96 protein-coding genes and 1 pseudogene are annotated in these 114634 nt (G+C 72.3%); 40 read left to right on the forward strand and 57 right to left on the reverse strand.

The window, feature by feature from the left end:
- Positions 1 to 32 precede the first annotated feature (32 nt).
- Complete coding sequence (gene trpS, locus ACIBSV_RS00755; RefSeq protein ID WP_395859307.1) at positions 33 to 1085, reverse strand: tryptophan--tRNA ligase; 1053 nt, start codon at positions 1083 to 1085, stop codon at positions 33 to 35.
- 941 nt (positions 1086 to 2026) lie between these two features.
- Here trpS and ACIBSV_RS00760 point away from each other — a divergent pair.
- Positions 2027 to 2872, forward strand: a complete 846-nt coding sequence (locus ACIBSV_RS00760) for a serine/threonine protein kinase (RefSeq protein ID WP_395858716.1) — start codon at positions 2027 to 2029, stop codon at positions 2870 to 2872.
- A 74-nt stretch (positions 2873 to 2946) separates the two neighbouring features.
- Here ACIBSV_RS00760 and ACIBSV_RS00765 read toward each other — a convergent pair whose 3' ends face one another.
- Positions 2947 to 4131, reverse strand: coding sequence for an ROK family protein (locus tag ACIBSV_RS00765; RefSeq protein WP_395858717.1), 1185 nt, complete (start codon positions 4129 to 4131; stop codon positions 2947 to 2949).
- Between the two features lie 59 nt (positions 4132 to 4190).
- Here ACIBSV_RS00765 and ACIBSV_RS00770 point away from each other — a divergent pair, with 59 nt between their 5' ends.
- Positions 4191 to 5690, forward strand: coding sequence for an MFS transporter (locus tag ACIBSV_RS00770; RefSeq protein ID WP_395858718.1), 1500 nt, complete (start codon positions 4191 to 4193; stop codon positions 5688 to 5690).
- Positions 5691 to 5750: 60 nt separating this feature from the next.
- Here the strand turns inward: ACIBSV_RS00770 and ACIBSV_RS00775 are convergent, their stop codons facing one another.
- Positions 5751 to 6446 carry a type 1 glutamine amidotransferase domain-containing protein gene (locus ACIBSV_RS00775; RefSeq protein ID WP_395858719.1) on the reverse strand — a complete coding sequence of 232 codons (696 nt, stop codon included), beginning with the start codon at positions 6444 to 6446 and terminating at the stop codon, positions 5751 to 5753.
- 278 nt (positions 6447 to 6724) lie between these two features.
- Here ACIBSV_RS00775 and ACIBSV_RS00780 point away from each other — a divergent pair, with 278 nt between their 5' ends.
- The gene (locus ACIBSV_RS00780; RefSeq protein WP_395858720.1) at positions 6725 to 7699 is read left to right on the forward strand and encodes a LysR family transcriptional regulator; all 975 of its coding nucleotides are present in this window, start codon (positions 6725 to 6727) and stop codon (positions 7697 to 7699) included.
- Between the two features lie 33 nt (positions 7700 to 7732).
- On the opposite strand, the gene ACIBSV_RS00785 is transcribed toward ACIBSV_RS00780, so the two are convergent.
- The gene (locus ACIBSV_RS00785; RefSeq protein WP_395858721.1) at positions 7733 to 8785 is read right to left on the reverse strand and encodes a 2-dehydropantoate 2-reductase; all 1053 of its coding nucleotides are present in this window, start codon (positions 8783 to 8785) and stop codon (positions 7733 to 7735) included.
- 680 nt (positions 8786 to 9465) lie between these two features.
- On the opposite strand from ACIBSV_RS00785, the gene ACIBSV_RS00790 reads away from it, so the two are divergent.
- Both ACIBSV_RS00790 and ACIBSV_RS00795 read left to right on the forward strand, forming a co-directional pair.
- Positions 9466 to 10230, forward strand: a complete 765-nt coding sequence (locus ACIBSV_RS00790) for an SDR family NAD(P)-dependent oxidoreductase (protein WP_395858722.1) — start codon at positions 9466 to 9468, stop codon at positions 10228 to 10230.
- A gap of 112 nt (positions 10231 to 10342) precedes the next feature.
- Positions 10343 to 10720: a MerR family transcriptional regulator gene (locus tag ACIBSV_RS00795; protein ID WP_395858723.1), complete on the forward strand. Its 378-nt coding sequence runs from the start codon at positions 10343 to 10345 to the stop codon at positions 10718 to 10720.
- A 312-nt stretch (positions 10721 to 11032) separates the two neighbouring features.
- On the opposite strand, the gene ACIBSV_RS00800 is transcribed toward ACIBSV_RS00795, so the two are convergent.
- The 6 genes from ACIBSV_RS00800 to ACIBSV_RS00825 all read right to left on the reverse strand — a co-directional run bounded on the left by ACIBSV_RS00800 (position 11033) and on the right by ACIBSV_RS00825 (position 16201).
- On the reverse strand, positions 11033 to 11869 hold the full coding sequence (locus ACIBSV_RS00800) for a hypothetical protein (protein ID WP_395858724.1): 837 nt from the start codon (positions 11867 to 11869) through the stop codon (positions 11033 to 11035).
- 243 nt (positions 11870 to 12112) lie between these two features.
- Entirely contained in the window at positions 12113 to 12466 is a 354-nt protein-coding gene (locus tag ACIBSV_RS00805) for a hypothetical protein (protein WP_395858726.1), read from the reverse strand.
- Between the two features lie 219 nt (positions 12467 to 12685).
- Positions 12686 to 13246, reverse strand: coding sequence for a hypothetical protein (locus ACIBSV_RS00810; protein ID WP_395858727.1), 561 nt, complete (start codon positions 13244 to 13246; stop codon positions 12686 to 12688).
- A gap of 86 nt (positions 13247 to 13332) precedes the next feature.
- Positions 13333 to 13908, reverse strand: coding sequence for a GNAT family N-acetyltransferase (locus ACIBSV_RS00815; RefSeq protein WP_395858728.1), 576 nt, complete (start codon positions 13906 to 13908; stop codon positions 13333 to 13335).
- A gap of 125 nt (positions 13909 to 14033) precedes the next feature.
- On the reverse strand, positions 14034 to 14813 hold the full coding sequence (locus tag ACIBSV_RS00820) for an SDR family NAD(P)-dependent oxidoreductase (protein ID WP_395858729.1): 780 nt from the start codon (positions 14811 to 14813) through the stop codon (positions 14034 to 14036).
- 170 nt (positions 14814 to 14983) lie between these two features.
- Positions 14984 to 16201 (reverse strand): MFS transporter, encoded by a 1218-nt coding sequence (locus ACIBSV_RS00825; RefSeq protein WP_395858730.1) that lies wholly within the window; start codon positions 16199 to 16201, stop codon positions 14984 to 14986.
- Between the two features lie 64 nt (positions 16202 to 16265).
- Between ACIBSV_RS00825 and ACIBSV_RS00830 the strand changes: the two genes are divergently transcribed.
- From ACIBSV_RS00830 to ACIBSV_RS00840, 3 genes are all read left to right on the forward strand, one after another.
- Positions 16266 to 16652 (forward strand): MerR family transcriptional regulator, encoded by a 387-nt coding sequence (locus tag ACIBSV_RS00830; protein ID WP_331770809.1) that lies wholly within the window; start codon positions 16266 to 16268, stop codon positions 16650 to 16652.
- Between the two features lie 241 nt (positions 16653 to 16893).
- Complete coding sequence (locus ACIBSV_RS00835; RefSeq protein WP_395858731.1) at positions 16894 to 17295, forward strand: His/Gly/Thr/Pro-type tRNA ligase C-terminal domain-containing protein; 402 nt, start codon at positions 16894 to 16896, stop codon at positions 17293 to 17295.
- 91 nt (positions 17296 to 17386) lie between these two features.
- A complete protein-coding gene (locus tag ACIBSV_RS00840; RefSeq protein WP_395858732.1) occupies positions 17387 to 18052 on the forward strand; it encodes a LysE family translocator in 666 nt (221 codons plus the stop codon).
- A 16-nt stretch (positions 18053 to 18068) separates the two neighbouring features.
- Here the strand turns inward: ACIBSV_RS00840 and ACIBSV_RS00845 are convergent, their stop codons facing one another.
- The 5 genes from ACIBSV_RS00845 to ACIBSV_RS00865 all read right to left on the reverse strand — a co-directional run bounded on the left by ACIBSV_RS00845 (position 18069) and on the right by ACIBSV_RS00865 (position 20219).
- Positions 18069 to 18419 carry a GNAT family N-acetyltransferase gene (locus tag ACIBSV_RS00845; RefSeq protein WP_395858733.1) on the reverse strand — a complete coding sequence of 117 codons (351 nt, stop codon included), beginning with the start codon at positions 18417 to 18419 and terminating at the stop codon, positions 18069 to 18071.
- Positions 18420 to 18599: 180 nt separating this feature from the next.
- A complete protein-coding gene (locus tag ACIBSV_RS00850) occupies positions 18600 to 18848 on the reverse strand; it encodes a hypothetical protein (protein WP_395858734.1) in 249 nt (82 codons plus the stop codon).
- Positions 18849 to 18945: 97 nt separating this feature from the next.
- Positions 18946 to 19260: a GNAT family N-acetyltransferase gene (locus ACIBSV_RS00855; protein ID WP_395858735.1), complete on the reverse strand. Its 315-nt coding sequence runs from the start codon at positions 19258 to 19260 to the stop codon at positions 18946 to 18948.
- A 188-nt stretch (positions 19261 to 19448) separates the two neighbouring features.
- Complete coding sequence (locus ACIBSV_RS00860; protein WP_395858736.1) at positions 19449 to 19604, reverse strand: hypothetical protein; 156 nt, start codon at positions 19602 to 19604, stop codon at positions 19449 to 19451.
- A 225-nt stretch (positions 19605 to 19829) separates the two neighbouring features.
- Complete coding sequence (locus ACIBSV_RS00865) at positions 19830 to 20219, reverse strand: cupin domain-containing protein (RefSeq protein WP_331770816.1); 390 nt, start codon at positions 20217 to 20219, stop codon at positions 19830 to 19832.
- Positions 20220 to 20421: 202 nt separating this feature from the next.
- On the opposite strand from ACIBSV_RS00865, the gene ACIBSV_RS00870 reads away from it, so the two are divergent.
- Positions 20422 to 20874, forward strand: a complete 453-nt coding sequence (locus ACIBSV_RS00870) for a heme-binding protein (protein WP_395858737.1) — start codon at positions 20422 to 20424, stop codon at positions 20872 to 20874.
- Positions 20875 to 20894: 20 nt separating this feature from the next.
- Here ACIBSV_RS00870 and ACIBSV_RS00875 read toward each other — a convergent pair whose 3' ends face one another.
- Together ACIBSV_RS00875 and ACIBSV_RS00880 are read right to left on the reverse strand one after the other, a co-directional pair.
- Entirely contained in the window at positions 20895 to 22016 is a 1122-nt protein-coding gene (locus ACIBSV_RS00875; RefSeq protein WP_395858738.1) for a dienelactone hydrolase family protein, read from the reverse strand.
- Positions 22017 to 22165: 149 nt separating this feature from the next.
- Complete coding sequence (locus ACIBSV_RS00880; RefSeq protein ID WP_395858739.1) at positions 22166 to 22702, reverse strand: helix-turn-helix domain-containing protein; 537 nt, start codon at positions 22700 to 22702, stop codon at positions 22166 to 22168.
- A 128-nt stretch (positions 22703 to 22830) separates the two neighbouring features.
- Here ACIBSV_RS00880 and ACIBSV_RS00885 point away from each other — a divergent pair, with 128 nt between their 5' ends.
- A complete protein-coding gene (locus tag ACIBSV_RS00885) occupies positions 22831 to 23991 on the forward strand; it encodes a pyridoxal phosphate-dependent aminotransferase (protein WP_395858740.1) in 1161 nt (386 codons plus the stop codon).
- Positions 23992 to 24096: 105 nt separating this feature from the next.
- On the opposite strand, the gene ACIBSV_RS00890 is transcribed toward ACIBSV_RS00885, so the two are convergent.
- The 8 genes from ACIBSV_RS00890 to ACIBSV_RS00925 all read right to left on the reverse strand — a co-directional run bounded on the left by ACIBSV_RS00890 (position 24097) and on the right by ACIBSV_RS00925 (position 38471).
- Complete coding sequence (locus tag ACIBSV_RS00890) at positions 24097 to 24711, reverse strand: hypothetical protein (RefSeq protein WP_395858741.1); 615 nt, start codon at positions 24709 to 24711, stop codon at positions 24097 to 24099.
- Positions 24712 to 24922: 211 nt separating this feature from the next.
- Positions 24923 to 27247 (reverse strand): ATP-binding protein, encoded by a 2325-nt coding sequence (locus ACIBSV_RS00895; RefSeq protein WP_395858742.1) that lies wholly within the window; start codon positions 27245 to 27247, stop codon positions 24923 to 24925.
- A 3-nt stretch (positions 27248 to 27250) separates the two neighbouring features.
- Entirely contained in the window at positions 27251 to 28159 is a 909-nt protein-coding gene (locus ACIBSV_RS00900) for a BTAD domain-containing putative transcriptional regulator (protein WP_395858743.1), read from the reverse strand.
- A 221-nt stretch (positions 28160 to 28380) separates the two neighbouring features.
- Positions 28381 to 30315: a CocE/NonD family hydrolase gene (locus tag ACIBSV_RS00905; RefSeq protein WP_395858744.1), complete on the reverse strand. Its 1935-nt coding sequence runs from the start codon at positions 30313 to 30315 to the stop codon at positions 28381 to 28383.
- Between the two features lie 359 nt (positions 30316 to 30674).
- A complete protein-coding gene (locus ACIBSV_RS00910) occupies positions 30675 to 31628 on the reverse strand; it encodes an alpha/beta hydrolase (protein ID WP_395858745.1) in 954 nt (317 codons plus the stop codon).
- A gap of 3 nt (positions 31629 to 31631) precedes the next feature.
- The gene (locus tag ACIBSV_RS00915; RefSeq protein ID WP_395858746.1) at positions 31632 to 34577 is read right to left on the reverse strand and encodes an ATP-binding cassette domain-containing protein; all 2946 of its coding nucleotides are present in this window, start codon (positions 34575 to 34577) and stop codon (positions 31632 to 31634) included.
- On the reverse strand, positions 34570 to 37011 hold the full coding sequence (locus tag ACIBSV_RS00920) for an MFS transporter (RefSeq protein WP_395858747.1): 2442 nt from the start codon (positions 37009 to 37011) through the stop codon (positions 34570 to 34572). Before ACIBSV_RS00920 ends, ACIBSV_RS00915 begins: the two co-directional genes overlap by 8 nt.
- A 125-nt stretch (positions 37012 to 37136) precedes the next feature.
- Positions 37137 to 38471 (reverse strand): ABC transporter substrate-binding protein, encoded by a 1335-nt coding sequence (locus tag ACIBSV_RS00925; protein ID WP_395858748.1) that lies wholly within the window; start codon positions 38469 to 38471, stop codon positions 37137 to 37139.
- 119 nt (positions 38472 to 38590) lie between these two features.
- On the opposite strand from ACIBSV_RS00925, the gene ACIBSV_RS00930 reads away from it, so the two are divergent.
- Together ACIBSV_RS00930 and ACIBSV_RS00935 are read left to right on the forward strand one after the other, a co-directional pair.
- Positions 38591 to 39493: an alpha/beta fold hydrolase gene (locus tag ACIBSV_RS00930; protein WP_395858749.1), complete on the forward strand. Its 903-nt coding sequence runs from the start codon at positions 38591 to 38593 to the stop codon at positions 39491 to 39493.
- A gap of 75 nt (positions 39494 to 39568) precedes the next feature.
- The gene (locus ACIBSV_RS00935; RefSeq protein ID WP_395858750.1) at positions 39569 to 41875 is read left to right on the forward strand and encodes a hypothetical protein; all 2307 of its coding nucleotides are present in this window, start codon (positions 39569 to 39571) and stop codon (positions 41873 to 41875) included.
- A gap of 91 nt (positions 41876 to 41966) precedes the next feature.
- Here the strand turns inward: ACIBSV_RS00935 and ACIBSV_RS00940 are convergent, their stop codons facing one another.
- Positions 41967 to 42608: a helix-turn-helix domain-containing protein gene (locus tag ACIBSV_RS00940; protein WP_331770830.1), complete on the reverse strand. Its 642-nt coding sequence runs from the start codon at positions 42606 to 42608 to the stop codon at positions 41967 to 41969.
- A 61-nt stretch (positions 42609 to 42669) separates the two neighbouring features.
- Here ACIBSV_RS00940 and ACIBSV_RS00945 point away from each other — a divergent pair, with 61 nt between their 5' ends.
- Entirely contained in the window at positions 42670 to 45234 is a 2565-nt protein-coding gene (locus tag ACIBSV_RS00945) for a beta-glucosidase (RefSeq protein ID WP_395858751.1), read from the forward strand.
- A gap of 359 nt (positions 45235 to 45593) precedes the next feature.
- Here ACIBSV_RS00945 and ACIBSV_RS00950 read toward each other — a convergent pair whose 3' ends face one another.
- Both ACIBSV_RS00950 and ACIBSV_RS00955 read right to left on the reverse strand, forming a co-directional pair.
- Positions 45594 to 51038: an amino acid adenylation domain-containing protein gene (locus tag ACIBSV_RS00950; protein ID WP_395858752.1), complete on the reverse strand. Its 5445-nt coding sequence runs from the start codon at positions 51036 to 51038 to the stop codon at positions 45594 to 45596.
- On the reverse strand, positions 51035 to 56014 hold the full coding sequence (locus tag ACIBSV_RS00955) for an amino acid adenylation domain-containing protein (RefSeq protein WP_395858753.1): 4980 nt from the start codon (positions 56012 to 56014) through the stop codon (positions 51035 to 51037). Before ACIBSV_RS00955 ends, ACIBSV_RS00950 begins: the two co-directional genes overlap by 4 nt.
- Positions 56015 to 56755: 741 nt before the next feature.
- Between ACIBSV_RS00955 and ACIBSV_RS00960 the strand changes: the two genes are divergently transcribed.
- Positions 56756 to 58687, forward strand: coding sequence for a glycerophosphodiester phosphodiesterase (locus tag ACIBSV_RS00960; RefSeq protein WP_395858755.1), 1932 nt, complete (start codon positions 56756 to 56758; stop codon positions 58685 to 58687).
- Between the two features lie 147 nt (positions 58688 to 58834).
- Here ACIBSV_RS00960 and ACIBSV_RS00965 read toward each other — a convergent pair whose 3' ends face one another.
- Complete coding sequence (locus ACIBSV_RS00965) at positions 58835 to 59371, reverse strand: DoxX family protein (RefSeq protein ID WP_395858756.1); 537 nt, start codon at positions 59369 to 59371, stop codon at positions 58835 to 58837.
- 133 nt (positions 59372 to 59504) lie between these two features.
- Here ACIBSV_RS00965 and ACIBSV_RS00970 point away from each other — a divergent pair, with 133 nt between their 5' ends.
- A complete protein-coding gene (locus tag ACIBSV_RS00970; protein WP_395858757.1) occupies positions 59505 to 60086 on the forward strand; it encodes a 2'-5' RNA ligase family protein in 582 nt (193 codons plus the stop codon).
- Between the two features lie 79 nt (positions 60087 to 60165).
- Here ACIBSV_RS00970 and ACIBSV_RS00975 read toward each other — a convergent pair whose 3' ends face one another.
- Positions 60166 to 60543, reverse strand: a complete 378-nt coding sequence (locus ACIBSV_RS00975) for a DUF6204 family protein (protein WP_395858758.1) — start codon at positions 60541 to 60543, stop codon at positions 60166 to 60168.
- Between the two features lie 96 nt (positions 60544 to 60639).
- Complete coding sequence (locus ACIBSV_RS00980; protein WP_395858759.1) at positions 60640 to 61080, reverse strand: Lrp/AsnC family transcriptional regulator; 441 nt, start codon at positions 61078 to 61080, stop codon at positions 60640 to 60642.
- Between the two features lie 237 nt (positions 61081 to 61317).
- Between ACIBSV_RS00980 and ACIBSV_RS00985 the strand changes: the two genes are divergently transcribed.
- From ACIBSV_RS00985 to ACIBSV_RS01005, 5 genes and pseudogenes are all read left to right on the forward strand, one after another.
- Positions 61318 to 62892 carry a YibE/F family protein gene (locus tag ACIBSV_RS00985; RefSeq protein WP_395858760.1) on the forward strand — a complete coding sequence of 525 codons (1575 nt, stop codon included), beginning with the start codon at positions 61318 to 61320 and terminating at the stop codon, positions 62890 to 62892.
- 98 nt (positions 62893 to 62990) lie between these two features.
- Positions 62991 to 63116 (forward strand): annotated as a pseudogene (locus tag ACIBSV_RS00990) (helix-turn-helix domain-containing protein); the annotation flags it as partial.
- Between the two features lie 170 nt (positions 63117 to 63286).
- Entirely contained in the window at positions 63287 to 63421 is a 135-nt protein-coding gene (locus ACIBSV_RS00995) for a hypothetical protein (protein ID WP_395859337.1), read from the forward strand.
- Between the two features lie 139 nt (positions 63422 to 63560).
- The gene (locus ACIBSV_RS01000) at positions 63561 to 64343 is read left to right on the forward strand and encodes a hypothetical protein (RefSeq protein WP_395859338.1); all 783 of its coding nucleotides are present in this window, start codon (positions 63561 to 63563) and stop codon (positions 64341 to 64343) included.
- 120 nt (positions 64344 to 64463) lie between these two features.
- Positions 64464 to 65117, forward strand: coding sequence for a hypothetical protein (locus ACIBSV_RS01005; protein ID WP_395858761.1), 654 nt, complete (start codon positions 64464 to 64466; stop codon positions 65115 to 65117).
- Between the two features lie 106 nt (positions 65118 to 65223).
- On the opposite strand, the gene ACIBSV_RS01010 is transcribed toward ACIBSV_RS01005, so the two are convergent.
- The 3 genes from ACIBSV_RS01010 to ACIBSV_RS01020 form a co-directional block, all read right to left on the reverse strand.
- Entirely contained in the window at positions 65224 to 66090 is an 867-nt protein-coding gene (locus ACIBSV_RS01010; protein ID WP_395858762.1) for an NmrA family NAD(P)-binding protein, read from the reverse strand.
- Positions 66091 to 66149: 59 nt separating this feature from the next.
- On the reverse strand, positions 66150 to 66614 hold the full coding sequence (locus ACIBSV_RS01015) for a hypothetical protein (protein ID WP_395858763.1): 465 nt from the start codon (positions 66612 to 66614) through the stop codon (positions 66150 to 66152).
- Positions 66615 to 66747: 133 nt separating this feature from the next.
- On the reverse strand, positions 66748 to 67251 hold the full coding sequence (locus ACIBSV_RS01020; RefSeq protein ID WP_395858764.1) for a MarR family winged helix-turn-helix transcriptional regulator: 504 nt from the start codon (positions 67249 to 67251) through the stop codon (positions 66748 to 66750).
- Between the two features lie 267 nt (positions 67252 to 67518).
- Here ACIBSV_RS01020 and ACIBSV_RS01025 point away from each other — a divergent pair, with 267 nt between their 5' ends.
- Positions 67519 to 67968 carry a DUF4267 domain-containing protein gene (locus tag ACIBSV_RS01025; RefSeq protein ID WP_395858765.1) on the forward strand — a complete coding sequence of 150 codons (450 nt, stop codon included), beginning with the start codon at positions 67519 to 67521 and terminating at the stop codon, positions 67966 to 67968.
- 526 nt (positions 67969 to 68494) lie between these two features.
- Positions 68495 to 68881 (forward strand): BlaI/MecI/CopY family transcriptional regulator, encoded by a 387-nt coding sequence (locus tag ACIBSV_RS01030; RefSeq protein ID WP_395858766.1) that lies wholly within the window; start codon positions 68495 to 68497, stop codon positions 68879 to 68881.
- Between the two features lie 287 nt (positions 68882 to 69168).
- Here ACIBSV_RS01030 and ACIBSV_RS01035 read toward each other — a convergent pair whose 3' ends face one another.
- Positions 69169 to 69684 carry an ATP-binding protein gene (locus ACIBSV_RS01035; protein ID WP_395858767.1) on the reverse strand — a complete coding sequence of 172 codons (516 nt, stop codon included), beginning with the start codon at positions 69682 to 69684 and terminating at the stop codon, positions 69169 to 69171.
- Positions 69685 to 69865: 181 nt separating this feature from the next.
- On the opposite strand from ACIBSV_RS01035, the gene ACIBSV_RS01040 reads away from it, so the two are divergent.
- The 5 genes from ACIBSV_RS01040 (at position 69866) to ACIBSV_RS01060 (ending at position 73909) form a co-directional block, all read left to right on the forward strand.
- Positions 69866 to 70066, forward strand: coding sequence for a DUF1918 domain-containing protein (locus ACIBSV_RS01040; protein WP_331770851.1), 201 nt, complete (start codon positions 69866 to 69868; stop codon positions 70064 to 70066).
- Between the two features lie 110 nt (positions 70067 to 70176).
- Positions 70177 to 70638, forward strand: a complete 462-nt coding sequence (locus ACIBSV_RS01045) for a universal stress protein (RefSeq protein ID WP_395858768.1) — start codon at positions 70177 to 70179, stop codon at positions 70636 to 70638.
- A 109-nt stretch (positions 70639 to 70747) separates the two neighbouring features.
- Entirely contained in the window at positions 70748 to 71620 is an 873-nt protein-coding gene (locus ACIBSV_RS01050) for an arginase family protein (RefSeq protein ID WP_395858769.1), read from the forward strand.
- Between the two features lie 176 nt (positions 71621 to 71796).
- Positions 71797 to 72576 carry a VOC family protein gene (locus ACIBSV_RS01055; protein ID WP_395858770.1) on the forward strand — a complete coding sequence of 260 codons (780 nt, stop codon included), beginning with the start codon at positions 71797 to 71799 and terminating at the stop codon, positions 72574 to 72576.
- Between the two features lie 199 nt (positions 72577 to 72775).
- The gene (locus ACIBSV_RS01060; RefSeq protein WP_395858771.1) at positions 72776 to 73909 is read left to right on the forward strand and encodes a PP2C family protein-serine/threonine phosphatase; all 1134 of its coding nucleotides are present in this window, start codon (positions 72776 to 72778) and stop codon (positions 73907 to 73909) included.
- 106 nt (positions 73910 to 74015) lie between these two features.
- On the opposite strand, the gene ACIBSV_RS01065 is transcribed toward ACIBSV_RS01060, so the two are convergent.
- Both ACIBSV_RS01065 and ACIBSV_RS01070 read right to left on the reverse strand, forming a co-directional pair.
- Positions 74016 to 74708 (reverse strand): RraA family protein, encoded by a 693-nt coding sequence (locus ACIBSV_RS01065; RefSeq protein ID WP_395858772.1) that lies wholly within the window; start codon positions 74706 to 74708, stop codon positions 74016 to 74018.
- A gap of 75 nt (positions 74709 to 74783) precedes the next feature.
- On the reverse strand, positions 74784 to 75536 hold the full coding sequence (locus ACIBSV_RS01070) for a TetR/AcrR family transcriptional regulator (RefSeq protein ID WP_395858773.1): 753 nt from the start codon (positions 75534 to 75536) through the stop codon (positions 74784 to 74786).
- 99 nt (positions 75537 to 75635) lie between these two features.
- On the opposite strand from ACIBSV_RS01070, the gene ACIBSV_RS01075 reads away from it, so the two are divergent.
- Positions 75636 to 76529: an alpha/beta fold hydrolase gene (locus ACIBSV_RS01075; RefSeq protein ID WP_395859308.1), complete on the forward strand. Its 894-nt coding sequence runs from the start codon at positions 75636 to 75638 to the stop codon at positions 76527 to 76529.
- A gap of 143 nt (positions 76530 to 76672) precedes the next feature.
- On the opposite strand, the gene ACIBSV_RS01080 is transcribed toward ACIBSV_RS01075, so the two are convergent.
- The 6 genes from ACIBSV_RS01080 to ACIBSV_RS01105 all read right to left on the reverse strand — a co-directional run bounded on the left by ACIBSV_RS01080 (position 76673) and on the right by ACIBSV_RS01105 (position 81487).
- Complete coding sequence (locus ACIBSV_RS01080) at positions 76673 to 76864, reverse strand: hypothetical protein (protein WP_395858774.1); 192 nt, start codon at positions 76862 to 76864, stop codon at positions 76673 to 76675.
- A 45-nt stretch (positions 76865 to 76909) separates the two neighbouring features.
- A complete protein-coding gene (locus tag ACIBSV_RS01085) occupies positions 76910 to 77578 on the reverse strand; it encodes a response regulator (RefSeq protein ID WP_395858775.1) in 669 nt (222 codons plus the stop codon).
- A gap of 1 nt (position 77579) precedes the next feature.
- On the reverse strand, positions 77580 to 78791 hold the full coding sequence (locus tag ACIBSV_RS01090; protein ID WP_395858776.1) for a sensor histidine kinase: 1212 nt from the start codon (positions 78789 to 78791) through the stop codon (positions 77580 to 77582).
- A complete protein-coding gene (locus ACIBSV_RS01095) occupies positions 78788 to 79639 on the reverse strand; it encodes an ABC transporter permease (RefSeq protein ID WP_395858778.1) in 852 nt (283 codons plus the stop codon). Before ACIBSV_RS01095 ends, ACIBSV_RS01090 begins: the two co-directional genes overlap by 4 nt.
- Positions 79639 to 80604, reverse strand: coding sequence for an ATP-binding cassette domain-containing protein (locus tag ACIBSV_RS01100; RefSeq protein ID WP_331770861.1), 966 nt, complete (start codon positions 80602 to 80604; stop codon positions 79639 to 79641). The genes ACIBSV_RS01095 and ACIBSV_RS01100 overlap by 1 nt, the downstream gene beginning before the upstream one ends.
- A 199-nt stretch (positions 80605 to 80803) precedes the next feature.
- On the reverse strand, positions 80804 to 81487 hold the full coding sequence (locus tag ACIBSV_RS01105) for a TetR/AcrR family transcriptional regulator (RefSeq protein WP_395858779.1): 684 nt from the start codon (positions 81485 to 81487) through the stop codon (positions 80804 to 80806).
- A gap of 383 nt (positions 81488 to 81870) precedes the next feature.
- Between ACIBSV_RS01105 and ACIBSV_RS01110 the strand changes: the two genes are divergently transcribed.
- Genes ACIBSV_RS01110 through ACIBSV_RS01125 form a run of 4 tightly spaced genes read left to right on the forward strand, consistent with a single transcriptional unit; the run spans position 81871 to position 86752 of the window.
- Positions 81871 to 82824: a metal-dependent hydrolase gene (locus ACIBSV_RS01110; protein ID WP_395858780.1), complete on the forward strand. Its 954-nt coding sequence runs from the start codon at positions 81871 to 81873 to the stop codon at positions 82822 to 82824.
- A gap of 53 nt (positions 82825 to 82877) precedes the next feature.
- Complete coding sequence (locus ACIBSV_RS01115) at positions 82878 to 84011, forward strand: PDR/VanB family oxidoreductase (protein ID WP_395858781.1); 1134 nt, start codon at positions 82878 to 82880, stop codon at positions 84009 to 84011.
- 60 nt (positions 84012 to 84071) lie between these two features.
- On the forward strand, positions 84072 to 84947 hold the full coding sequence (locus ACIBSV_RS01120; protein ID WP_395858782.1) for a M24 family metallopeptidase: 876 nt from the start codon (positions 84072 to 84074) through the stop codon (positions 84945 to 84947).
- Positions 84944 to 86752: an SDR family oxidoreductase gene (locus ACIBSV_RS01125; protein ID WP_395858783.1), complete on the forward strand. Its 1809-nt coding sequence runs from the start codon at positions 84944 to 84946 to the stop codon at positions 86750 to 86752. Before ACIBSV_RS01120 ends, ACIBSV_RS01125 begins: the two co-directional genes overlap by 4 nt.
- 104 nt (positions 86753 to 86856) lie before the next feature.
- Here ACIBSV_RS01125 and ACIBSV_RS01130 read toward each other — a convergent pair whose 3' ends face one another.
- On the reverse strand, positions 86857 to 88110 hold the full coding sequence (locus ACIBSV_RS01130; RefSeq protein ID WP_395858784.1) for a Cmx/CmrA family chloramphenicol efflux MFS transporter: 1254 nt from the start codon (positions 88108 to 88110) through the stop codon (positions 86857 to 86859).
- A gap of 436 nt (positions 88111 to 88546) precedes the next feature.
- Here ACIBSV_RS01130 and argF point away from each other — a divergent pair, with 436 nt between their 5' ends.
- The gene (gene argF / locus ACIBSV_RS01135) at positions 88547 to 89530 is read left to right on the forward strand and encodes an ornithine carbamoyltransferase (protein WP_395858785.1); all 984 of its coding nucleotides are present in this window, start codon (positions 88547 to 88549) and stop codon (positions 89528 to 89530) included.
- Here the strand turns inward: argF and ACIBSV_RS01140 are convergent.
- On the reverse strand, positions 89514 to 89849 hold the full coding sequence (locus ACIBSV_RS01140) for an alpha/beta fold hydrolase (protein WP_395858786.1): 336 nt from the start codon (positions 89847 to 89849) through the stop codon (positions 89514 to 89516). The genes argF and ACIBSV_RS01140 overlap by 17 nt on opposite strands.
- A gap of 373 nt (positions 89850 to 90222) precedes the next feature.
- Here ACIBSV_RS01140 and ACIBSV_RS01145 point away from each other — a divergent pair, with 373 nt between their 5' ends.
- Both ACIBSV_RS01145 and ACIBSV_RS01150 read left to right on the forward strand, forming a co-directional pair.
- Positions 90223 to 91161, forward strand: a complete 939-nt coding sequence (locus ACIBSV_RS01145) for an AraC family transcriptional regulator (protein WP_395858787.1) — start codon at positions 90223 to 90225, stop codon at positions 91159 to 91161.
- Between the two features lie 77 nt (positions 91162 to 91238).
- Positions 91239 to 92081: a carbohydrate-binding protein gene (locus ACIBSV_RS01150; protein ID WP_395858788.1), complete on the forward strand. Its 843-nt coding sequence runs from the start codon at positions 91239 to 91241 to the stop codon at positions 92079 to 92081.
- 164 nt (positions 92082 to 92245) lie between these two features.
- Here the strand turns inward: ACIBSV_RS01150 and ACIBSV_RS01155 are convergent, their stop codons facing one another.
- From ACIBSV_RS01155 to ACIBSV_RS01165, 3 genes are all read right to left on the reverse strand, one after another.
- A complete protein-coding gene (locus ACIBSV_RS01155; protein ID WP_395858789.1) occupies positions 92246 to 92437 on the reverse strand; it encodes a hypothetical protein in 192 nt (63 codons plus the stop codon).
- A 524-nt stretch (positions 92438 to 92961) separates the two neighbouring features.
- A complete protein-coding gene (locus ACIBSV_RS01160) occupies positions 92962 to 95082 on the reverse strand; it encodes a glycosyl hydrolase family 18 protein (protein ID WP_395858790.1) in 2121 nt (706 codons plus the stop codon).
- Between the two features lie 294 nt (positions 95083 to 95376).
- Positions 95377 to 96276 carry a lytic polysaccharide monooxygenase gene (locus ACIBSV_RS01165; RefSeq protein ID WP_395858791.1) on the reverse strand — a complete coding sequence of 300 codons (900 nt, stop codon included), beginning with the start codon at positions 96274 to 96276 and terminating at the stop codon, positions 95377 to 95379.
- 813 nt (positions 96277 to 97089) lie between these two features.
- Here ACIBSV_RS01165 and ACIBSV_RS01170 point away from each other — a divergent pair.
- Complete coding sequence (locus tag ACIBSV_RS01170) at positions 97090 to 98646, forward strand: cellulose binding domain-containing protein (RefSeq protein WP_395858792.1); 1557 nt, start codon at positions 97090 to 97092, stop codon at positions 98644 to 98646.
- A gap of 192 nt (positions 98647 to 98838) precedes the next feature.
- On the opposite strand, the gene ACIBSV_RS01175 is transcribed toward ACIBSV_RS01170, so the two are convergent.
- Complete coding sequence (locus ACIBSV_RS01175) at positions 98839 to 100053, reverse strand: alpha/beta hydrolase family protein (protein ID WP_395858793.1); 1215 nt, start codon at positions 100051 to 100053, stop codon at positions 98839 to 98841.
- A 351-nt stretch (positions 100054 to 100404) separates the two neighbouring features.
- On the opposite strand from ACIBSV_RS01175, the gene ACIBSV_RS01180 reads away from it, so the two are divergent.
- On the forward strand, positions 100405 to 100833 hold the full coding sequence (locus ACIBSV_RS01180) for an SRPBCC domain-containing protein (RefSeq protein ID WP_395858794.1): 429 nt from the start codon (positions 100405 to 100407) through the stop codon (positions 100831 to 100833).
- A 117-nt stretch (positions 100834 to 100950) separates the two neighbouring features.
- The gene (locus ACIBSV_RS01185) at positions 100951 to 102603 is read left to right on the forward strand and encodes a long-chain fatty acid--CoA ligase (protein ID WP_395858795.1); all 1653 of its coding nucleotides are present in this window, start codon (positions 100951 to 100953) and stop codon (positions 102601 to 102603) included.
- Positions 102604 to 102777: 174 nt separating this feature from the next.
- Here ACIBSV_RS01185 and ACIBSV_RS01190 read toward each other — a convergent pair whose 3' ends face one another.
- The 5 genes from ACIBSV_RS01190 to ACIBSV_RS01210 all read right to left on the reverse strand — a co-directional run bounded on the left by ACIBSV_RS01190 (position 102778) and on the right by ACIBSV_RS01210 (position 109398).
- Positions 102778 to 104709 carry a LamG-like jellyroll fold domain-containing protein gene (locus tag ACIBSV_RS01190; RefSeq protein WP_395858796.1) on the reverse strand — a complete coding sequence of 644 codons (1932 nt, stop codon included), beginning with the start codon at positions 104707 to 104709 and terminating at the stop codon, positions 102778 to 102780.
- A 474-nt stretch (positions 104710 to 105183) separates the two neighbouring features.
- Entirely contained in the window at positions 105184 to 105930 is a 747-nt protein-coding gene (locus tag ACIBSV_RS01195; protein ID WP_395858797.1) for an alpha/beta fold hydrolase, read from the reverse strand.
- Between the two features lie 156 nt (positions 105931 to 106086).
- Positions 106087 to 106779 carry an alpha/beta fold hydrolase gene (locus tag ACIBSV_RS01200; RefSeq protein WP_395858798.1) on the reverse strand — a complete coding sequence of 231 codons (693 nt, stop codon included), beginning with the start codon at positions 106777 to 106779 and terminating at the stop codon, positions 106087 to 106089.
- Positions 106780 to 107429: 650 nt separating this feature from the next.
- Positions 107430 to 108530 carry a winged helix DNA-binding domain-containing protein gene (locus ACIBSV_RS01205; protein WP_395858799.1) on the reverse strand — a complete coding sequence of 367 codons (1101 nt, stop codon included), beginning with the start codon at positions 108528 to 108530 and terminating at the stop codon, positions 107430 to 107432.
- Positions 108531 to 108984: 454 nt separating this feature from the next.
- Entirely contained in the window at positions 108985 to 109398 is a 414-nt protein-coding gene (locus ACIBSV_RS01210; RefSeq protein ID WP_395858800.1) for a VOC family protein, read from the reverse strand.
- A gap of 258 nt (positions 109399 to 109656) precedes the next feature.
- Here ACIBSV_RS01210 and ACIBSV_RS01215 point away from each other — a divergent pair, with 258 nt between their 5' ends.
- Entirely contained in the window at positions 109657 to 110844 is a 1188-nt protein-coding gene (locus ACIBSV_RS01215) for a helix-turn-helix transcriptional regulator (protein ID WP_395858801.1), read from the forward strand.
- On the opposite strand, the gene ACIBSV_RS01220 is transcribed toward ACIBSV_RS01215, so the two are convergent.
- Entirely contained in the window at positions 110797 to 112278 is a 1482-nt protein-coding gene (locus ACIBSV_RS01220; protein ID WP_395858802.1) for a hypothetical protein, read from the reverse strand. The genes ACIBSV_RS01215 and ACIBSV_RS01220 overlap by 48 nt on opposite strands.
- Positions 112279 to 112511: 233 nt before the next feature.
- Entirely contained in the window at positions 112512 to 112919 is a 408-nt protein-coding gene (locus ACIBSV_RS01225; RefSeq protein ID WP_395858803.1) for an ArsR/SmtB family transcription factor, read from the reverse strand.
- 106 nt (positions 112920 to 113025) lie between these two features.
- Here ACIBSV_RS01225 and ACIBSV_RS01230 point away from each other — a divergent pair, with 106 nt between their 5' ends.
- A complete protein-coding gene (locus tag ACIBSV_RS01230) occupies positions 113026 to 113919 on the forward strand; it encodes an NAD(P)-dependent oxidoreductase (protein ID WP_395858804.1) in 894 nt (297 codons plus the stop codon).
- A 188-nt stretch (positions 113920 to 114107) separates the two neighbouring features.
- On the opposite strand, the gene ACIBSV_RS01235 is transcribed toward ACIBSV_RS01230, so the two are convergent.
- Positions 114108 to 114428: a DUF6191 domain-containing protein gene (locus tag ACIBSV_RS01235; RefSeq protein ID WP_395858805.1), complete on the reverse strand. Its 321-nt coding sequence runs from the start codon at positions 114426 to 114428 to the stop codon at positions 114108 to 114110.
- Positions 114429 to 114634: the final 206 nt, after the last annotated feature.

Here is a 114634-nt window from a genome sequence, read left to right on the forward strand (position 1 = left end):
TGCATCGGTCGTATCCGTGGGACGGCCTGTGCTCAGTAGAGGCTCATCATCGCCTCGCGCACCTCGCGCAACGTCGCCCGGCCCACCGTGTCCGCGCGTTCGTTGCCCGCGCGCAGGATGCGGCGGACCTGGGCCGGGTCGCGCGCGTACTCGGCGCGGCGGACCCGGATCGGAGCCAGGAACTCGTTCACCGCCTCGGTGACCGTCCGCTTGAGCGCGGCGGCGCCCGCCGTACCGATCTCCTCCGCCACTCGACGCGGATCGCGGCCCTGGCAGAGCGCGGCCAGCAGGACCAGGCCGGACACCTCCGGGCGAGCCTCCGGGTCGTAGGTGATGTGCCGGTCGGCGTCGGTCCTGGCCCCGCGGATCAGTTTCGCCGTCTCGTCCGCCGTCGCCGCCAGTGCGATCGCGTTGCCCCGGCTCTTGCTCATCTTGGTGCCGTCGGTGCCGAGCAGCAGCGGCGCGGCCGACAACAGCGCCTCGGGTTCGGGGAAGACGGGATGCCCACCGGCCGGGTATCGGTCGTTGAAGCGGCGGGCGATGGTGCGGGTCAGCTCCAGGTGCGGCAGCTGGTCCTGGCCGACCGGGACCAGATTGCCCTTGCAGAACAGGATGTCGGCCGCCTGGTGCGCGGGATAGGTGAACATCAGCCCGCTCACCGCCGCCTGCCGCGAGTGCGCGATCTCGTCCTTGACCGTCGGATTGCGGCCCAGCTCCGCGACCGAGACCAGGCTCAGGAAGGGCAGCAGCAGTTGGTTGAGAGCCGGGATGGCGCTGTGCGTGAAGATCGTGGTTCGGTCCGGGTCGATCCCGACCGCCAGGTAGTCGAGCAGCAGCCCGTCGACGTGCTCCATCAGCCGGTCGGCCACGTCGCGGTCGGTGAGCACCTGGTAATCGGCGATGACCAGGTATTGCTCGACACCCAGATTCTGCAGGCGCACCCGATTGTGCAGGGTGCCGAAGTAGTGGCCCAGATGCAGCCGTCCGGTCGGGCGGTCCCCGGTGAGCACTCGAAAGCGCCCCGGTTCGCGACGAATCCGCTCTTCTACAACGGCACTTCGAGCCTGCGCGGCGTTCGTGCCCATCGGGTCGATCGGATCGATCGGGACAGTAGGGGCGGTGGGCACTGCCGACTCGGTCGGGAGGACCGAAACGGAGGTGTGCATCGTGGTGTTCGGCATGCCGGTCATGATCTGTCTCCTGGTCTGTGGGCGGATCGCCGTCCCGACGGCACCCATCCCTGATCCAGGGCACAAAAAAGGGCCGTCCGTCCGAACGACCCTGGTCATGCACGAATGGTGGTCGCCCCTAAGTGGAGCGCCACCAACTCTGACCCGCTGTAAACCGCATCCCCCAACCATACCCCGCCCCCCACACACCCGCGGGCAACTCCCCGGGTCCCCAACCGACGCAACGACGACCGCCCGCTGTCGGAGGCGCATCGGCGGCCCCTCGCCCGTCAAGCGGTATCGGGCGTCGGCAAGCGCGGCTCGACGTGGCGAACCTCGTTGCAGTGTGCCGAACCTCGTTTCAGGGAGCCTGACTTCGGTCCCCGCTCGTTCGCAGCGGCGGGTGGGGCAGCGGAGTTGGTGGTTGTGTCCGATAATCGTCTGTCGGCCCGGGAACCACCCGAACCGATCCGAGAGCGCTGTGGAAAACCTTTGGGGAGGTATCCATCCGCGGCACGGCGGACGAGGCGGATGTGGCGGGCCCACCGCGCTCCGCCTCCTCGGGCCGATCCGGCATGGAAACCGAGGCCGCGAGACGGTGCGAGGTCGCTCCGGGGAGCGGCCGCGCAATTGCCGCGCTTGCTGACACAGTCCCCCGAATTCGTGTTCCTTTCCGCCTTCCTGGCACCCCTGGCAGGCCCCTCATCTGCGGGGCTTCCACCGAAAACGCCCCATCGCCCTTCCCGAGGGCGCTACCGTCGCCTACAAGGACCCGATGCCCACAGGCTCGATCCGTCTCCACGCTGCCGACACCCGGGCGGCGGGTCCGGAACACCCGCCAGGAAAGGCCCACCGCCGTGCCGCACCCATTGCTCGACGCCATCGACACCGCGCAGGACCCTGCCGACTTCCTGCGCTCGATCGGGACCGTGCACACCACGTTCGGCGACCAGGACTCCGGCGCGGTCTCCTACGGCGTGCACGCCGAGGGGAACTGGTTCGTCAAGACCGGCCCCAACCCCGCGTCCGCGCTCAGCCTGCGCCGCGCGATCGACCTGCACGCGCACGTACGACACCCGGCGATCGTGCCGGTGCTGCACACGTTCAACGCCAATGGTGTTCCGGTGACGGTGGGGCCGTGGCGCACGGGCGAGGTGCTGTACCACTCGACGGTCAAGCGCGCGGGCAAGCAGTTGCGCACCGGTGCGGCCTCGCCGCTCGCCCGCTTCCGGGCGCTGCCGTTGGACGACGTACACGCCGCCCTGGACGCGATCCTCGACGCACACCGGCTGATCGACGCGGCCGGCTATGTGGGCGTGGACTGGTACGACGGGTGCGTGTTGTACGACTTCGACGCGCGTCGCGTGCACCTGATCGACCTGGACGAATACCGCAGCGCGCCGTTCGTGCTCGACTGCGCGCGGCTGTCCGGGTCCACCCGGTACATGCCGCCCGAGCACAGTAGGCGCGGCGCGCTGGTCACCCGCACCGGCACCGTGTTCCTGCTCGGCCGCACGCTGCGCCTGCTGCTGGACGCGGGCGACGAGGAACGCGCGTGGCGCGGCACGCTGGCGCAACTCGCCGTGGTCGAGCGGGCGACCCGACGCGACCCGGCCGAGCGCTACCCGAACGTCACCGAACTCTTCGACGCGTGGTGCGCGGTCGCGCCCGCCGGTCTGCTCTCCGGCTCCCACCGGGTGTGAGTACGCGAGCCCCGGACGCCGCGGGCACGTCCGGCACTTCGGGCGCCCACCGGAAGGCGTGACATCCGGCGGACTCAGCGCCGAGGTCGGCCGAACAGGTCGTCGCGCGCCTCGTCGAGGGCGGTCAGCACGGCACCGTCCAGAATCGCGTTGCCGGGCACCGTGCCCGCCAGTACCCGGGTGGTCAGCGGAGTCGCCTCGGCGAGTGCGGCCGCCACCCGATCGGCCAGCACCGTGCCGCCGGCCCGTCCGGTCTCGCCGCCCAGCACCACGCAACCCGGGTCGAGGATGACCGCCAGCGCGGCGACCCCGAGCACCACCCGGCCGGTGAGTTCGTCCAGGAACGCCGCACCCGCCTCCGCCTGCCGCGTCGAACCCTCCTGCTCGGCCGCCGCCCGGACGCATTCCACGGCATTGCCGGTGAAGCCGTGTCGGGCGGCCAGTTCCTCGATCGCGACACCGGAGACCAGCGTGTGGAAGCCGCCCTTGCAGTCGGTGCGCGAGGGCAGGTGATCGGTGCCCGGGACCGGGAGGAAGCCCAGTTCACCGCTGCCGCCCGAGGCTCCCCGACGCAGCCGCCCGTCCAGCATCACGCCGGCGCCGATGCCCTGACCGAGCCAGACCAGCACGAACGTGTCCAGACCTTGGGCCGCGCCCAGGCGCTGTTCGGCGATGGCGGCGAGGTTGACCTCGTTCTCCAGGACCACTCGCCCGCGCTCGCGCAGCGCGGTCACCAGGAGGGCGTGCCAGCCCGGCAGGAAGTCGGCCGAGCGCTGGTTGCCGGAGACCGGGTCGATCAGGCCGGGAGCGCCGATCCCGAAGGTGTGCAGGGTGTCGGCGCCGGCCCGGGTCGCCGCGTCGTCGAGCAGTTCGAGCACATCGGCGAGGGCTTGTACGGGATCGCGATCCGGCGGTATCGCCAGCGCGCCGGTCGCGACGGTCCGGCCGGCCAGGTCGGCGACGGCCACCTCCACCCCGCCCACACGCACGTCCAGGCCGGCGATGTGGGCGCGCTCGGCGACGATGCCGTACAGCCGCGCGTTCGGGCCGCGCTGTCGCTCGCCCGCCTCGCCGACCAGGTGGATCAGGCCCGCGCCGCCGAGGCGTTCGACCAGATCCGCGACCGTGGGCCGGGACAGTCCGGTGAGGGTCTTGAGCTGGGAGGCGGTCAACGGGCCGTGCTCGATCAGCAGATCGAGCGCCAGGCGGTCGTTGATCGCACGGGCGGTGCTCGGCGTCGCGGTGTGGGCGGCTGTCATGGATAGCGATCCTCGCAGACTCTTTCTTTCAGGAACCCTGCCTGATAATTTATCGCACCATGACGCAGACTTCCATGTCGCCGAACACCGCCGGCCTGCCCTCGACCCCGCCTTCGCAGAAGCCCGCGCAGGCGAGTTCGCAGACGCCTGCGCCGGCAACCTCACCGACACCGCCGCGATCGCCGTCGCACACGCCCGACGTCTCGCCGCTCGCCTCCTCCGCCCCGCCGCCCACGGCAACGGAGGCACCACCGCCACCGCCCGATCCGTCCACCACCGAGGTCGCCGAGGCCGGTCGGGCCCGGATCGCGGCAAGCCTGATCTTCGCCGTGCACGGTGCGGTCGGCGGCGGCTTCGCGTCCCGCCTGCCCTGGCTTCAGGACCACCTCGATCTGAGCCCGGGCCAATTGGGACTCGCGCTGGCCGCGCCCGCCGTCGGTGCCTCGCTGGCGATGCCGTTGGCCGCGTCGCTGGTGCACCGACACGGCGGCCGGACCGCGCTGCGCTGCCTGATCGCGCTGTGGTGCGCGGTGCCGCTGCTGCCCGCTTCCGCGCCGGGTCTGCCGTGGCTGTGCGCGGCGTTGCTGGTGTTCGGCGTGGGCGCGGGCATGTCCGACGTGGCGATGAACACGCAAGGACTCGTGGTCGAACGGCGGCTCGGTCGCTCGACGCTCCCGCTGCTGCACGGAATGTGGAGCGCGGGCGCGCTGATCGGCGCCGGCCTGGGCGCGGCCGCCGCGTTCGCCGGGCTCGACGCCCGCGTACACCTCGCCATCCTGGCCCTGCTGCTCGCGTCGGCGGGTTGGTTCGCCGGCCGCAACCTGCTCGACGCGCGTCCCACCGCCGGCGCGAAGGCCCCGCCACGCTTCGCGCTGCCGTCCCGCCCGGTGCTCGTGATCGGCGCGGTCGGCTTCTGCGCGATCTTCGCCGAGGGCGCCGGGATGAACTGGAGCGCGGTACACCTCAGGGAGGTCGCGGACGCCTCCCCCGGTGTCGCGGCCCTCGCCTACACCGGCTTCGCCTGCACGATGGCCATCGCCCGGCTGGCCTCCGGCACGGTCGTGGACCGGTTCGGGGTGACCCGTACGGTCCGGGCCGGCGCGGTGCTGGCCACGATCGGCGCGATCCTGGTGGCGACCGCGCACTCCCCCCTGCCCGCCGCGCTCGGCTTCGCGCTGCTCGGCGTGGGCGTGTCCGCCGTCCTCCCGCTGACTTTCGCGGCGGCCGGGCGGATCGGTGACGACCCGAGTCAGTCCATCGCGGGCGTGGCCACGGTCACCTACACGTCCGGCCTGATCGCCCCCGCCCTCGTCGGCGGAATCGCCGACCGCGCGTCGCTGAGCGCCTCGTTCGCGGTGGTCGCCGTGCTCACCGCGATCCTGATCCCGGCCGCCCGCATGCTCGGTCCCACGGCCGCCCCGCGCGGCGCGGACACCGGGCCGGCCGGCCCGGGCGACGCACCCTCCGCTCCGGGCAACCTGGCGCCGCCCGCCCTGGTCGGCACGTCCACGTCGGGCGCGGTGACCTCGGTGTCACCCCTTCCGACGGACGGCCGGTGACACCCGAGCACGGAACCGACCGGCGCCGCCGCACGTGGGCGGCGCCGGTCGGCGCTCGGGTCAGCCCAGGGCCTTGACCAGTTCGGCGGCCAACGGGGCGGAGGAGGAGGGGTTCTGGCCGGTGTACAGGTTGCGGTCGACGACCACGTAGGGCGCCCAGGGAGTGCCCTCCCGGAAATCGACTCCCAGTTCGGTCAGGCGGTCCTGGAGCAGCCACTCGGCCCGGTCCGCGAAGTCGGCCTGGGTCTCCTCGGCGTTGGTGAACGCGGTCAGCCGGTAGCCGGCGAACGGCGAGGTGCCGTCGGCGCGCTTCGCGGCGAGCAGCGCGGCCGGCCCATGGCAGACCACCCCCAGCGGCTTGCCCGAGTCGAGAGCCGCGGTGAGCAGCGCACCGGAGGTCGCGTCCACCGCGAGATCCTCCATCGGCCCGTGGCCGCCGGGGTAGAAGACGGCGGCGTAGTCGGCGAGGTCGACGTCGGCCAGGTCGATCGGCGTGCGCAGCGCGGTGAACCGCTCCAGCGCGGAGGTCACCGCGGCCACCCCGTCGGGGCCGCCGTTCACCTCGGGCGCCAGGCTCGCCCGGTCGACGGTGGGTTCCACGCCACCCGGGGTGGCGACCACGACCTCGTGGCCGGCCGCGGTGAACGCCTCGAACGGGGCGGCTGCCTCCTCGGCCCAGAAGCCGGTCGGGTGCCGCGTGCCGTCGGCCAGCGTCCAGTGGTCCGAACCGGTGAGCACGAACAGGATCTTCGCCATGAGTCTCTCCATTCGGCGCCGCCGAGCGGGTGCGCTCGGGAGCCATCATGTGATCGCTTCGTCGGTGTGTGGGTGCGTCGCGGCGTCGGATCGTCGCGGCGTTCGGATCGTCGGATGTTCGCCGTCGAATCCACCCGGTCGGTCGTCGCGGCCGGTGCGGCGGCCCCGGTGCGTCGCGTCGGTGCGGCGCCCTCGGTGCGACCCGCCGTCGGTGGCGTCGCGCCGTCGGACTCGAACCTAGATCGCCGACCCATCGGGATTCAAATAGGCTCTCCACCATGAGCCATGAAGATTCCGATGGGCTTCCTTCGGACACCGGGTCGGCGTCGATACCGGACCCGGTCGCGCGCGGCCCGCTGGATCTGACCCTGCTGCGCACCTTCCTGGCGGTGCACCGCGCCGGCTCGTTCACCGGCGCCGCACGCGTCCTCGGCCTGTCCCAGCCCACGGTCACCACCCAGATCCGCGCGCTCGAGCGCCGACTGGGCCGGGCGCTCTTCGAGCGGTTGCCCAGGGGCGTGGCCGCCACACCGATCGCGGACGACCTGGCGATCCGGGTCGCGGACCCGCTGGACGCGCTGGCCGAGGTCGCCGAGCGGGACCGGTTCGGCGCGGACACTCCCGCGGAGCCGGTGCACCTGGCCGGTCCCGCCGAGATCCTGTGCGTGCGCGCGTTGCCCGCGCTCGCGCCGCTGATCGAGCGCGGCGTGTTGTTGCGGATCACCACCGGAATGACCGACGACCTGCTCGACGGACTCCGCGCCGGTCGACACGACCTGGTCCTGGCCACGATCCGGCCGCGCGGACGCACGCTGGCGGCCGTACCGCTGATGGACGAGGAGTTCGTGTTGGTCGCGGCGCCGACCTGGGCCGAGCGGATCGGGCCGGATCGAGTCGCCGCCGAGGGCCCGGTCGCGCTGCGCGGCGTACCGGTGATCAGCTACGCCGAGGACCTGCCGATCGCCCGCCGCTACTGGCGTCACGTGTTCGGCACCCGGCTCACCGAACGAGCCGCCATCACGGTCCCGGACCTGCGCGGCGTGCTGACCGCGGTGGTCGCCGGCGCGGGCCTGACCGTACTCCCCCGCTACCTGTGCGCGGCGGAACTCGCCTCCGGCGCGCTGGTCCCGCTGCTCACGCCCGACGACCCACCCATCAACACCGGCTATCTGGTCCGCCGCGCGGGCACCGCGGACCACCCGCACCTGACCATGGTCCACGAACATCTGGTCCGGGCGGCCCGCACGTGGTGACACCGCCGACCCCCACGGGCGCGGACACCCGGGTCAGCCGGCGGCGACCGCCGTGGTGAGTTCGGCCAGCAGGTCCGGACCGCTCCACTGTCGGGCCTGCCCCGCCGGCGCGGCCTCCGCCTCGCGGATCAGTTCGATCATGCGCGCGTTGGCGGGCGCGGTCAGCCCGTTGCGTTCGGCGATCGCCAATATCTCGCCCTGCACACTGTCGACCTCGGTCCGCCGGCCCCGCTGCAGGTCCTCCCACATCGACGACCGGGCCTTCGCATCGATGCGCAGCGTCGAACCCGCCAGCCGGCGGAACAGCGGATCGGGCAACGCGAGCAGTTGCCGATTGCGCGCGGCGGACGCGGGCCCGAGCTTGGCCGGCCGGATGCCCTCCGCCCGGAACGCCGCCAGCGCCTCGCCCTGGCACAGCGCCAGGCAGGTGCGGTAGTCGCGTTGACCGAGTTGATCGCGCAGCGGCAGTCCGGACAGCGCGTTGACCGCGTTGTTCAGGTTCATCAGCAGCTTCGCGTGTTGCACCTCGGGCATGTCCTCGCGCACCTGCACCGGGATGCCGGCCTCGACCAACACGTCCACGAGCGGGATCACCCGGGGGTTCGCGTCGATCATCAACGCGCCTGACGTGCCCTGATGGAAGACGGCGGGCTCGGTGCGCAGCACGTTGTACGGGACCATGCCGGCCAACACCGTGTGCCCGGGCAACGCGGCCCGCAGTACGGCCGGATTGCGGACGCCGTTCTGCAGGCTGACCACGATCGCGGCCGGATCGAGCCGCCCGGCCAGGGCCCGCCCGGCCTCTTCGGTCGCCGCCGACTTGACGGTGACCAGTACGAAGTCGGTGCCTGCCACCGCGTCCGGCGACTCGGCCAGGGTCAACAGCTCCGGCGCGACCACGGTCGGCGGGCGGCCCGCGCCGGTCACGGTCAACCCGTCCGCCAGCGCGTCCAGCACGGACGGCCGGCCGATCAGCGTGACATCGGCGAACGCGGCGAGCCGACCACCGAGCTGGCAGCCGACACTGCCGGCACCGAAGACCGCGACCCGGGGCCGGGTCCGCGAACGTGGAGCGGGTTGGGACATGTACAGCCTCCGCCTACGGATGAATCAGCCATCGAACCGATCCGCAAGCCTACGTCCCCACCCGCACCCACGTTCGATGCCTCCGGCCCCGACCACCCGCGCCCGCCGCGCGCGGCGGCAACGCAGGAACGGCAGCGCCGCACGCAGGTCGAGGCGGGTGAGGTCGCGGTCGGCCGGGCGCTCTGCCCGGGCGACGCGGTTGTGCACGGCGCGGTTGTGCACGGCGCGGTGATGCACGGTGTCGATGTGTACGTGCGGGTCACGTGCGGTGCGGGTCCGGGAGCCGTTGTGGTCGAGGAACATCCGCGGGCTCTCCGGCAGGGCGCCGGACGCCGCACAGGCCCGGATCCCCCGGCCGCAAGGCAACGTCGTGGGCGGGACGCACCGGGGAAATCGGCGACGGGGGAGCGCGCTTCGAGCTCGCGGTCGGCACCGCCGAGTTCGGCAACGGTACCGCCGCCGTGCACCGGCGGCGGGCGTCCTGCCGTGGGTCGGACGGTGGCGGGCGAGACCTCGGTCGACTCGAGCAGTGCCGTCACCGAGGAGCCGACCTCGAGGTCGAGTCCGGTCGCGGCGTCCGCGGTGATCGCGGCGGTTCGCGCTGGTCGCGAGACCGAACGGCGTGGCCCGGGCTCGGCTGCTTGACCCTGTCGTTGGCGGCAGGGTTGGAGCATCACGGCATGAACTCGAACGACAACGACTCCCGCCCCGCCCGCGTCGTCCTGGTCACCGGTGCCGGCACCGGGATCGGACGGGCCACCGCACGAGCCTTCGCCGCCGAGGGCGCCTGGGTGATCGCGGTGGGGCGCCGGGCCGAGCCGCTCGGCGAGACCGCGGACGGGTACGAGCGCATCACGCCGCTGGCCGCCGACATCACCGCCGAGGGCGAGCCGGAGCGGATCGTGCGTACCGTCGCCGAGACCCACGGGCGGCTCGATGTGCTCGTCAACAACGCGGGCATCGTGGGCACCGGCAATCTGGGCACGTACACGCGCGAGATGATCGACCCGCTGCTCGCCACCAATCTGGTCGCGCCGGTGCTGCTGACCCAGGCCGCACTGCCGGTGCTGGAGAGCTCCGGCGGGATGATCGTCAACATCACCACCTCGGTCGGGCAGCGCGCGTGGCCGGGGAATTCGTTGTACGCGGCGAGCAAGTCCGCCCTCGAACTGCTCACCCGCAGTTGGGCGGTCGAGCTGGCTCCGCGCGGCGTGCGGGTCGTCGCGGTCGCACCCGGCGCGATCACCACGCCGATCGCCGACCACCAGGGCTGGAGCCCCGAACGACGCGCCGCGATCCGCGCCTGGCAACTCGCCCACACCCCGCTGGGCCGGATCGGCGACCCCGAGGAGGTCGCCTGGGCCGTCACGGCTCTGACCGCACCGGGCGCGTCCTTCGTCACGGGCGTGATCCTGCCCGTCGACGGGGGTGCGGTGATCTCCTAGTCGGCGGCGGTTCGAGGCGGGGGCGGCGGGTGGGCGCTCACTCCCCGCACCGTGCCGGGTGGGATGCGCGGCGCGCGCTCGTGATAGGTGTGGTTGCAGCGGAGGTGTCCGGATGCGGATCGGTGAACTGGCGAAGGCGACCGGCGCGACGCCGCGTGCGTTGCGCCACTACGAGCAGGCGGGACTGATCGAGTCGGCCCGGTCGGCGAACGGCTATCGGGTCTACGACGAGCGCGACGTGGCCCGGGTCCGCTCGATCCGTGACCTGCTCGGCGTCGGTCTCACCCTGGACGACGTACGCGCCTTCCTGCCCTGCCTGGACGCCGGCCTGGACGTCGTCGCCCGCCCGCCGTCCGCCGCCGCCGTGCGGATCGCGCTGGACCGACTGGCCGTACTGGACGCCCGCATCGCGGCCCAGACCGAGGCCCGGAACAACCTGGCGACGGCACTGCGCCGAGCCGGCGTCGACCGCATCCGCCCGGTGGCCTGACCCGGCCGAGAGGATCGCGCGACACCCCTGCGACCGGGTACCAACCGGCATCCCCGGGGCTGGGTCGCCCGAGGGACCGGGAAGCCGGGGCGGACCGGGCCGAGCGGCCCCGCGAGCCGCCGGCAAAGCGTCGGTGTCAGCCCCCGCACGAGGGCTCCGGGCACGGAAGCCCTCGTGCGGGGAGATCAGGGCGCCGGGGGCGGCGCCGGACGGGGCCTCGGCACGGGGACTGCCGCCTGAGGAAGCCTTGCCTCGGAGGCTTTCGGTGCGCCGAGCTTCGGGCCGGCTCGCGCGTGGCCGGATTCGAGCCGTTCAGCGTCGGATCGCCGTCGCCGTGGTGTCGATCACCGGGCGGTCGCCGAGTGGCGCGGCCAGGGTCGTCGTCACCGTGCGGGCAACCTCGTTCAGGGGGCAGGCCGCGTCCTTCGCACCGGGCGTGGCCGCTCGCGCCCGTGCGACGACCTCCACCGCGACCACGTCGGGACGTTGGGTGCTCTCCACCCGGTAGTCCGCGCCGCACCGGCCCGGCACGTCGGGCGCGCCGGCGAACCGCAGGGTCAGTTCGCGCCCGTCGGCCGAGACGGTGACCAGGTCGGGCGCCGGACCCGAGACCCCGGCCCGGCGCGGCGACGGATCCGTCGCCACCGCGATCCGCACGGCGCGAACCGTCGTATCCGCGAAGGCCAGTTCCCATCCGGGCACGGTCGCCCGGCCCCACGTGGTGTCCACCTCCAGCGTCACCGCCGTGACCGAGGTCACGGTCGGCACCGCCGTGCTCCCGCGGTCGCACCCGCCGTCGCGTCGGCCCGGCATGCTCCTTTCCCCGTACGCCCGTTCCGGCGGCAGCAACGTGCGGTGCACGACCGTCCCGTCCGCCCAGCGGATTTCCGCGTCGCGGGACCGGGCGGGGAGCAACTCCGGTGCCACGGCGATGCATCCGCCGACCGGGGATGGCTCGAGGCCACCCCGGTCCGGTTCCCGGTCCCCGACCTGGTCCCGGTAGCCGCCGGTCACCGTGAAGGGGCGCGGTGCGTCCATCCGCCGCTCCCGGATCCATCGATTCGCCGCCTGGGCCGTCCTGGCCCGGGCGCCCGCCTCCTGGGCGCCCGGTGCGGTGGGCGCGTACAGCAGGGACGCGGGGTCGCTCATCACACGCGGTTCGCCGCCACCATCGCCGGCACCGCACCCGGCCACCAGCAACACCCCCGCAAGAGCCGAGGCCACCGACGCGGGCCCGCCGCCCCGTCCTGCTTCCGCTCCGAACACGCGCCCCACCTCACGTCGCCCCTCACACCCGCGCGCCGAACGGCGCAACGCGGATGTGACGCACCGTCGCCCCGACCGGTTCCGCCGAACCCGCCCGGAACCGGCTCGCGTTCGGGCCGCGATGGGTCAAGGGCGCGCGGTCCTGGTCCGCTGGGTCAGCAGGATGCAGGCGAGCACGCCGAGCGCGGCCATCGGCATCGCGGGCGTCAACGATTCGCCCGGGATCAGCACCGCCCAGCCCAACGTCGGCAACAGCTGGGCGAGTTGCAGCCGACTCGCGGCCGGCACGCCGATCGCCGCCATGCCCCGGCACCACACGACGAAGCCGAGGAACTGCGATACCGCCGCGAGATACAGCAGCCCGCTCACCCCGCGGGTATCGAGGTGTACCGGCTCGATGGCCAACCCCGACACCGAGATCAGCGCGGTGACCGGCGCCGCCGCCACCACGCCCCACACGATCACCTGCCATCCGGGCATTCTGCCGGGCCAGTCGGCCGCCTTCCGCGTAGCCGGCCGCACACAACACCAGCGCGCCGAACAGGTACACATCCGCGAGCCCGATGCCGCCGCTGCTCTGCCGCACGGCGAACGCAAACACCACGACCGCGCCCGCGACCGCCGCCCAGAACGTCCGGCTCGACCGCTCGCCGGTGCGCAGCACCGAGCAGACCGTGGTGGCAAGCGGCAGCAGGCCGATCACGCCGCCGAGTGCGCCGTCGACGAGGTCTGCGACGCGGGCGTGGTGGGCAGCGGGAAGCCGAGCACGCACCCGACCGCGACCACGGCGAAAGCGAACCGGTCCACCCGAGTGGGCAGCGGTGCCCGCACGACCAGCAGGGCGGCCCCGGCGAACCCGGCCGCGAGCAGACCGCGCAGACCGGTGACCGTCCACGGGCCGAATCCGTCCAGCGCCCCACGGTCGCCGGGAAGCGCACGCCTGGCCGCGCCACCTGCGCACGCTGGGCGCCGCGCCGCGCCGCGCTGGGCGATCGGCGGCAGGTGGTGGCCGGCGCGCCGGCCCGGCTGTCGCCCGAGTTGCTGCCGGAGCGACTGCCGTACGGCGGCCACCACTTCTGGCTGCGGCTGCCAGACGGCCGGGACGTACGGGAGCTCACCTCGGCCGCGCTGCGAGCCGGTGTCGCGGTGGCCCCCGGGCACGCGTACTTCACCGCCGAGCCGCCCGCGCCACACCTGCGGGTCGGCTACGCCTGCGCCGAGGGCCCCGAGCGACTGGTCGAGGGCATCGAGCGCCTCCATCGCGCCCTCATCTCAACCGACCGATCCGGGCCCCGGCCGAACTGACGGAAGGTCGCGGCCTCGCAGCCGTCACGGCCCCACGGCGGTCAGGATCCCAGGATGTGGTCGGCCGGTACCTCGAAGATGATCTCCAGGCCGTCCTCCTCGTCCATCTGTTCGCCCGTCTCGACGAATCCGAAGCCCTGGATGGTCGCGAGCGACGCGGCGTTGTCCGGTGAGATGGTGACCCGGACGGTGGACACGTCGGGTTCGTGCGCCGCGCGCTCCAGCAGCGACGCGAGCATCGCGCGGGCATATCCTCGGCGGCGCGCCTCGGGCACCACGGTGTAGCCGATCTCCACCATGCCCGACTCGTCCGGTGGCCCGTGGAAACCGGCATAGCCGACCACCGCGCCGTCCGGCTCGGACACCGCCGCCCGGGCGAGCCACGGAGCGCTCTCGGGTTCGGCCGTCACCTGGTCGAAGCGGCGACGCCAGAGGCCGCGCGCCCGGTCGGACACGAAGAACTCGGGGAGGTCCAGGCCGGTTTGCCGGCGGGCCTCGGCCAGGTCGCCCGCCACCAGCGCGCCGAGGGGTCGACCGACCAGGTAGACCCAGCGAACCTGCCGCTCCGAGGGGGCGGACGACGGGCGCGCGGCGGAGGTATCGAGAGGATCTGTCATCCCGGGATCATCGGCGACAACCGACCGGTCGTCCACACCATTTCCGGGGTGTCGGGGTGTCGGGGAGGCGCCCGGTCGTCGTAGCCGGGCCGGCGGTGCACCGGCCGGCCCGGCTACTCCGCGTGTCAGTGGACCGAGAGCCCACCGTCCACGAAGATCGACTGGCCGGTCACGTAGCCCGATCCCGGGCTCGCCAGGAACAGCGCCGCAGCCTCGAAGTCCTCGGCCAGGCCATTGCGTCCGACCATCGTGCGCGCGGCCAGCGCGGCCGACTTCTCCGGGTCGGAGGCCAGCCTCGCGTTGAGCGGGGTCATCACGAACCCGGGCACGAGCGTGTTGCTGGTGACCCCGTACTGCGACCAAGCCTCCGCCTGGGATCGGGCCAGCGACTCCAGGCCGCCCTTGGATACGCCGTAGGCGCCGCTCTGGACGAACGCGCGATGCGCCTGCTGCGAGGAGACGTGAATGATGCGCCCGTAGCCGCGCTCGGCCATGCCGGGCCCGAACCGCTGCCCCAGCAGGTAGGGCGCCTCCAGGTTCACCGCCATCGTGGCGGCCCACACGTCGTCGCCGAGTTCGTTCATCGGCGGACGCAGGTTGATCCCGGCGGAGTTGACCAGGATGTCGGGCTCGCCGTACACCTCGGCCGCCGTGTCGGCCGCCGTGCGCACGGCGTCCCTGCTGCCCAGATCGGCGCTCACCCAGGCCGCCTTGCCACCCAGGGCGGTCAACTCGTCGACGGTGGCCGCGAGTTCCACCTTGCGTCGGGCAATGATCACCACGCTCGCCCCGGCCCGCGCCAGCGCCCGGGTGATCGCTCGGCCGATGCCGGAACTCCCACCGGTCACCACGGCGACCCGACCCTCCAGCGAGAACAGTTCGGAAAGGTATGCGTGCGTGCTCATGACGGAACCCTAGACGGACCGCGGCCGGCCGCATCGCCGGCAATCGCGCCGCGCCACCGATCCACCTCGCCCACCACCTCGCCCTACCACGCCTCGAGTCGCCACCGGGCGCGCCCCGCATCGCCCCGGGGCCCGCGTCGCCCCGCGTCGCCGCGTCTCGCCTCGGGTGGTCAGGAAGCCGCGCTCGGGCGCCGGGCCGGGAACCCGTGCGAGCGGGCGGTGAGGACCACCACGAGTACGGGTACCAGCAGGACCAGCACGCTCCAGGGGAAGGAGCCGGTGCCGACCAGGTCCAGCAGGATCGCTCCGGCCACGCCGCCACCGGCCATCGCCGCGTTCCACAGCGTGACCAGCATCGCCTGCGCGGCGTCCGCGTCGGCGCCGCCCGCGTCGCCGACGGCGGTCTGCAGGAGAGTGGGCACGCCGCCCCAGCCGAGCCCCCACAGCACGACCGCGCCGTAGACCAGGACATGGCTGTCCGAGAACACCGCCAGCACGGCCGCCGCCGCGCCGAACGACAACGTGGCCGCGATGGTGAGCGCCCGCAGTCGTTGGTGGATCAACACGCCCACCAGCCAGATGCTCACCAGCGACGCGCCGCCGAAGGCGAGCAGCACCACGTCGGTGGAGCCGCCCATGTCGAGCCGGTCCAGGTAGGAGGCGATATAGGTGTAGAGGATGGTGTGCGCCAGGACGAAGACCAGGGTGACGAACAGGACCGGGGCCACGCCGGGGATGGCCAGTGTGCGCAGCAGGGGCGTTCGTTCCTCCGGTCGTTGTCCGGGGTGTTCGGGGACGGTCGCGACGATCCAGCCGATCAGGATCAGGGCGAGCACGGTCATCAACGAGAAGGTGACCCGCCAGCCGAACTCGTCGCCGAGGAACGTCCCCGCCGGCACCCCCAGCGACAGCGCGATCGGAATACCCGCCATTACGATCGCGATCGCCTTGCCCTGAAGATGCGCGGGTGCCATCCGGCGGGCGTACCCGGCCAGCAACGCCCAGGCCACGCCCGCCGCCACGCCGGCGACGAAGCGGGCCACCATGGTCAGCGGGTAGTTGCCGGAGACGGCGGTGACCGTGTTGGCCGCCGCGAAGCCGGCCATCGCGGCGAGCAGCAACCGCTTGCGGCGCCACCCGGCGGTCGCCCTGGAGAGCGGGATCGCGGTAAGCGCGGTGCCGACCGCGTAGATCGTCACCGACTGTCCCATCGCGGACTCGCCGACCCCCAGGTCGGAACTCATCGCGGGCAGGACGCCCGCCGGCAGGGTCTCGGTCAGGCTGGTCACGAAGACCGCCGTGGCCAGTGCCAACAGCGCCGCCATCGGCAACTTGCGGTCGTCGGTTTCCGTGTGGGAGGGGCCTGGTGCCGTACTTTGACTTGTCATGCCGCGTATGCTCGAACCCTCACATTGATGTGAAGGTCAAGCGACGAGACGTGAGGTGGATCACATGCGTATCGGAGAGTTGTCCGAGCGCACCGGCACCCCCCGCCGACTACTGCGCTACTACGAGGAGCAGGGCCTGATCGTCGCGAACCGCTCGCCCAACGGCTATCGGGACTACGACGAGTTCTTCGTCGACCGGGTGCTGCAGATCAGGGGCCTGCTCGACGCCGGTCTGCCGACCCGGATCATCAAACAGATCCTGCCCTGCCTCGACAAGCCTCGCATCATCCATTTCCCGGACGCGACACCGGAGATGATCGCCACCCTGGAGCACGAACGCGACCGCATGACCGAACGCGTCAACTGCCTCATCCGCAACCGGGACGCGATCGCCGAATACCTCGACGTGGTACGCGAAGGCCTTCCCCAGCCAACCACCACCTCCTCCTGACCCCCGCCGACCGACGGTCGCGGCCTGCACTTCGACCTCACCGTGCCGTTCGCGCGTTATACCGCGCAGGATTTCAACGACCTGGTCTTGCCGTTCAAGCGCTATCAGATCCAGCGCGTCTGGCGCGGCGAGCGCCCGCAGGCCGGCCGGTTTCGTCGAATTCCCGGATTACGGCAGCATCTGCTCGGGTGGCCGCTACGACAACCTCGCCGGGTCGTTCATCCGGCGCGACCTGCCCGGCGTGGGCATCTCCATCGGCCTCACCCGGATCTTCGCCAAGCTGGTCGCCGAGGGCCGGCTGCCGATCGGACCGAAGTGCCCCACCCAGGTGCTGGTCGCGGTGCTCGACGCCGAGTCGTTCGCGCTGTCGGTGCGGACCGCCGCGACGCTGCGCGCTCGCGGAATCCGCACCGAGGTCTACCACCAGCCGGACAAGCTGCAGAAGCAACTGCGGTACGCGCTGCGCAAGGGCATCGCATACGTGTGGTTCCCCGGGGCCGAGGCGAACGCGGGCGCGGGCGCGGACCGCGGCGAAACGCATCGGGTGAAGGAACTCGCCTCCGGCGAGCAGGTCGTGGCCGACCCGCGTGGTTGGCTGCCGGTCGAGCCGGCCGAGCAGGTCGAGCCGGTCACCGCACGGTAGTGCCGGTTCGGCGGCCGGTGGCGGGCACCGGACCGGGCCGTCCGCCCGAATTCGATGGCATCGAGGACTGGTGGAGGGCCAGGATGCGGGCATGACGCACACTCTTCTGGCGTTCCTCGGCGCCTGCACCCTCATCGCGGCAAGTCCCGGGCCGAGTTCGGTGCTGATCATCCGACATTCGTTGCAGAGCCGTAGGGCCGGTTTCCTGGCGGTGCTCGGCAACGAGACCGGGGTCTTCGTCTGGGGCCTCGCCGCGGCCTTCGGGTTGACCGGTCTGCTGGCCGCCTCCCAACTCGCCTACGACATCATGCGCATCGTCGGCGCCGTCGTCCTGGTGGGCTTCGGCGTCCAGGCCATCCGCGCGGCCCGCCGGGACGGCCTGACCGGATTCACCGCGGCCGGCTCGACCGACGCCGGGGCCCGGGCGGGGGCCGAGGCGGGCGCCGAGCGCGAGCCGGGCAGCGGCCGACGCGCCTACCGTGCCGCGCTGACCCTGAACCTGGCCAACCCCAAGGCCGCCGTCTTCGCGATGTCCTTCCTCCCCCAGTTCGTCCCGCACGGCGCGCCGCAGTTGCCCACGATGGTGGCGCTGGCCGCGATCTGGGCGGTGTACGAGATCGGCTACTACGGCCTGTACGTCTGGTTCGTCGGCCGGATGCGCACCGTGCTGAGCCGTGCCAAGGTCCGGCGCAGGTTGGAACAGACATCCGGCGGGGTCATGGTCGCGCTGGGCATCCGGATGGCCGTCGAGTCGTGAGCCGACGCCGGCGGGATCACAGGCCGAACGCGTCGCGGCGGTCCTCCGGGACCAGGTCGACGTACTCCGGGTGCTTGGCGATCCAGTCCCGGATGAACGAGCAGTAGGGCAGCACCGCGAGACCCCGCTCCCGGACCGCGTCCAGCGCCGCGCGCGCGAGCCGACCGCCCAGACCCCGGCCGCCGAACCGCGGGTCGATCTCGGTGTGCGTGAAGGCGACCTCGTCGCCGCTGACGAAGTAGTCCGCGAAGCCCGCGAGTTCGGTGGCCCGCAGCGGCGGAGCCACGGACGCTCCGGGGGCGGCCTCGACACCGACGAATATCTCGTAGCGGGACTGCGCCGGGTTGTCCGTCACACGCGTTTCCATGCTGCTGCCTCCTGGGTCACGATCGGGACTTGCGGCCCGGGCATTCCTGTCCACACGTACGCACGTCGATCCCACCGCCGACCGTGCCCGCGCACCCCACCGTATCCGGCCGACACATCGCCCGGATCGCCCCGGCACCACCCGCCCGAACCGCGTGCCGCCCGCCGCACGTGCTGCGGATCACGCCGGAGCTTCGTCGACGTACACCTTGGTTCCGTCGGCGAATATCCGGTACTCGCGCGAGCCCTCTTCCTCCTCGTCGACGTACACCTTGGTACCGTCCGCGTACACCTTGTACACGCGCCCGTTCTCGCCGCCGACCGCGGGCAGCCCCGCCGCGTGCAACTCCGCGACCGCCTTCCGGACCCCTTCGGCGATCAACTCGTCGAACCGCTCCGGTCCGATCTCGTCCCGCAAGGATTTCGTCATCGACCCCTCCCGACGTCGGGCGACGGCCCGGATCGAACCGCGGCGTTCACACGCCAAGATTGCCAGGACGGCCCCGACCCCGACACCCCCGGCCGGGTCACAGGCCCAGCGTGGGCCGATGCCACTCGGGAACCAGGTCGAGGTACTCCGGGTGCTCGATCATCCAGGCCCGCAGATAGGCGCAGTTGGGCACCACGCCGACCTTGCGCTCGCGGGCGACGTCCAGCGCGGACCGGACCAGCACGTCGCCCAAACCGCGCTCCGCGAAGCGCGGATCGACCTCGGTGTGGATGAACGCGATCAGATCGTCGCCGAGGAAGTACTCGGCGAACCCGGCGAGCTCGGCGGGCTCGCCGCCCGCATGGATCTCGAAGCGGGACTGCGCCGGGTTGTCGACCACGCGCGTTTGCATGCTGCCTCCTGGTCCGGGACCGGGACGTACGACCCGGATCCTCACCGTATCGACCGCCAGGAGCCCGCCCGCGACCCGTGGGCCTCCCGACCGGCCCGGGTCGGCCCGGGTCGGCCCGAGTCGGCAACCCGGATCGGCCCGGCGGTCCCGGCTCGGGGTCCGGCTCAGGACCCGGCTCAGGACCCGGCTCAGGAGTCGAACGTGGTGGCGCGTGCGACCTTCTCCCACGTGTCGATCTCGGACCGCACGCTGTCGAGGTGCCCGACGACCGCGTCCACCGCGTCCGCGCCCAGCGGCAGCCGCAGCGGCGTGACCTCGGCGGCGAGCGCGGCCAGGATGCTCATCGTGTGGTTCCCCTCGGCATCGCGCCGCCGACTCGGCGAGTCGGCGGCGCTTCCCGTGTGATCACCTTGCCGCGCGGGCCGGCCCGCCGTCCAAGACCGACGGTGATAGCCGATGGTTATCGATGACGGGAGCGTGCTCGGCACCACCGCCAGCCCGGGTCATGCTCGGCTCCGCCGGAGACCCGGGGTCGGCTCGGCACCGCTCGAAACCCGGGTCCGCCCCGGTCACGGCGGACCGACCACCACCGTGCGGTCCGTGGCGCCGGAGCGGACCTCGAAAACGGTGAAGCCGTGCGGCCCGGCCAACACCTGGTGCACACAGCCGGACGGGATGAACACCACGTCGCCCACCCGCATGCGCACCCCGCCGGTCAACCCCTCGCCGGAGAACACGTCGCAGCTCCCCGCGGTGAGCAGCACGATCGTCTCCTCGTCCTCGTGGTGATGCACCGCCGTCCGCTCACCCGGTCCCAGGGTGGCGAAGAAGCCGCACAGGCGTCCGGCGCCCACCGTCGCGGCGGACACACGTTCGCTGATCCGGATGCCCTGCGCACCGACAAGGTCGGCGCCGGGAGGTACGAGCACGGCTTGGTTCACAAGTTCACGGTCGGCCATGAGTTCAGGGTCGACGCGGGCCGACAGCCGGAAACGCGCACCGCGCCGAACCACACCGAATGGGCGAGTCTCCCGGTCCGGACACGATCGCGACCGCCCGGCGTCGGCCCTTCCACGATCGGTACGGCGCCGGCACTCTTGGGACGGCCTCGCGCGGTCCGGCCGGGACGCGCGGCTCGACTTCTTCGACGCGGGAGCAGCGATGGTGAACCGTGACCGGGTCGATTGGGTCGTTGCCCACCACGATGTGGCCGCTTCCGCCGCGCGGGCGATCGTGCGCGATGTGGTGGCCGCGGCGTCGGCGGCCGGGCGTGCGGTGAGCGTCGCGGTGGTGGACGGCGCGGGCGTACCGGTCGCGTTCGAACGCATGGACGGCGCGCTGCGGTTCAGCGCGGATCTCGCCGCGGCCAAGGCCCGCACGGCGGCGGCGTTCGGGCGGCCCACCGCAGCCATGGAGGAACTGCTCGGCGATCGGCCCGTGTTCGCGCAGAGCTTTGTCGCACAGGGGAGTTGGTATCTCGGGCGCGGCGGCCATCCACTCCTGATCGACGGTCGCCCGGTGGGCGGGGTCGGAGTCAGCGGGGACGCGGCGGAGTTCGAGGATGAACTCGCCCGCGCCGCCGCCGAATCCTTCGGCCGCGACGCGGACGGCTGACCTATCGGGACGGCGCGCCCCTACCTCACGATGCGCTTCTCCACCTCAACCGTCGCCCGCTCAACGCCCCGAGCCACGTCCCGCACGAGGCCGTTGACCCGCAGCAGCACCGCCGAGGCGACCGTGGTCGCCGCCTCGATCAGGTTCCCGGACGCCGCCGCGGGCACTGCCGCGGCCGCCGCGCCGCGTACGCCGGTCGTCGCCGCCGGGAACGGCAGGGGCAACGGGCCGGCCTCCGAACGCAGGTCGGAGAGTTGGCCGTTCTTCAGCGCCATCAACGCGTCCTCGCCGGACACCAGCCCCTCGCAGTGACCGTGCCCCTTCAGCGCCGCGTGCAGGAACGCGGTCGCGTACACGTTGGTGATCGCGTGCTGCTCCGCGAAGGTGATGCCGGGCTTGCCGTCCCGGGGCAGGCCGGGCAGGTGGATGTCCACGTCGCTGGGGTCGAGGAACTGGACGTGATTGCCGCCGGTGATCTCCACGTACGCCTTGTAGCCCTTCGGGACCAGGTCCAGGTAGTGCACGCCGGATCCGGGCGAGATCCTGTCGTTCTGCCCGGACACGATCAGCGTCGGCGTGGCCACCTTGCAGACCTCGGCGTCGATCCGCGCGTACAGGTCGGGTTCCTTGACGTTGCGACCGGGCGCGAAACCCAGGACCGCGCGGATGCGCTTGTCCCGGGCCGCCGCCAGCAGCGCGCCGGCCCCGCCCAGGGACACCCCGACCGCCGCGAACGCGTCCTGCTTGATCAGGCCGCGCAGCGGGTTGAACCGGTCGTCGTCGATGTCGATCAGCTTGTCGATGGCGTCGCTGACGGTGTCGGCGTGCACATGCGGGTCGAGCGCGAGGATGTTCTCCGGGAAGTAGCGAAAGACGATGTACCCGTGCCGCACCACGTAGTCGGTGAACCAGTCGTACATGTTCGAACCGGTCCAGGTCGCGGGCGCCAGGACGATCGACGGATACGGGCCCTCGGATTTGTCCGCCGGGGCCAGCCAGCCGTCGTACTCCGCCGGGTAGCTGATCTTGGCGAGCGTGAACCCGGGGCCACCGGTCCAGAACGGGAACTCGATGGTGCCGATGTTGAAGTGACCGGGCTGGTCCGGTCGCACCGGACTCTCGGGTACGAGTGTGGTTGCCATGAGTGGAGTCAATCGTTGTCCAACTCGCTTTGGCAGGGCGATACTTGGCCAAAGAATGGAGACTCCGGTCACAGTGGTGGGATTCCGGCAACCCGAACGGGGAATCCGCCCGGCGGCTCGACGTGCGCCGCGGCCCGGTTCCCCTCCGGTCATTGATGGACCATCAGCAACACGGCCCGGTTGCTCTCGTCCAGTCCCCGGTAGACGTGTGGTCGGGTCGCGTCGAAGCGGATCGAGTCGCCGCTCGACAGGTCCCGACGGTCGGCGACCGGGCCCGTCTCGATCCGGCCGGCGGTGACCAGCAGGCACTCCTCGACGCCGGGGCGGTGCGGCTCGGACACCTGTTCGTCCTCGGTCACGTCGAGCTCGTACAGCTCCACCCAGCCGCGTACGTGCACCCGGTGCAGCAGCCGGGCCCGCACCGCCTCGCCGCTCACCCGCGGTCCCTGATCGGCCCGCACCACCGTGACCGCCGGCGCGCCGGCTTCGAGCAAGCCGCCCAGCGGGACGTCGAGCGCGCCCGCGAGTGCCCACAGCGTGCTCAGCGTCGGATTGGCCTCGCCCTGTTCGATGCCGTGCAGCGTGGTCTTGCTCAGGCCCGCGCTCGTGGCGAGATCGGCCAGGGAGCGGCCCGCCGCTTCGCGGAGCGTCCGGATGTTGTGTCCGATATCCCTTGCGATGGTCATGGCGTTCATTATGCTGGCTCCACGTATCAGTTTACCGGTACGGGCGGCACGCGATGCGCTGTTCCCCGGCACCGCCGACAGCACCCCGCACCGCTCGGCACCGCGCCCCAGGGATGGAGATCACGACCATGCGCGTCTCCCGCCTCCAGCACATCCCGGGCATCGGCGTGGACAAGGTCGGCGACGCCGCCGACGCCGCGCACGATCCGGACCTGCTGCGCCTGGAGAACCTCGATACCGACCTTCGCCCGCCGGCCGTCGCGCTCGCCGCGACCCGGGCCGCGATCGACGACGACACCGCGAACAGCTACCTGCCCTTCCACGGTTCGCTCGCTTTGCGGGAGGCCGCCGCCGCACACGTGGGCCGACTCGCCGGGCGCGGGTACGACCCCGGTGGCGAGGTGGTCAATGCGGCCGGCGGGCTCAACGGCGTCCTGAACGTCCTGCTCGCCACCGTCGAACCGGGCCGCGAGGTGGTGATCGCCGACCCGATCTACGCCGGCCTGGTCAATCGCATCCGCCTCGCCGGCGGCGTCCCGCGCCACGTGCGGGCCACCCCGGGCCCCGCCGGCTGGAGCACCGATCCGGACGAACTCGCCGCCGCCGTCGGCCCGAACACCGCCGCCGTGCTGGTGATGGCCCCGGCGATGCCCACCGGCGCGCTGCTCGACGGCAGCCACTGGGACGCACTGGCCCGCGCGGTCGCCGAGCACGACTGCTGGGTCGTCTACGACGCGGCGATGGAGCGCATCCGCTTCGACGGCAAGGCCCCCGACCATCCGGCCGCGCATCCCGGGCTGGCCCACCGCACCATCACGTGCGGCGCGGCGTCCAAGGAACTGCGCATGATCGGCTGGCGGGTGGGCTGGGTGGTCGGTCCCGCCGAGATCATGGCCGACGTCAAACTCGTGGGCCTGAGCAACGTGGTCTGCCCGGTGGGCATCGGTCAGGCGGCCGTCGCCGCCGCGCTGTCCGCACCCGACGCGGACGCCGACGTCGCCGCGGCGACCGCGATCTGGCGCGAGCGCTGCGCGAGGATCCTGGATCGGCTCGCCGACTACCCGTGCGTGCGTCCACACGGCGGCTGGTCGCTGCTGATCGACACCACCGCGCTGGGCCTGACCCCCGAGACAGCCGCCGAACGGCTCTTCCGGCTCGGGCGGGTCGCCGCCACGCCGATGAACGGCTGGGGACCGCAGGGCAGTTCGTATCTGCGGTTGGTCTTCGCCAATGAACCGGTCGAGCGTCTGGGCGACCTGCGCGACCGGTTCGCCGCGGCGTTCGGCTGATCCGTAGGCTGACCCGCCGGGCGGTTGATCCGCCGGGTGCTCGTGCGACGGAACCACCGGCCGCGACCGGATCGGCCGCCTTCGCGTCGATCCGGACCGCCGTATTCAGCGGCCGGAGTCCCCCGAGACCAGCCGCAGACGCGACCGCCGCCGCGCCCGCTCGCCCTCGTCGGCGACCCCGATGCCGAAAGCGAAGCCCAGGCCGCCGGGTGCCTCGTTGAGGAGACGGCACATCGCCTCCGTGGAGTGGTTGCCCTCGTCGAGCAATCGACGGATCAGCGGCTCGTCCTCCGGCCGGTCCGCGCGCTCGGGATTGGCTATGCCCTCGGACAACCGACGCACCAGATCCAGCAGCGCGTGGTCCTCGGGCGTCAGATCGCCGGCCCGACGGCCCTGGGCGGCCGGATGGTTTCGGCGCATCGCCGCGCCCGCCGCCACCGCGCGGGCCGAACTCGGGTCGCGCATCGCCGATATCGCGCGCGCCGCCCACGCGCGCGGGCTCTGCCGACGACGGTAGTCGAGCCGGTGGTCGGGCGGCGCCACGTGGCGTCGTTCGCGGCGCACGGCGGCGACCCGGCCACGCATCCGGTCCACCGTCGGGCCGTCGACCCACTCGATGCCCCAGGCCGCGATGCCGTCGACGACGATACGGACCTCGACGCCCGCCACCCGGGTCAATTCCCGATCCAGCCCGAACTCCCGGATCCCGCGATCGTTCACCGGTTCCCCTTCCGATCGCGTGATCACCCGTTCAGCCACTGCTCCGGATCATGCCCATGCCGACGGACCGGAACACAAAATACATCTGCAAGCCAAATCTGGTCTTCTCGTTCACATTTGCTACCCAATGATGGACATTCGGCCGGCAAATGCAAAATCCGATCGGGCCGGGTCGGTCGGCTGTCGCCGCCACCACGCATCTGCCCCCGAACTACGGCGTGTTCGGCACCCCGGCCGGTTCGAGTCGGGCCAGTACGGCGCCGAGTGCCTCCTCCCGGGACAACGTGACGCATCGAGCATAAGCCTCGTGGTAGCCCGCCTCGCCCAGCTCGGTGACGAGCCGGTCCACCAGCACCCGCAGCTCCGGGCTACCCGCGTCGAAGATGCCGCGAAGCGCCGCGCTCAGCCCCAGCGCCTCGGCCGCGCCGACCGGATCGCCCTCGCGCCCCAGCACCGCGGCCAGCAACTCCGCCGTCGGCGCCACATCCGCCAGGTCACGGCGGGACACCGCCGCCGCCGATGTGGCCGGCAGCAACTCCCGCGCCCGCGAGAGCACATCGGGGCCCTCGGCGGCGCTTGCGAGCAGTGTCGCCAACCGCCCCTGCGCGATCAGGTCACCGACCATCTCGGCGGGCAACGACAGACTCTCGGCGAGTGCTCCCACCCGGTCGAGGATGTCCTCGGCCGCAGCGAACTCCCCTTCTCGACGGTGTAGTTCGGCACGCCCGGTGAGTACGCCGATCTCCAGATAACGATGCCCACGCGCCCACGCCTGCCGCTCCGCGGCGTGCAGTTCGCTCCGCGCGCCGGCCAGGTCCCCGGCCCGCATGCGCTCGGCAGCCAGCGTGCCCCGGTACAGCGACAGATCGTCCACCGCGCCCAGTTCACTCGCCAGTGCCACCGCCCGCTCGAACGCGGCGATCGCCGGTGGGTGTTCGCCCCGGATCGAGTGGTGCGCGCCGATGGCCATCAGCGCCATCCCCAGGCCCCATCGATCGCCCACCGCCGCGAACCCGGACAGCGCTTCGTTCCGCGCCGGCGCTCCGCCCTGCCAGTCGCCGCGATCGGTGTACACGAAGTCGGTCATCCAGTGCGCGCACGCCCGGACCCACGGATCCGATCCGGCCGACATCCGGGCCAGCTCCTGCTCACCCACCTCGGTGTTCCCGGACAGGAAGGCGGCCAGCGGCAGTCCCACCACCAGTGCCGGATAGTGCGCGTACACGTCGGCCATGGCGCACGCCCGCAGCACCGAGCGCAGTTCCTCGCCGTCCGCGAGACGTGGGGCGTTGATCCCGGCCAGCACGTGCATCGCGGCGAACGCGGCTCGCGCATGCTCGGGCAACGCGTCGCCGAAGCGCAGCACCTCGGGCACGATGGTCTCGAACGGCGCACCGATCCCGCGCATCCCCCAGTACCAGAACATCGCACCGGCGAACCGGGCCGCGTCCGCCGCGTCCCCGCCGTCGACGAACGCCCGCAACGCGGCCATCAGGTTGTCGTACTCGGCGTCCAGGAGCGCGATCGAGGTGAGCTGCGCGGCGGTGCGCAGGAGCGGGTCGTGTTCGCAGGCCAACGCCAGGCAGTACCGCTCGAAGCGGCCGGCGAACTCGTCGCGTTCCCCGGCCCGGACCAACCGATCCGCCGCGTAGGCGCGTACCGTCTCCAGCATCCGGTAGCGCGGTTCGCCGTCGCCGACCGCGTCCACGATGGATTTCTCCACCAGGGAGCCGAGTACGTAGAACACGTCGTCCACCGGCAACATTTCGTCGGCGCACACGGCCTCCAGCGCGGCCACCGTCGCACCGCCCGGGAACACCGACAACCGCCGGGCGAGCTGCTGTTCCGACTCGACCAGCAGGTCCCAGCTCCACTCGACGACCGCCAGCAGGGTGCGCCGACGCGGTGCCTCGGCGCGACTGCCGGAGCTGAGCAGCCGGAAGCGGTCGTCGAGGCGGCGGGCGATCTGCTCGACGCTCATCGCACGCAGTCGCGCGGCGGCCAATTCCAGTGCGAGCGGCATCCCGTCCAGTCGTCGGCAGATCTCCACCACCGGTTCGATCGTGCCGGCGTCCAGCGTGAACCCGGGCCGCACCGCGGCGGCCCGGTCCAAGAACAGCCGCACCGACGCCGCCTCGCCCGCCGCGGCGAGATCCGCGCGCGGATCGCCGACCGGAGTCGGCACCGGCAGCGGGCCGACCCGACACAGCGCCTCACCGGTGATGCCCAGCGGCTCCCGGGTGGTGGCGACGATGGTGAGCTGTGGCAACCGGTCCAGGAGGCGGTACGCCAGCTCCGCCGCCGCCTCCACCAGATGCTCGCAGTTGTCCAGGATCAGCACCGCCTCGCCGACGTCGAGCAGTTCGGCGACCCGGTCCACCGGGGTGCCGGCGCGGCGCGGTCGCCCGTCCGAGGAGCGCAGTTCCCACGAACCGAGCGCGGCCAGCACGGCGTCGGCCACTCCGTCCGGCGTGCCCACGCCGGCCAGCGGCACGAACCACACCCGCCCGCGCCGATAGGCCTGATGCCGGGTCACCGCCTACACGGACAACCTGGTCTTACCCGCACCGCCGGCGCCGACCAGCGTGACCAGCCGGGAGCCTGCCATCAGGTCGGCGAGCAACCGCAGTTCGTCGTCCCGGCCGAAGAAGCCGGTCAATCGGGCCGGCAGCGGCGCGGCGGCCGGTTCGGGGCGCGCTGCCGGTGGGGCCAACTCGCCGCGCAGCACCGCTAGATGGGTCTCCCGCAGCTCGGCCGAGGGGTCCACACCCAGTTCCCCGGCCAGTCGGCCCCGGATGTCCTCGTACACCGCCAGCGCGTCGGCCTGGCGTCCCGCCGCGTACAGCGCGCGCATCCGCATCGCCGCGGTGCGTTCGCGCAGCGGGTGCGCCGCGCAGGCCGCGGTCAGATCGGCCAGCACCTCGGCGTGCCGGCCCGAGCGCAGCTCGGCCTCGAACCGGTCCTCGGCGGCATCCACCCGCAGCCCGTCCAACCGCGCGGCGTAGGTCCGGGCGAACGGCGCCTCCACCAGGTCCGCCAGCGCCGGCCCGCGCCACAACGCGAGCGCCTCGGCCAGCACCGCGGCCGCCTCGTCCGCCCGGTCCGCCGCCAGCTCCCGCCGCCCTCGCGCGGCCAGCTCCTCGAACCGGTGCGCGTCCACGTTCTCGGCCCGCACATCGAGCCGGTAGCCGCCGCCGATCAGGTCCACCGACACGCCGGCCGGCCGCAGCACCTTGCGCAACCGCGACACCAACGTCTGTACCGCGTTCCCGGCGTCCGCGAGCGGCTCCGCACCCCACAGCCCGTCCACCAGGGCGTCGATCGACACCACGTTCCCCGCGTCCAACGCCAGCCGGGCCAGCAGCATGCGCAGCCGCACCCCACCGATCTCGATCGGCGTGCCGTCATCGACCTGGGCCCGGACCCCTCCGAGCAGCGCAACCTGCATGCCGCCAGGATCGCAGAGCCCCACGGGGGGCCGGTGGGCGGCAGGTGGCGGGCGCCGGGCCGGCGGGCGACAGGCGGGGGCGCCGCCCGGCGGGCGGTGGCCCCGACCGTCGCGGACCCGGGTCGGCGGGCCGCGGCGCCGCGAGGCACGCAGGCGGGCGCCCGGCCGAGGGTGTCGACCCCCGGCCGGGCGCCCCTGGGGGTTACCCGTGCGTCACCCGATCACGGGCACACGCTCGTGCACGGCGTGCCGAACGCCGTGGCCGAAGCGAGCGGGATGGTGACCGAGGACGGATTGGCCGGACCGGACTTGAGCTGCCAGATGCCGGCCAGCAGGCCCGGTGTCTGGGTCAGCGTCGCGGCCAGGTGCGGGGTGTCGGCCGTGGTCACGTTGACCCGGATCCGGTGCCCGGGGGCGATCGAGGCGAAGGTCGGGAAGACCTCGATGTCGTAGCGGGTGACCTGGTTCGGCTGTACCGAGGTCGTGGTGGTCTGGGTGGACGGGTGGTACGGCATCAGCGTGCTGCCGTCCGGCGCGTACCACGTACGGGCCGGGTCGAGGGCTCGGTGCGAGCCGGCCAGGGCGCCGGAGCTGAGCGGGACCGAGGAGCCGTCGGGGGCGACGTCGGTGACGGTCACCACCCAGTGCGTCTCCGGGGTGTTGGACTGCGCGTACAGGGTGGCGCCGATCGGGCCGGCGAGCACCTTGGTCTCGGTCATCGGGGCGGTCGTGTAGACGAGCGAGTTCGGGCCGCTCTCGCGGGCGGTGTTGCTGTCGGTGCAGGCGGGGTCCTTGAGGAAGCCGCCGAGCCATTGCGCGGTCGAGCGGGTGCACGGGCTGTTGTTCGCCGTCCAACTGATCCACTCGCTGCCGTTGCCGGTGGGCGCGTTCGGGGTGAGCAGGCCGTCGTTGGCGGACGCCGGGGCGCTGCCGGTGCGGCCCTGGTCCAGGTAGAGGCGGGTGGGGTCGGCGCCCGTGAACGGGTAGGTGCGGGTGTCCAGCCAACGGTTGCTGCCCAGTTCCTTCACGTGCAGCGGGTTGGGGTTGGCTCCGCCGGTGATGCCGGTGTCGATGCCCTTCAACCACTTGTCGTACCAGCGCAGTTGCAGCCCGGGCAGGTCCAAGGTGGGGTCCTGGCGCGGGTCGTGGTACCACGGGCCCATCAGGAGTTGGTAGCGGTCGGTGACCGGCTGGCCGGCGATCATCGGCGCGCCGACCGGGCGGCCTGCCCACGCGTTCTGCAGACCGGCGTAGTTCATCAACGCGCCGCGCTGGAACAGGTCGTACCAGCCGCCGACCAGGAACGCGGGCACGCCGTTGGCGACCACGCCGGCGAGCAGGTCCGCCGGGCGGCGCTGCTGCCAGAACGTGCCGTCGTACGCCTGCTCGCCGCCGCCGAGCAGGCCGGTCAGGATCGGCAGGTTGGCCGAGGCGACCCCGCCGAGGTGCTGCAGCTCCAGGGCCAGGGTGTCCAGGATGTTCTGCGTCGAGCCCTGGCGCAGTGCCTCGGCCAGCGGTGCGCTCAGGTGCGCGATGCCGGTGTAGGTCAGCCAGAAGGACATGAACTCGGCGTCCGGGATGCCGCCCATCGTGGCCAGTTCGCGGTACAGGTCGTTGCCCGCAACCAGCGGGAAGATGGCCTTGACCGGCGAGTTCGGGCCGACGGACGCGGCCGTCATGATCTGGTTGATGCCGGCGTACGAGCCGCCGTTGAGGCCGACCTTGCCGTCGGCGTGCGGCAACGCGGCTGCCCAGGCGACCAGTTCGGCGCCGTCCTGGGCCTCCTTCGGCGCCCACGGCGACCACGAACCGGCGGATGTGCCGGTTCCGCGCACGTCGGCCGCCACCGCGATGTAGCCGCGTTGCACGAACCAGGACAACTCGGCCTCGGTGGACCCCTTGCCGTAGGGGGTCTGGGTCAGCAGCACCGGGAACGACCCGGTCGCCGGCGTGGTGGTGCCGGCGGCGGCCGGTGTGTAGACGTCGACCCGCAGGACCGTGCCGTCGGCCATCGTGACGGGCAGGTTCTGCTGCTTGGCGACGCCGTACTGCGCGACGCTGCCCTGCACGAGCGGCGTCGCGCCGGCGGGCGTCGAGGTCGCCGGTACCGCGCCGAAGAGCGCGGCGAGCAGGGCGAGGGTCGAGGCGAGGGCCATGCCGACACGCCGGCGCGCCGCTCTTTGTGCTGTTCGTCGCGGGGGAATGGGAACGGGGATGGGGATGCGGACGGACACCCTGACCTCCAAAAGGTCACGCATACGAGGGGGACGGTGGCGCGAAGTGCGGTGGGTGGGACGGGTGGTCGGATCGCGTCGGGCCCGGGTGGGTTCGACGGCGCGCGGTGGGCACGACCGCGAGGCGGGCGTGCCGGGATGGCCGCGTGGCGGTTCGGCTCTCGAAGCCCGACCGGCGGCCGGTGTCGTCCTCGAACGCGCCCGGCCGGGTCCGCGGCCGCTCGGTGGAGCGAACCTCGGCAAGGCCGGACTGCGTTCGAAACGACCGTCTCAGGGGTGGGTCAGGGGGCGAGCGTCCCGGTCAGGGCTCTGCGCACGGAGGCGGCGCGGAGGTCGCCGACGAGGGCGTGGGTGACGGTGCCGGGAATGACCCAGCCGCCGTGCAGGTGGGCCAGCACGCGGAAGGCCGCGCCGGGCACGCCCGCTTCGTGCAGTCGGGTCAGGTAGCGCTCGCCCTGGTCGCGGACCGGGTCGTATTCGGCGACCGTGATCACGGCCGGCGGCAGGCCGCTCAGGTCGGCCTCGTACATCGGCGAGACCCGCGGATCACGCGGGTCGGTGACGCCGGCCAGGTAGAGGCCGAAGAACTCGTTGCAAGCCTCGGGGGTCAGTCCGCCGAAGTCGAGGATCGCCTCCGGGTCGGTGTCGGTGTCCATCCGGGTCAGGTCCAGGCACGGTACGTCAAGCAACTGGGCGCACGGCATCGGCAGTTCGCGGTCGCGAACGATCAGGCACAGTGCGGCGGCCAGGTTGCCGCCCGCGCTGCACCCGCCGACGGCGATCCGCTCGGGGTCGAGCCCGAGCTCCGCGTGGTTGGCGTGCAGCCACGTGTAGCCCGCGACGCAGTCCTCCAGCGGCACCGGGTAGGGGTGTTCGGGCGCGAGCCGATAGTCGACCAGGGCGACCGCGCACGGCACCAGCGAGGTGATCGGCCCCAGTTCCACCTCGGCGGTGTCCAGGTCGCCCTGGAACCAGCCGCCGCCGTGGATGAAGTAGAACACCGGTGCCGCGGCGGGCAGTCCGGCCGGACGCAGGATGCGCACGGTGATCTCGCCGTCGGCGACCGGCACCTGGTGGTCGGTGGCGGTGACGTCGTCGGGCCGTCCGGTGAAGGCGAGTCGCATGGTCGCGTTGGCGAGCTTGCGCCGCTCGTCCAGGGTCCCGGGCGGCTCGTTCGTGTCGCGGTGGGCGGCGAGCAGGTCGATGATGCGCTGAATCGGCGGGTCCAGGGGCATGGGTCAGCTCTCCATCGCGGGGTCGGGCACGGGGTGCGGCGGGGTGGCGGCGGATGCTGCCAGGACGGGGGTGTCGGCGCGGGTCGTACCGGCGGTCGGCCCGGCATCGGCGGTCGCCGCTCCCGATCGGTCGATCGCGCGCACGTCGGTGCCGAGATAGCCGGCGATCACGGCCGGGTCGGAGCGCACCTGCTCGGGCGTGCCCTCACTGATCACGCGCCCGGCGCCCAGGCAGTACAGCCGGTCGCTGATCGACATCATGAACGGCATGTCGTGCTCGATCACGATCATCGCGGCGTCCAGTTCCTGGCGAAGGCGCAGCAGCAGCGGACCCAGGGCCTCGGTCTCGCGCTGTGCGACGCCGGCGGTCGGCTCGTCCAGGCACAACACGCGCGCGTCCAGGGCGATCAGGTTGGCCAGTTCCACGATCCGCCGGGTGCCGGTGGACAGGCGCGCGACCGGGGTGTCCGCGTAGCGGCCCAGGCCGACCAGGTCGATCAGGTCCACGGCCTCCGCCCGGCGGTGTCGTTCGGCGCGCGTGGCGGCGGGCAGCAGGAGCGCGGTGGACACCAGGCCCGAGCGGCGGCGCGCCTCCAGGGCGACCAACACCGTTTCCCGGACGGTGAGTTCGGGAAACAGGCGGGCGGCCTGGAAGGTCCGGCCGAGGCCGAGTGCGGCTCGCCGGGCGGGGGCCAGGCGCGAGACGTCCCGGCCGAGGAGTTCGACCGTACCGGTGGCCGGCGCGAAGCCGCCGATCGCGTTGAGCAGGGTCGATTTGCCCGCGCCGTTGGTGCCGATCAGGCCGAGGATCTCGCCGGGGCGAAGCTGGATCGACACGGCGTCGACCGCGGTGTTGCCTCCGTAGCGCACCGACACGTCGCGCGTGGCCAGGACCGGCGCGTCGGAGGGGACCGCCTCGCGGCGCTCCCGAACTCGCAGGGCGTGTTCCGGTTTCGGCGCGGGCGTCGACGGCGTGCTCTCGGCCGGCAGTCTGCCCTCGGCCCAGCGCAGCAGGGCCGCGCGCGCCGCGTTCGCGATCTGGGTCAGTCCTCCCGGGAAGTACAGCAGCAGCACCAGCAGTCCGATGCTGGAGGCGAAGATCGGCACCAGCGAGTTGCCGGGGAAGAACGCGGGCAGGCCGATCACCCACACCGCGCCGATCACCGGGCCGACCGTGGAGCCGAGGCCGCCGATCACCACGATGGCCACCAGGGTCAGCGAATCCGACACCTGGAAGAAGCGTTCGGTCAGCGGCACGCTCTGCACACAGCCCGCGAGCAGCGATCCACCGAGCCCGGCGATCGCCCCGGACAGCGCGAACGCGGTGACCTTGGTACGCAGCGGCGGGACGGTACACGCTGCGGCGGCCTCCGGGTTGTCCCGAACGGCGATGGTGCGCCGCCCGGTACCGTGCGCGCGCAGCCGGGCGATCAGCGCCAGGACCACCATCAGCACGACCAACAACACGTAGTAGTAGGTGCGTTCGTCGGCGAGGTCCAGACCGAGCAGGTCACCTCGGGGCAGCGGCACCGAGGACGCGTTGCCGTCGCTGAGGAACGGCCGCCGGTAGAGGTAGCCTGCCGCGGCGACGCCGAGCGCGAAGGTGCTGACCGCCAGGAGCATGCCGTCCACCCGCAGCGCGCCGGCGCCGACGACCGCCGCCAGCGCGGCCGTGACCAGGGCGGCGAGCAGCGCGGAGAGCGCGAACGGCAACGCCTGGAAGGCGACCGTACGATCCCCGCCGATATCGATCGACACGCCTCGGGTGAGCGCGGCGGTGGTCAACGCGCCCAGCCCGGCGAACGCCATCTGGCCGAGTGAGAGTTGGCCGGCCCAGCCGGTGAGCACGGTGAGCGAGCAGGCGCAGATCGCGAAGGCCAGGATCGTGCCGTAGAGCAGATGCCGGGATGCCTGGGTGACCACGAGCGGCAGTAGCACGGCGACCAGGAGAGGGACGACCAGGGCGAGTCGGTTCAGGTGCCGGATCCACCACACGCCGCGCAGCCGTTCCGGGATCGGTGCCGGGCGCGGCCCGGTGGCGAAGGTGCGCACGTCGCCCCGGCTGTCGGTGCGGGCGTCGCGTCGGGCCCGCACCCAGACCGCGACGACCACCGCGCACAGCAGCAGGAAGTCCACCAGGCCGGTCTGTTCGACGAAGTTGAATCGAATGGCCGCCTGGAGCACGCCGATCAGCACGCCGGCGAGCATCGACCAGCGGAACGAGGTCAGTCCCGCGATCACCGCGGCGGCCATCGCCCGGACCATGGTGTTGGGGCCCAGGTCGGCGGTGGCCGAGACCCGGCCGGACTGGCCGGCGATCAGGATCATCGCGAGCGTGGAGAGCAGGCCGGCGAGCGTCCAGACCACGGTGGACACGACCTTGGGGCTGATCCCGACCGTGCGGGCAAGATTCGGGTTCTCGGCGGCGGCGGTGACCGCGCGTCCCTGGGTGGTGCGGCCGAGGAACCAGGTCAGCGCGCCGGCCACAACGGGAACCACGACCAGGACGCACACCTGCGCGCCGGTCACCCGGACGCCGGCGAGCTGCCATTGCGCGTCGATCGCCACCGGGTAGCTCGCGCGGACCGCGCCGTCCACGTCGGGCAGCGCGCGCACCGCCGCCACACACGCCTGGGCGACACCGATGGTGGCGATCAGTACGGTCACCCGAGCCGAGTCGAACAACCTTCGAATTACCGCGAGTTCGACGATCGTCCCGGCCAGGGTGCCGACCAGGAGCGAGCCGGTCAACGCGGCCCAGAACGGCACACCGTAGTTGATCACCGCGAGCGGCAGCAGCGCCGCACCGATCACGCCCAGGTTGCCGACCGCGAAGTTGATCACCCGACCGGAGCGGTACACCAACACGATGCCGAGTGCGATCAGGCCGATCGCGAGGCCGTTGACCAGGCCGTCGAAAGCGATCTGGCGAGTCATCAGATCAGCCATGGTCGGCACCCTTTCCGGCAGAGCCGGCAGAGCCGGCAGAGCCGACAGAGCCGACGGAGCCGACGGAGCCGATCGGCCCGGCCGGCCCGGCCGAGCCGACGGACCGTGCCGCGTCGAAGGAACCCGCGGTCCCGTCCGCGGCGCCCGCCTCCGCGTCACCGCCCAGGAACACCGCTCGCACGAAGTCGCGTTCGGCCAGGTCGGCCGCCGCCCCCTCGAACCGGATCCGGCCCTTCTCCAGGAAGATCGCCCGATCCGCGATCGACATCGCCACGTTCAGCGACTGCTCCACCACGATCATCGCCAGCCCCTCGGCCCTGAGCCGCTCGATCACCGCGAGCAGCTCGGCCACCATCGCCGGCGCGAGGCCCAGCGAGAGTTCGTCGATCAACAACACCTCGGGGTCGTGCAGCAGCGCCATCGCCAGCGCGAGCATCTGCTGCTGCCCGCCCGACAGCGCCGACGCCGGCTCGCCCGCCCGTTCGACCAACTGCGGGAACAGCGCGAGCGAACGCTCGATCCTGGCCCGCACCTGTTCGGGATCGGCGCGGTGGATGTACGCGCCCATCTCCAGGTTCTCCCGCACACTCATCCCGGGGAACACGCCCGCGCCGCCGGCCAACGACACGATGCCGAGCCGGATCCGCTGCTCGGGGGCGACGAAGGTGACGGTGCGTCCGTCCAGTCGGATCACTCCGCGCTCGGGAGTGGCCAGGCCCGCGATCAGCCGCAGGATGGTGGACTTGCCCGCGCCGTTGGTGCCGAGCAGCGCCAGCACCTCGCCGCGCCGCACCTCGAGGCCGACGTCGAACAGGACCTGCACCTGGCCGTAGGAGAAGTCCACGTGGTTGAGCTGGAGCACCGGGACCTGATCGGGCCGGGCCCGCCGGCGCTCGTGTTCCTCGTGCTCCTCGTGCAGTTCGGCCACGATCAGCGCGAGGTCGTCGTGCACGTAGCCGGCGCCGCGGATGATCAGCAGGCCGCCGATGACGGTGGCCGGGACCAGGGTGACCAGCACCGCGGTGCGCGGGCCGAAGCTGTCGATCAGCGGCGCGGAGACCAGGCCGCCGCCGGTGGCGCCGATGAAGAACACGTAGATGGAGGCCATCGCGGTGCCCAGCCCGCGCAGCCGGTAGGGGACGATCGTCTGCATCAGCGGACCCATCAGCGCGAACGCGCAGGACAGGAGCACGATCTGCGGCACGCCGAAGACGGTGTAGAGCACCGGGTTGGGCGAGAAGTACTGCAACGGCGCGAACAGTGCCGAGGGCACGATCAGCATCCCGATCAGGCGCAGCGCCTGCGCCGGGTCCTCGCGGAAGCGGCGGTCGTAGTAGCGGCCGATGAACGGCAGCACGAGCAGTCCGCCGATCCCGCCGGCGGTGCCGACCAGGCCCCGTTCGAACGCGCCGAGGCCGTACTCCTGTTCCAGGAACAGGTTGCCCAGCACGGGCGTGGTGAACAGGCCGAAGCCCATCGCGGCGAAGGCCAGGATCACCGTCTTGAGCGTGCGGATCCGGCCGAGCCGGGCGAACGCCGCCTCGATCGAGATCGGCGGCGGGTTCTCGTCCTCGATCACCTCGCCGAGCACGTCGGCCTTCTCCCATTGCCCGCGCGGGGGTTCGGGCAGGAAGAAGGCGAACGCGGCGAAGATCAGCACCGGCAGGCCGAGCAGGTAGTACGCCCAGCGCCAGCCGTCGGGTCCGCCGACCGCCGCGGCGATCCCGCCGACCACCAGCGGGCTGAGCACCGCGCAGAGTCGGCCGCCCACACCGATCGAGGCACCCAGCCGGCCGCGGATTCCGATCGGGTAGGTGTCGGCCAGCAACGACCCCTGCACGGGGCCGCTGTTGGACTTGGCCACGCCCGCGCCGAACCGGGTCCAAAAGAACATGAACGCGTTCATCGCGAAGCCGGAGAGGAACACCATCGCGGCGAAGAACGCCGTGGAGATGCCGATCACCGGACCGCGCCGGAAGCGGTCCGCGATCCAGCCCATCGGTACCGCGCCGAGTACGGTGAACGCGCCCGCGGCGACGCCGAGGAAGACGATCGTGCCGTTGCCCACGCCCAGGCTGTCCCGGATGTCGGGGGCGAGCACCGCGAGCGCGGCGCCTTCGAGTTCGTCGAGCGCGGTCAGGATCAGCAGCACGGTGAACACGGAGGTGCCACCCCTGCGCAGCCCCTGACGCAGGGTCAACGGTTCGGCGGGCGGTTTCCGGTCGGCCGGGTCGGGGCCGCCGCCGACGCCGGGGACGGCGGTATCGGCGTCGGCGGCGGGGTTCTCGGGCCGGTTCGTCGGCCTGCGTCGGCCGGACGACGTGCGCCCGGCCGCCCGGGGTGTCTCGTCCAGGACCGCACCGGCGAGATCCGCCAGGTTGCCGGGCTCGCCTCCGGTGTCGTCCCGCTGGGGTGCGGCGGTGCCGCCGTCCATATCTGATCGGCCTTTCTCGTGGTTCGTGTGCCGTCACTCCGGCACCGCGCGTGCCGCCACTTCGTCGCGGAGCACGCCTTCACGTCATCGCGGTCCGCGTGCTCGGTTCGTCGCGACGCGTGCGATCACTTCGTCGCGGAGATCGGCGGCCCGGCCGGGAGCATCTGGTTCTGGGCCGGGTCCCATCGGTACACGCCCACCGCGTCGCCGGCGCTGTGCTTGCCGGGTGCGAGCGAGGCGAGCGGCATACCGGGCAGCGTGAGCTTGGTCAGCGACTCGGCGCCGCGCTGCCAGGACGCCGCGGTCAGGTCCCGCCCGGCGGCGTCGGCCGCCTGGACGAACAGCCGGAAGGCGGCGCACGAGTTGGCCACCGCGCTCAGCGCCTCCCGACCGGCCGCCGCCGCGTCGAAGCGCTCCCCGACGCCGCCCGCGTTGTACTCGTCCACGCACGCCGTCACCGCCGGGTCGGCGAGCAGTTCGGCCTTGGTCGGGATGTACGGCGCGGCCACCGTCACCCGCTGCATCGTCGTCGGCTTGATCCCGGTGGTCTTGACCACCGCCGGGCTGAGCGCCTGGGCCGAGGTCGCGTACACCTGCTCGGGCAGCCAGTTCGCGCGTTGCAGCGCGATCATCAGGTTGGAGAAGTTGGAAGTGTTGAGGATCGTGTCGGCGCCCGAGGAGCGCATCTTCTGGACCAGGGTGTCCAACGCCTGGTCGCCGGCCGCCTGGTCGGTGCCGTAGTCGTCGAGCGGGGTCTGCGTGACCACGTCGACGCCCGCCGCGTCCAGGAGCGGTTTGACGGTGTTCTTGGTGACGGCCGCGTCCTGGGCCTCCCAGTACAGCGCGACCTTCTTGCCCTGGAGCAGCTTCTGGTCGAGCAGCGCCTTGACGGCGGCGGCCCGCTGGCGGTCGTCGGCCATCTCCAGCGCGACGAACGGTGCCTTGGAGCGGCGGTCGCGTTCGGCGGACTGGCCCCATTGGCCGAGGTAGGGCGTGCCGTGCGTCTCGGTGAAGCACAGCGGGGTGTCCCCGGTGAGGATGCCGATGGCCAGGAACACCTTCTTGTCCTCGCTCAGTTCCACGCACGCGGCCTGCGCCTCGGCCGGGCCGGTGGGCAGGAACGGGCGGAAGGCGAGTTCGATGGTGCGGCCCTGGACGCCGCCGCGCTTGTTCTGCGCGGCGATCCAGGCGGCGTACATGTCCTTGCTCGCCGGGCCCTCGCTCGGCACGCCGAAGGCCTTGAGTTGCGCGGGGTCGGTGGCCGCGACGCCGAGCTTGACGGTGGTGTCGGTGACGCCCCTGGCGGGGCCGCTCGGGGCGGCGGCCGGCCCGGTGGGCTTCTTGTCGTCCGACTTCTTCTCGACCGAGCAGCCGACCGACGCGGTCAGGCCGAAAGCGACGAGCAGGACGCCTGCGGCGATACGTCGCGCCGGAGCGGGTCGGTCTCCTCGGAGCAACACAGCGGCTCACCTGTCCTTCGAAGGAAGTGTGGGAATGGCGGCCGGGGAGGCCCTGGCCCCGGCGAATCCGGGGGGATTTGTGTGTCACATCACGACGGCGGGACGCTAACATCGAATACATGCCAGATGGAAGGCTTTCGTGGACGGCATCATCCCGACTCCTCGCCGGCGGTACGCTCGGCGAGGCCGAATCGCACACCTTCGACCCCTCTCGTCCCCCCTTTTCGCGGGCGGATCTGCGCTACTGCGACCTGCCCCCGGCCGACCCCCGACCGGGTACGGCACCCCTGCTCCTGCTGCACGGATTCGCGGGCAGCCTGGCCGACTGGGACGGCGTCGCGCCGCTCCTGGCCCGGGATCGGCGGGTGCTGGCGTACGACCACCGCGGGCACGGCGGCAGCACCAAGTTCGCCGACCGATCCGCGTACACCTTCGACCTGCTCTCCGCCGACCTGGCGGGTTTCGTCGAGCGCCTGCTGCCCGAGCCGATCGATCTGCTCGGCCACTCGATGGGCGGCGTCCTGGCGCTGCGCTACACGCTGGCCCACCCGGACCGGGTGCGGTCGCTGGTCCTGATGGACACCGCCGCCGAACCCACCGGCACGCCGCTGTCGCGGGCGCTCGGCAAGGGCATGAACGCGGTGGTCGGCCGGTTCGGCCTGACCCCGCTGCTGACCGTCCTGAAGCCGTTCACCCGCACCCCGGCGGACGCCGACCCCGACGTCCTGGCCCGCCGCGAGCGACAGACCCGCGCGCTCACCGGGATGGACCGCGCCGCCTTCGTCGGCTGCGCCGAGGCGCTCGGCGCGTATCCGTCCCTGGTCGGCCGGTTGGCCGAGCTGTCCTGCCCGGTCACCGTCGTCGTCGGCGAACACGACCGGCGGTTGCGGGGCGCGGCCGACCGGTTCGCCGCCGACATCCCGGGAGCGGAGCTCCGGGTGATCCCGGGAGCCAAACACAGTCCGCAGACGGAGCGACCCCAGGCGTGGCTGCACGCGATTCACGAGCACCTGACCCGGTAGCGCCTCGAACACCGGCCGGGCGAAGTCGCGCCCGGCCGCGAGTCGCCCGCTTCCCCGATACGAAGGAACGATCGCGTGATCGCCAAGACCGACTTTCCGCCCGGACGGTGGCGGGCCCGATGGATCTGGGCCGAGCCGCGGGACGACCGCCCGCCCGGCCGGCACGCCGTCGCGTTGCGGGCCGAGCTCCACCTCGACGCCGTCCCCGAGCGGGTGCCCACCCGAGTGGTCGCGCTCTCCGGATACGCGCTGTCCGTGAACGGCGTCGAGGTGGCCCGCGGGCCGGTGCGCGCGAATCCGCGCGTGCGGCCGTACGACGACCTCGATCTGGCCGGCCGGCTGCGGCCCGGGGCCAACGTGGTGACCGCGCTCGCCTGGGTCTACGACGGGCCGAACCCGTGGTGGTTGCCGCCGTCGCCGTTCGCCAACGACCTGGTGCACGGCGCGTTCGTGCTGGAGGCCCGGCTGGGCCCGGACACCTGGTTCGTCACCGACGAGCGGTGGCAGGCCCACCTGCTGGACGGCTGGACCGCAACCGCCGGAGGCGGCACCGTCTCCGGGCGTGGCCGCGAACTGCTGGACGCCCGGGCGCTGCCCGCCGACTGGCAGCTACCGGACCACGATCCGGGCTGGCCGGCGGCCGTGCTGCGACGCGCGATGACCACCGGCGAACCGGGCCGGCCCGAACCGCCCAGCTACCCGGGCGGCCCGTTCGGCGGCCGGCCGATCACCTGGCCGCAACCGCGCGAGACGATCCTGACCCCGGGCGCCGGCGGCGGGTACACCGCGGCGCAGGTGCTCTCGGGCACCCTGGTCGTCGACGCCCACGGCCCGACCGGCGCCGAAGTCGTGCTGCACACCGCCGAGTTCCTCGACCCGAGCGGACGACCCGCGCCCGGCGAGCACGACGCGAGCCTGGCGGTGACCGCCGACGGCGGCCGGCGCGTGCTCGAATCGCTCGACTCCTACGGCCTGCGCGGCGTCCTGGTCGAGGCCCCGGACGACGTCACCGTGCACCGCGTGGCCGTCCGCGAACGCACCTACCCGGTCACCGGCGGCGCGTGGTTCACCTGCTCGGATCCTCGCCTGGAACAAATCTGGCGGGTCGGCCGACGCACGGTGACGCTGTGCTCGGCGGACGCCTACGTCGACTGCCCCACCCGCGAGCAGCGGGCCTGGACCGGCGACGCGGTGGTGCACCAGTTGGTCGACCTGACCACCAACGCCGACTGGCGGTTGGCCCGTTGGCACCCGAGGTTGGCCGCCTCCCCACGCTCGGACGGCATGTTGCCGATGGCGGTGGCCGGGGACGCCGAGTGGGCCGACTTCACGGTGATCCCGGATTGGGCGCTGCACTGGGTGCACTCGGTGTGGAACCTGTACCGCTACGTGGGCGATCGGGAGGAGATCGCCGAACTGCTGCCGGTGGCCGAGCGCGTGCTGCGCTGGTTCGTCCCGTTCCTGGACGACACCGGCCTGCCCACCGACGTGTTCGGCTGGGTGATCATCGACTGGTCCGCGGTGCACACCGAGGGCGTCTCGGCGGCGCTGTGCGGTCTGTGGGGCCGGGGCCTGCTGGAGTTCGCCGAACTGGCCGACTGGCTCGGCGATCGGGGCCGGGCGGACTGGGCACGCGCCGCGCACGCCCGGCTCGTGGCGGGCTTCGAGCGGCTGTGGGACCCGGAGCGGGAGCGCTACGCGGACTCGATCGCGGACGGCGAACGCCGTCCGATGGCGTCCCAGCACGGCCAGGCGGCGGCGATCGTGGGCGGCCTGGTGCCGGCCGAGCGGATCGAGCGGCTGGTGCGGGTGCTCACCGCCGAGGACGACCTGGTCCACGCCGCCTTCAGCGCCCCGGACGGCCCCGCCGACCCCGGCTCGGACACCGAGGTCGGCGGCGCGCACCTGCGCGCCGGGCCGCCGAAGCCGTGGTGGGACACCGGACGTCAAGTGGTGCGCGCCCAGCCGTTCTTCCGCTACGTGGTGCACGACGCGCTGGCCCGGGCCGGCCGCGCCGACCTGATCGCCGGCCTGTGCCTGGACTGGGTCGCGCTGCTCGCGCGCAGCGACACCTCGTGGAGCGAGACCTGGTACGGCGGCACGGTCAGCCACGGCTGGTCCTCGACGCCCACGCGCGATCTGATGACGCGCGTCCTGGGCGTGGAACCGGCCGAACCGGGGTTCGCGGTGGCCCGGATCGATCCCGAACTCGGCTACCTGACCCGGGCCGCGGGCGCGGTGCCGTGCCCGGCGGGCCGGATCGAGGTCGTGGTGACGCCAAGCCTGTTGACGGTGGACAGCCCGGTGCCGTTCGTGCACGCCGGTCGGCGCCGACCCGCCGGACGGCACACCATCCACCGGGCGGACCCACCGGCCCCGTAGCCGCGAACGCGCACCGGATCCCGGGGCCGGCGCGGGGCCGCCGGCCACCGAGGCACCGGATCCCGGCGCCCGGCACGAGGTCACCGCCCGGTCATTGCCTCGCCGTCCCGCCCGCCTCCGGCAGCGGGACGGCGAGCACCGCCAGAAAGCGGTCCAGGAACTGGCCGTAGGCGGCCACCATGTCCACCCGGTCCGGCTCCAGCAGCCACTGCACCTGGAGGCCGTCCATCGCGGCCAGCATCAACTCGGCGCAGTGCTCGGCGTCCACGTCGGCGGCGATGTCACCGTCGTCCCGCGCCCGGGCCAGGTGCCCGGCGGCGATCTCGCGCGCGATCCGGTAGCGCTCGACGAAGTACGCGTGCGCCGGATGCGCGGGATCGGTGGCCTGCACGGACAGCGTCGCGAACAGCCGGATCAGCAACGGCTGTCGGGCGTTGAGCGCGACCACGTCCCGGCTGGCCCGCACCCACGCGATGCCGGACACGTCCACCGGCTCGTCGGGGGTCAGCGTCAGTTCGTCCTTGTACCGCAGCACGGCGGTGAGCAACTCCTCCTTCGACGCGAAGTGGTGCCGCAGGCCGGTGTGCGACAGACCTACCTGAGCGGCGATCTCGCGCAACGAGACCGCGTCGTAGCCGCGCGTGGCGAACACCTCGAGCGCCGCGTGCACGATCTCCTGCCGCCGCGCGACACCGCGCGCGTACGGGCCCCGTGCCCCCGTGCGATCCGACATCCGTCCGGCTCCCCTCGTGAAAGCATTCCACCTGGAATATATTGAATGTAGTGTGCCCCGCGTGTCGCAGGCCAACGGTCATGATGACCGCACCCTTCCCCTGTCCTCGGTCGAAGAGGCGTCCGGCGCCTTCGAGCCGCTCGAAACCACCCCCATGCACAGTCCCAGGGCGCCGGACGCCCACATCCTCGAGCACATCGAGGCGGCCCTGGCCGGACTCGACCTCGAACGCAAGGTCCGGCTGCTCACCGGTTCGGGATTCTGGCGAACCGCCGCGGAACCCGCGATCGGACTGCGCGAGATGGTGTTGTGCGACGGTCCGGCGGGCGTGCGCGGCGAGCGCTTCGACGAACGCGAGCCGTCCGCGTCCCTGCCCTGTCCGACCGCGCTCGCCGCGTCCTGGGACGAGGACCTGGTCGAGCGGCTCGGCGGCCTGCTCGCCGTCGAGGCACGCCGCAAGCAGGTGGACGTCGTGCTGGGCCCGACCGTCAACCTCCAGCGCAGCCCGTACGCCGGCCGGCACTTCGAGTGCTACTCGGAGGATCCGCTGCTGTCCGGTCGGATCGGCGCGGCGCTGGTGCGCGGGGTCCAGGCGGGCGGCGTGGCCGCCTGCGTCAAGCACTTCACCGCCAACGACTCGGAGACCGAGCGGTACTCCGTCGATGTGCGGATGTCGCGGCGGGCGCTGCACGAGGTCCATCTCGCGCCGTTCGAGGAGATCGTGCGCGCGGGCGGCGTATGGGCGCTGATGGCCGCCTACAACAGCGTGGACGGCGTCACCATGACCGAAAGCCCGCTGCTGGAGACGCCGTTGCGGACCGAGTGGGGCTTCGACGGGCCGGCCGTCTCGGACTGGTTCGCGACCCGCTCGACCGAGGGCGCCGCGAGCGCCGAGCTGGACCTGGCGATGCCGGGCCCGGGTCCGGACCGGCCGTGGGGCGCGGCACTGGTGGCCGCCGTACGCGCGGGTCTGGTCCCGCGGGAGGCGGTCGACCGCAAGGTGCGCCGGCTGTTGTTGCTCGCCGCCCGGGTCGGCGCGCTCGCCGACATCGCACCGCCCGCGCCGGCGCCCCTGGCGTCCGAGCCCGCCGTACTGCTGCGCGAGGCCGCCGCGGCGGGCATGGTGCTGCTGCGCGACACCGGCGCGGCGCTGCCGCTGGATCCCGGCACCCTGCGCCGGGTCGCGGTGCTGGGACCCAACGCCGACACGGCGCGGATCCAGGGCGGCGGCAGCGCGACGGTCGTACCGCCGTACACGATCGGCCCGCTGGCCGGTCTGCGCGCCGCGCTGGGACCCGACATCGAGGTCACCCATGGCGTCGGCGCCCGGATCCGTCATCGGCTGCCCGCGGTCACCGGCGCGGACGTGCACGATCCCAAGACCGGCGAGCGCGGTCTGTGGGTGCGCTTCATCGGTCCCGGCGGCGAGGTGCTGCACGAGGAGGCACGCGGCGGTGGGCGGCTGTTGTGGCTCGACGATCCGATCGTCGCGCGGGCCGTGGCGATCGAGGCGATCGGCGTGTTGGAGGTCCGCGAGGACGGGCCGCACCGGATCGGCGTGGCCGGCGTGGGCCGCTTCCGACTGCTGGCCGACGGCGTCCCGCTCGTGGACGACGACCTGGTCACCGACGACCCGCTCGGCGGCATCCTCACCCCACCCGAGCGGTGGGCCGTCGTGGACCTGAAGGCCGGTGGGGAGGTCGAGTTGCACCTGCGCCACGACTTCGAGGCGGAGCGCCCGGGCACCGGGTTCGTGCTCGGCGTCGATCGGCCGGCGGCGCACGAGGACGCGGACCTGGAGCACGCCGTCGCGCTCGCGGCGGACGCCGAAGTGGCGATCGTCGTGGTGGGCAGCACCGAGGAGAGCGACAGCGAGGGCCGCGACCGGGCGCACCTGTCCCTGCCGGGCCGGCAGGACGAATTGATCCGCCGGGTCGCCGCGGTCAACCCGAACACGGTGGTGGTGGTCAACGCCGGCTCACCCGTGCTGCTGCCCTGGCGCGAGGACGTCGCGGCGATCCTGGTCTCGTGGTTCCCGGGACAGGAGTTCGGCGCGGCGCTGGCCGACGTGCTGCTCGGGCGCGCCGAGCCGGGCGGCCGACTGCCGATGACCTGGCCCGGGCACGAGGACGACCCGGCGGTGTTGTCCACGATCCCGACCGAGGGGCGTCTGGAGTACGCCGAGGGCATCCACCTCGGCTACCGCGGCTGGGCGCGGGCGGGCGCCACGCCGGCCTACCCGTTCGGGCACGGCCTGGGTTGGACCACGTGGGAGCACGTCGGGATGGAAACGCTCGCGTCCGATGCCGGTTTCGTGGCCCGGGTGACGGTGCGCAACACCGGCGCACGCGCGGGCCGGCACGTACTCCAGGCCTATCTCGGTCGCGCCGACGGCGGTGTCGAGCGCCCCGTCCTGTGGCTGGCCGGCCACGCGTCGGCGACCGCCGCGGCCGGCGCCGAGGTCACCGTCGACCTGCGGGTGCCGGCCCGCGCCTTCGAGTACTGGTCCGAGGAGACGGGCCGCCGCGAGAGCGAGCCCGGCACCTACACCCTGCGCGTGGGCGGATCCAGCGCCGACCTGCCGCTGCGCACCACCGTGGAGGTGCACCCGACAGGTCGATCCTGACCGGGTGTGGGACGGTCCGCGCCCACGCGCGACCGTCCCACACCCGGCCCGCGAAGGCAGTACACCGCCACTCCGGAGACCGCCTCCGGCGCGAGCACGCGGGCGACGAGCACGAGGCCCAGTACGAGGCCGAGGGTCTTCGCCGAACACCCGGTGGACGCCGCCGTGTCGACCCGCCTCATCGACGGGATCCTGCTGCCGCCGGCGGCCTCGGCGCCGCAGCCCTGGGCCGCCGGCGGGGCCTCGGCCGCCGGCATCTCGGCCTCCCCACCACGCGAGGTGGGGCCGATCGTTCGCGAGCCCGGCGGCGCGCGGTGTGGGGACTCCGTGCCCCGCCCCCACACCGCGCACGCGTGCCGTCAGGCCACCGGCACCCCCGCCTCGCCCGCGCGGGCCAGCCGCCGGTCCGCCTCGGCCTGGATGGTGTCCTTGTCGCCGATCTCCACATCCGGGATCGCGTCCGGCAGCACGTCCTCCATCCGACTCAACGGCCGGTACAACAACCCCACCAGGCCCCAGACACCCAGTGCGAGGCCGACCAGGACCAGCAACAGGCCGGTTCCGCGCCCGGGCCCGGTGCCCAGCACCACGCCCACCGAGTCGGCGAGCGCGCCGTCCGAGCGCAGCAGCGGCTCGAACACCCGGTCCGCCAGCGGTCCCGCGGTCAGGAAGCCGAGCGGCATCATCGACATCGCCAGCATCTGATTGGTGGCCAGCACCCGCCCCTGCAACTCCATCCCGACCTTGGTCTGGATCAGAGCCATCCAGTGCGAGTTCAGGATCATCAGCGCCGCCCACAACACGAACAGCCCGATCGCCACGAACACCGGCTCGGGCCGGCTGCCCGCGAACACCGCGGCCACCCCCACCACCGAGGTGAAGCCGATCATGCCGGTCGCCCGCCGGGCGGTCCCGCCCCACAGCGCCATCACCAGCGCGCCCAGCACCGCGCCGACCCCGCCGACCGCGGTGACCACGCCCAGCGTCACCGCGGAGCCGTCGGCCAACACCATCGGGGTGACCAGCACGGTGGCCACCGCGAAGAGGTAGTTGAACACCACGAAGAAGACCACCATCGCCACCAGACCGCGCCGGCGCACGATGTAGCGCCACCCGGTGACCACTTCGCGCAGCAGCGGCTCCTCGCGCTTCTCGAACAGCGTGTCCGGGAAGCGCACCCGCAGCAGTACGCTCACCCCGATCAGGAACGTGGCCATGTCGAACAGCACCACGCCGTGCAGGCCGACCGCCGCGACCAGTACGCCGCCGGCCAGCGCGGCCAGCATGTCCCCGGAACCGGTGCCCAGTTGGGCCAGGCCGTTGGCCTGACCCAGGTAACGCTTGGGCACCAGCTGGGCGATCGCCGCGATGTAGGCGGGCCGTTGGAAGGCGTTGCACACCGAGCCGACGCAGGCGACCACGTACACGTGCCAGAGCTGTAGATGGTCGGTCCACAACAGCACGCCCAGCGACAACATCGCGGCGGCGGCCACCGTGTCGGTGACGATCATGATCCGCCGCCGGTCCACCCGGTCCGCGACCGCGCCCGCGATCGGCAACAACAACACCGCGGGCAGCACCGCGGCGACCGAGATCATCGCGAAGTCGAAGGCCGAACCGGTCCGCAGATAGACCCACACCCCCAGCGCGAAGGTGGACAGCGCGGTGCCGATCATCGACACGAACTGGCCGCCCGCCACCTTGGCGAAGGTGGCCAGATTCGGCCGGGCCGAGGCGGCCCGCGGGTCGGGAGGCGGGTCGGCGGCCCCGGGGCCGGGACCGGCCGACCAGCGGCTCAGCACCTCGGCCAGCTCGACGGCCTGGTGTTTGAGGAAGTAGTGCCCCGCGCGCGGGATCACCGCCAGTTCGACCCTGGGGCCGAAGTGCTCCCACTCCGCGTAGCGTTCCTCGTACAACAACGTCGCGCGGTCCTTGTCGCCCACCACACACAGGATCGGCGCGGCCACCGGCATCGGGCGCGCATCGCCGTAGGCACGCGTGTAGAAGTCCTCCGCCTGGCGCACGTCGTGCCGCAACGCCCGGATCAGGAAACGCTGTTCGGCCTCGTCGTAGACATCGGTGAAACCACCCATCGCGCGCAGGTAGTCGAGGTAGGCCCGGTCCGAGAGCAACCGGTCGCCGGGCAGCCGCCTGGCCACCCACTCGGCGAACCGCCCCGGAAGCCGAGCCGCCGGGAAGGTCCCGCCCAGTGCGACACCGCGCAGTTCGGCGCCCGCCGCCTCCAGGCGCCCGGCCAGCGCGGTGGCCAGCGCGCCGCCCAGACAGTGTCCGTAGAGCAGGATCGGCCCGCTGATCCGCTCGGTGATCCGTACCGCGAGCCGGTCGGCGAGTTGCTCCAGATCCTCGGGTTCCTCGTCCGGCCGACTGGGGTCGTGACCGGGCAACTCCACCGCGTACAGCCGATGTCCCGGGGGTAGCGCGTCCGCGAGTGGTTGGAAGGTGATCGGGCTGCCGCCGCCGTACGGCACACAGACCAGGGTCAGCGTGGTCGGTCCGGCGTCCTTGGTGAGCCGGTGCAGCAGCGGGCGCGGTCGCTCGGCCGGGCCGCCCGCACCGGCGCGCTCGTCGAGCAGGGCGGCGAGTTCACGTACGGTGGGGTGTTGGAACAGGTCGATGATGGACAGGCTCCGGCCGATCGTGCGGACCGCGCGCACGGCGGAGAAGCTGTCTCCGCCGAGCGCGAAGAAGTCGTCCGCCGCGCCGACCCCGGTCGTGGCCAGGACGTCGGCGAAGGTCGCGGCCACCGCCACCTCGGTGGGCGTGGACGGCTCGACGCGGCCCTCCTCCGCCGGCGCGAGTGCGGGCGCGGGCAGTGCCGCCCGGTCCACCTTGCCGGCGCCGGTCAACGGCAGCGCGGCCAGGACGAGCACCGCCGAGGGCACCATGTAGTCCGGCAACCGGGTTCGCAGGGCCGCCCGGATCGTGCCCCCGTCCACCGCCGCCGTGGCGTCCGCGACCACGTACCCCACCAGCTTGCGTGCGGCGCCCTCGCCCCGGGCCACCACGATCGCCTCGCGCACCCCCGGCTGCGCGCCGAGTTCCACCTCGACCTCGCCGATCTCGACCCGGAAACCGCGGATCTTGACCTGCTGATCGGCCCGGCCCAGGAACTCGATCGCTCCGTCCGCACGACGCCGGACCAGGTCCCCGGTGCGATACGCGCGCCGCCCGGCCCACTCGACGAAGCGCTCGGCGGTCAGGTCCGCGCGCGCGAGATAGCCGCGCGCCAACCCCGCTCCCGTCACGTACAGTTCTCCCGGCACGCCGATCGGCAGCTCGCGCCCGTGCGGGTCCAGCACGTACGCGCCGACGTTGCCGAACGGCAGCCCCAGCGGCGCGCTCGCCGCACCGGCCGGCACCGCGGTCACCGGCGTGCCGAGCATCGACACGGTGGTCTCGGTCGGCCCGTAGTGGTTGTGCAGCGCCAACTCCGGCCGGGCCGCCCGCAGGCGGTCCACCGCGTCCGCGCGCAACGGCTCGCCCGCGCAGATCAGCAACGCGCGCGGAAGCACGTCGGCGAGCCGATCGCCGAGCGCGGCCAGGCCCTCCAGGTGGCTGGGCACCAGTTTCATCGCGTCGACGCGATGCGTGCCCAGGTACCGGGCGAACGCGTCCGGATCGGTGGCCTGATCCCGGGTGAGCAGGTGCAGGCAGCCACCGCCGGTGAGCGCGCCGAACACATTGGTGGTGCCCAGGTCGGCGGCGAACGTGGAGACCAGCGCCCAGTTCCACGGCCGCCCGTCGGCCGTCCGTCCGGGGCCCACCCGTTCCCGCAGGCCGTGCAGGTAGTTGCGGTAGTTGCGGTGCTCGACGGCGACCGCCTTGGGCGCGCCGGTGGATCCGGACGTGAACAACACGTAGCACAGGTGGTCCGGCCGCACGTCCACGACCGGAGGTCCCGGATCCGCGTCCGCGGGCGCCTCCTCGGGCACCACCACGGGCAGCGCCCCGGCCACCCGGGACCGCAGTTCCTCCGTCGTGACCACCGCGACCGCGTCGGCGGCCGTGAGCAGCGCGCGAACCCGCTCGTCGGGATACAGCGGGTCCAGCGGCAGGTACGCGCCACCGGCCTTGAGGATGCCGAGCATGCCGACGATCAGCGCGGTCGAGCGCTCCGCGAACAGCCCGACGATGCGATCCGGCCCCACCCCGAGGTCGCGCAGCCGATGCGCCAACACGTCGGCACGGCTGTCGAGTTCGGCATAGCTCAGCTCGCCGTCCACGCCGCGCACGGCGGGTGCGTGCGGCGTGCGGCGGGCCTGCTCCTCGATCAGGCCGTGCAGGGTGCCGTCGGTGTCCCAGTCCCGGGCGGTGTCGTTCCAGCCCGCGAGCTGCCGCCTTTCGCCGGCGGTGAGCAGCGGCAGTTCGGTCACCGGGCGGTCCGGGTCGGCGATCATCGCGTCCAGCACGGTGATCAGGTGCCCGAACACCCGCCGGATGCTCGCCTCGTCGTAGAGCACGCTGCGCCACACCAGGTCGGCGACGAGTTCTTCGGCGGGCCCGGTGTCGAGCACGGCGAGCGACAGGTCGAACTTCGCCGCGCCGGTGTGCGTGTCGCACCACTCGACCTCGACGCCGGGCAGCGTGGGCCGGGCCGGCGCCTGGTTGTGCACGTTCAACAGGACTTGGAACAGCGGTGTGTAGGCGAGTTCACGATCCAGGTCGAGCGCGTCGATCAGCCGGTCGAACGGGAGTTCCTGGCGCGCGAAGGCGGCGAGGGTGTCCTCGCGGACCCGGCCGAGCAACTCGCGTACCGTCGGGTCGCCGGACAGGTCGGTACGCATCGCCAAAGTGTTCACGAAACAGCCTATTAGGGCATCCGTGCTGCGGTGCGTGCGCCCCGCGACCGGGCTGCCCACGGTGACGTCGGTGACGCCGTTGTACCGGGCCAGCACGACCTGCAGCGCGCTGAGCAGCACCATGTACGTGGTACCGCCGGTGCGTTCGGCCAGGACCCGGATGCGGCGCGAGCGGTCCCTGCCGAAGCAGACCTCGATCCGCTCGCCCCGGGTGTCCGCGACGGCCGGACGTGGCCGGTCCACCGGCACGCTCACCGTGGCCGGCGCGCCCCGCAACCGGGCCCGCCACCAGGTCTGCTGGCGGTCGAGTTCGGCGGCCAGGGTGGTCTGCTGCCGGTACGCGACGTCCGCGTATTGGACCGGCAACGGCGCGAGTTCGGGTGGATGACCGGCACAACGCGCGGTGTACGCGGCGGCCAGGTCGTCGAACAGCACGCCCACCGACCAGGCGTCGGCGGCGATGTGGTGCAGCACCAGGCTCAGCACGTGCCTATCGCCCGTACGGAACAGAACTGCCCGGATCGGGAGTTCGTGGGACACGTCGAAGGGGCGGCGGGCCTCGACGGCGAGCCGGGCGGTCACCTCCGCCTCGGACACGTCGAGCACGGACACCCGGAACTGGTCGATGTCGTGCACGGTGGGCAGGACATGTCCGTCCACGCTGGGATACACCGTGCGCAGCACCTCGTGCCGGGCGACCACGTCGCTCAGCGCGGTCACCAGCGCGTTCCGGTCCGGTCGACCGGTCAGGCGCAGCACGAGCGGCATGTTGTAGGCGGCGCCGTCGGGTTCGTACTGGGCGAGGAACCACATCCGGCGTTGCGCGGCGGAGAGCGGCGCGGGCACGTCGGCGGGCCTGGGCACCAGGTCGGCACGGGGTGCGGCGACTCGGGCCCGGGCGAGCCGGCTGCGGAGCAGGTCACGGCGTGCGCGGTCGGGTTCGGGTTCGGGGCGCGTGGTCAGGATCTCCTCGGAGTCGGTCATCGCGCCTCCAGGTCGGTCGAGTCGGTCGAGTCGGTGTGCCCGTTCGCGACGTTCGGCCCGCTGGGGTGGCCGAAGTCGGGCTCGGGTTCGTCGAGTTCGCTCAGCAGGATGTCCTCGATCCGGCGGGCCATCGCGGCCAGTGTCGGCGCCTCGAAGACCACGCGCAGCGGGAAGTCGATCTCGAAGCGCTCGCTCACCAGGGCCATCAGGCGCAGCCCGAGCAGCGAGTTGCCGCCCAGCGCGAGGAAGGTGTCGTCGCGGCCGATCCGGTCCGGGCCGAGCAGTTCGTACCAGATCTCGGCCAGGATCTCCTCGCAATCGCCCTCGGGGGGCGCTCCGCTGCCGCCGGGCCGGGGTTCGGGCAGGGCGGCCCGGTCGACCTTGCCGGCGGGGGTCAGCGGCAGCGCGTCGAGCGGGACGAGCACACCGGGCACCATGTGTCGGGGCAACCGCTCGCCGAGCGCGGCGATCAGGTCCGTCGGGTCGAACGGGCCGTCCGGGACGACGTAGCCGACCAGGGTCGGTCCGGCCGGTCCGTCCCACAGGGTCGCGACCGCGGCCGTGACGCCCGCGAGCGCGGTCAGTTCCGCCTCGATCTCGCCCAACTCGATCCGGAATCCGCGCAGTTTGACCTGATGGTCGGCGCGCCCGTGGTACTCGAGGGTGCCGTCGCGTCGGCGGCGGGCGAGGTCGCCGGTGCGGTACATCAGTGTTCCGGGTGGGCCCATCGGGTCCTGGACGAAGCGTTCGGCGGTCTGTTCGGCCCGGCCGAGGTAGCCCAGCGCGACCCCGGCGCCCGCGATGCACAGTTCGCCGGGAGCGTTGACCGGCGCGGGACGCCCGGCCGGGTCCAGTACATAGACGCGGGTGTTGGCGATAGGTGCGCCGAGCGGGACCACGGGCAGCGCGGCGTGCGAGCGGTCGACGCGCAGGACGGTGGACCACACGGTGGTCTCGGTGGGGCCGTACATGTTCCACACCCGCGCGCAGCGATCCAGCAGCGCGCCGGCCAGGTCCCCGGTGAGCGCCTCGCCGCCGCAGAGCGCGACCAGCGCGGCCGGCCAGGTCCCGTTCGCGTCCAGCAACATCCGCCACGTGGCCGGCGTCGCCTGACAGACCGTCACCCGGTGCTGCGCGAGCCAGTCGGCGAGCCGTCGGCCGTCGGCGGCGGTGGCCCGGTCGGCGATCACCACCCGGGCGCCGACCACCAGCGGCAGCCACAACTCCAGCGCGGCGATGTCGAAGGTGAGCGTGGTGACCGCGGCCATCGTGTCGGCGGCGGTCAGTCCGGGTTCCTCGGCCATCGAGAGCAGGAAGTTGACGATCGCCCGGTGCGGTACGGCGACCGCCTTGGGACGGCCGGTGGAGCCGGAGGTGTGGATCAGGTACGCCGGGTCCTCCGCCTCGGCCCGCCCGTCGAGCGGGCTCTCGTCGGCCGCGCCGACCTCGGTGCCGTCCACCGCGATCACGTCGTAGCCGGGGTCGGCCAACAGCGGGATGTCGGCGGCGGGCGCGCTCGGGCCGACGATCAGGGTGACCTTGGCGTCGTCGAGCAGGGCCCGGTTGCGGGCGATCGGCTGGTCGGTGTCGATCGGCAGGTAGGCCGCGCCGGTGCGGAGCACGCCCAGCAGGGCGGCGGGCAACAGGTGGGTGCGTGGCATGGCGATCGCGACCAGGGTGCCGCGATCGGCGCCGCGCCGGCGCAGGACGTGTGCCAACCGGTTCGCGGTGGCGTCCAGTTCGGCGTAGGTGAGGCTGCCGGTGTCCGCCACGACGGCGATCTCGTTCGGGGTGCGGGCGATCCGCGCCGCGACCAGGTCGGGCAGCCGCAGGTCGGGCCGGGCGATCGGGGCCGGGTTGACGGCCTCGATCAGCCGGTGTCGTTCGGCCGGGTCGAGCATGATCGTTTCGCCGATCGGCCGGTCCGGCGCGGTCAGGACCTCGGCCAGCACCGCCAGCAGGTGGTCCACGATGGTCTCGATCGACGCGGCGTCGTAGCGTCCGGTGCGGTACTCCACGGACAACAGCGGTCCGGCCGCCGGGAACTCGACGAACATCGACACATCGGTCTTGGCCCCGCCGTTGCACACCTCGTTCACGAACTCCAGGGTCAGGCCCGGCAGTTCCACCGAAGCGCCCGGGTGGTTCTGGACCGCGAGCAGGATCTGCGAGACGGGGGTCGAGGTCTCCGCACCCGAGACGCCGGCGAAGCGGAGCTGCTCCAGGTACGGCAGCGCGCTGTGGTCGAGCGCGTCGAGCACCACCGGGCGCAGTCGGCGCACCAGTTCCCGGAACGTGTCGGTGCCCTCGACCCGGAAGCGCAGCGGAACCGTGTTCAGCAACGGACCGATGACGTTTTCGAGTTCGGGCAGCGGGCGGACCGCGAACGGACTGAGCACCGCCTGATCGGTGCGGCCGGTGTAGCGGTGCACCAGCGTGCCGAGCGCGGCGAGCAGGGTCATGTACAGGCTGGCGCCCTCACCCGCCGCCCATTCCTCGGCGGCGCGCAGGAGGTCGGGATCCAGCCGGCGCGTCAACCGGGCTCCGCTCGGATCGAACGGGTCGGGCCGAGTGCGGTCGCCGGGCAGGTGCTGTTCGGTGGCCAGACCCCGGAGTCGGCCCGCCCAGCGCCGCGCCTCGTCGTGTTCGGCGTCCGCGTGCCGTCGTTCCCAGCGGGCCACGTCGGAGTACTGCAGGGCCGGTTCGGCGAGCGGCAACCCCTGGTAGGCGTGCGCCAGATCGCGCAGCAGCAGGCCGATCGACCAGCCGTCCATCGCGATGTGGTGCACGGTGAGCAGCAGTTCGTGCCGGTCCGGGGCGACCCGCACGGCCAGCGCGCGCAACAGCCGGCCCTCCGCCCGGTCCAGCGGCCGCAGCGCCTCGGCCCGCAGGACCGCGTCCAGGCGCTCCTCGTCCGCGCCCGGCAGATCCAGCAGGGTCGGCTCGACCGGGTAGGGCGGCCGGATCTCCACCACCGGTTGGCCGCCCCGGTGTACCAGCGCGGTGCGCAACACCTCGTGCCGGCGAACCACCTCGCCCAGTGCCCGGCCCAACGCGGCCACGTCCAGGTCGCCGCAGGCCCGGATCCGCAGCGGCACGTGGTACAGCGCGCTGCCCGGCCGGACCATCTCGTGCATTGTGAACTCGCCCTGCACGGTGCCGACCGTTGCCGGCGCGTGCGGTTCGCGGCACGGTGGCGACACCGTGGGCCGGGCCGACCCGGGGGACGCGTCGGCCTGCCGCACATGCTCGGCGAGGGCGGCCGGTGTGGGGTCGGCGAAGAACACGTCGAGCGGGATCCGCACTCCGCAGGCCCGCTGCACCCGGGCCAACAGCCCCACGGCGAGCAGGGAGTTGCCGCCGGACTCCAGAAACGGGTCGTGCACGCCGATGCGATCGGCGCCGAGGACCTCACGGAACAGGTCGGTGATGGTGGTCTCGGTCGGCGTCCCGGGCGCGACGAAATCGACGTCCCGGAAACGGGTCCGGGTCGCGACGGGCAGCGCGTTGCGGTCGATCTTGCCGTTGAGGGTGAGCGGCAGTGGGCTCAGCGGCGCCACCGCGTCCGGCAGCATGTAGGCCGGGAGTCGGGTCAGACAGTGCGCGCGCAACTCGGCCGGGGTGGGTTCGGGACCGCGTGCGGCGCCCTGCACGAACGCCGCCAGATACGGCCCCAGCGCGTCCTCGCGCAACACCACGGCGGCCGCCTGGACGCCGGGGTGCCCGGTCAACACCGCCTCGATCTCTCCGAGTTCGATGCGAAAGCCGCGCAGTTTGACCTGCTGGTCGACCCGCCCGTGATACTCCAGCGCGCCGTCGGGTCGACGGCGGACCAGGTCGCCGGTGCGATACCGACGCTCCCCCGCCACGGTGACGAACCGCTCGGCGGTCAGGTCGGGACGGCCGTGATATCCCTGCGCGAGACCATCGCCCGCCAGGTACAGCTCGCCGAGCTCGCCGGGGGCGATCGGTTCGCCGCTCTCGTCGTGCACGTGCGCGGTGGTGCCGGGCAGCGGTATGCCGATCAGCGGTTCGGCCCGGTCGGTGCGGTCGACCACGGCCCAGGTGGAGTACACGGTGTCCTCGGTCGGCCCGTACAGGTTGTAGAGCTGCTCGACCTGCGGACACGCGTATACCTGGTCCGCGACCCGACGCGAGAGCGCCTCGCCGACCAGGTTGATCGTGCGCGCCCCGGGCGGCAGTCCGGGCCCGCGTAAGAGCGCGGCCATCGCGCTGGGCACGGTGTTGATCAGGGTGACCTCGTCCCGCGCGGGCGCGTCCGCGAGCGCGAGCACGTTGTCCACCATAACGACGCCCGCACCCACCACGAGCGGGAGGAACAGCTCGTACACCGAGATGTCGAAGCACACCGAGGTGGAGAACAGCACCCTGTGGGTCTGGTCGGGCCGATAGGTGTCGGCCGCCCAGCGCAGCATCGCGGTGACCCCTCGGTGGGTCACCCGGACCCCCTTGGGGCGCCCGGTGGACCCGGACGTGTAGAGCACGTAGGCGAGTTCGTCCGGCCCGGTGTGCGCGCGGGCCGGGCGTACCGAATCGGCCGGGGCATCGGCGTCGACATACACCAGGTCGGCCGACGCGTCGGCGAGCAGGTGTTCGTGCGCGCGGTCGGTGACCACGACGGGAGCCCTTGCGTCACCGATCACCCACTCCAGTCGCTCCCGCGGGTACTCGGGGTCCAACGGGACGTACGCGGCACCCGCGCGCAGGACCGCGACCAACGTCGCGACCAGGTACGGGGTGCGCGGCAGGCAGACACCGACCAGGTCGCCCGCGGCCACCCCCGCCTCGGCCAGGCGCGCCCCGACCCGATCGGCCATGGCACCCAACTCGCGATAGGAGAGCCGATGTTCCCCGGCGATCAAGGCGATGAGCGTGGGCGAGTGCTCGATCCGGGCATCGACCAGAGCGGCCAGGGACGCGGTCGGATCCAGTACTGGGTGGGCGGTTGGACTCATCGACTCTCCTGAGGTGTCCTGATGCCGATTCGTGGTCGGCGGCGCAGACGATGTACTCCCGGGGAGATCGTGGAGGAAAGAGTTGACTGTGCCTAGCATCTGTCCCCCACTACTTCGGGTTGGCCGAAAGCCGCCGTCGCGGGCTGTGGGCACGGGGTTGAGCGGGATTGGAAGCGCATTGCTTCGGTTGCTTCGGTTGCTTCGGACTGCTTCGGATTGGATCCGACCGCATCGGATCGGGCCCGGTCGGGCCGCGTGCGGCCGGCCGGGTCGTGCCTGGGCTGGTCGCGTCCGGTCCGGTCGGGCCAGGGCCGGTCCGGACGCGCCCGGGTCGGGCGATCGGGAGCGCGGCCCGGCCGTCCCGGACGGTGGCTTCGGTACGGCGGGTGTGCCGCCCCTGACTCGGTACGGCGGGTGTGCCGCCCCTGACTCGGGCCGGTGGGTCGACGCCCCGAGGGGTGTCACGTGCCGGTCGATCTCGTGTGCGGTGGATCTCATGCGCCGGTGGATCTTGCGTGCCGGCGGGCCGCGTCGGCCCGTGCATCAAGAAGTACCGCCCCGGGCTTGCATCCCGCTTGGCTCGGGCCTGCTCCCGGGGCACGGACACCCCTCGTGGCGGCGGAGAGCCACCCGGGCGACCTACGCACAACCACCGGCCGACCACCGCGCGTACCCGACCGTTGGGCAGAGCTTCAGCGTCGCGTGATCGGGGGTTCGCCCACGCTCCCTAGCGTTTCGAACATGCCTTCGCAGACAACTTCGTCCCCGTTCCGGCTGCCTCGGCGGCATCGCTCCCGACTCCGCGTCGGCGCCGTGGTCGCCGCCCTCGGGATCGGCGCCACCGCCACCCTGACCGGCGTCTCGGTAGCCGCCCCGGACGCCCCCGCCGCGCCGCCCGCCGGCGACGTAGTCGTGTCCGAGGACTTCACCGGCTCCGCGCTACCCACCGGGTGGCGGGCGGTCGAGGGTGCTTGGAAGGTCGAGAACGGCCGCCTGGTCGGCACCTCGGCGAACTCCGGCCAACAGAGCCGGATCACCTTCGGCCGGCATCTGGACGACTTCCGCTTCGAGGCGGTCGTCCGCTTCGAGAGCGCCGTCGACGCCGCACGCTGGACCGCGTTCGGCCTGGACGTGCCCGCCGCCGGCACGACCCCGTGGTCCATCGCGACCATGCGCACCGGTACCACCGCCGCCAACGGCCTGGAGTTCGCCCAGCGCACCACCGGCGACGCGTGGAATGTGACCGACACCGGTTCGGCGCCGGCCGCCGCCGGGACCGGCCGGGACGTGCGAGTCGCGGTGGAGGTGCACGGCAGCCGGGCACGACTGGTCGTGGACGGCCGCGAGGCGTTGCGCAGCACCCGGGTCCAGCGCTCCGCCGACGGCGCACAGGCGCTGCTCGTCAACGGTTCGCGGGTCTCCTTCGACGACGTCAAGGTCACCCGACTGGCCCCGGAGGCGAACGCCTACCTGCGCGCGCCCGGCGCCCCGCTCACCGTGATCGCGCACCGCGGCGCGTCCTCCGCCGCGCCGGAGAACACGCTGATCTCCGACGAGACCGCCCGCCGGGCCGGTGCCGACTGGATCGAGAACGACGTCCAGCCCAGCAAGGACGGCATCCCGCACATCCTGCACGACGACACGGTCGACCGGACCACCGACGGCAAGGGCCGGATCCGCGACCTGACGGCCGCTCAACTCGCCGCCCTGGACGCCGGCTCGTGGTTCTCCCCGCTGCACACCGGGGCCCGAGTGCCGACCCTGCGCGCGCAACTGGAGGACCTGCGCACGCGCGGCGGCAACCTGCTCCTGGAGATCAAGGGCAAGCACAGCAAGGACGAGGTCTCCCGGATCGTCGAGGACATCCGCGACACCGGCATGAGCGGCCGGGTCTTCGTCCAGAGCTTCGAGGTCGACGCGCTCACCCTCACCCACGAACTGGCCCCCGATCTGCCGCTCGGTCTGCTGCGCGGCAACCTGGACGCGGATCCGGTCGCGCTCGCCAAGCAGCTCGACCTCAAGGCCTACAACCCCTCGGCCGCCGGCCTGGCCAAGCGCCCCGGTGTGGTCGCCGACCTGCACCGCGCCGGCGTCGCGGTCATGGTCTGGACGGTCGACGACGCGACCGGGTGGAAGACCCTGGAGGCGGGCGGCGCGGACGCGATCATCACCAACCGTCCCGCCGAGCTGGCCGGCTGGAACGCCGCCTGGCGCCAGACCGGCACTCCCGAGCCGCCCGCCGCACCCACCGTCGAGGTGCTCGCACCGGCCGCCGGCGCCCAGGTCGAGCGCGCGAGCAACCCGGTCCCCTCGCTCCGCACCACAGGCGCCGAAACGGTCCGACTCACGCTGGACGGGCGGGAGTTCGCCGCCGGTACGCCGATCGACTCGGGCACGCTGCCGCTCGGCGCGCACACGCTGCGGGCCGAGGCCAAGGGCCCGGGCGGCACCACGGTCGCGGAGTCGACCTTCACCGTCACCGCCTCGCGGGCCGGCCTCGCCCACCTGATCCTGACCTCCACCGCCGACCGCAACGCGATCGCGACCCTGACCACGATGCTCGCCCACGACCAGTACCAGGCACTCGCCCGCTGGGCCGACAACCAGGCCGGCCGCACCATCCCGGCCCCCCGGGCCGGGTTGATCGCCTCGGACGCTCGCGCACTGGGCTGATCGGGCCGGTTCGCCCGCGCTGCGCCGACCGGGGGGAAGCGCGGCGCGGGCGAGCCGCCCTCACGCCGAACACGGGCGAGGTGGACCAACGTGCCGAAGGGCACGCCACCTCGCCCATCGGCCCGCCCAGGGGGACGTGGGGGCTCCCTAGTGGCCGGGAACCAGATCACCCAGGCGATGAGCCACGCTCGTGGACGCCGCGCCGGCCTGGGCGGTTCGGCGGGCGAGGCCGACGTCGTGCCGGAGGGCGTGCGCCCGGTGCCGGCTGCGCCACGCGAGTGAGGGCTTGCCGCCGGTGTCGGCGGAGGCGATCAGCAGACCCCCGAGCATCGACACGTTCTTGAGGAAGTGGACGCGCTGACCCGCCCGTTCCTGCTTGTCCTCGGCATCCCAGAAGCGATGTCCGGCAAGAGTGGTGGGCACCAGGGTGGCGGCGAGCGCGAGCGCGGACAGGCGCGGCACCCGGCCGAGGGCGAGCAGCGTGCCGGCGACCAGTTGCACGCCGCCGTTCAGGCGTACCGCCGTACGGATGTCGGCCGGCACGATCGGCACCAGCCCGGCGATCCGCCGCACCACCGGTTCGGCGACCGGCACCACGCGGTCCGGACGCAGCACGGCGTCGTACCCCTGCAGCACGTAGATCGAGGCCAGCATGGGACGCGCGAAGGTTCTCAACACAGCCATGCCGGGACGAGTGCCCCCGGAACGCGCGCCTCGAACCCACCCCTGCCGGAGGCGACTCCCGGTCGGCGAAACACCTCGGCCGGTGATCCGACGATCCGCCGGTATGCCCGGACGCGGACCGTACACTGCGGGAATGGCCCAACGGAACGCGGCGAGTGCCCTGGTGTTGCTGGTCCCCGACGTCGAGCAGGTCGTCGAGCCCTGGCGCGAGCGCTACGACCCGCGCAGCGCCGAGGGCATCCCGGCGCATGTCACGGTGCTCTATCCCTGGCTACCGCCCTCCGACATCGGGCCCGCGGACCTGGCCGCGCTCGCCGACATCGCCGCCGGGTGCCCCGCGCTGGACCTGGTCTTCGCCCGGGTCGGCCAGTTCCACCGCGGGTTGTGGCTCGCGCCCGATCCGGCCGAGCCGGTGTCGCGCCTGATCGAGGCGGTATCCGACCGCTGGCCGGACCATCTCCCCTATGGCGGCGCGTACCTGGACGACCCCGACGACGTCGGTCCGCACCTGACCGTCGCCCTGGGGCAGGGCCCCGACGAACTGCGGGCGCTGGCGCAGGAGGTGAGCGGCCGACTGCCGTTGACCGCCCGGGTCGACCGGCTCGACCTGGTCGTCGGCGACGACGACGGCAACTGGGTCCTCCGCGAGGCGTTCCCGTTCGCGCCGCGCACCACCGAACCCGATACGAACACCGGTGTCGCCACCGCGTCCTAGCCGCGCGCGAACCGACCGGTTGCCGGGACCGACCGGTTGCCGGACCGGTCGATCGCGGCCGATCGCGGGACCGGCCGGCTTACGAGAGCGGCCCACCGCCGACCCGGCCGGCCGCGCGGGCCTTGCGTTGGCGCTCGGACAGGGCCGCCTGGGAGACGTCCACGGCCTGCGTCTTGAGGTTCTTGTAGCCGTAGCCGCGCTCGTCCAGCCGCGCCTGTGCGCCGGCCGGCGCCCGGGCGGTCGCCGGGACGATGTCCTCTTCCGCCTCCCCGGAGTCCAGGAAGCGGCACGTGAAGAAGGGCCGCGACGCCGGATCGTAGGTCAGCTGCCCCTCCGTGGTGAAGGCGGCCCGCAGCACGTCGTGCTCGGCCGCCCGTGCGAGCAACTCGGCCCGCTGCGCGTCACTCAGTCCATCGAAGGCACCGCGAACCGTGATGCGAAAACCGCGCTCACTCATGCCTCGAACCCTGGACATCCCCTCAACCGGTGTCGAGGGCCGGCACGACGCGGACGCGGGTGAGGGTGGGGTGGGCCGGCCCGGATGCCCTCCTCGTCAGCTCTCCTTGGTCCAGGAGCCGAGCACCATGAGCGTCTTGGTGCCCGTGACGTTGCCGTTGCGGCGCAGGTGGTCGATGACCTGTTGGAGGTGGGTGATGTCGCGGACACGGACGTGGATGAGGGCGTCCGGGTCGCCGGCGATCGTGTACACGGCCTGCACCTCGGGCGTGTCCGTCGCGGTGCGGACGATCTCGCTGACCGGCATGCTGCCGGGGTAGCGCAGCTCGGTGAACGCCTCCACCCCCCAGCCGAGCTTGGCGTGGTCGATCTGGACCGTGAAGCCGGTGATCACACCCTCCTCGCGCATCCGGTCCACACGGCGCTTGACCGCCGCGACGGACAGGCCGATCTGGCCCGCCATCTCGGAGAAGGTCCGCCGTCCGTCCTCGCGCAGCATGCGCAGGATGTTGTGGTCGATGCTGTCGATCTCGGCCATGCTCGGCGCTCCACTCCTCGGCACTGCCCACGCAAAACTCCAGGCCCGGAACCTGGCCGGCAGGCAAGAATCTTGCGGCTTCGAACCGATTCCGCGCAAGGGGCTTGCGCCGATCACCCGGATGCTCGCGCCGGGCCGCGGCGGTGAGCGGCACCGGAGCCGGGCGCCCGGCCCGATACGCTTCCGGCCGGGACTCCGGCACGATGACCCGTCGACCGGACCGGGAGGGGACGCGGCATGGGCGGCACACGAACGCATCGCGGCGGTACGGACGATGCCCCCGACGCATCCGACGACGCGCCGGGCCACCGACACCACGCGGCCGGCCACGGCCACGCACACGGGCACAGTCACGCGCACGGACCACCCTCGCCCGTCTCGGCCCGGCTGCGTCGCCTGGTGGCCGCCGTCCTGATCCCGTTCGCGGCGGCCGTGGTGGTGGGCCTGGTGATGCTGTGGCCGGGCAGCACACCGGCGCATCCGCGTACCGGGGTGGGCTTCGACCAGGAGACCCGCGACGGACGGGTCACCAAGGTCGAGGAACTGCCCTGCGCCCGGGCCGACGCCGAGGCCTTCGCCGGCGCGGCGGGCCCGTCCGCCCCCGATGCCGCGTCCGACCCGCCCGGATCGGCCGACGGGCACGCCGCGCCGCCCGGCGACCCCGCCGCCGAACCGGGCGACGTGCCCTGGCCCCCGCCCTCCCCCGGCGCCTCCACCGCGCCCGGCTCGGGCGCCGCGCGCGCCGACTGCCACCGGGCCACGATCGAGGTCACCTCGGGCGCCGACAAGGGTCGCTCGGTCACCGAACTGGTCCGGCCGACCGAGTTGCGCCGGTTCTCGGTCGGGCAGGGGGTGGTGCTCGCGTACGCTCCCAACGCGCCCGAGGACCTGAGGTACTCGGTGATCGACGTCCGGCGCGGTCCGCCGATGTTGCTGCTCGCCGGCCTGTTCGCGGTCGCGGTGATCGTGGTCGGGCGTCTGCGCGGCCTGACCGCGCTGATCGCTTTGGCGATCAGCTTCGCGGTCCTGTCGTTCTTCATCCTGCCCGCGATCCTGCACGGGTCCGATCCGCTCCTGGTCGCGGTCGTCGGCGGCAGCGCGATCATGTTCGTGGCCCTGTACCTGTGCCACGGGATATCCGCGCGGACCTCGGTCGCGGTGGTCGGCACCCTGGTATCGCTGTCCCTGATCGGGGTCCTGGGCTCGCTGTTCATCGGTTGGGCGCATCTGACCGGCAACACCTCCGACGAGACCGGTCTGGTGCACGCGTTGTATCCCGACATCGAGTTGCACGGTCTGTTGTTGGCCGGGTTCATCATCGGATCGTTGGGCGTCCTGGACGATGTGACGGTCACTCAGACGTCGGCGGTATGGGAACTCAAGCAGGCCGACCCGACCATGACGGCCCGTCGGTTGTATCGGGCGGGCATCCGGATCGGTCGCGATCACATCGCGTCCACCGTCAACACCCTGGTATTGGCCTACGCGGGCGCGGCGTTGCCGCTGATGCTGCTGTTCTCGATCGCCCGTCGGGACGTCCTGGACGTGGCCACCAGCGAGATCGTCGCGGAGGAGATCGCCCGCACCCTGGTCGGCAGCATCGGCCTGGTCGCCTCGGTCCCGGTGACCACCGCGCTGGCGGCGATCCTGGCGGCGGCCGATCACGGCAGGCCCGGCAAGGGCGGGCCCGGCAAGGGCGGGCCCGGCAAGGGCGGGCCCGGCAAGGGCGGGCCCGGCAAGGGCGGGCCCGGCAAGGGCGGGGCCGCCCCGGTGCCGATGCCCGCCGCCCGGGGCCGGCATCGGGGCCGCTGAGACGGCGGCCCCGATCGGCGACACCGCACGACCCGCGTCGACCTCGTGGCCGGCGGCGTCGAGGACGGTCCGCGCCTATCGCCGGCCCGCGCGAACGCCTGCTCGACGCCGCTCGCGACCTCACCTACGAGCACGGCGTCCACGTCGGCGTCGACGCGATCCTCAAGAAGGCGGACGTGGCCCGCCGCTCGCTGTACCAACACTTCGGCGGCAAGGACGAGTTGATCGCCGAGGTGCTGCGCACGACGCGGACCCAGGAGCGCCACCGCAGCGAGCCGGAGTCGGCCGAACAGGCCGCCGCGCACGCCGGAGCCACCCCCTCCTGCTCCTGGACACCGAGGCCGAGAGCACCGCCGACCACCTCTATCGCCGGGCCGGCTGGACCCGCTACGGCGTGGTCTCCGAATACGCGGCCACCCCGGACGGCACGCTCCGGGACTGCACGTTCTACTACAAACGGCTCCCCCGTCCCGCCGTTCCCACCTCCCCCACCGGCGCCCCGCTCCGGCCCGGCGCCCCGATCACCTGACGCCCATGGCGCAGGCGGCAGGCGCGGGATGGGGCCGGCACCAGTGCCTGCCCTGGGGGTAGCCGGATTCTGCGTGCGGGTCGACTTCCCTACCTTCGAGGGGACTCAGTCGTGCATACCGATCAAGGGGACGATCGTTGTGGATCGCAAGAGGAACCGTCGATGGGCCCGGACCGCCGCCTGTGCCGGGCTCGCACTCGGTGCCCTGGGACTGTCCGCCGCACCCGCCCTCGCCGACGGGCGGGCCGCGGCTCGGGCGGCGCCCGCCTCGGCCGCCGCACCGCTGCCCACCTTCGACTTCACCGACTGTCCGACCCTGCCCGCAGGCGCGGATCCGGACAAGTGGCGCTGCGAAGTACACGTCGCCACCGGCGACATGAAGCTCGGCGGGCTCACCGTGCCGCTGCGTCCGATGACCATCACGCACGCGGAGGGTCCGCTGCCGGACGGCTCGACCGGACAGGTCTTCGGCGCGATGCACGCGACGCCCAGCCCGGCGACCGGCGGCCTGCCCAACATCCCCGGACTGCCCGAGCGCGCGCCGATGCTCGGGGTGAACGTCAAGACGAAGTACGGCGGTTGGTTCGACTTCCTGTCGCACGGCACCTCGGCCGGCGGTCTGGACGTCACCTTCGCCCTGAGCGGTCCGCTCCTGCCCGAGAACTGCTCGATCGGCACCGCCGAGCAGCCGATCCGGCTGACCATGATGCGCAAGGGCCCCAACGAATGGATCTCCAAGGACCCGCCCATTCTCAAGGGCACGCTGTGGGACAACACCGTGGCGATTCCCGCCGCGACCGACTGTGGCCCGCTCGGCGCCGTCCTCAACCACCGCAACAACCTGCCCTCGCCCGGCGGTGCGAACTCGGTCACGCTGGACGGCCTGTACACGTTCAAGACCTACACCCAACTGGGTCGCTGACAACCGCCGCCCCCGGCGGTCCTCGCGGACAGGCATAGCCTGATCTCCGATGCCGGGACCGGGACGCGAAACCGTTCCGGCCACGGCACCGGCGATCCCGCGACGGGCCAAGGGGAGCACATGGATCTGGCGGCGCAGTATCGAGGTCTGTACCACGCGGCCCTGTTCACCGCGGAGTGCGCCGAGGACGCGTACCGCCTCGGCGCACTGGACTCGGTCCTCAAGCCATGGCTTCGCGGGCAACTCGAATCCCGTGAACACAGCCTGAGTTATTGCGACAGCCGGATGGACCTCGCCGCCGCGGTCGAGGGCCTGGCCGCCATCGCGCCCCGCTACGCGGAACTGCGCCGCGACCTGTTCGGCGACATGCACCACATCGGCCGGCCGGTGCCGACCTGGCGCGCGGTCGGCCCCACGCTCACCGTTCTCGCACCGCTCCAGGTATGGCGACAACCGCCGGCATACGCATTGCGACTGCGCGACCCGGGCACGGCCGCGGGCGGCGCCCAGACCTGGGACTTCATCGTCTTCGCCCGCTCCGGCGACCCCCGCGAACCGGGCACGGTCCACACCGCGATGCTCTTCCCCGACACCGACGCCAACACCGCCACCGGTACCGGGCGACGCACCGTGCAGGTCACCAAACAGCTCGAAGACCGACGCGAGGACTACGAGCAACTCACCTACGCATTCCAGTCCTTGACCGCCAACGTGCACTTCGCCGCCCTGCACGACCCCGACCGAGGGCAGAACCCGCCGCCCGACGGCGTCTGACCCCCGGCTTCGGCACGCCCTGGCCGGCATGTGGGGCGGAAACGGGCATCCGGCGTCCCCCGGGGCTTTCTGCGGCGCGGGCGCACGCGCGGGTCGCGAAGCGGGCTCAGCGGAATTGTTCGATGTTCTCGCCGAGGAAGGCCTCCAGCGTCCGGGGCGGTCGGCCGAGCAGGCTCGCCACCGTGTCGGTGGGTTCCTCCGGCCTGGTCACGGCCAGTTGCTGGATCTCCACCACATGGTCGGCGAGCCAGGCCGGCAGGCCGGCGCGTTCGATCAGGTGGTCGCGCATGACCCGGGGCGGCAGGTCGACGTGGCGGATCGGCCGACCCAGCAGGAGGCCGAGCAGTTCGACGAGTTGCGGATGGCTGAAGGTTCGACTCCCGGTGAGGGTGTAGGTCCGCCCGGTGAGTTCGGGGCGGGTCAGCACCTCGGCGGCCACGTCCGCGATGTCGCGACAGTCGACGTAGTTGCAGGCCGCGTCCGCCATCGCCCCGTGGACGACGCTTTGAGCGGCGACCGCCGGTGCGAGGGTGAGCAGTTTCTGCATGAACGCGTAGGGGCGCAGCACGGTGTGGGACAGACCGGAGTCACGCAGGGTCTCCTCGATGGCGTGGTGCCATCGGGAGACGGCGACCGGGGAGTCCGCGGTCGCGGCCGGGGCGGAGAGTTTGACGACGTGTTCGATGCCGACCGCCGCGGCGGCGTGGATGGCGCGGGTCTCCAGCGCGGGCTGTTCGGGGCTGTTCGCCATGGCCAGGAACAGTCGACTCGCACCGTGGAAGGCATCGCGCAACGATTGCGGGTCGCCCGCGTCGGCCGCTCGGGCCTCGACGAGGCGGCGCGCCGTATCGTCGAGGCCCGCCCACAGCCGTTCGGGGTCGCGGCTGAGCGCCCGGCTCGGTATGCCGAGGGTGACGAGGCGGTGCAGGAGGGCGCTTCCGGTGGCGCCGGTGGCGCCCATGACGACGATCATGTGTTCCGTCTTTCCTGGTCGGTGGTGGTGCGGGAGTTCGGGCGGGGTTTGCGGATGGGCTACGGGCCCGGTCGCCGCTGTTTCGACGCCCCGCGCCAGCGCCACGTGATGATGGTGGTGGCCAGGGCCGCCGAAATGGGCAGGTCCAGACGGAGGCGTTCGGGCCACGAGCCGTGGTGCGGGATGATCCGCTCCGGTATGTGGCCGCCGACGAACCAGCCGACCAGGCCCGCGAGGGTGGCGACCGCGACGGCCAGGACGACGGTCGGGACCAGGCGCGGCGTCGTGGTCAGCCACGTGCGCCTCGCGCCGCGGCGCCGAAGGCGGGCGCCGACCAGCGCGGCCACGATCGCCGAGGTGCCCGCGATCGAGGTGCAGGCCGCGATGGTCAGGTCGCGCTGCCCGGTGGCCACGCCGCCGGCGCCGGCGGTCAGTGCGGGGGCGAGGTAGGCGACGAGCACCTCGCGCCACAGCGTGAACGGCGACGGACCGGAGCCCCGGGCGGACGAACGGCCTTGTCCCATACGGTTTTCGGTCTCCGTTTCAGATATTTGATTAGCTCCCTAATTATATGGCCGAACAAAAGCCGTCCCGGCGGCGCGTCGCACGGACGCGACACGCCGGGACGGCGTCGAACAGGGATGCCTCGTGGTCCCGCTACTCCCGCGTCAGCGCCGGGATCCCACGGACGAGACGACCGAGCAACTCCAGGAAGACGGCGCGCTCCTCGGGATCGAGCGCGCCGACCATCTCCTGGAGTCGACCGAAGTGCTCCGGGGCCAGGTCACGCATCTTCCGCGCCCCTCGCGCGGTCAACACGGCCACGGCGGAGCGGCCGTCCTCGGCGGAGGGTCGGCGAAGCAGCAACCCTTCCCGCTCCAGACCGCCGAGCAGTCCCGTCACAGTGGCCCGGGACACCCCGAGCACGTCCGCCAGGCCCGAAGGGGACATCTCCCCGTCTGCGTCCTCCAGGGCCGCCAGCAGCCGATATCGCCCCGCGGACAGGCCGAACCTGGAGAAGTGCACCTCGACCGCCTGGCCCAGCCGCGCCCCCGCCGCCATCAAACGCACGGCGACCAGCACCGCCTGCGGGTCGACATCGAGCCCGTAGCGCCGGATCTGATACGCCGCCTGGTCGAGCGTGGGGGTTTCCTCAGGCATCGGTTCATGTTCCACAGCAACTAATATGGCCCCTAACTACTTCCCGGTCAAGCCACGCGGTCGTGGGTGCGCCGGGTGATCCCCAACATGGTCCCCGGGGCACTGCCCGGGTACTGCCCCGGTCCTCGAACGCGCTCCAAGTCGCCTCCATGTGCCTTCCAGGAGTCCCCGGCGAAAGTTCTTCCAGGCAGACGAAGACCGCCTCCCGCAAGGCGGGTTCGCTCACGAACCGCTCGACCGGGACCATCACTTCATTCGGGAGATCTCATGAACATCAGGAACCTCACCACGACCCTCGCCGCTCTCGGTGGCCTGTTCATCGTCTACATCGGGCTCGCCTACCTGATCGCCCCGCAGTCCACCGCGTCCGGGTTCGGCCTGCCGAGTTGGCCCGAGCACGAGGGCACCGCGTTTCTGGCCGTCAAGGGTGTGCGTGATTTGGGCTCCGGACTGGTCGTCTTCGCGCTGCTGCTGACCGGCCACCGGCGGGCACTGGGCTGGGCGCTGGCGGCCATCACCTTCGTGCCCGCCGGCGACATGGTGATCGTGCTGGGCAACGACGGTTCGGCGGCGAAGGCTCTCGGCGTCCACGGCCTCACCGCCGTCCTGGTCGCGCTGACCGCCGGCCTGCTGCTGCGTGAGCGCCCCGCCCCGGCGACCTCGCCCGTGACCTCCTCCCCCGTCGCGACCCGGATCCCGGCCCCGGCCGCGCGTTGACCCACCGGGCCGAGCCCCCGAGTCGCCGACCCGAGCCCCGAAGCCCGAGACACCGAAGCCCGAACCACCCGGCCGCCCGCCCCACCCGCTCAGTCGGGGGGAGCGAGGCGGCCGGTGCCCGTCGGCAACCGGATCTGCCCGAAGGCGTCGGCGCCGCCGCGAACGCCGATCTCCACGATCGCGTCGCGGCGCAAGCACGTGGAACGGGGTTTCCGCCGGGGCACGCGAGGTGTCCCGGTTGTCGGAGGTGAAGGCGTGCGTACTCGCCGGTGCCGACACCGATGCAGGCCGGCGCCGAAGAACCTTCGGGAACACCGATCCCGCGGCCGTGTCGGCGAGCCCGACGCCCACTCCCGCCGATGGCCGCGCTCTGGCACCCGGCATCCGCGAATCGACGTGAAACACCGCAATATCCGCGACTTACGGCAAGCCGGGGGCATCGATCCACGCCCGCGAACAGGTACCGTCGGGATCCGCAGCCGACCGGGAGCCGGGTATGCCCGGACACGGAGGACGGAGGGACGCGGTGCACGAGTCGCCCCGGGTGCAGGGGGAGTTGCAGGCGGAGATCATGTCCGTGTTGTGGCGGATCGAAGCCGGTACCGTCGAGCGCATCCGCGCCGAGTTGGCCGAGCCCTCGCGTGGCGCCTATACGACCGTGCAGACCGTGTGCAATCGGCTGGCCGAGCGCGGCCTGTTGGCCAGGGCCCGGGAGGGGCAGGCGTTCGTGTACCGGCCGACCGTGACCGAGGCCGACTACGTCTCCTCCTCGGTGAGTTCGGCGCTCGCCGCGGCGTCCGCGCCGGCCCGACGGGTGGCCCTCGCCCAACTCGTCGGCGGGCTGGAGGTATCGGAGCTGGAGGACCTGCGCGAACTCGCCCGCCGGATCGAGCACGAGCGCGGCGGGCGATGAGCACGTTCCCCGCCCGGGCCGTGTTGTCGGGCGTGGCGATCGCATGGGCCCGGCGCCGAGCACGACCCTGATCGGCACCGTGCACTTCGGCACCGCCCCGGTCCGGTGTCACAGCACCGGCGCGTGTTCCCATCCGGCCTCGTTCGCGCCGATGGCCGAACGCGCCGCAGACCGTCATCCCGGGCGTGCACTACCCACGCCGCGGGCCGTCGGGCGAACGTGAGCCCGCGTGGCAGGCGGTCACCCGATGGCGCGCGAACCCGCGCCACCACCGACCGCGTCCTCGGTCAGGCCGGCCGCGCGGCGTCGACACGCGCGATCATGGCCCACACCAGCAGTTCGCCCGCCAGTGGCCTACTCCCCCACTCCAGGGCCAACGCCTCGACCAGGCGCAGACCTCGGCCGCACTCGCTGCCCCACACCGACTCGCTCGGCTCCGACGCCTCGTCCGGTTCGGGCGACCCGATCGGCGCGACGGATCCGTTGGACCTCGCCAGGCGCCTGGGTCGGGCATGCCGGTTGCGCACGGCCAGGTGTATGTGCACATCGTCCATCCGCACGTCCAGGTCCATCGTCGGCCCGCTGCCGTAGCGAACCGCGTTGCTCAGCAGCTCGCACGCGACCAGTTGTGCGCTGTGTACGTCGTCCTCGTGCACGTCCCACCGGCGCAGGGCCGCGACCAGCACGCGCCGGGCCCGGGGCACCTCGGCGGGGACCGCGTCGAACACCGCTCCGCCCTGGACCGGCGCCGGGCGCACCCCGTCCGCCGGGGTCGCCGGCCCGCCGCCCGCAAACCGCGCCATCGCACACGTCCCCTCACCCGGCAAAGCAACTCCTACGCACTGTAGGAGAGATCGAGCCGGGACTCCAGCCGTCGACCAGGACCCGCGGCCGAGCACTACTCACCCACAGTGATCATCCTGTTACCATTCGAATATCCTGCTGTCCCACCGCACGCCATCCACCCCAGAGGAGCCAGTCGACATGCACGCCACCAAGGGTGATCGCCTTCTCATCCACGGCCGAGTCGTCGGCCAGGAAGACCATTTCGTGGAGATCATCGAGGTCCTGGGCCCCGACGGCACGCCGCCGTTTCGGGTACGAGCCGCCAACGGGCACGAAACGATCATGTCGCCGGGTCCGGACTCGGTGGTCGAACACCGCAAGGCCGGCGACTCCGACTAGGCCCTGTCCGGCAAACCCGCCAGGGTCCGCCGGACAGGGCCCGGGCGAGTCGGCCACCCGGCAACCGCCGTCGGCCCGCCCGTGCCCACGCCCCCCGAGGAGGATCCCCGGTGACCAGCCCCGCGCCGCCGCCGGCGTTCGAACTCGGTACGGACGGGCCCCGTGCCGTACTGGTCGGCGTGGACGGTTCCCGAACCTCCCTCCGCGCCGCCGACTACGCACTGGGCCAGGCCCGTCGCGGCGGCGCGGAACTGGTCGGCGTCTACGTACGCGCGCCGCTCGGGCTCGCCGCCACCACGCCCGAGGGCGCCGAGGTGATGGAGCAGGCGCACGAGGACACGATGCGCGACATCGCGGACTACATCGCCCGACGAGCCGCCGAACTGCGGGTACGGCACCGCTTCGTCGAGGCACGCGGCGACGTCGCGCACCAGATCGCCAAGGTGGCCGACGAGGTACGCGCCGACGCGGTCGTGGTCGGCGCCTCCGAACGCTTCGGCCACCGCCTGATCGGCTCCGTGGCCATCCGCCTGGTCCGCTCGGCCCGCCGGCCGGTCACCGTCGTCCCCTGAACCGCGCACCCGGGGCCCGAGATCCGCACGGGACGGCCGGCGCGTTCGCCCGGCCCACACTGGACAAAATCCCTGGACAGGCCACGACCACCCTGTAAATATATGCCGTATGAAGCATACCTATTCGGCACTACCGCTCGAACACATGCTGGTGGTCCCGCAATGGCAGGGTTCGAGCGCCGTCGACGCGCGCCGCCTCGTCGCGGGAGCCCACTGGTTGAGCGCGCTGCTGCCCGCCGTACGACGCACCTTCGTGAGCGTCGACGCGGATCCGGCGCCCGATCGGGACGGCGTACGGCAACTCGACGTGCTGACCCGCACGTTGGCCGCGAGCAGGCAGGCGCTGGAAGGGTGGGGCGAGGCGGCCCTGTTCACCGTGGGCGGCGACTGCGGTGTCGAACTCGCCCCGATCGCCCACGCCGTGGGCCGGCACGGCGATCGCCTGGCGGTGGTGTGGTTCGACGCCCATCCGGACCTGAACACCCCCGACTCCTCGCCCTCCGGCGGCTTCCACGGCATGGTGCTGCGCACCGTGCTCGGCCAGGGGCCCGCCGCCCTGCTCCCTCCGCCCGGACAACGGCTCTCCGCCGAACGGCTCGTGCTCGCCGGTGTACGGTCCATCGACCCCGCCGAGCAGCGGTTCATCGACTCCGCGCGGATTCGACGGGTGTCCGTCGACCGCCTCGACGAGCCGAGCGCGCTGGTCGCCGCCGTGGCCGAGACCGGGGCCACGCACGTCTACATCCACATCGATCTCGACGTCCTGGATCCCGAGCAGTTCACCGCGCTGTCCTTCCCCGAGCCCGAGGGCCTGTCCCCCGCGCGGCTGCGCGCGGCGCTCTGTGCGCTGACCGACGCGTTCCCGCTCGCCGGACTCGGCATCACCGAGCACGCGCCGGCGCCCGGACCCGAGGCGGACGGCGATCCGGCCGGCAACGACCGCGTGCTCCGGGAGATCTTCGCCGGCGTGTCCGTGGGATGACGAGCGTCGGCTCGCTCACTCCTTCGGCGCAGCACGGCGAATCCGTCGTTCCCGGACCCGCGCGTTCGCGAGCCTCGCACCGGCTTCCGAAGCCAGACTTGACGCGTCCGAACAATACGTGTCAATCCGGACCGAAACGGGTCAGATGGTCCGATGAAGTCCGATGAAGGAGCGACATGCTCAGCACCGACTACGTGACCGGCGCGCCGAACTGGCTCGACCTCGGCAGCCCCGACACCACCGCGGCGGCCGCCTTCTACACCGCCGTCTTCGGCTGGGACTTCCAGTCCGCCGGACCCGACGCCGGCGGCTACGGCCTGTTCATGCAGGACGGCAAGACCATCGGCGGCATCGGCCCGCTCACCGAGGAGGGCGCTTCGTCCGCCTGGACCGTCTACTTCAAGACGCCCGACGCCGACGCCACCGCCCGGGCCGCGAAGCAGGCCGGCGGCACGGTCCGGGTGGAGCCGTTCGACGTCATGGAGATGGGCCGGATGTCGCCGCTCACCGACCCGGCCGGCGCCGAGTTCGCCATCTGGCAATCCGGCACCTTCCAGGGCTCGGAGCTGGTGGGCAAGCCGAACTCGCTGTCCTGGGTCGAACTGCACGGCGTCGAACTCGACGTGGCGACCTCCTTCTACGGCGGGCTGTTCGGCTGGCGTGCGCAGGACTTCGAGATGCCCGCGATGACGTACACCGTGCTGTCCACGGCCGAGGGCGAGCAGCAGGACGCCTCCTTCGGCGGCGTCGTTCCGGACTCGAACGGCCAGGACCCGCACTGGATCGCCTACTTCGAGGTCGCGGACGCCGACGACATCGTCGCCAAGGCGCGGCAGCACGGCGGAACGGTGCTCATGCCCGCCGCCGACGTCCCGCAGGTGGGCCGCCTCGCGTGGCTGGCCGACCCGTTCGGCGCACCCTTCGCCATCATCCGGAGCGAACCGCAGGCCGGGTAGTCGTTCGCGGGTGTCCCGACGCCGCGCCCGGGAGCGGGGGCGCCGTTCCGGTCGCGGCGCCGGGTCCGGCACTCGCGGGCCGGACGCCGGGCCCGTTCGGGTACGCGTCGTCCGTCGCGTCCGTTCGGGCGGCTTCACCTGTTCGGCGGGCGCTGCGCGACGACACGGCGCCGCCCTGCCGGCGATCATGGACACAACGATGAACAGCCTGGCACCGCCGCGGGTGGCCGGGTCGGCGACCCGGTCGCTGCTCCGGCAGGTCGCGCTGCCCGTGGGAATTCTCGTCGTGGTCACGGTGGTGGACCTGGCCACCGGAACCTCGACGGTCTTCTATCCGTTCCTGCTCCTCGCGCCGACTCTCGCCGCCGCCACCGCGCCGCCGGTGGCGATCCTGGTCATCGGCGGCGTCTCGCTGCCGTTGCGCTACTGGTTGGCCGCCAACGACGGGTATCTCGGCCCGGAGTACAACGATCTCTTCGAGGTCAGTACGTGGATGTACGTCATGGCGACCGCGCTGGCCATGTACCTGTCCGCCGCCCGGATCCGCCGCGAGCGGTCCCTGGTCGCCGTCTCCGAGGTGGCCGTCGCCGCGCAGCGCGCGATCCTGCTGCCGCCGAGCGACAACCTGGGCGGTCTGCGCCTGGCGGTGCGCTATTTCGCGGTGGCCGAGGAGGCCGAACTCGGCGGCGACCTCTACATCGCGCTGGACACGCCGTTCGGGGTGCGGCTGATCATCGGCGACGTGCTCGGCAAGGGCCTGGGCGCGGTTCGGACGGCCGCGATCACGATCGGCGCGTTTCGCGAAGCCGCCTACGACGAACCCGAACTGAGCACGGTGGCCCGCCGCATCGACGTCAGCGTGACCAGGAACGCGCCCGCGGACAGGTTCGTCACCGCGCTCCTGGCCGAGGTCCGTCCCGACCGGGTGGCCTTCGCCCACCGCGGCCACGAGGAACCGGTGGCGATCCACGCGGACGGCAGTGTGCATGTGCTCGAACCTCCGGATCCCGGTCTGCCGTTGGGCCTGGGCGAACTGGAGCCGGAGCCGCCCCCCGTGTGGGTGGTGCCGTTTCACGAGGGCGATCTGCTGCTCTTGATGACCGACGGGTTCGCGGACGCGCGCGACGCGACGGGCGGGCCGTATCCGCTGGTCGAGCGCATCCGAGCGTTGTTCGGCGAGGGCCGTCTGGGGGACGCCGATCCGGTGGCGGCGGTGGAACGGCTGGGGGACGACCTGATGCGGCATGTCGGCCTCCTGCGGCTCACCGACGACGCGCTGGTCCTGGCGCTCGCCAGGGCGGCCGACCCGCCGGAGCCGCACCGCGCGCCGTGAACTCGGCGCGAGGGTCGTGCGCAGCCGCGGTCGAGGCGACCGGATCCCGCCGGTGGGCGAGCGCCGCGCCACTCGACCCCGGGCGCCCCGCCGCACGCCCGACGGCCTACTCCTCGATCGCCCCGCCGGTGCGGCGCAGGTGTTGCCGGAACGTGTACGACGGGTCGACCGCGCGGCGGGCCAGATACTCGTCGAAGGTCGTCTGTCGGCGCAGCGTCTCGCCGGCCCGGATCCGGCGGGCCTGTTCGCGCTCGGTGTCGCGGATCCGATGGGCCGTCGCGAGCACCTCGTCGGCCCGATCGGCGGCGACGAACAGCACGCCGTCCTCGTCGCCGAACACCAGGTCGTCGGTGCTCACCAGGTGCGTCCCGAACCGGGCCGTGCTCAGCGCCTCGGGTTCACGCTCGTCCAACCGCACCGGTCCGGGCGGCAAGGCGCCGTAGCTGAACACCGGCAGGGCGATCTCCACCAGTTCCGGCGTATCGCGATGCAACCCCCACACCACCAGGGCCGCCACCCCCGCCGCCTCGGCTTCCAGGACCGCGAGGTCGCCGACGCACGCCTCGTCCGACCGGCCGCCGTTGTCGATCACCAGCACGTCGCCCGGCTCGGCTCCGCCGAACGCCTCCAGGAACACGTCCACGCTGCCGTAGTGCCGAACCGGCAACACCCGCCCGGCGACGCGGTGTCCGGGCACGACCGCGCCGATGCCCGGTGGCGCCACGCGCAGCGGTACGCCGTGACGCACGCACGCGTCGGCCACCAGCGGCGTGGACAGCTCGGCGAAGATCTCGGGCATGGGCGTTCTCCGTGGCTCGGCGTCCTCCCGACCCGGGAGTGGCGCGCGCGGATGCGGCGGCACAGCGCTGCGATGCTATCCGCGCCCGCTCGCACGCGTCGACGTTCCGGCCCGGCCGGTGTCCTCGGGGTGCAGGAGGCCGATCAGGACCCGGGTGACCAACCGGTCGAAGAGCGGTTCGGCCGGCTCCTCGTCCGCGCCGGGAGGCGTCCCGGTCAGCACGGCGGACAGGTGCGGATGGCGGCCCGCCTCGACCACGTGGGCGAGGTATTCGGCCTGGGCCCGCTGCCACTGCGCCATGGTCTTCCCGGCCAGGCGTTGTTCGATCTCGGCGCGGGTCAGCGCGGCGACGACGGCGTTGAGGATGCCGACGGCCTCCAGCTTGACCCGAGGGCCGACCGGGAGATCGGCGAGTGCGGCCATCGCGTGGTCCAGGTAGTCGACCGCGTGCGGTCCCATCGACGTCCGCGACGCGCCGGCCTCCGACAGCCACGGGTGGGCGAGGTGCACGCGCCGGCTCTCCCGGGCCAGCGCGAGCAGGTCGTCGAGCCAGTGCCCACCGTCGAGTCCGGCGTAGGAGATCTCGCCGTTGACCCGGTCGGTCATCAACTCCAGGAGTTCGTCGCGCGTGGCCACGTACCGGTAGAGGGATGCCGGGCCCGCGCCCAGGGCGACCGCCACCGCGCGCATCGTGACCGCCGCGAGCCCTTGCGCATCGGCCAGGGCGACGCCGGCCGCGGCGATCCGGTCCCGGTCGTACTCCGGCGCCGGACCGCGGGCGGCGCGCTCGGGACGTAGCCAGATGCTCTGCGCGGACTGCTCGGTCACGGACTCCCCTGTTCTGCGAACGACGTATGCAGTAGCTTAGTGATCGAAAACTGCGAACATTGATCGCAGTAAGCACCGAAGGGAATCGCCATGCCCGACCTGCAGTGGACGCCGACTCGTCACGCCCGCAACGGCGCGGTGGAGGTGGCCTACGACCGGCTCGAAGGCGCGCAGGGCGAACCGTTGTTGCTGATCATGGGCCTGGCCACGGCCCGGTTCTGGTGGCCGGCCGGGCTGTGCGAGGCGTTCGCCGCAGCCGGCTTCGCCGTCGCCCGCTACGACCAGCGCGACGCCGGCGAATCCACCCGGCTGCCGGAGACCGCCACCGGCAATCCGTTCCGGGCGCTGTTCGGCAAACGCGGCGAGGCCTACACGTCCGAAGACATGGTCGACGACGCGATCGCCGTACTGGACGCCCTCGGCTGGCAGCGCGCGCACGTGTTCGGCCACTCGCTGGGCGGGGTGATCGCGCAGCGAATCGCCCTGCGGCACCCGGATCGGGTGCTCGGCGTCACCTCCTCGGCCGCGCTGCCCAGCGACGTGTCCGGCCTGCGTGTCCTGCGCTACCTGCGACCGGGGCTGCTCGCCCGGCTCGCCCGGGCGAAGTTCCCGCCGGGACGCGAGGGCGACATCGAGGCCGCGCTCACCGTGTGGCGCGGCATCGCCTCGCCCGACTACCCGTTCGACGAGGACGCGGCCCGCGCGTGGGTCGAGGCCGACGTGGACAGCGGCCCGCGCGACAAGAAGGCGCAGAGCCGGCAGATCGGCGCCCGGTGGCACGGCCCGAAGCTGCGCGAGCTGCGCCGGCCGACGCTGGTCCTGCACGGCGAACAGGATCCGCTGCTGCGCGTGCACGCGGCCAGGGTCACCGCGCGCACGGTGCCGGGCGCCCGCCTGGTGACCTTTCCGGGCGTCGGCCACGACCTGCCCGCCGCCCTGTGGACGACCGTCGCCGACGAGGTGCGCGACCTCGCGTCGATTACACGGGTCTGACCGTTCACGAGGGACGAGGGCATTTCGCCATAGGCGGTACCGCAGGCGCAGCAGGGCATCGGCGCGCACATGTTGGCGCTGACCCAGTCGTTCGGCAGCGCGGTGGGCACCGCGATCCTGACCGCGATTCTGTCGGCGCACACCTACCAGGTCTCCACCGTCGCCCGGCCCGGCGCGCCGGCGCAGACCTTCGTCATCCCGCAGGTGTACACCGACGACGGCTGGACGATCGGGCTCTGCGCGGTGGCCGCCGCCGGCGTGGCGTGCGTCGGGTCGGCCGCGGTGATGCGGGCCGGCCGCACCCCGGCCACCGGCGGCACGCCGCGCCAGTGCATCCCCGGCGCCGCGCGGGACGTACCCGACCCACGCGGCGCCGGATCTCACAGCGGTTGCACCAGGCGGCTCTCGTACGCCACCACCACGGCCTGCACGCGGTCGCGGACGCCGAGTTTGGCCAGCACCCGGCTCACATGGGTCTTGATCGTGGCGTCCGACAGATGCAGCCGGGCGGCGATCTCCGCGTTGGACAGGCCGCGGGCGACCTCGATCAGCACCCCGCGTTCGCGCTCGGTCAACTGCGCCAGCCGGGGATCCTCGGCGCCGGGCCCGAGATCGTGCTGCGGCAGCCGGTGCGCGAACGTCTCCAACAGGCGGCGGGTGACGCGGGGCGCGACCACCGCGTCGCCCGCCGCCACCGAACGGATCGCGCCCAGCAGTTCGGCGGGCAGCGCGTTCTTGAGCAGGAACCCGGAGGCGCCCGCGCGAAGTCCGGCGAAGGCGTACTCGTCCAGGTCGAACGTGGTCAGGATGAGCACCCTGGTCGCCGGGCAACGCTCGGTGATCAGCCGGGTCGCCTCGATGCCGTCCATGCCGGGCATGCGCACGTCCATCAACACCACGTCCGGGCGCACCGACTCGGCCAGCCGGACCGCGTCCTCGCCGCAGTCGGCCTCGCCTGCCAGGGTCATGTCGTCCTGGGCGTCCAGGACCATCGTGAACGCCATCCGCAGCAGCGGTTGGTCGTCCACCACCAGTACGTCGATGGCCACGTCAGGATCCTCCCGGATCGGTCAGGTGCAACAGCGCCGACACTCGCCAGCCGCCCCCGGGCAACGGCCCGGCCTCCACGTCGCCACCGTAGACGGCGGCTCGTTCCCGCATGCCCGCCAGTCCCCGCCCGCCGCGCGGTTCCTCCCCATCGCCGACGTCGCGCGCGCGTGGGCGGCCGTCGTCGACCACGCTCAGCTCCAGCCGCTCGGGCGAACTCCGGACCCGGATCCGCGCGTTCGCGCCGGGCCGGGCGTGCTTGAGGGTGTTGGTCAGCGCCTCCTGGGCGAGCCGGTACACCGCCAGTTGCGCGCCCGCGGGCACGTTCCGGGTGTCGCCCTGCACGGTGAGCGTGGTCGGCAGTCCGGCCGCGCGCACCTGTTCGGCCAACGCGCCCAGCCGGGCCAGGTCCGGCTGCGGGTGCCGGGCGGCGTCGGGTTCGTCCTCGTGCAGCACGCCCAGGAAGCGGCGCATCTCGGTGAGCGCCTGCCGACCCGTGCCGGAGACCTGCTCCATCGCGGCGGCCGAGCGGTCCGGTCTGCTGTGCACGGTCATCGTGGCGGCGTCCGCGAGCGCCACCATCACCGACAGGTTGTGCGTGACGATGTCGTGCATCTCGCGGGCGATCCGCGCGCGTTCGGCCGCCACCGCGAGTTCGGCCTGCTGTTCCTGGTCGCGTTCCAGGCGTTGCGCGCGCTCCTCCAGGGCCAGCAGGTAGCGCCGCCGGGTGCGCAGGTTGGCGCCGAGTACCGCCGCCGTGACGGCCATCGCGCTGAGCCCGACGAACGCGCCGAACCGGTACCCGTCCACGGTCCAACGGGCGACGGCGAGCACGATGCCGATCTCGACCACGGCGAGCGCGTACAGGGTGCGCCGCCGGTCGCAGGTCGCGGCCACGGTGTACAGCGCGATCAGCAGGCTCGCGTCCGCGCCCGTCTTCGCGTCGATCGACCACTGCCCCAGCGCCGCGGCCGAGATCACCACGAACACCGCGACCGGGGCCCGGCGGCGCAGCGCGAGCGGCAGGGTCAGCACCACCCCCATCGCCCCCCACGGGGACAGCCGCAGCACGTTCCCGGCCTCGAAGAGGAACAGCAGGGCGAGCGAGAGCGTGGCGTCGGCCCGGATCGGATGCCGGCGGGTGAAGGCCACCACCCGTGCCGGTACGGCGGCAAGCGCGTGCTCGCCGCCGAACCGTGCGGGAATCGTGTTCACGTGTCGCGCCGCCCGAGCAGCACCGCCGCCACCGCGAGCGCGGCCACCGCGTAGAGCACGAACACCGTGATGCCCGCTCCCGGGGACAGCACGCCCTCCGTCGGGTGCCACCGGCTGAGCGCCTGACCGGCCTCGCTGGGCAGGTACTTGGTGATGCGCTCCTGCCAGTCGGAGGGCAGCGCGCGGACCACCTCGGGCAGGACCAGCAGCAGTCCGAACACGATCGCGATGCCGCCGGCGGCGTTGCGCACGATCGCGCCGATCCCGATCGCCAGGACGCCGGTGAGGGCGAGGTAGACCGCGACGCCCACCACCACGCGCGGCACGCCCGGGTCGCCGAGCGAGACGTCGATGTGCTCCTTCGCCAGCACCGCCTGTCCGGTCACGAACGCGACCAGGCAGGTGGCGAGCATCAGCACGAAGGTGACCGTCGCGAACACCGCGGTCTTGGCCCACAACACCGGAAGCCGGTGCGGCACCGCCGACATGGTGGCCCGGATCGATCCGGTGGCGTACTCGCCGGTGACCACCAGGACACCGAGTACGCCGATCGCCAGCTGGGCCAGATACAACCCGGTCAGGCTCGCGTTGGGTGCGGAGAATCGCTCCCGCTCGCCGGTGCTCATGTTCGGCCAGCGGTCGACCGTGCCCGAGGTGACCAGCAGGCCCAGCGCGATCACCAGGAAGACGGCGGTGGCCAGGACCCACAGGGTCGAGCGCAGGCTGCGCAGCTTGATCCACTCGGCGTGGAGCACCCGCACGAAGGTGATCCGGCCGCGGCCGGCTGCCGTGGAGACGAATCGGGGGACGCCGGTGGTGTCGCCGGCGATGGTCGTGGTGGTCGACATCAGGCCACCTCGTCCTTGCGACGGCGACCCGTGCCGGTCGTCCGCGTCGGGCCGGGTCCGCCCGCGGCCACCCGATACTCGACCGCGTCCCGGGTCGATTCCATGAACGCCTCCTCCAGTGAAGCCTGTTGCGGGACCAGTTCGAACAGGGTGATGCCGTGCGCCGCGGCGACCCGGCCGATGTCGTCGCTGGACACCCCGGACACCTCCAGGACGTCCCGCTCGTGGCCGCTGATCCGCACCCGCGGGCCGAACAGCAGCGCGCGCAGCCGGTCGGCGTCGGGCGTACGGACCCGGACCTGGTCGGGCGCGGCGTTGTGGATGAACTCGGCGACCGAGACGTCGGCGATCAGCCGGCCCCGGCCGACCACGATCAGGTGCTCGGCGGTGAGCGCCATCTCGCTCATCAGGTGCGAGGACAGGAAGACCGTGCGGCCCTCGGCGGCCAGCGACTTGAGCAGCGTGCGGATCCACAACACGCCCTCGGGGTCGAGCCCGTTGACCGGCTCGTCCAGCACCAGCGTGGCCGGATCGCCCAGCAGCGCGGTGGCGATGCCCAGGCGCTGACCCATGCCCAGCGAAAAGCCGCCGACCCGCTTGCGGGCCACCTCGTCCAGCCCGACCATCTCGATCACCTCACGCACCCGACGGGTGGGGATGCCGGTGGTGGCGGCCATCGACAGCAGGTGGTTGTACGCCGAGCGCCCGGTGTGCACCGCCTTGGCCTCCAGCAGCGCACCGACCTCGTGCAGCGGGGCGCGATGGTCGGCGTAGCGGCGACCGTTGACGGTGACCGTGCCGGAGGTGGGGTGGTCCAGGCCCAGGATCATCCGCATCGTGGTGGACTTGCCGGCGCCGTTGGGGCCCAGGAAGCCGGTGACCACGCCGGGGCGGACGGTGAAGGTCAGTCCCTCGACGGCGGTCTTGGGCCCGTAGCGCTTGGTGAGTGCGTCGGCTTTGATCATCGCTGCCGTCTCCGTGGCTCCGGTGCTTGGGCACCTCCACGTGGAGGGCCGCCGGGCGGGTGCCCGATCTGCCCTCAACGCTAGCCGGCGGCCCGGCCCGTGCCGATCGCCGTGGGGGCGAACCCGGGAGCGCCGATTCATGCGCCCCCAGGGTGAACGGGTCCGTCGCTGGGATGACCCGACGGGTGCCCGGCGTCGGCTACTCCGGGTGCCCGCTCGAGCGCCGGAGGGCCAGGGCCGCCGCCGGGGGCTGCCACGCCGGGTCCAGTCGGGCGATGGTGACGAACGTGTCCAGGAGCAGCATCACCAGCAGATGGTGTACCACCTCGCGCTCCGGTTCCCGGCGGGCGAGCCAGTCCAGGGTGACCCCCTCGACGCAGTACAACCAGCCGATCAGCGCGGCGCGGGCGATCGGCGACAGGTCGGACCGACCGTAGGCGCCCTCGGCGAGCGAGGTGAGCATCTCCTCGCGGACACGTTCGCGGATGGTGAGCACGTCGGTGTCGAAGCCGACCCCGCCGCTGACCACGGTGCGGTAGGCGGCCTCGTTGCCCTGGGCGAAGCGCAGATAGCCGTCCAGGACGTTGCGCAGCCGATCGGCGGCGGGCTGGTCGGCGTCGCTGCGGGCGCGGGCGACCAGGTCGGCGACCGAGTCCTCGATCACCGCGAGGTAGTAGCCGCGCTTGTTCCGGAAGTAGTAGTAGAGCAGGCCCTTGGCCACGTTGGCGCGGGCCGCGATCTCGTCCACGGACAGCGCGTCGTAGGAGGTGTTGGCGAACAACTGCCGACCGATGGCCACCAGTTCGGCTCGGCGCGCCTGCGAGCGTTCGGAGTCGGGCGGGGTCCGGCGACCCTGCGGTCGGGGGCGTTGACTCTGATTCAAAACGGCCCCTGGTCTCGATCGCGGCAAGGTGCGTGCACGGGTCGGCGGCGACGCGGCGGGGGCGGTTCCGCTCCATGTCGCACGTCCACGGCAAGAGTACCGGCGACGACCTCGCGAGAGTCGGGGAACTCCTTCCCGAACAGCCCTCGGTCGCACGCCCGTCCATCGATCGTGCCGCCGCTCGTCCTCATCACCGACGTACGCGCCGACCGGCTTCGTACCCGCGGGCAGGCTCGCCACCGACATCGCGCCCAGGCCCCTTCGGCGCACCTCGACGGGGCCTCGCCGGGGCGGGACTCGTGCCGTCCGAGCAAGGTATTGACTTTTATTCAACACTCCCTACTGTGAGGTAACAAGAATCCTTCCGACGAAGGAGCATCGCCATGTCCTCGGTTCCACCCGCCGCGGCGGTCCCGCGGATCGCCCGGCGCTCGACCCGAACTCTGGTGCAGAGGCCGGCCGTTCGCACCGACGAACACCGCGACCTGGCGCTCAACCCGCGCGACGTGCACTTCGACTGGTCGCGCCTTCCGATGCACTGGGTGCCGCAGGAGCCCCTGGCCACGCACACGATGAACGTGCTGCACCTGCTGCTTCCCGAGGGCGAGCGCTGGTTCGTGCGCACCTTCCGGGAGGCGCTGCCGCTGATCACCGACGAGCGGCTGCGCGAGGATGTGATCGGCTTCATCGGCCAGGAGTCCGTGCACGCCGAGGCACACCAGGGCGTACTGGACCTGTTGCTCGCCAAGGGCCTGGACCCGGCGCCGTTCGTGCGCCAGGTCGAGTGGCTCTTCCACCGGGTGCTCGGCCGTCGGGACGACCCGACCGGCGCGGCCGGCCGGGAGAACCTGATCGAACGCGTGGCGATCATCGCCGCGATCGAGCACTTCACCGCGTTCCTGGGCGACTGGGTGCTCAACGCGCCCGGCCTGGACCGGGCCGAGGTGGATCCGATGATGCTCGACCTGCTCCGCTGGCACGGTGCCGAGGAGGTCGAACACCGCAGCGTCGCCTACGACTTGCTGGTCCACCTGGACCCGAGCTACCTGCGCCGGATGCGCACGATGGCGGTCACCGGACCGGTGCTGACCTGGCTGTGGGTGCGCGGTGTGCGGTTCCTGATGCTCACCGATCCCGAATTGGAGGGTCGCGCAAAACCGACCTGGCGTGCGTACGTACAGGCGTCGCGTCGGGGGCTGTTGCCGGGACTTACCGGGGCCGCGCGGTCCGCCGCGCGCTACGTCAAGCCGCGCTACCACCCCACCCAGGAGGGCTCGACCGGCCAGGCCGTCGCGTACCTGGCCCGCTCGCCCGCCGCCCGCGCCGCCGCCCGGTGAGCGCGCACCCGCCCGGCCGTCCGTCCCGGACACCGAGGATGCCGAGGATGCCCATGAGCCCGTCCACGCCGCCGACTTCGATATCCGGCGGGCCGAGCACCGCGCCGCCGGACCTGTACGGGCGCGAGCGCGCCGACCGGATGATGCGCGCGCTGACCGTGCTCGGCCGGCTGCACACCGACGCGGTCGCGCACCGGGGCCGGCGGCGGGCCCGATCCGGCGCGCCCCATCCCCCGACCCGACGGGCGGGAATGCTCGAACTCGTGGTCCGCGAGCGGGTCGTCGAGGCGCGGGAGGTGATCTCGCTGCGGCTGACCGCGCCGGCCGGCGGCCGGCTGCCCGACTGGCAGCCCGGCGCCCACCTGCTCCTGGAACTGCCCTCCGGACGCCGCCGCCACTACTCGCTGTGCGGCGACCCCCTGGACCGCTACACCTACCGGATCGCGATCCGCCGACTGCCCGAGGGCGGCGGCGGATCGGTGGAGATGCACGACGCGTTGCCGGTGGGCGCGACGCTGCGCACGGTCGGTCCACGCAACGCGTTCCCCTTCGCCGCCGAGCCCGCCGTGCTGTTCCTGGCCGGCGGCATCGGCATCACCCCGATCCTGCCGATGGTGCGTCAGGCCGCGCGGGCCGGCCTGGACTGGCGGCTGATCCACCTCGGCCGCACCCGCGCCTCGCTGCCATTCGGCGCCGAGCTGAGCGAACTGTGCGCTTCGAGCGAGCGGTTCGAGGTGCGTGCGGACGACGAGGCGGGCCCGCCCGACTGCGCCGAACTGGTGGGTCGAGCACCCGCCGGGGCTGCGGTGTACTGCTGCGGGCCGGCACCCATGCTGGCCGGCGTCCGCGCCGCCGTCGACGCCGGCCCGGGCGGCGGCCTGCACTTCGAGCGCTTCGCGCCCGCCCCGGTGGTCGACGGGCGACCCTTCGAACTGCGCCTGCGGCGCGCAGGGATCGATCTGGCCGTGCCCGCCGACCGGCCCGCCCTGGACGTGCTGCGCGAGGCCCTGCCGCAGACCGCCTACTCGTGCCGGCAGGGGTTTTGCGGTGTGTGCCGGGTGCGCGTACTGGCCGGCGAGGTCGACCACCGCGATCTGCGCCTGACCGACGACGAGCGGGCGGCCGGCGCGATGTTGGTGTGCGTCTCGCGCGCCGCGGAAGGCGAGCGGCTGGTCCTGGACCTGTGAGCGACCGCGCGGGCGAACGCCCGCGGCCGCCATCCCACCCCCCCCACGAAGGCGGAGGACATGAGCACACGGCTACAGGTTCCGGCGGCGCGACCGCCCCGAGGGATCCCGGCGTTCGCGTTCGACGAGGTCGACCTGGATCGTTTCCGCGACGTGCAGCGGCTGGCCTACCGCTGCGCCGAGCGCGTCGCGGCCTGGATCGAGCCGGGCGTGACGGAGCGTCGGGCCGCCGCTCGGCTGCGCCGCGAACTGGTGGCGGAGGGAGTCCGGGACTTCTTCCACATCCCGTTCGCGTGGTTCGGCGACCGCACCGCCTTCCGGAACTTCCACACCTCGCTCCAGTTCTTCGCCACCGACCGGGTGCTCACCGAGGGCATGCCGTACGTGCTGGACTGCGCGCCGATCGTGGACGGGTACACCGCCGACATCGGCTACGCCGGCAAAGTCGGCGAGAACGCGGTGTGGGATCGCCTGGTCCTCGACCTCGGCGCGTACCGCGACCTGATCCTGCGCGAGGTCAGGGCGGGCAAGGCGCTCGACGACGTGTACCGCGCGGTGGACGCGCTGATCCTCGAACACGGCTACGACAACCGGCATCGGGTCTATCCCGGCCGGGTGATCGGCCATCGGGTCACCCGGGTGACCCTGCGCCGGCCGGTCGGGGTGAACGCCCTGGGCTTCGGCGTGCGCACGCTGCGCACCCTGGGCCGGGAACTGATCGGCGAGCGCCTGCACGGGCGTTCGCCGCTGTGGGCGGACGGCCGGGCGTCCCGGCACGCGCCGACGCCGGGACTGTGGGCGGTGGAGCCGCACATCGCGTTGCGTGCGGTGGGCGTCAAATTCGAGGAGTTGCTGGTGGTCACCGACGACGACGCGTACTGGCTGGACGAGGACGTGCCGCACGTGCACCGGGTGCGTGCGGCGGGTGGGCGATGACGGCGCCGCCCGCGTCCGACGCGAAGCGCGTGGTCGACGCGGTCGAGGCCCCGCGCACCCGCACGGTGGTCTCCGCCGGTGTTCCCCTTGCGGTGTACGAACAGGGCCCGGAGGACCGGTCGTTGGTGCTGCTGGTGCACGGCTATCCGGACACCCATCGGGTCTGGGACGACGTCGTCGCCGACCTGGAGCGCGATCACCGGGTGGTCCGCTACGACGTGCGCGGCGCGGGTGCCTCCGGCGCGCCCGGGAGTCGCTACGGCTACCGGCTCGAACAACTGGCGGCCGACCTCTTCGCGGTGTTGGCGACGGTCGCCCCGGATCGGCCGGCACACGTGCTGGCCCACGACTGGGGCTCGATCCAGGCCTGGGAGGCGGTCACCGATCGGGCCGGCCCGCGCCGGATCGCCTCGTACACCTCGATCTCCGGGCCGTGTCTGGACCACGTCGGGCACTGGGCCCGCGCCCGGTTCGCCCGGCCCACCCCCCGGCATCTGCGACAACTCGCGGCGCAGTCCGTGCGCTCGTGGTACATCACCGCGTTCCACCTGCCGGTGCTCGCGCCCGCGACCTGGCGGCGGGGACTGGCCGCCCGCTGGGATCGGGTGCTGGCCGGGGCGGAGGGGATCCGGCCGCGCGCCGGGCACCCGCAGGCCACGCTGGTCGAGGACGCGGTGCGCGGGATCGCGCTGTACCGCGCCAACATGCTGCCGCGCATGGTGTTGCCGGGTCGCCGGGAGACAACCGTGCCGGTACAACTGATCACGCTCACCGACGACCGCTACGTCGGGGCGGCGCTGTCCGAGGGCCTGGAACGCTGGGTGCCCCGGCTGTGGCGGCGGACCGTCGCCGCGGGCCATTGGTCCGCCCTCCTGGAGAAGGGACCGACCGTGGCCCGAATGACCCGCGAGTTCGTCGAACACATCGAGCACGGCACCGCGACACCGGCGTTGGACCTGGCCCGGCAGCGCGAACGCCCGCCCGGCAGGGACCCGTTCTCGGGACGGCTCGCGCTGGTCACCGGCGCGGGTGGTGGGATCGGGCGGGCCACCGCGGTCGCGTTCGCCGAACAGGGCGCGGATGTGGTGGTGTGCGATCTGGATCTGCCCGCCGCCGAGCGCACGGCCGAACTGGCCCGGCTGTACGGGCGGGCGGCGCACGCGTATCGGGTGGATGTGGCCGACGGCGCGGCGATGGACACGTTCGCCGCCGAGGTCGTGCACGCGCACGGCGTCCCGGACATCGTGGTCAACAACGCCGGTGTGGGTCACTCGGGCACGTTCCTGGCCACGACGAACGCCGAGTGGAAGCGTGTGCTCGACGTCAACCTGTGGGGCGTGATCCACGGCTGCCGGGCGTTCGGCACCCTGCTGGCCGAGCGCGGCGAAGGCGGGCACATCGTCAACCTCGCGTCGGCGGCGGCGTATACGCCGGCCAAGATGCTGGCGGCCTACGCGACGAGCAAGGCCGCGGTGGCGATGTTGTCCGACTGCCTGCGGGCCGAGCTCGCCGGTTCGGGCGTGCGGGTGAGCACGATCTGCCCCGGCATCGTGAACACCGGGATCACCCGCAGCACCACCTTCTCCGGCGTGGACGACACCGAACAGGACGCGCGCCGGGAACGGTTCTCCAGGCTGTACGCGCGGCGGAACTACCCGCCGGAGAAGGTCGCCGACCAGATCGTGCGGGCGATCCGCCGGCGGCGGGCGGTGGTGGCGGTGACGCCGGAGGCGAAGGCGGGCCGGTTGCTGAGTCGGGTGTCGCCGGGGGCGATGCGGGTGCTGGCGCGGGTCGGGACGGGCTGACGACTCCGGACCGACGGCTGCGATGCCGGTCGGGTGGGTGGGTGGGTGGGTGGGTGGGTGGGTGAACCCGCCCGACCGGCGTCGTGGAGTGAAAACCGTGGGAACTACCGGACGCGTCCGCGGGGCTCAGGCGCTTGCCCCGCCTCGGGCGCCTGGGGCGCCTGGGACATCTCGGGCACCTGAATCGCGTCGGACGCCTCGGTCGCCGCGCTCGCCCGGGTCGCCCGATACGTCAGCCCCGCCACCGCAAGGGCCGCACCCATCAGGATCGCGCTCACCCACACCGGCGCGCGGTAGCCGAACCCGGCGTCGATGGCCAGGCCGCCGAGCCAGGGTCCGAGAGCGCCGCCCACGTTGAAGGCGGCGGTGGCGCCCGCTCCGGCCAATGCCGAGGTCGCCGGGGCGAGCCGAAGCACCCTGGAAATCAGCGCCGTTCCGGTACCGAACGCGAGCATCCCCTGCACCGGGACGAGCACGATCACCGCGACCGGATGAGCGGCCGTCGCCGCGAGGAGGGCCCATCCCACCGCGAGCGCCGCCATCCCGGCCGTGATCAGCGTGTTCGGCCGCGCGTCGACGACGCGGCCCGCGACGGTGACGCCGATGAACGAGCCCGCCCCGAACAGCGCGAGCGCGAGCGGCACCCAGCCGTCGCCGAGCCCGGCGACGTCGGTGACCAGCGCTTCGAGGTAGGAGAACGTACCGAATGTCGCGCCCTGCACGAGCGCGCTCAGCAGCAGCGTGATCAGCAGCGGCGGCGTGGCCAGGGCTCGCAGTTCGCGGCGCGCGCCGACCGTGGCATCCACCTGGACCGGCCGGTTCGGCACCGTGCGCGCGATCGCGAACACGGCCGGCAGCGACACCAGGGCCACCGCCCAGAATGCCGAGCGCCACCCCCACCACGCGCCCAGCAACGCGCCGGCGGGCACGCCCGCCACACACGCGAGGGTGACCCCACCGACCACCACGGACGTGGCTCGGGCTCGGCGTTCGGGCCCGGCCAGGTCGATCGCGGTCACCAGGGCGACCGCCCAGAACCCGGCGTTGGCGAGCGCGCCGATCACCCGGGTGGCCAGCAGGACCGGGTGGTTCGGGGCGAGCGCCCCGACCACGTGCACGGCGATGAACACGCCCAGGAACGACAACAGCGCGCGCCGACGGGGCCAGGTGCGGCTCAGCAGCGCCATCGCGGGCGCGCCGACCACCATCCCGATCGCGAACGCCGAGGTCAGCAGCCCGGCAGTGGGAATGGACACGTGCAGGTCGGTGGCGATGCCCGAGAGCAGGCCGGACAACATGAACTCCGAGGTGCCCTGGGCGAAGACCGCGAGCCCGAGCACGTAGACAGCGAATGGCATGACGAAACCCCATGGACGTCCGAGGGATCCGATCCGGATCCGATTGGGCAGGGGTGGGCCACGTCCGCGCGTGCGTACGACACCGGCTTGCTTGCACGGGTGTCGCAACGGCGGCGCGGGAGCCCACACTTCGCTGCTCCGGCGACTCGGGTGGCGGTCATGCCCGCGGACGGGTCCGAGCACGCCCTCGGCTCGCTGCTGCGGCCGGGCGGCTCAGTTCATCGACACGTTCGACAGGAGGTCGGCCACCGCTTCACCGGCGGCCGTCGTCTGTCCGACTCGGGGCTGGACACGATCGGGAAGCTACCAGCCGGACCCGCCCGGCCTCCACCGGTTTCCGGGTGGAAACAGATGCCGCACCGACGCGCCATAGTGCATGATGATGCCGAGTAAGGAATATTCATGCAACATCGAGTCGTCGAATCGAGGTCGTCCCATGGGGTATTCCACCCTCAAAAGCCGCAATCTGCTCTCCCTGCGCGACGTCGAAGCGGACGAGATCACCGAGTTGCTGGACCGGGCGGCGGACACCAAGGAGCGGGCCGCGCACGGCGAACGCGTCCCGGTCCTGGCCGGTCGCAACATCGCGCTGATCTTCCTCAAGCCCTCGTGCCGCACCCGGGTCTCGTTCGTGGTCGCCGCGACGCAGTCCGGCGCGCATCCGGAGCTGTTCAGCCGCGAGGACATCCGGTTCGGCGTCAAGGAGTCCGTCCGCGACATCGCCCGAGTGTTCGGTCGGGTCTTCGACGGTGTGATGTTCCGCGGCTTCGAACACGCGACCATCGCCGAGTTCGCGCGCCACGCGGGCGTGCCGGTGTGGAACGGCCTGTGCGACTCGTACCATCCCACCCAGGTCCTCGCCGACCTGCTCACCCTGCGCGAGAACTTCGGTCGCCTGGAGGGCCTGCCCGTCACCTACGTCGGCGACGGCCGCAACAACGTGGCGTACACGCTGGCCATCGCCGCCGCCAAACTCGGTCTGGACCTGCGCGTCCTGGCCCCCGAACCGCTGCACCCGAACCCCGGATCCATCGCCGAACTGCTCGCCGAGGCCGAGTCCCCGCACGCCGCGATCACCGTCACCGCGTCGCCCCGCCGAGCCCTGGCCGACTCGGCGGCCGTCTACGGCGACGTGTGGGTGTCCATGGGCGAGGAGGCGCACACCCGCGAACGCATCGACCTGCTCCGGGACTTGAAGGTAACCCCCGACCTGATGGCCGGCACCGGCCGCGCGGACACCATCTACCTGCACTGCCTCCCAGCCTTCCACGACCTCGACACCGAAACCGCCCGCGCCCAGCCGGACATCCTCGAGGTGGACGACGAGGTCTTCGAAGGGCCCCGAAGCCGCGTCTTCGAGCAATCCGAGAACCGTATGCACACCGCGAAGGCCCTGATGCAGCTCACCATCGCGGGCTGACCGAAGGCGCTCGCGCCCACACCCCCGGTGCGGACGGCTCGGTGCCCCGGCGCGCGACGCTCCTGGGCGCGGCACATCGCCACCCCGGGAACGTCGCCGTGGTCCGGGCGAAACGGTCGGCGCCGTCGAGCCAGGGGAAGTGGCCGGCCCCGGCCTGGACCACGAGTTCGGCGTACGGGAACAACGCGGCGAACTCCCCCATCACGCGCGGCGGACCGGAGACGTCGACCTCGCCGGCGAGCAGGAGGACCGGCGCCTCGAACCGGGCCGGCACCGCACGGGTGTCGGCCGGGTCGAAGGCGCCCTCCGCCCCGAACACGGCCGCCGCCTCGTCGTTGCGCTGGGTGTCCTCGGCCGCGCGATGCGCCCGGGCCCGTTCGTCCCGGACACCGTAGGCGAACGGCGCGATGGCGTCCCTCGTGCCACGGCCGCCCGCACGGCGGCCACCAGGGCGGCCGTGTTTGCCAGTTCGTGACGGACGGTGCGAAGTCGCCCACGGCGGGTATCGATCGCTCTAGCCTGGCCGCGAACGAGCGCCGGCCGCATCGACCGGAACCACAGGGGGCCGACATGGCATGGTATTCGCGCAGCTACGACAGGCCGGAAGGGCCGGACGGGCCCAGCCGGCGGCCCAGGCCCGGCGAACGACCGGACCAGCCGGACCGGCCGGATGAACGCGTCGGGGTGAGCCGATGAGTTCGCCGACCCAGCTTCGTCCGGCGGTCCCCCTGCACCGACTGGACGTCCCCGCGCCGAGCATCCTGCCGTTCGCGATCGGCTCGTTCGACACCATCGGGCCGATGTCGCGCGCCGACTTCCCCCATCGACACACCTTCTACGAGATCGCCTTCGTGACCGGCGGCCGCGGCACCCACGTGATCGACCTGGTACCGCGCACGGTCAACCCGCCACACCTGTTCTTCGTCGCGCCCGGTCAGGTGCATTTCTGGCACCGAATGCAGGAACTCAGCGGCTGGGTCGTCCTGTTCAACGACGACTTCCTGCTCGCCCACCCCGAGGACCGGGACACGGTACGCGACCTGGCCGGACACCCGAAGCTGCGTCCCACGCCCGAGGCGGCGCCGGGGCTGGCCGGGGTGGTGGCCGAGATGCGGCGCGAATACGCCGAGCAGGGCGAGGGGTTCATCCCGATCCTGCAGGCGTACCTGCACGTGCTGATCCTGCGCGCGGCACGACTCGCGGCCCGAAACGGCGCGGACGTGGACCCCGATCCCGATCCGGGCCCCACCGCCGTCATCGCCCAGCGCTTCACCCGGCTGCTGGACGGGCCGGTGGACCTGGATCCCCTGGATCGCACGGTCGGCGCGTACGCCGCCCAACTGGGTGTATCGGTGGGCCACCTCAACCACGCGGTGAAGAGCACGACCGGGCGCACCCCCGGCCAGATCATCCGCCAGACCCAGGTGGTCGAGGCCAAACGGCTGCTCGCGGGCAGTGATCTGACGGTGCGCCAGGTCGCCGATCGGGTGGGATTCGCGGACCCCGCGTACTTCTGCCGATTCTTCCGCAGGGAGACCGGAAGCACCCCCGGGGAGTATCGCCGGGACATCAACGCGAAGCACCACGAGGGCCGTGCTTTGTCCATCGACGCACCCGAGCGGCGCGCATAGGTTCAGACCAATCGCGAGTGGGCCGGATCGATGCCTCGACCCTGCCCGCCCGTCCCCCTCGCCGAGGAGAGGTCGCCGTGGACACCGACAACACCGATCAGGACGAGCCCGTCAGGCGCGGCATCACCCGCAAGAATCTGCTCAAGGCGGCCCTGGTGGCCGCCCCACTCCCGTTGCTCATCGGCGGTGTGCCCGCGCTGGCCAGGTCGCAGCGCGAGTCCGGCACACTGGAACCCACCCCCTTCTGCCACGACGGGGACGAGCCGACGATCGCGCAGACCGAGGGCCCGTACTTCAAGCCCAACTCACCGCTGCGCTCGGTGCTCACCACCCCCAACACCCCGGGTGTGCCGCTCACCGTCTCCGGATACGTGTTCGGTCGGCAGTGTCAGCCACTGGCGAACGTCCTGCTCGACTTCTGGCAGGCGGACACCAACGGCAACTACGACAACGTCGGATTCACCTTCCGTGGCCACCAGTTCACCAACGCCCAGGGGGCGTACTCGCTGACCACGATCGTGCCGGGCCTGTACCCCGGCCGCACCCGGCACCTGCACATGAAGGTCCAGGCGCCCAACCGCGGCATCCTCACCACGCAGACGTACTTCCCGGGTGAGCCGCGCAACAACACCGACACCATCTTCGACCCCCGACTGTTGATGACGGTGCGTACGGTCGGCAACGGCAGGGAGGCGTCCTTCGACTTCGTGCTGAACGTGAACGGCGTGCCGCCGACCACGCAACCGCCGACGAGCGAGCCGCCCACCAACCCGCCGGGCGGCACCTGGCGCGTGGGCACCAACTACGCGGCCGGCAGTACGGCGACCTATGGCGGCCAGAACTACCGTTGTCTGCAGGGCCACACGGCACAACCGGGCTGGGAGCCGCCCAACGTGCCGGCTCTGTGGCAGCGGGTCTGATCGACACCCTCGGGGGGAGGCGAGTCGATCACGGGCCCCGGCGGCGCCACCCGCCGGGGCCCGAGGCATGTCCGGCGCCGGGCGCCGACGGCGGCGCGCGGTACAGGTCGGCCGGTGGCGAGCGGACCGGTGGCATCAGCCCGCGTCGAGCAGACGGGTAGCGTTCAGCCGGTGTCGAGCATAGGGGTGTCGTAGCCCTCCTCGACCATCTCCAGGCGCAGCCGCGCCCGCGGGTCGTGCACGCCGGGCGGACCGCGCAAATGTGCCGGACCGGACCGAAGTTCGTTGGTCGAGTCCCCACCGACCGCACCCACCGTGTCGACGCCGCCCACACCGGCCCGCGACGAACTGCACACGGGAGTGCACGGTGATGCGCTCCATGGTGTCTCCCCGATCGGCCAACCGCAGTGCGAAGCACGCCAGTTGACCCGCGCCCAGGTGCCCGGGCGCACCGGCGCTGCCACCCGCAACACCCCGCGTCCAGCAGCCGCAACATGCGCGCCCGGGTCGCGCCCGGGACAGGCCGATCCGCTGCGTCGGTTCGGCGCACGGCATCCGGCCGTCCAAGTGCACCGCGCGGCTCTCGGTGACTGATCCGCGCGGCAGTCTCGCGTGTCGGGTCGGTGCGTTCGGCGGCACCACGAGCGGCACCCGCGGGCGTCGTCGTGCGGGTATTGCCCGCGGGTGCCGCCCGAACGCACCGACGCTGAGCCGACCCGGTCGCGTCGAGACCTTCCACCGCTCTCACGCCGACGACCGGCCGCCGGCTCACGGTGGGGTCGCGAGCCGACGACCGGGGTTCATGGGCGATCGACGGGACATGCGCTGCCGGCCCCGCGGACCCGATCGGATCCGCGGGGCCCGCTCCGGCGAACCGGGCTCAGCTGATCGCGAAGTCGTCGCCGTAGACCGAACCCTGCGCGTACCAGCCGTGCAGGTAGACGGTCACCGAGCCGGACGCGCCGACGGTGAACGGCACCGTCAGCTTGGTCCACGTCGCCCCGGGCGAGGCCCACGTGCTGCCGCTCGCGCCGCCGCTGACGCCCAGGTACGCGTAATTCCCGCGGACCCAACCGGTGAGCGTATGCGTCGAGTTCGGGGCGAGTTGCAGCGTCTGCCGGCATTCCCCGGTCTGCGCCGGGCCGGCCGCCGCCTCGATGGCGTGGGTGCCGCCGTGCGCGACGGTGGTGACCACCGCGCCGCCCGGCTGGCAGGTCCACGGGCTGAGCGTGCCACTCTCCAGGTCCGCGTTGAGCAGGCCGCCGCCGCTGATGGCGGTGACGGTGAGCAGGTAGGTCGCGCTGTGTGTCGCCGAGGGACCCACACCGGTGACGGTCAGCGGGAAGGTGCCCGTTTGCGCGGATGTGGACACGGCGATGCTCAGCGTCGCCGACGAGCCCGCGTTGACCGACGTCGGATCGACCGTCGCGGTGACCCCGATGGGTGCACCGGTCACGGTGAGCGCGACGTTCTGCGCGCTGCCGGCCGTGACCGTCGTGTTGATCGTCGCCGTGCCGGTCCCACCCTGGGCGACGGTGCCGGACGCGGGTGCGACGAGGATGGAGAAGTCGTCGGTGGTCGGCCCGGACGTGACGGTGAGCTGGTAGGTCGCGCTGTGCGTCGCCGAGGGCCCGACTCCGTTGATCGTGAGCGGATAGGTACCCGGCGTCGCGGACGCGGAGGCGGCGATGTTCACCGTCGCCGACCCGCCCGCGGTGACCGAGGTCGGGGTGATCGTCGCGGTGACCCCGGTGGGCGCGCCGGTGACGGTGAGCGCGACGTTCTGCGCGCTGCCGGCCGTGACCGCCGTGTTGATCGTCGCCGAGGTGCTCGCGCCCTTGGCCACCGAACCGGCCCCTGGACTGACCCCGAGCGAGAAGTCGTTGGTGACCGGTCCCCCGCTGGTGAAGGGCGCGAACGTACGGGTGAACTGCCACAGTTCCTGCGGGATGCCGGAGCAGTTGTCGGCCGCCCCGCCGCCGGGGCAGTTGCCGTTGTCACGTTGCAGGGCCCACATCGACAGGGTGCTGATGCCCTGCGTCCTGGCCCAGTTGTAGACGGTGACCGCGTCGGCGGTGGTGAAGGTCTCGGCGGGGCCGAAGTCGTCCACGCCGGGCATCACGGTGACACCGACCATGGCCCACAGCTCCGCCTGGGTCTTGGTCGGGTACAACTGCGCGAGTTGGTTCTTCAGGCCGGTCGCGGCGGTCTTGGCGTCCTCGGCCATCTGGTGCGGCTGGTTGTCGTAGTAGTCGAAGGTCATGATGTTGACCACGTCGACCTTGGTGCCGTTGGTGACCGCGTTCTGCAGCACGGCCAGGCCGCTGGGGGCCAGGCCCTGCGTCGTGGTCGGCAGGGTGTACTGGATCTGCAACGGCCGGCCGGTGCTCGCGGCCCAGGCCTGTACCTGCTTGAGCGCCTTGTTGCGCCGGTCGATGCCGGCGGTATTGGTGAGCGAGTTGTCCTCGACGTCGAGGCAGATCCGGGTGAGGTCGTAGGTCGAGATGACGTTCTGTATGGCACTGGCGATCGAGTTGACGTTGGTGCAGCTGTCCGAGATCTCGGTACCGGTGTTGCCCGCGGTGTAGCCGCCGAACGACGGGATGACATCGCCACCGGCCGCGCGGATCGTGGCGATGTCCGCGCCGAACGTGGACTGCGAGATCGGCATCCCGGTGTCGCCGTTCCAGTACGGCGTGCAGGATCCCCGGCTCGGGGTCTGGATGAAGGCCATGGTCAGGTACTTGGCACCGGACTGCGCGGACAGCGTCGCCGGGCTCTCGCCGGTCCACGCCTCGAAGTACGGCGCGAACACGCGAGCGGGCATCGGCGTGCCGAGGGCCTGCTGCGCGGCGGCGGGCGTCGCGGCGGCGGTGGCGGTCGTGGTGGCTGTCGTCGGTGCGGCGGGCGCGGCGCCGCCCGCGGACAACACGAGGCCCAGCGACGCGGCTGCGGTGGTCAGCACGGTCGCCAGGGCGCGGAGCGGATGTGCTCGTCTCATCGGTGCTCCCGTTTTCGAAGGGACGGGAAGGGACGGTGCCGGGTGGGACGGGACGGTGATGCGGGGCGGCGGATCCGAGACGGTGGTGCGGTGGTGCGATGCGATGCGGCGTGCGCGGGTGCGGCATCCACCGGCGCCGCGGGGCGCGGTGCACGGGGATGGGGCGGGGTGCGTGGGGCGGCGGGTCGGGCGGGGAGTTGGCCCACCTCCGGCCCGGCGGCGGCCGTCGGGTTGGTCGGGCCCGTCGGCTTCGTCCGGACCGGAGGTGGCATCTGTGGGGCGTCGGCGCGTGGTTCAGCGCCGCGCGTGGGCCTCCCGGCGCCGGTTGGTGAGCACCAGGACGCCGCCGCCGAGGACGATCAGCGCGCCCGCTCCCGCCGCGCCTACGCCGGCCGCGCGTGGCACGCCGGCGGGGCCGTTGTCCGGCACGGCCGCGGCGACCGGGGCCTCGTGGATGGTCTGGTGGTTGTGTCCGGCAGGCTCGATGTACGGCGCGCCGGTCTCGTGCGCGAGCGGCGCGGTCGCCGCGTTCACCCGCGCGGCGGCGGGCGCGGCGCCGAAGACGACGTCCGAGCACGAGTAGAACGCCTCGGGACTGTCGGTGCGTTGGTAGACGACGTAGATCAGATGGCGACCGGTCTTGCCGGTGGGCATCCGGCCGTTCATCACGAACGACCCGTTGTCCAGTGGCGGGTTGGTCTGGGTCAGGAACGGAGTGGGCTCCAGGTCCGACCACTTCAGCGGCACGGTGGGGTCGTAGCCGTCCCGGGTCACGTAGAACTCGAAGGTGCCCCGGTGCGGGGAGGTGGCCCGGAACAGGAAGTTGAACGTGCTGCCCGCGGCGACGGTGGTCGCCGGCCAGTCGGCGCGCGCCTGGTCGAAGCCCTTGTACTTGTCCCGCCCGGCACTGCACAACTTGCCGTCGGGGATCACTTGACGATGCCGGCCGGCAACGTCCGCGAGGTTGACCTCGTTCCAGTCGTACACGGCCTGCGTGCCGCCGATCGCGACCGCGGCCTTGCACGCGGCGGACGTGGGATTCTCCGGATTCTCGGCACGACACGTGCCGGTGCGGCTGAGCGGATTGCTCAGCGTGCCGTGTGCCTGGGCCGTGCCGGTGGAGAGTGCGGCGATCGTCAGGGGCGCCAGACAGCAGGTCGCGGCGAAAGCCGCCACCTTGCGGCGAGACTTCATGAAGCCCTCCGGGTAAAGGAGTTGCCGAAAACGCGGACGTGCGGGAGGCCTCGTACGGGAGCCCTCGGATGGGGCGGATCGGCGCGGATGGGACGGTCGGCGCGGACGGGTGGGTCGACACGGGTGGGGTGGGTCGACACGGGTGGGACGGGGATCCGCGACGGCCGCGACGGATCCCGGTGTTCCGGCATACGGGTGCCGCCGCCTGCGGTCCGGCGGGACAGGTATAGACCAATGGCGTGGCGGTACTCAGAGTCGCCGTGCTCGACCGGTCGCGCAAGAGCACGGAGCCGGTCTTTCCGAGGGGATCGGGCCGGGAAGGCTTCATTAATCCCCAACCGAGGTGTCGCGAACTCCGTCGAAAACTCGGCTTGGCCTGCATCGCTCCACTTCTGACGCACCGTCAGATGTGTCGTCATTGTGGCGAGGAAAAATTTCCCGCGCCCCGGAGGCGTCTTGCCAATACTTGCCGGGCGGCTCGAAAAAGTGCCCGCGCACCTATGGACGGGAACAGGGTTGGTATAGACCATTGTCCGTGCAAGGAGGCAGCGACAGCCCACCGTCCGGCCGCGAGCGGTGGCGCACGCCAACCGGCGGCGCGCGCCCGGCATGTCCCACCTCCGCATCCCACACCCCACGTCTCTCGTCCCCCGACTCGTGTCCCCCGACTCGCGTCCCAAGACGTGTCCAGGAGCCGGCTCGATGATCCCTGTGTTCCGCGCAAGACACCGCAACTCGCGCTCTCTCAGGCCCCGTTCGTCTCAGACGGGGCATCCCCACCGCACCCGACGCGGGTGGCGCGCACTCGCCCGGGTGCTGGCCGCGACCGTCGCCGCACCGATCGCGCTGGTGGTCCTGCCCACCGGTGCCGCCCACGCCGCGACTCCCGAAGCGACCTTCGCCAAGGCGTCCGACTGGGGTTCCGGCTTCACCGGGCAATACACGATCCGCAACCAGGGCACCGGCACGCTCACCGGGTGGCGAGTCGAGTTCGACCTGCCCGCCGGTACCACCGTCGGTTCGTACTGGGACGCCCTCAAGACCGGATCCGGCAACCATCACGTATTCACCAACCGCGACTACAACGGCACCCTCGCGCCCGGCGCCTCGGTCACCTTCGGCTTCCTCGGCGCGGGGCCGGGAACTCCCGTCGACTGCAAGCTCAACGGCAACCCGTGCGTGGGACCGGCCGTACCCGACACGACCCCGCCCAGCACACCGACCGACCTGCGCGTGTCCACCGCCGGCCCGTCCGCGCTGGCCCTGGCCTGGACCCCGTCCACCGACAACGACCGGATCACGGGCTACGACGTGTACGTCGCGGGCGTGGCGACCGCGACCACGGCCACGGCAGGCGTCACCCTGTCCGGGCTGACCCCCGGCACCGACTACCCGATCAAGGTCCGCGCGAAGGACGCATCGGGCAACGTGTCCCCGTTCACGCCCGAGCTGATCGCCCGTACCACGACGGGAGGCGGCGACCCGCCGGGATCGGTGCGCAGCGTCCCCTACATCGACATCACCGCACCCACCCCCACCCTGACCGACGTGGCCGCGGCCACCGGCCAGAAGTTGTTCACGCTGGCCTTCGTATTGGGCAGCAACAGCGGCTGTGACCCCAAGTGGGGCGGCACGATCGCGCTCGACGAACCGCGCATCGTCAACCAGATCGCCGCGCTTCGTGCCCAGGGCGGTGACGTCGTGGTCGCCTTCGGCGGAGCGGCCGGCCCGTACCTGGAGGCGTCCTGCGGCAGCGTCGACACGCTCGCCGCCGCGTACACGAAGGTGATCGACACGCTCGGCGTCAAGCATCTCGACATCGACATCGAGGCGTCCATCCCGATCGGCACCATGAACAAGGCACTCGCCAAGGTGCAGCGCGACCGGCCGGCCACCACCGTCAGCTTCACCCTGATGATCCAGGGTGACGACTACGGACTCACCCCGGCGCTGGGCGTCGACCTGCTCAAGAACGCGCGCGACAACGGGGTTCGAGTGGACGTCGTGAACGCGATGACGATGGAGTTCGGTACCTCGCGTCCGGTCTGGGGCGACGCGGTGATCGCCGCGGCCGAATCGACGCTGCGTCAGATGAAGGAGATCTGGCCCACCAAGTCCGACGCCGAACTCAAGGGCATGCTCGCGGTGACCCCGATGATCGGCCGCAACTTCAACGGCAAGATCTTCGTCCAGTCGGACGCGACCAAGCTGGTCACCTGGGCGAACACCAACCACATCGGTCGGCTGGCGTTCTGGTCGGTGGGTCGCGACAACGGCTCCTGCCCCGGTGGCGGCGTCTCGCCCACGTGCAGCAGCATCAGCCAGTCACCGTACGAATTCACCAACCTCTTCAAGAACTTCACCGGCTGACCCGACGACCTCGCATCGGTCGACCCCCTTTCGGCCGGTGCGTCCCGAGCCCGGCGGCGCCCACGCGGCGCCGCCGGGCCACACTCCTTTCGGGGCGGGCGGACCGTCTTCGGGTCCGGAGAGTCGGCCTGGATTACTCGATCCGAAGGCGGTCGGGTCCGTTCCGGGGAAGGGGATCGGCTCGAAGGCCCGTCACGGGTTGTGGAATCGCACTTCCGGATCGGCCGACGTGGGGCCCGTCAGCCGGGGCTGGGGAACACACTTCAGGTGGAGTTCGAAGAACGCCCCGACGTAGACACGGGTCAGGTCCAACCCGCGACGGCCGGTGAGGGTGGTGGGCGGTGACGGGGTTCCGGGCGGACCGAGTTCGTCGAGGAAGACCGGGAAGTCGGTAAAGGTGTAGTGGTTCGCGCCGGCCACGGTCAACCACCGCTTCCAGCCGTCGAGTCGGCTCCATGCCTCGTCCCAGCTTCGGTCCGTGCCACCGGGACGGTGCGTGTCGTCGTCCGTGCCGAGCATCAGGAACGGCCCTCCGTGCAGGCCCTCTTCGGGTACGGCGGAGTGGAACGCGCCGTCGATGTTCAGGCCCGCCCGGATGCGCGGATCGACCGCCATCGCCGCCGCCGCACTCGCGCCGCCGATCGAGTGGCCGACCATGCCGATCCGGCTGCGGTCGATCAGGGCGGCGTACCGCCAGGCCGGGCGTGATCCGGTGAGCCGATCCAGGACGAAGGACACATCCTTGGCCCGGCCCGCCGTCACCGCCGCGAGATCCGCCTCGGTACGCGCCTTCTCGCATGCCACGCACGTGAGCATCCGTCCACCGGGGAAGGCCGTGCCCACGGACTCGTAGGCGTGGTCGACGGCGGCCACCACGTACCCCCGACTCGCGAGTTCCTCGGCCAGGCCGGTGAGCGTGTAGGCCGAGACACCGAATCCCGGGGACAACACGACCAGCGGAAACCGGCCACGCGCGGGCCGTGCGTCGACCGCGACGTCGATGCCGGTGGCGCTCAGCGTCTCGGCCGGGAGCACGCCGCCCAGCCCCCGATCCGCCACAAGCAGCCGGGCCTCCTCGAGCGTGGCGTAGCGCGCGGGCGTACCGGTGCCGGGCCGGGCCGGATGGAACATGCCGACCATCAGTTCACGCGCTTCGGCCTCCGGCACCCACGGGTCGCGCCGGGATCGGTCGACGAGGTGGAGGGTTTCCCGGCCGACGGCATGGGGGCCGGTGGGACGGGGCAGCGAGGTGCGCGGGGTGGCGGCGGAGCCGGCGGACACCTGTGTCGTGGTGGGGGCGGAGGCGAAGGCGGGCGATGCCGCTGTTGTGGGCAGGGCCAAGGCGAGTGCCAGGGAGAGGGCGAGAGCGAATGGTGCGGCCCTCCGGCGTGGTGGGGATCCGGTCATGGTCCGATCCTGGAGCCCTCGAATGCTCGCGCACATCGGCCGACCGGTGCAGCGCCGCAGGCGATCCGGATACCTCCCACGGGGCACACGACCCTCTCACGGACGACGACGATGGCCGTGACCCGTTCGGCCCGCCCGAACACGGGCCGCCCACTCCCGGTGAGCGGCGGGTGTCGTCCGCGCGGAGCCGACCGGCGGACCGGCCCACCTCCGGGTGGTTCGGCACGCTCCTACGGCGTGGCGCGCGCACGGTACCGGACGACCGGGCCGAACCGTCGGATAGTTGGACGAAGGCGATCCCCGGGCATCGGTCGCCCCGTGAGCGATGCCGCCCCACTTGGGAGAAACCCCGTGTCCGACACGCAGTTCACCTATGTCCTGTACATCCGCACCACCCCCGAGGTGTTGTGGCACGCGCTGACCGACCGGACCGAGATCAGTCGCTACTTCGACGGCTCGGGACCGGAGTCCGACTGGCAGGTCGGCTCGCCGGTCCGCTGGTCGATGGCGCCCCGGATGGCTCCCCGCGACGCCGGCCAGGTGGTCCTGACGGCCGAACCGCCGGTCCGACTGGCCTACACCTGGCACAACTACGAGCCCGAGATCGGCGAGATGTTCGGCTGGAGCCCGGAACAACTGGCCGAGCACCGCCGGGAGCCGATCTCCCGGGTCTCCTTCGACCTGGTACCGCTCGGCGAAGTGGTCGCGCTCCGTGTCCTGCACGACGGCTTCGCGGCCGATTCCGAGATGCTCAAGAGCTTCAGGAGGGCTGGCCGATGATCCTCTCCAACCTCAAGACGCTCCTGGAAACCGGCGAACCGCTGCGCTTCGGCGCGTAGCCCCGGTCGGATGATGGTCGCGGAAAAGGCCGGAAGCCGGGGAAAGGAGCACCGTCGAATGACCTCTCTGTCCCTCGCCGCGATCCTCGCCGAGGCGGCTCGGCGCAGGCCCGATCACATCGCACTGGTCGAGGGCGACGTGCGGATCGGCTTCGCCGACCTGTGGCGCCAGGCCCGGGTGCAGGCCGCCACACTGATCCGAATCGGGGTACGGCCGGGAGACCGGGTCGCGCTGATGGCACCCAACACCGCCGAATTCCCACGCGCCTACTACGCGATCCTGGCCACCGGGGCCGTGGTCGTCCCGGTCCATCTCCTGCTCACCTCGGACGAGACCGCGTACGTGCTGCGCGACAGCGGCGCGAAGTTGCTGCTGTGCCACGACAGGCACCGCGCGGTCGGCGAACGGGCGGCCCGCGCGACCGGGGTGCGGATGCTCACGATCGGGCGGTCGGAGGAAGCGGCGGGCGACCCCATCCCGAACGACACGGGGATCGCGGGGATCGCGGGGATCGAGGAGGTCGCGGGAACCGAGGGGGTGGGGATCGCGGGAGCCGAGGGGATCGCGGAAGTCGGCGCCGTTCCGGAGCGGTTGGAGGAACTGGGCGACGCGGTCGAGCCGATGGTCGGGTATGCCACCCGCGCCCCGGAGGACCCGGCCGTCGTGTTCTACACCAGCGGCACCACCGGCACGCCCAAAGGCGCCGTGCTCAGCCACCTGAACCTGGTCATGAACGCGACCGTCAGCGCACTCGACGCGAACCACGCCCTCCCGGACGACATCGCGCTCGGCGCGCTTCCGCTGTTCCACGCGTTCGGCCAGACGGTGAGCATGAACTCGACCTGGCGGGTGGGCGCGACCCTGGTCCTGCTGCCGCGCTTCGACCCGGTAGCGGCGATCGCGCTGATGGTCGCCGAGGGCGTCAACACCTTCCACGGCGTGCCGACGATGTACATCTCACTGGTCGACGCCGCCCGCACCGCACCGGCGTTGCCCGAACTGCGCCTGTGTCTGTCCGGCGGGGCGTCGTTGCCCGTACCGGTGTTGGAACGGTTCCAGGCGGCGTTCGGCGCCATCGTGTACGAGGGGTACGGCCTGTCCGAGACGTCCCCGACCGCCTCCGTGAACCAGGAGGTCTTCGGCGCCAGGCCCGGCACCGTCGGACACCCGGTGTGGGGCGTCGACGTCGAGATCGCCCGGGCCGAGACCGAGGACGCGATCGAATTGCTGGCGCCGGGCGAGTCGGGCGAGATCGTCGTCCGGGGCCACAACGTCTTCACCGGCTATCTGAATCGCCCCGAGGCCACCGCCGAGGCCCTCGTGGACGGCTGGTTCCGCACCGGGGACGTGGGCATCAAGGATGCCGACGGGTACGTCACGATCCTCGACCGCAAGAAGGACATCGTCATCCGAGGCGGCTTCAACATCTACCCGCGCGAGATCGAGGAGGTGCTGCTGCGCCACCCGGCCATCTCCCAGGCAGCGGTGATCGGCCTGCCGGACCGGCTGCTCGGCGAGGAGATCTGCGCGGTGATCGTCCTCGCCCCGACCACCGACCCGCCCCCGACGGGGGCCGAACTCATCGCCTGGGCCCGAGATCGCATGGGCCGCCACAAATATCCGCGCCGCGTCGAGTTCGTCACCGAACTGCCTCTGGGCCCGAGCCACAAGGTGCTCAAACGCGAACTGCGAGCACGATTCGGCGGTTGAGGGGCGGGTGGGGAGCGAGCGTCGCGTCGTCGCGACGCTCGCTCCCGACCGATCCCGGTGGATCGATGCCGCGGGTCGGATTGCTCGGGTCGACGGCTCGGGTCGACGGCTCGGGTCGACGGCTCGGGTCGATGGCTAGGAGCCACGCGTCGAACCCACGCCACGGATCGCCGGTTACCGGGCGATCATGAACGCGTCCGGCCGCAACGCGCGTTCGACGATCCGCACGTCCCCCACCCAGGCATTGATGGTCTGGTCGAGCTTGCCGTCGTACGCGTAACCGCCAAGCATCCACGGCAGGTTGAGCGTGGTGAGGCCGATCGAGCGTGCCGTCGGGTTGCGCACCACCGGGCAACCGTCGACGTACATCGTGGTCTGCCGCGCGTCGTTCACCACGGCGACGTGCCACCACGTGTCCAGCGCCAACTCGTGGCCCCAGTTGGTCGCCGACCCGTCGCTGTTCAACGGGTAGACACACCACTGGAGTTCACGGCCACCGGACAGGCTCAGCGTGACCACCGGCTCCTGCGGATCGCCGTTGGGCTTGCGGGCCTCGCCGCTCATGCCCCAGCGGCTCAGCAGCGCCGACCAGGCGTCGCGGCCCCCGTCCCAGTCGGCGGGCAGCTTGAAGAACGCCTCGATCGTGTATCCGGAACGGAACGTCGCGGTGTTCAACGGGGCTCCGGCGGCGGTCTGGAGGTGGCCGCCCCGCAGCGGGGACTTGCCGCCGGCCAGCCGGATGCTGCCGTGCCCGGGCTGATTGGGGTGGTACTGGTGGGACCAACTGACGGCACCCGCCGCGGCTCCCGGCGCCGGCACCAGCGTCAGATCGTTGCCGCGCCCGGACAGGTCCGCGAAGCGCTGCGCACCGGGAATCGGCGCGCCGTCCTGGTGCGCGCCGTCGAAGCGCCAGTAGGCGACCGTGCCGGGCACCACCATGCGCTGCGCCGGGCGGGCCGGGCGCTGGGGTATCGGGGCGAACCGCGCGAAGCGCTTCTCGAAGTCGATCGGTACCGAGAAGTAGTCCTGCGGTCCGGTCAACTCCATCTCACGGCGTTCGAGTTCGTTGAGCCCGCGGTTGCTGCGGCCGAGGATCCACGGGGAGAGCGTCTCGACGTCGATCGTGTCGCGATCGAGGTCGAAGTGGTAGAGCCGGATCATCGCGGCGCCGCCGAAGTAGCGGTTCTGGTAGTTGGTGATGTGCAGGTGCACGTCACCTCCGGCGTCATTGCGCTGCGTGGTGCGACCGGCGGGCCAGTAGTGGCCGTTGAGCGTGAGGAAGATCTGATCGCTGCTCTTGATCAGGTCGTTCCACAACTGCCTTCCGTGCTCCGAGAATTCCGCCTCCTGGCCCGGCCGGTCGGCCGAGACCAGTTCGTGGGTGGTCAGGATCACCGGCGTGTGCGGGTGCTCGGCCATCACCTTCTTCGCCCACGCGATGCCGGCCGGCGAGGGCCGCCAGTCCAACGCGAGAACGAGCCATTCCCGGCCCGCCGCCTGGAACAGGTGGTAGGTGTTGTATCCGTCCGGGGTCGCCCCGCCGAAGGAGCGTTTGCCGCGGAAGCGCTGTGGGCCGAACGTGTCCAGGTACGGCGACCGGCCGCGCCGGTCGTCGGTGTTGGAGTCGATGTCGTGGTTGCCGGCCATCACGCTGTACGCGACGCCCTTGCGGTCCAACAACTCGAACGCCCGGCCGATCCCGTCGAACTCGGCCTTGCGGCCGTTCTGCGTGAGGTCGCCCAGGTGCGACATGAAGACGATGTTGTCGTCGCGGGCGTGCTCCAGGATGTACCGGAAGGACGCCTCGATCGGAGCGGTCGTGATGCTCGCCTCGTCGAACATGTACTGCGTGTCGGGCATCACCACCAGCGTGAACCGTCGACTGTCCCGATCCGGACGCCAGTCCGGCAGGTGCTGCGCGTCCACCGCCCCCGCGGCGGCGGCTTCGTCGTCGGCTGCCGCGGCGGCGGCCGGCGAGATGCCGACCGCACCCACCACGGCGGCGCCGGCGCCGGCCAGGGCCGCGGAGCGCAGGAACGCCCTCCGGGCGGGCCCGGACAAGGGTGTGACGGGCTGGGCGCAATCGTCGTCGTGCTGTTGGCACATGGTGGTTCTCCGGCGCTGTCGGTTGGGGGGCATGCGCACGGTATTGGGTGGAAAACCCATGTGGATCATCCGTATCGCCAACAACGGACGTCGACCGTGTGAATTCGCGCCGTGGTGGCAGGGGGCGCTGATCCGGCCGGTCATGGGGTGCTCTGTGCTGTGCTGTGCTGTTTCGGATGACGGCGGGGTTGGCGGGCGCGGCTGGGTGGCCGGGCGCTCGGAGGCTCGGCCAGTCGGGCACGCGCGCAGTCGAGCGCTCGGGCGCTCGGGCGGTCAGGCAGTCGAGCGGTCGGGCAGTCGGGCACTCGCGCAGTCGCGCGCTTGGGCGCTCGGGCGCTTGGGCACACGGCGGAAGGGACGGGAACGAGTACGGGCGTGGGTCCGAGTGCGGCGGGCGGCCGGCGACGGGCCGCGTGCGGGAGGCCGGCGTCCGGCGTCCGGGTGTGTGTACCCGGGTCGCGCGGATGTCCGGGGTCAGTGCGGGTGGCGGTCTTCGCGCGGAGGGGTGCGCAGGAAGGTCTGGACCACCTCGGTGAAGGCGTCCGGCTCGACGGCATGGATCAGGTGGCCGGCCGGGATGGTCACCACTCGGGCATCGGGAAGGCGACGGGACCACTCGGTGATGCGCTCGTACGGGATGTGACTGGTCGAACCGCCGGCCACGGCGAGGGTGGGGGCGGTGATCCGGCCCAGGCGGTCCCACCACTGCGGGTCGGGGCTGTCGATCTGCTTGCGGATGGCGACGACCATGTCCCAGTCGAAGCCGAGTTCGCCTTCGGGTCGGCTCGGCGGCACGGCCTCGCGCGGCAGCGGGACGGATACGTCTTCCAGGACCAACCGGCCCACCCGATCCGGATGTTCCTGCGCGATGAGATAGGCCACGATGCCGCCCATCGAGTGCCCGATCAGGTCCACCCGCTCCAGACCGAGCGCGTCCAGGAAGCCGACCAGGTCGTCCCGCATGAGTTCGAGCGAGTAGTCACCCGGCCAGTCGCTGCGCCCGTGCCCACGCAGGTCGACCGCGTACACCCGCCATTGTTCGGCCAGGGTCTCGGCTATCCGGGCCCAGTCCCGCGCATCCTCGCCGAGCGCGTGCAACAGCACCAGCGGTGGGGCCTGCGGCTCGCCCCACACGTCGTGCACCAGGCGAATCCCGCCCACCTCGACCACGCGCGACGCACCACCGGACTCACCACTCGACACACCACTCGATCGCCCCATATCGGGACCATATCGATGGCACGCACGTCGGCGAATCGAGTTCGCTCCGGGCCGAACCGGCGCGCCGACGCGCCTCCCGCGTGGTACCGCGCTCGCCCGGGGCGATCGGGCGGGGGCGTACCGCGCGGGAGGTCGGCCCGCTCCGCCGGGAGTGGGTCAGATCCAGCCGTCGAGCGACTTCAGGAACGCGTCGAAGTCGTCGCGGTGGATGCAGTGCGCGACGTCGTCCACCACACGCACCTCGAAGCCGTTCGCGCGCAGCTCCTCGTTGAGCTCGGGCGTCATGATGAAGCTGTTCGCCGCGGACTGGACCAGACTCGGCACCACCGGCGCGACGGGGACGTACTCCCCGTCGAAGCCGCCGAGTTCGGCCAGGAAGCTCAGGTCGAACTTGCGGAAGCCCTCGAGTTCGGCCCGCACGTCCGCCTCGGACCACCTCGGGTTCATCGCACGAATGCTCTCCGAGGAGGCGTTGGCCACCATCGCCCGCATCCCCTCGTAGGCCCCGGCGGGCACGGTGGCAAGCCGAAAGCCCGGGTCGGAGTACACGGCCTTCCCCGGCCGCAACCGCTCGACGGCCAACGACAGCGCGAGCGCGCCGAGCGAGTGTCCGATCGCCACATCGGCGCCCACGGGCAGGCTCTCGACGAGGTCGTCGGCCATCAACTCCGGCCTGTACTCGCCTCGCCCACTCAGCCCGTGCCCCCGCAGGTCGGGCGCGTACACCCGATACCCCCGCGCCACGAGCACATCCTCCAACGCGTGCCACGTCCCGTGATCCGACATCCCTCCGTGCACGAGCAGCGCAACCTTGTCCCCGTCCCCACGCTCATGAACATGCAACTTCACAACGACCCCTTCCCAGCCGACCCACCCGACCGAACCAACGCTGACACGATTCAGCAACTCATCGGGATGCTACTCCACCCCCACCCAAACAACCAGACACCCCAACCAGGCCGCCCCCAACCCAACAGCGGCGCGGCACGAGGTACCCCCGGGCACGGGCGGCAGCGAGCCCGACGGCGAAGAACCCGGAAGCCACGTCGGATGGCAGCTTGCGAGCCACCGGATGCCGGTCTCGGGGAGCCCGGCACGGGAGGGCCCGGTCGCCCTGCCCCAAGCAGGCCAGGCGGACCCGAACGGAGGCGCGAGCACAGGCGCCGACGCAGCGTGGAACGGGGAGGGCCACGCCCAGCCGGTCATGCGCGGGGCGGCTCAGGCGACCCGGTCGCCCAACAACCATCGGCAGCCGGGCGTCCGGGGTCGAAGGACTGGGACGGCACGAGGTGCGCCACGGCGCAAGGGGCAGCGGGCTCGACGGCGAAGTGGTCGTAAAAACGGAGTAGGGCGGCAGTGTGCGGTCAGGCGGCAGGCGCCGGCAACGGTGCCGGGAGGCAACGGTGCCGCTGGGTGAGACCGTGTGCACTGGGGGCGTCGGCGGCGTCGGGGGCGCCGCCGAGGCCGGAGTCGTGGACGCGGATCGTGCTTGCGGGTGGTCAGTCGGTCGGTGGGTCGATCCGGATTCGGTGGCTGTCGTTGTCGGAGAGGAACCCGGCCAGTTCCTGGCCCTGTTCGGTGATGGCCGTGCGGTCGGCTCGGGAGAAGGGGCGCAGTGGGGTGACCACCACGGTGCCCGTCTCCACGGTCCAGGTCGCGGCGACCCGACCGTCGACCAGGACGACGCGCGCACCGGCGACGGACAGGCCGCGGTGTTCGTAGTCGATGATCCGGGTGCGGTCGTGGTAGCCGAGGATCGCGTTGTCGAACGCCGGCAGGAACCGTACCGGGGCGGGCGTGTCGGGATCCGGACGCGGCGCGTCGGCAAGGTCCAACAGTTCCCGGCCCCGCTCGTCGCGGAAGCTCACCAGTTCCTCCCGGACCGCGGCGATCGCGGCCGGCAGCCCGGCGAGCCCGCACCAGGCGCGCAGGTCGGCCGAGGCGGCCGGCCCGAACGCGGCCAGATATCGCCGTACCAGCGCCCGCCCCACCGGATCGGACCCGTCCGGCGCCGGCGGATCCACCTCGCGTCCCAGCCACGTGGCGAGCGGAAGGTGGCGTACGCCCGCTCTGGTGCGCCACACTCCGCGCGGCGGCAGTTGCGCCATCGGGACCAGGGCGCTGATCACCATCTCCCCCAGCGCCCGCGGTTCCGTCTTCGGCCACGTCTCGGCGAGCGCCCGCGTGATCTCCGCCGTCGTGTGGGGTTCGCCGTCGGCCATCACCGCCCGGCCCGCCGCGGCGAGCGCGTCGAGGTCCACCCCGTCGAGATCGCGACGGTAGACGCCGAGGACCCGTTGGCGCAGCATGTCGTCGTGGCGCGCCCGCCAGGCCAGGACGTCCTCGGCGGTGACCAGATGGACGGTGCGGCGCATGAGACCGGTCCGTACCACGCGCCGTCCGGTCAGCAGACCCGAGAGCACCGCCGGATCGAACGCCCGCAGCCGCGACCAAAGCCCGACGAACGGCTCCTGCGGCTCCTGCGCCTGCAAACCGCACAGGTGCGCGACGGCGTCCAGGGTCGGTACGTCCGCGCGATCGAGCAACAACTGCCGGGCCAGCGTCGCGCGGTTGAGCGCCCGCGTGTCGAGAACGGTCATCGGCCGCACACCGCCGCGCACTCGTCGACGGCCCGCCGGCGCAGCGACACCGCGGCGATGCGCGGGGCAGAGCCCCGGGACGGGCCGCACGTCATCGTGCCCGGGCAGTGCGGACCGACCCGCGTTCGGGTCCGTCCCAGGGGCCGCATCCTCATGGTGGGTGTTCCTTTCGATGGCTTGTCGGTGCCGGTCATGGTTTCTTCGGTCCCGCACGAGGCTCCGGCGGTGGCGCTCGGCGGCTCCGTCGATCGCGGCGGTCGCACCCGTCGCGTTCGTCGTTCGTCGGTCTTCGTTCGTCGGTCTTCGTTCGTCGTTCTTGGTTCTGGTTCCGGTTCCGGTTCTTCAAGTGCCGTCCCGCCGCGCTGCCGCCTGGTCACAGGAGCGTCGCCCGGCAGCGTGACGGGAAGGGCGGACCGCGCGCGCCTCCCCATCACGCTCGCCGCTCTCACCCGCTTTACGGACTCGCCACGTCCAGCACCCAGACGACGCCGAAGCGATCCGTGAGCATCCCGTAGAGCGGAGCCCACTGCGCCGGCGCCAACGGCTGCACGATGCTCGCCCCGACGGAGAGCTTCTCCCAGTACGTCGTGATCTCCTTCGTGTCCTCGCCGCGCAGGGAGACGAAGAACGAGTTCACACCCCGATCCCACGGCATCCCCGCAGGCACGTCGTACGCCATCACGTGGAAGCCGTTGTCCGCGACCACCTGACCCCACATCACCTGCCCCGCCGCGACGGGATCCGACACGTTCCCGGCATCCCCGTACGCGACGACGGCGATGTCACCACCGAACACGGACCGGTAGAACTCGAGCGCCGCCCGAGCCTCGCCCCGGAAGTTCAGATGAGTGACCGACTTAACCGACATCCTGGCTCCTGACCTTCGATGATCGCCTTCTCCGGACACCATGCGGCGCCCGCCGTACCGAACCGCGGACCACAGGCCACACACCGCGGCCCGCGCACCGCAGAGCGCGCACCGCTCACCACGGACCGCGATCACGTCGACGGTGTCTGCCGGGAGCGGGTGCCCCGGCTGGTCCGTGCGTTCTCCCCGTCCGGCCCGAGATCACAGTCGCAGCAGAAGAGGTCAGGTCGTGGCCGCTTCTCCAGGCATCATGGAGCCATGCAGAAGACCTCGGCCCGATTGCTCTCGCTGCTCTCGCTTCTCCAGGCGCGCCGGGACTGGCCCGGGGCGCTGCTGGCCGAGCGCCTGGACATCAGCCCGCGCACCGTGCGCCGCGACGTCGACCGGCTGCGCGAACTCGGCTACCCCATCGTGGCCTTCAAGGGACCCGACGGCGGGTACCGGCTCGACGCCGGCACGGAACTGCCGCCGCTGTTGTTCGACGACGAGCAGGCCGTCGCCCTCGCCGTCGCCCTCCGGATCGCCACCACCACCGGTGCCGGTATCGAGGAGGCCGCCGCACGCGCGCTGACCACCGTCCGCCAGGTCATGCCGGCCCGTCTGCGCCGGCGCATCGACACCTTCGAGGTCACCGCCGTCGAGCGACCCACGGCCCGACCGAACCCACAGGTCGACAGCGGCGTGCTCATGACCCTCGGCGCCGCGGTCCACGCCCGCGAAGTGTTGCGCTTCGACTACGCCCGCACGTCCCCGCCGGAAGCCGGCGCAGGCGAGGACGAAGGCGAAGGCGAAGGCGAAGGCGGCCAAGGCAACGGCAACGGCAACGACGAACGCCGTGCGCTCCTCCTTCCGCGCCGGGTACAGCCCCACCACATCGTCACCTGGAGCGGCCGCTGGTACCTCGTCGCCTGGGACCTCGACCGCGAGGACTGGCGTACCTTCCGCGCCGACCGGATCACCCCGCGCACCCCCACCGGACCCCGCTTCACCCCGCGTGAACTGCCTGGCGGAGTCGACGTGTCCGCCTTCGTCGCCGGCAGGTTCCACGGCTCCGACAACTCGACCGACTGGCCCTGCCGCGGCGAGGTGATCCTCGACCTGCCCGCCGCCGACGTGTCCCGCTACAGCCGCGACGGGCTCGTCGAGGAACTCGGCCCGCACCGCTGCCGGTTGCTCCTCGGCTCGTGGTCGTGGCCCGGTCTGGCCGCCACCATCGGCGGCTTCGACGCCGACATCGAGGTCGTCGGCCCGGCCGAACTCAGGGACGCCTTCGCGCACTTGGCTCGCCGCTACGCCGAAGCCGCGACCAACACACCCACCACGCCGCACCCGACCCGAACCGGCGAGCGTCCCGACCCTGCGGGTTCGGAGGTCGGCCCGGGTTCGGAGGCCCCGGGTTCAGAGGCCGGCTCGGGCCAGGATGCGGGACATCGTCGCCTCGGGTAGTCGGGTGTACCGAACCACCGCCTCCGCAACCCTGGGGTCCGGGTCGCCCAGCAGCGCCAGAGCGCGTGATCGGCTCAGCCGGGCGTTGCCCGCCGCGCAGACGCGCACTCGGGACTCGGGATCGTGGCTCAGGCGTTCGACCAGGTCGGGCGAGCTCCGCCGGCTCAGCGCCGCGAGCGCGCGCAGGTGCGGGTCGCGGGAATCGGCGAACCGGCGCAGCGCCGCAGGCGGAAAGCGGGGATGGTCGATCGCCGGCCCGCCCGGCCCCCGGCGCAGCGGCGGTATCCGGCCTACCAGGGGTTGGGTCGGGGCGTCGGGGTGGTGCTCGGCCAGGATCCGGCGTACGCGGTGATCCGGGTCGGTCCCGAGCCGGGCCACGGCGTACGAGGGAAGCGCCGGGCTGCACGCGACGCTGCGGCGGAAGGCGGGATGCGGGCTATCCAGGTAGCGCAGAAGCAGGTCGACGTCGTCGAGGCGATCGACGAGCCAGTCCACCGTATCCACGGCGTCTGCCGGCCACGGGCGAATCGCCGCGCATTCCTCGGGCCCGACGTCCGGACGCATCGCCACGTGACTGCGGACCGTCGCCGAGACGTCCTCGGCAAGCAACACGCGCGTCGACGCAGGCAGGGTCGGATTGGCCGCGACCGCGGCGCGTACCCCCGGATCCGGGTGGCCCGCGAACTCGGCCGCCTCGGCCGCGTCCAGCGGCGCCACCAGCGCGAACCGCCGGGCCGACGACGGGTCGTCGAGCAGCGCGCGGCGCACCTCCGGGGTGGGCCGATGGCCCGGTACATACAGCGCGAGGTCGCGGCGCGTGGCCTCGTCCGCAGTGGCTTCGAGCATGGTCCGAGCGACTGCCGGGAGCGTACTCCAGCGCTGCAACAGGCCCAGTCGGACGAGCCGGTCGCGGTCCCGGGCCAGCAACTCGACCAGGTCGTCGGGGAGATGGGGGACGAGGGTGAGGACCCGGCGCACCTTCGGATCGAGGTCGATCGCCAGGCGAGCATAGACGGCATGCGGGAGTTCGGGAACGTCACCGAGTCCGCCGACTCCGCCGAGTCCTCCGAAGCGCGCCTCGACGCACGCGCTGCGGATTGCCGGATCCGGGTCGTTGTGCAGGGCGATCCGAATCTCCACGGCCCGGTCGGATCGATCGAGCAACCGCTCACGCACGGCCGAATCGGGATGGCCGAGCAACCGCCGTACCACTGCCTCGGGCAACCCGGCACGCCCACCGAGGGAAACGAGCGTGAGCACATCCTCACTCTGCGCCAACCGCTGTAACAAGGCGTCCGGGGTATGCGAATTGACGGCCAACACCGCGGCCAACCGAGCCCACCGCTCACGGGATCGCTCGACGAGGCTCCAACCGTCGACGCCGGAACCGCAGCTGTCGCAGTCGCCGCCACCACCACCGTCGGAGATCACCATGAACTCCCTTTATCCATAGGCCAGTTACCAAGGAAGTCCGGATGACGGCCGAGATACTGCGCAGCAGAGCCCGATGACCGGCACCTATGGCCGGCGGCACTCCACACTCGGCAAATGGGACTCGGCACTCGACACTCGGCGCATGGCGTCACTCTCCGCGATCGGCGGCAACACAACCCGCTATCGGCCACGCGACCCGCTCCCTCACCCCGTCGGGCATGGCTGCCGCGCGCTCACAAGCCGAGCGGTTGGTCGCCCCTCTCGCCCCTCGCCTCGGAGGCACCCGAAGCCTCCGCCGCCTCCACGGGCCCCGTCACATCCGGCGACGGGAGGCCTTCGAGACGGATCAGGTTGGCCAGAAGCCCCGGAAACCGTTGATCGAACTCGGGTTCACGAAGACGCAAGAGCATCCCGGTGCCGGTGTTGCGTTGCACGATCAGGCCCGCTTCGCGTAGCACCTTCCAGTGGTAGGAGCGGGTGGACTTGGTCCCGGGCACCGCGAACGCCGAACACGGCTGCTCACGGTTCGGGTCCGCGGCCAGCGCGACCACCACCGCACGCCGGTGGTCGTCGGACAGCGCGGCGAAGACCGCGCTCAACGGCACGTCGTCGAGCGACGGGTGGTGCATCTGGACGGGCATCCCGCATCCGCTCCTTGCTTCGACCCCACGGTTGCCGGCGCATGCCGTGGGTGTCTACGGTACCTGGGTACGAAGATTTTCGAACCACCTGATGCGGAGCCATGCCATGACAAGCACCCAACCCGCCCCGATCCGACCCACCGTCGCCGTACTGGGCACCGGCATCATCGGCGCCGCCATCGCCCGCAATCTATCCCGGGACGACTTCCCGGTGCGGGCGTGGAACCGTACGCCCGACAAGGCCGCGGCACTGGCCACCGACGGCGTGACGGCCACGGCGTCACCCGCCGAAGCGGTCACCGGCGCGGACATCGTGCTCACCGTGCTCAACGACGGCCCGCGTGTCCTGGACGCGATGCGCGCGGCGGCACCGGGTCTGCGCCCGGACACGGTGTGGGTGCAGATCAGCACGGTCGGCGTCGACGCGCTGGACGACCTGGTCATCTTTGCCCGCGAACACGAACTGACCCTCGTGGACGCCCCGGTCCAGGGCACCCGGGGACCCGCAGAGCAGGGGCAGTTGGTCGTCCTGGCGGCGGGCACGCCGGCGATTCGGGAAGCCGTACAGCCGCTGTTCGACACGATCGGTCGGCGCACCCTGTGGGTCGGCGAGGACGGTACCTCCGGCGCGGCCACCCGACTCAAGCTCGTCCTCAACACGTGGGTCCTGGCGCTGACCCACGGCGTCGGCGAGGCCCTGGCCCTGGCCAAGGGCTTGGACGTGGACCCGCAACTTTTCCTGGACGTCGTCGGCGGCAGCCCGATGGACAGCGGCTACCTCCAACTCAAGTCCGCCGCCATCCTCTCCGACGACTACACCCCCAGCTTCTCGGTGGACAACGCGGAGAAGGACGCACGCCTGGTCCTCCAGGCCGCCGAACACACGGGCATCCGCATGGACGTGGTCGCAGCCGGCGCGGCTCGCTTCCGCCGCGCTTCCGAACAGGGCCATGGCGACCAGGACATGGCAGCGGCCTACTTCGCCGCCTTCGACAAGTAACCCAACCGCGCGTCGCCCCGTATCCACATCCATAGCCACATCCATCCGACGGCGCCCCCGCCCGGGCCACGCTCGGCGCGGATCGCCCTCCCCGACACCAACCGCCTTTTCCCGTCGGACGGTTCCAATTCAAACGTGGTCACCACACCGCGCAGCCGAGCGCGGAGAGTGGGAGCGCTTCCCACCTCCTACCGATCGGCCCGCGGCATGCGGACGACTGCCGTACCGCGCTCCAGATCCACCGTCGTCCGGTTCGGTGGCGCCCCGTCCTCCTCGTCGTCCCGCAGCAGCAGCGCCGTCTGCCGCTCCTTGAGCTCGCTCTGCTTCCCCGGCGAGAAAGTGGCATGCAGTTGCTCGAAGCCGGTGGCCGAAACCTGCCCCCGACTCCCGCTGTTCCGCCACGGCAACAGCCCCGCCCGCCCGGCCCGAAGCATCATCTGATCGACGAACGCCACGACCGTCAGCAGAACGACCATGGTCGGCAGTGTCATGAAGACAACGGGTTCCATGTCCTCAGTATCAGCGCCGCCGCCCCGAACCTCACCCACCTCGCGCGGAACTTTCCGTCCTCGTCGAAACAGTGAGCACGAAGCGAACAGCCCCTCTTCGCAACGCCTTTTGCCTTCCACGCTCCCGGCTGGACGCCCCTCCCGCACCCCCCACAACCACGCCGGGGCGAACCGGGCGGGATGGGCCGGGTCGGGTCGGGGCGGGG

The organism is Embleya sp. NPDC050154 (assembly GCF_044460165.1).
Classification (GTDB): Bacteria; Actinomycetota; Actinomycetes; order Streptomycetales; family Streptomycetaceae; genus Embleya.

Excerpts from the sequence above, each read along its gene's own strand:
- ACIBSV_RS01120 (WP_395858782.1), top strand. The coding sequence starts at position 84,072 with ATGAGCACACGGCTACAGGTTCCGGCGGCGCGACCGCCCCGAGGGATC.
- ACIBSV_RS00950 (WP_395858752.1), bottom strand. The coding sequence starts at position 51,038 with ATGACCGACTCCGAGGAGATCCTGACCACGCGCCCCGAACCCGAACCC.
- ACIBSV_RS00840 (WP_395858732.1), top strand. The coding sequence starts at position 17,387 with ATGACGCACACTCTTCTGGCGTTCCTCGGCGCCTGCACCCTCATCGCG.
- ACIBSV_RS00805 (WP_395858726.1), bottom strand. The coding sequence starts at position 12,466 with ATGCCCGGATGGCAGGTGATCGTGTGGGGCGTGGTGGCGGCGGCGCCG.
- ACIBSV_RS00860 (WP_395858736.1), bottom strand. The coding sequence starts at position 19,604 with ATGAGCATCCTGGCCGCGCTCGCCGCCGAGGTCACGCCGCTGCGGCTG.
- ACIBSV_RS01165 (WP_395858791.1), bottom strand. The coding sequence starts at position 96,276 with ATGAAGTCTCGCCGCAAGGTGGCGGCTTTCGCCGCGACCTGCTGTCTG.
- ACIBSV_RS01055 (WP_395858770.1), top strand. The coding sequence starts at position 71,797 with ATGCTCAGCACCGACTACGTGACCGGCGCGCCGAACTGGCTCGACCTC.
- ACIBSV_RS00780 (WP_395858720.1), top strand. The coding sequence starts at position 6,725 with ATGAGCCATGAAGATTCCGATGGGCTTCCTTCGGACACCGGGTCGGCG.
- ACIBSV_RS01015 (WP_395858763.1), bottom strand. The coding sequence starts at position 66,614 with ATGGGACAAGGCCGTTCGTCCGCCCGGGGCTCCGGTCCGTCGCCGTTC.
- ACIBSV_RS00955 (WP_395858753.1), bottom strand. The coding sequence starts at position 56,014 with ATGAGTCCAACCGCCCACCCAGTACTGGATCCGACCGCGTCCCTGGCC.
- ACIBSV_RS01115 (WP_395858781.1), top strand. The coding sequence starts at position 82,878 with ATGAGCCCGTCCACGCCGCCGACTTCGATATCCGGCGGGCCGAGCACC.
- ACIBSV_RS00930 (WP_395858749.1), top strand. The coding sequence starts at position 38,591 with ATGCCAGATGGAAGGCTTTCGTGGACGGCATCATCCCGACTCCTCGCC.
- ACIBSV_RS00920 (WP_395858747.1), bottom strand. The coding sequence starts at position 37,011 with ATGGACGGCGGCACCGCCGCACCCCAGCGGGACGACACCGGAGGCGAG.
- trpS (WP_395859307.1), bottom strand. The coding sequence starts at position 1,085 with ATGGGCACGAACGCCGCGCAGGCTCGAAGTGCCGTTGTAGAAGAGCGG.
- ACIBSV_RS00810 (WP_395858727.1), bottom strand. The coding sequence starts at position 13,246 with ATGGAGGCGCTCGATGCCCTCGACCAGTCGCTCGGGGCCCTCGGCGCA.
- ACIBSV_RS00875 (WP_395858738.1), bottom strand. The coding sequence starts at position 22,016 with ATGGCAACCACACTCGTACCCGAGAGTCCGGTGCGACCGGACCAGCCC.
- ACIBSV_RS00940 (WP_331770830.1), bottom strand. The coding sequence starts at position 42,608 with ATGTCGGATCGCACGGGGGCACGGGGCCCGTACGCGCGCGGTGTCGCG.
- ACIBSV_RS01010 (WP_395858762.1), bottom strand. The coding sequence starts at position 66,090 with ATGATCGTCGTCATGGGCGCCACCGGCGCCACCGGAAGCGCCCTCCTG.
- ACIBSV_RS00985 (WP_395858760.1), top strand. The coding sequence starts at position 61,318 with ATGGGCGGCACACGAACGCATCGCGGCGGTACGGACGATGCCCCCGAC.
- ACIBSV_RS01210 (WP_395858800.1), bottom strand. The coding sequence starts at position 109,398 with ATGTCGGTTAAGTCGGTCACTCATCTGAACTTCCGGGGCGAGGCTCGG.
- ACIBSV_RS00765 (WP_395858717.1), bottom strand. The coding sequence starts at position 4,131 with ATGACAGCCGCCCACACCGCGACGCCGAGCACCGCCCGTGCGATCAAC.
- ACIBSV_RS01035 (WP_395858767.1), bottom strand. The coding sequence starts at position 69,684 with ATGGCGCGGTTTGCGGGCGGCGGGCCGGCGACCCCGGCGGACGGGGTG.
- ACIBSV_RS00795 (WP_395858723.1), top strand. The coding sequence starts at position 10,343 with ATGCGGATCGGTGAACTGGCGAAGGCGACCGGCGCGACGCCGCGTGCG.
- ACIBSV_RS01235 (WP_395858805.1), bottom strand. The coding sequence starts at position 114,428 with ATGGAACCCGTTGTCTTCATGACACTGCCGACCATGGTCGTTCTGCTG.
- ACIBSV_RS01220 (WP_395858802.1), bottom strand. The coding sequence starts at position 112,278 with ATGGTGATCTCCGACGGTGGTGGTGGCGGCGACTGCGACAGCTGCGGT.
- ACIBSV_RS00980 (WP_395858759.1), bottom strand. The coding sequence starts at position 61,080 with ATGGCCGAGATCGACAGCATCGACCACAACATCCTGCGCATGCTGCGC.
- ACIBSV_RS01205 (WP_395858799.1), bottom strand. The coding sequence starts at position 108,530 with ATGACCGTTCTCGACACGCGGGCGCTCAACCGCGCGACGCTGGCCCGG.
- ACIBSV_RS00830 (WP_331770809.1), top strand. The coding sequence starts at position 16,266 with ATGCGTATCGGAGAGTTGTCCGAGCGCACCGGCACCCCCCGCCGACTA.
- ACIBSV_RS00850 (WP_395858734.1), bottom strand. The coding sequence starts at position 18,848 with ATGACGAAATCCTTGCGGGACGAGATCGGACCGGAGCGGTTCGACGAG.
- ACIBSV_RS00800 (WP_395858724.1), bottom strand. The coding sequence starts at position 11,869 with ATGAGCGACCCCGCGTCCCTGCTGTACGCGCCCACCGCACCGGGCGCC.
- ACIBSV_RS01020 (WP_395858764.1), bottom strand. The coding sequence starts at position 67,251 with ATGCCTGAGGAAACCCCCACGCTCGACCAGGCGGCGTATCAGATCCGG.
- ACIBSV_RS00820 (WP_395858729.1), bottom strand. The coding sequence starts at position 14,813 with ATGAGCACGCACGCATACCTTTCCGAACTGTTCTCGCTGGAGGGTCGG.
- ACIBSV_RS01145 (WP_395858787.1), top strand. The coding sequence starts at position 90,223 with ATGAGTTCGCCGACCCAGCTTCGTCCGGCGGTCCCCCTGCACCGACTG.
- ACIBSV_RS01125 (WP_395858783.1), top strand. The coding sequence starts at position 84,944 with ATGACGGCGCCGCCCGCGTCCGACGCGAAGCGCGTGGTCGACGCGGTC.
- ACIBSV_RS01080 (WP_395858774.1), bottom strand. The coding sequence starts at position 76,864 with ATGCACTGGCGCGGCGTGCCGCCGGTGGCCGGGGTGCGGCCGGCCCGC.
- ACIBSV_RS00880 (WP_395858739.1), bottom strand. The coding sequence starts at position 22,702 with ATGACCATCGCAAGGGATATCGGACACAACATCCGGACGCTCCGCGAA.
- ACIBSV_RS01160 (WP_395858790.1), bottom strand. The coding sequence starts at position 95,082 with ATGAGACGAGCACATCCGCTCCGCGCCCTGGCGACCGTGCTGACCACC.
- ACIBSV_RS00910 (WP_395858745.1), bottom strand. The coding sequence starts at position 31,628 with ATGCCCCTGGACCCGCCGATTCAGCGCATCATCGACCTGCTCGCCGCC.
- ACIBSV_RS00870 (WP_395858737.1), top strand. The coding sequence starts at position 20,422 with ATGGTGAACCGTGACCGGGTCGATTGGGTCGTTGCCCACCACGATGTG.
- ACIBSV_RS00905 (WP_395858744.1), bottom strand. The coding sequence starts at position 30,315 with ATGGCCCTCGCCTCGACCCTCGCCCTGCTCGCCGCGCTCTTCGGCGCG.
- ACIBSV_RS00865 (WP_331770816.1), bottom strand. The coding sequence starts at position 20,219 with ATGGCCGACCGTGAACTTGTGAACCAAGCCGTGCTCGTACCTCCCGGC.
- ACIBSV_RS00790 (WP_395858722.1), top strand. The coding sequence starts at position 9,466 with ATGAACTCGAACGACAACGACTCCCGCCCCGCCCGCGTCGTCCTGGTC.
- ACIBSV_RS00900 (WP_395858743.1), bottom strand. The coding sequence starts at position 28,159 with ATGCAGGTTGCGCTGCTCGGAGGGGTCCGGGCCCAGGTCGATGACGGC.
- ACIBSV_RS01225 (WP_395858803.1), bottom strand. The coding sequence starts at position 112,919 with ATGCCCGTCCAGATGCACCACCCGTCGCTCGACGACGTGCCGTTGAGC.
- ACIBSV_RS00970 (WP_395858757.1), top strand. The coding sequence starts at position 59,505 with ATGGCCCAACGGAACGCGGCGAGTGCCCTGGTGTTGCTGGTCCCCGAC.
- ACIBSV_RS00915 (WP_395858746.1), bottom strand. The coding sequence starts at position 34,577 with ATGGCTGATCTGATGACTCGCCAGATCGCTTTCGACGGCCTGGTCAAC.
- ACIBSV_RS00785 (WP_395858721.1), bottom strand. The coding sequence starts at position 8,785 with ATGTCCCAACCCGCTCCACGTTCGCGGACCCGGCCCCGGGTCGCGGTC.
- ACIBSV_RS01025 (WP_395858765.1), top strand. The coding sequence starts at position 67,519 with ATGAACATCAGGAACCTCACCACGACCCTCGCCGCTCTCGGTGGCCTG.
- argF (WP_395858785.1), top strand. The coding sequence starts at position 88,547 with ATGGGGTATTCCACCCTCAAAAGCCGCAATCTGCTCTCCCTGCGCGAC.
- ACIBSV_RS00770 (WP_395858718.1), top strand. The coding sequence starts at position 4,191 with ATGACGCAGACTTCCATGTCGCCGAACACCGCCGGCCTGCCCTCGACC.
- ACIBSV_RS01065 (WP_395858772.1), bottom strand. The coding sequence starts at position 74,708 with ATGCCCGAGATCTTCGCCGAGCTGTCCACGCCGCTGGTGGCCGACGCG.
- ACIBSV_RS00815 (WP_395858728.1), bottom strand. The coding sequence starts at position 13,908 with ATGACAGATCCTCTCGATACCTCCGCCGCGCGCCCGTCGTCCGCCCCC.
- ACIBSV_RS01040 (WP_331770851.1), top strand. The coding sequence starts at position 69,866 with ATGCACGCCACCAAGGGTGATCGCCTTCTCATCCACGGCCGAGTCGTC.
- ACIBSV_RS00965 (WP_395858756.1), bottom strand. The coding sequence starts at position 59,371 with ATGGCTGTGTTGAGAACCTTCGCGCGTCCCATGCTGGCCTCGATCTAC.
- ACIBSV_RS00975 (WP_395858758.1), bottom strand. The coding sequence starts at position 60,543 with ATGAGTGAGCGCGGTTTTCGCATCACGGTTCGCGGTGCCTTCGATGGA.
- ACIBSV_RS01190 (WP_395858796.1), bottom strand. The coding sequence starts at position 104,709 with ATGTGCCAACAGCACGACGACGATTGCGCCCAGCCCGTCACACCCTTG.
- ACIBSV_RS01230 (WP_395858804.1), top strand. The coding sequence starts at position 113,026 with ATGACAAGCACCCAACCCGCCCCGATCCGACCCACCGTCGCCGTACTG.
- ACIBSV_RS00960 (WP_395858755.1), top strand. The coding sequence starts at position 56,756 with ATGCCTTCGCAGACAACTTCGTCCCCGTTCCGGCTGCCTCGGCGGCAT.
- ACIBSV_RS00845 (WP_395858733.1), bottom strand. The coding sequence starts at position 18,419 with ATGGAAACGCGTGTGACGGACAACCCGGCGCAGTCCCGCTACGAGATA.
- ACIBSV_RS01215 (WP_395858801.1), top strand. The coding sequence starts at position 109,657 with ATGCAGAAGACCTCGGCCCGATTGCTCTCGCTGCTCTCGCTTCTCCAG.
- ACIBSV_RS01185 (WP_395858795.1), top strand. The coding sequence starts at position 100,951 with ATGACCTCTCTGTCCCTCGCCGCGATCCTCGCCGAGGCGGCTCGGCGC.
- ACIBSV_RS01060 (WP_395858771.1), top strand. The coding sequence starts at position 72,776 with ATGAACAGCCTGGCACCGCCGCGGGTGGCCGGGTCGGCGACCCGGTCG.
- ACIBSV_RS01095 (WP_395858778.1), bottom strand. The coding sequence starts at position 79,639 with ATGTCGACCACCACGACCATCGCCGGCGACACCACCGGCGTCCCCCGA.
- ACIBSV_RS01050 (WP_395858769.1), top strand. The coding sequence starts at position 70,748 with ATGAAGCATACCTATTCGGCACTACCGCTCGAACACATGCTGGTGGTC.
- ACIBSV_RS01100 (WP_331770861.1), bottom strand. The coding sequence starts at position 80,604 with ATGATCAAAGCCGACGCACTCACCAAGCGCTACGGGCCCAAGACCGCC.
- ACIBSV_RS01195 (WP_395858797.1), bottom strand. The coding sequence starts at position 105,930 with ATGGGGCGATCGAGTGGTGTGTCGAGTGGTGAGTCCGGTGGTGCGTCG.
- ACIBSV_RS01130 (WP_395858784.1), bottom strand. The coding sequence starts at position 88,110 with ATGCCATTCGCTGTCTACGTGCTCGGGCTCGCGGTCTTCGCCCAGGGC.
- ACIBSV_RS01005 (WP_395858761.1), top strand. The coding sequence starts at position 64,464 with ATGGATCTGGCGGCGCAGTATCGAGGTCTGTACCACGCGGCCCTGTTC.
- ACIBSV_RS01110 (WP_395858780.1), top strand. The coding sequence starts at position 81,871 with ATGTCCTCGGTTCCACCCGCCGCGGCGGTCCCGCGGATCGCCCGGCGC.
- ACIBSV_RS00825 (WP_395858730.1), bottom strand. The coding sequence starts at position 16,201 with ATGACAAGTCAAAGTACGGCACCAGGCCCCTCCCACACGGAAACCGAC.
- ACIBSV_RS00775 (WP_395858719.1), bottom strand. The coding sequence starts at position 6,446 with ATGGCGAAGATCCTGTTCGTGCTCACCGGTTCGGACCACTGGACGCTG.
- ACIBSV_RS00855 (WP_395858735.1), bottom strand. The coding sequence starts at position 19,260 with ATGCAAACGCGCGTGGTCGACAACCCGGCGCAGTCCCGCTTCGAGATC.
- ACIBSV_RS00885 (WP_395858740.1), top strand. The coding sequence starts at position 22,831 with ATGCGCGTCTCCCGCCTCCAGCACATCCCGGGCATCGGCGTGGACAAG.
- ACIBSV_RS01175 (WP_395858793.1), bottom strand. The coding sequence starts at position 100,053 with ATGACCGGATCCCCACCACGCCGGAGGGCCGCACCATTCGCTCTCGCC.